Source organism: Citrobacter portucalensis, from assembly GCF_002042885.1.
In the GTDB taxonomy this organism is placed as follows: domain Bacteria; phylum Pseudomonadota; class Gammaproteobacteria; order Enterobacterales; family Enterobacteriaceae; genus Citrobacter; species Citrobacter portucalensis.
Map to the genome: position 1 here is coordinate 1 of NZ_MVFY01000017.1, position 87,490 is coordinate 87,490.

The 87,490-nt window shown below is 53.0% G+C and carries 78 protein-coding genes, 6 tRNA genes, 2 rRNA genes and 1 pseudogene; 21 read left to right on the forward strand and 66 right to left on the reverse strand.

Features of this window, described 5'->3' with window-relative positions; genetic code table 11:
• Positions 1 to 159: 159 nt before the first annotated feature.
• The 4 genes from hemG to pepQ are packed head-to-tail and all read right to left on the reverse strand — an operon-like array spanning position 160 to position 4,152.
• Positions 160 to 705: a menaquinone-dependent protoporphyrinogen IX dehydrogenase gene (hemG, locus tag BZK40_RS20345; RefSeq protein ID WP_032945724.1), complete on the reverse strand. Its 546-nt coding sequence runs from the start codon at positions 703 to 705 to the stop codon at positions 160 to 162.
• A gap of 11 nt (positions 706 to 716) precedes the next feature.
• Positions 717 to 2,168 (reverse strand): Trk system potassium transporter TrkH, encoded by a 1,452-nt coding sequence (gene trkH / locus BZK40_RS20350; RefSeq protein ID WP_003017848.1) that lies wholly within the window; start codon positions 2,166 to 2,168, stop codon positions 717 to 719.
• A gap of 38 nt (positions 2,169 to 2,206) precedes the next feature.
• Positions 2,207 to 2,821, reverse strand: coding sequence for an IMPACT family protein (locus BZK40_RS20355; RefSeq protein ID WP_003017851.1), 615 nt, complete (start codon positions 2,819 to 2,821; stop codon positions 2,207 to 2,209).
• Positions 2,821 to 4,152, reverse strand: a complete 1,332-nt coding sequence (pepQ, locus tag BZK40_RS20360; RefSeq protein ID WP_008787103.1) for a Xaa-Pro dipeptidase — start codon at positions 4,150 to 4,152, stop codon at positions 2,821 to 2,823. Before pepQ ends, BZK40_RS20355 begins: the two co-directional genes overlap by 1 nt.
• Positions 4,153 to 4,340: 188 nt before the next feature.
• On the opposite strand from pepQ, the gene fadB reads away from it, so the two are divergent.
• Together fadB and fadA are read left to right on the forward strand one after the other, a co-directional pair.
• Complete coding sequence (gene fadB / locus BZK40_RS20365) at positions 4,341 to 6,530, forward strand: fatty acid oxidation complex subunit alpha FadB (protein WP_079935187.1); 2,190 nt, start codon at positions 4,341 to 4,343, stop codon at positions 6,528 to 6,530.
• Between the two features lie 9 nt (positions 6,531 to 6,539).
• Positions 6,540 to 7,703, forward strand: coding sequence for an acetyl-CoA C-acyltransferase FadA (fadA, locus tag BZK40_RS20370; protein ID WP_079935188.1), 1,164 nt, complete (start codon positions 6,540 to 6,542; stop codon positions 7,701 to 7,703).
• Positions 7,704 to 7,916: 213 nt separating this feature from the next.
• On the opposite strand, the gene BZK40_RS20375 is transcribed toward fadA, so the two are convergent.
• The 4 genes from BZK40_RS20375 to ubiD all read right to left on the reverse strand — a co-directional run bounded on the left by BZK40_RS20375 (position 7,917) and on the right by ubiD (position 12,284).
• Complete coding sequence (locus tag BZK40_RS20375; protein WP_032945721.1) at positions 7,917 to 8,897, reverse strand: LacI family DNA-binding transcriptional regulator; 981 nt, start codon at positions 8,895 to 8,897, stop codon at positions 7,917 to 7,919.
• Positions 8,894 to 9,820, reverse strand: coding sequence for an ROK family protein (locus BZK40_RS20380; RefSeq protein ID WP_079935189.1), 927 nt, complete (start codon positions 9,818 to 9,820; stop codon positions 8,894 to 8,896). The genes BZK40_RS20375 and BZK40_RS20380 overlap by 4 nt, the downstream gene beginning before the upstream one ends.
• A gap of 228 nt (positions 9,821 to 10,048) precedes the next feature.
• The gene (gene fre, locus BZK40_RS20385) at positions 10,049 to 10,750 is read right to left on the reverse strand and encodes an NAD(P)H-flavin reductase (RefSeq protein ID WP_003828903.1); all 702 of its coding nucleotides are present in this window, start codon (positions 10,748 to 10,750) and stop codon (positions 10,049 to 10,051) included.
• Between the two features lie 40 nt (positions 10,751 to 10,790).
• Positions 10,791 to 12,284, reverse strand: a complete 1,494-nt coding sequence (gene ubiD, locus BZK40_RS20390) for a 4-hydroxy-3-polyprenylbenzoate decarboxylase (protein ID WP_003828905.1) — start codon at positions 12,282 to 12,284, stop codon at positions 10,791 to 10,793.
• A 204-nt stretch (positions 12,285 to 12,488) separates the two neighbouring features.
• Between ubiD and rfaH the strand changes: the two genes are divergently transcribed.
• Positions 12,489 to 12,977 carry a transcription/translation regulatory transformer protein RfaH gene (rfaH, locus tag BZK40_RS20395; protein ID WP_003017881.1) on the forward strand — a complete coding sequence of 163 codons (489 nt, stop codon included), beginning with the start codon at positions 12,489 to 12,491 and terminating at the stop codon, positions 12,975 to 12,977.
• 5 nt (positions 12,978 to 12,982) lie between these two features.
• Here rfaH and tatD read toward each other — a convergent pair whose 3' ends face one another.
• The 9 genes from tatD to udp form a co-directional block, all read right to left on the reverse strand.
• Entirely contained in the window at positions 12,983 to 13,765 is a 783-nt protein-coding gene (gene tatD / locus BZK40_RS20400) for a 3'-5' ssDNA/RNA exonuclease TatD (RefSeq protein WP_079935190.1), read from the reverse strand.
• Between the two features lie 41 nt (positions 13,766 to 13,806).
• On the reverse strand, positions 13,807 to 14,598 hold the full coding sequence (tatC, locus tag BZK40_RS20405; RefSeq protein WP_003828911.1) for a Sec-independent protein translocase subunit TatC: 792 nt from the start codon (positions 14,596 to 14,598) through the stop codon (positions 13,807 to 13,809).
• Between the two features lie 2 nt (positions 14,599 to 14,600).
• On the reverse strand, positions 14,601 to 15,149 hold the full coding sequence (tatB, locus tag BZK40_RS20410; RefSeq protein ID WP_008787098.1) for a Sec-independent protein translocase protein TatB: 549 nt from the start codon (positions 15,147 to 15,149) through the stop codon (positions 14,601 to 14,603).
• A 3-nt stretch (positions 15,150 to 15,152) separates the two neighbouring features.
• The gene (gene tatA / locus BZK40_RS20415; RefSeq protein ID WP_003017888.1) at positions 15,153 to 15,407 is read right to left on the reverse strand and encodes a Sec-independent protein translocase subunit TatA; all 255 of its coding nucleotides are present in this window, start codon (positions 15,405 to 15,407) and stop codon (positions 15,153 to 15,155) included.
• Between the two features lie 78 nt (positions 15,408 to 15,485).
• On the reverse strand, positions 15,486 to 17,126 hold the full coding sequence (gene ubiB / locus BZK40_RS20420) for a ubiquinone biosynthesis regulatory protein kinase UbiB (RefSeq protein ID WP_079935191.1): 1,641 nt from the start codon (positions 17,124 to 17,126) through the stop codon (positions 15,486 to 15,488).
• The gene (gene ubiJ / locus BZK40_RS20425) at positions 17,123 to 17,728 is read right to left on the reverse strand and encodes a ubiquinone biosynthesis protein UbiJ (protein WP_003828918.1); all 606 of its coding nucleotides are present in this window, start codon (positions 17,726 to 17,728) and stop codon (positions 17,123 to 17,125) included. Before ubiJ ends, ubiB begins: the two co-directional genes overlap by 4 nt.
• 13 nt (positions 17,729 to 17,741) lie before the next feature.
• Positions 17,742 to 18,497: a bifunctional demethylmenaquinone methyltransferase/2-methoxy-6-polyprenyl-1,4-benzoquinol methylase UbiE gene (gene ubiE, locus BZK40_RS20430; protein ID WP_003017897.1), complete on the reverse strand. Its 756-nt coding sequence runs from the start codon at positions 18,495 to 18,497 to the stop codon at positions 17,742 to 17,744.
• 94 nt (positions 18,498 to 18,591) lie between these two features.
• Entirely contained in the window at positions 18,592 to 20,022 is a 1,431-nt protein-coding gene (gene rmuC, locus BZK40_RS20435) for a DNA recombination protein RmuC (protein ID WP_095533171.1), read from the reverse strand.
• A 140-nt stretch (positions 20,023 to 20,162) separates the two neighbouring features.
• Positions 20,163 to 20,924 (reverse strand): uridine phosphorylase, encoded by a 762-nt coding sequence (udp, locus tag BZK40_RS20440; protein WP_003828923.1) that lies wholly within the window; start codon positions 20,922 to 20,924, stop codon positions 20,163 to 20,165.
• Between the two features lie 265 nt (positions 20,925 to 21,189).
• Between udp and BZK40_RS20445 the strand changes: the two genes are divergently transcribed.
• Positions 21,190 to 21,996, forward strand: a complete 807-nt coding sequence (locus BZK40_RS20445) for a dienelactone hydrolase family protein (RefSeq protein WP_003828924.1) — start codon at positions 21,190 to 21,192, stop codon at positions 21,994 to 21,996.
• 96 nt (positions 21,997 to 22,092) lie between these two features.
• Here BZK40_RS20445 and metE read toward each other — a convergent pair whose 3' ends face one another.
• Positions 22,093 to 24,354, reverse strand: coding sequence for a 5-methyltetrahydropteroyltriglutamate--homocysteine S-methyltransferase (gene metE, locus BZK40_RS20450; protein WP_079935192.1), 2,262 nt, complete (start codon positions 24,352 to 24,354; stop codon positions 22,093 to 22,095).
• A gap of 235 nt (positions 24,355 to 24,589) precedes the next feature.
• Here metE and metR point away from each other — a divergent pair, with 235 nt between their 5' ends.
• On the forward strand, positions 24,590 to 25,543 hold the full coding sequence (gene metR, locus BZK40_RS20455; protein WP_003017908.1) for an HTH-type transcriptional regulator MetR: 954 nt from the start codon (positions 24,590 to 24,592) through the stop codon (positions 25,541 to 25,543).
• Here the strand turns inward: metR and BZK40_RS20460 are convergent.
• From BZK40_RS20460 to pldB, 3 genes are all read right to left on the reverse strand, one after another.
• Complete coding sequence (locus tag BZK40_RS20460; protein WP_079935193.1) at positions 25,431 to 26,330, reverse strand: carboxylate/amino acid/amine transporter; 900 nt, start codon at positions 26,328 to 26,330, stop codon at positions 25,431 to 25,433. The genes metR and BZK40_RS20460 overlap by 113 nt on opposite strands.
• Positions 26,331 to 26,409: 79 nt before the next feature.
• A complete protein-coding gene (yigL, locus tag BZK40_RS20465) occupies positions 26,410 to 27,210 on the reverse strand; it encodes a sugar/pyridoxal phosphate phosphatase YigL (protein ID WP_008787091.1) in 801 nt (266 codons plus the stop codon).
• 15 nt (positions 27,211 to 27,225) lie between these two features.
• Positions 27,226 to 28,242: a lysophospholipase L2 gene (gene pldB, locus BZK40_RS20470; protein WP_003017911.1), complete on the reverse strand. Its 1,017-nt coding sequence runs from the start codon at positions 28,240 to 28,242 to the stop codon at positions 27,226 to 27,228.
• Positions 28,243 to 28,352: 110 nt separating this feature from the next.
• Between pldB and rhtB the strand changes: the two genes are divergently transcribed.
• Positions 28,353 to 28,973, forward strand: coding sequence for a homoserine/homoserine lactone efflux protein (gene rhtB, locus BZK40_RS20475; RefSeq protein ID WP_003828938.1), 621 nt, complete (start codon positions 28,353 to 28,355; stop codon positions 28,971 to 28,973).
• Between the two features lie 162 nt (positions 28,974 to 29,135).
• Positions 29,136 to 30,004 (forward strand): annotated as a pseudogene (locus BZK40_RS20480) (Rpn family recombination-promoting nuclease/putative transposase).
• 38 nt (positions 30,005 to 30,042) lie between these two features.
• On the opposite strand, the gene rhtC reads toward BZK40_RS20480, so the two are convergent.
• The 3 genes from rhtC to pldA form a co-directional block, all read right to left on the reverse strand.
• Positions 30,043 to 30,663, reverse strand: a complete 621-nt coding sequence (gene rhtC / locus BZK40_RS20485) for a threonine export protein RhtC (RefSeq protein ID WP_003828942.1) — start codon at positions 30,661 to 30,663, stop codon at positions 30,043 to 30,045.
• A gap of 63 nt (positions 30,664 to 30,726) precedes the next feature.
• Positions 30,727 to 32,556 carry an ATP-dependent DNA helicase RecQ gene (recQ, locus tag BZK40_RS20490; protein ID WP_079935194.1) on the reverse strand — a complete coding sequence of 610 codons (1,830 nt, stop codon included), beginning with the start codon at positions 32,554 to 32,556 and terminating at the stop codon, positions 30,727 to 30,729.
• Between the two features lie 88 nt (positions 32,557 to 32,644).
• Positions 32,645 to 33,514, reverse strand: a complete 870-nt coding sequence (pldA, locus tag BZK40_RS20495) for a phospholipase A (RefSeq protein ID WP_003828947.1) — start codon at positions 33,512 to 33,514, stop codon at positions 32,645 to 32,647.
• 165 nt (positions 33,515 to 33,679) lie between these two features.
• Here pldA and yigI point away from each other — a divergent pair, with 165 nt between their 5' ends.
• Positions 33,680 to 34,147, forward strand: a complete 468-nt coding sequence (gene yigI, locus BZK40_RS20500; RefSeq protein ID WP_003017917.1) for an acyl-CoA thioesterase YigI — start codon at positions 33,680 to 33,682, stop codon at positions 34,145 to 34,147.
• A gap of 51 nt (positions 34,148 to 34,198) precedes the next feature.
• Complete coding sequence (rarD, locus tag BZK40_RS20505) at positions 34,199 to 35,092, forward strand: EamA family transporter RarD (RefSeq protein WP_003828953.1); 894 nt, start codon at positions 34,199 to 34,201, stop codon at positions 35,090 to 35,092.
• A 72-nt stretch (positions 35,093 to 35,164) separates the two neighbouring features.
• On the opposite strand, the gene corA is transcribed toward rarD, so the two are convergent.
• The 8 genes from corA to lptM form a co-directional block, all read right to left on the reverse strand.
• Complete coding sequence (corA, locus tag BZK40_RS20510; protein WP_003017920.1) at positions 35,165 to 36,115, reverse strand: magnesium/cobalt transporter CorA; 951 nt, start codon at positions 36,113 to 36,115, stop codon at positions 35,165 to 35,167.
• A 154-nt stretch (positions 36,116 to 36,269) separates the two neighbouring features.
• Positions 36,270 to 36,326 (reverse strand): YsgD/CorL family protein, encoded by a 57-nt coding sequence (gene ysgD / locus BZK40_RS24705; protein WP_212723238.1) that lies wholly within the window; start codon positions 36,324 to 36,326, stop codon positions 36,270 to 36,272.
• Positions 36,327 to 36,573: 247 nt separating this feature from the next.
• Positions 36,574 to 38,736: a DNA helicase II gene (uvrD, locus tag BZK40_RS20515; RefSeq protein WP_003828957.1), complete on the reverse strand. Its 2,163-nt coding sequence runs from the start codon at positions 38,734 to 38,736 to the stop codon at positions 36,574 to 36,576.
• 88 nt (positions 38,737 to 38,824) lie between these two features.
• Positions 38,825 to 39,541, reverse strand: a complete 717-nt coding sequence (gene yigB / locus BZK40_RS20520; protein ID WP_079935195.1) for a 5-amino-6-(5-phospho-D-ribitylamino)uracil phosphatase YigB — start codon at positions 39,539 to 39,541, stop codon at positions 38,825 to 38,827.
• The gene (gene xerC / locus BZK40_RS20525) at positions 39,541 to 40,443 is read right to left on the reverse strand and encodes a tyrosine recombinase XerC (RefSeq protein ID WP_048227524.1); all 903 of its coding nucleotides are present in this window, start codon (positions 40,441 to 40,443) and stop codon (positions 39,541 to 39,543) included. Before xerC ends, yigB begins: the two co-directional genes overlap by 1 nt.
• Entirely contained in the window at positions 40,440 to 41,147 is a 708-nt protein-coding gene (locus tag BZK40_RS20530) for a DUF484 domain-containing protein (RefSeq protein ID WP_079935196.1), read from the reverse strand. Before BZK40_RS20530 ends, xerC begins: the two co-directional genes overlap by 4 nt.
• Positions 41,144 to 41,968, reverse strand: coding sequence for a diaminopimelate epimerase (gene dapF / locus BZK40_RS20535; RefSeq protein ID WP_003017933.1), 825 nt, complete (start codon positions 41,966 to 41,968; stop codon positions 41,144 to 41,146). Before dapF ends, BZK40_RS20530 begins: the two co-directional genes overlap by 4 nt.
• A 49-nt stretch (positions 41,969 to 42,017) precedes the next feature.
• A complete protein-coding gene (lptM, locus tag BZK40_RS20540) occupies positions 42,018 to 42,221 on the reverse strand; it encodes an LPS translocon maturation chaperone LptM (RefSeq protein ID WP_003017937.1) in 204 nt (67 codons plus the stop codon).
• Positions 42,222 to 42,359: 138 nt separating this feature from the next.
• Here lptM and cyaY point away from each other — a divergent pair, with 138 nt between their 5' ends.
• Positions 42,360 to 42,680: an iron donor protein CyaY gene (gene cyaY / locus BZK40_RS20545; RefSeq protein WP_003828967.1), complete on the forward strand. Its 321-nt coding sequence runs from the start codon at positions 42,360 to 42,362 to the stop codon at positions 42,678 to 42,680.
• Between the two features lie 75 nt (positions 42,681 to 42,755).
• Here cyaY and cyaA read toward each other — a convergent pair whose 3' ends face one another.
• Entirely contained in the window at positions 42,756 to 45,302 is a 2,547-nt protein-coding gene (gene cyaA, locus BZK40_RS20550; RefSeq protein WP_032934207.1) for a class I adenylate cyclase, read from the reverse strand.
• A 394-nt stretch (positions 45,303 to 45,696) separates the two neighbouring features.
• On the opposite strand from cyaA, the gene hemC reads away from it, so the two are divergent.
• Genes hemC through hemY form a run of 4 tightly spaced genes read left to right on the forward strand, consistent with a single transcriptional unit; the run spans position 45,697 to position 49,780 of the window.
• Positions 45,697 to 46,638, forward strand: a complete 942-nt coding sequence (gene hemC / locus BZK40_RS20555; protein ID WP_003828972.1) for a hydroxymethylbilane synthase — start codon at positions 45,697 to 45,699, stop codon at positions 46,636 to 46,638.
• Positions 46,635 to 47,375: a uroporphyrinogen-III synthase gene (gene hemD / locus BZK40_RS20560; RefSeq protein WP_003828974.1), complete on the forward strand. Its 741-nt coding sequence runs from the start codon at positions 46,635 to 46,637 to the stop codon at positions 47,373 to 47,375. The genes hemC and hemD overlap by 4 nt, the downstream gene beginning before the upstream one ends.
• A 21-nt stretch (positions 47,376 to 47,396) precedes the next feature.
• Entirely contained in the window at positions 47,397 to 48,578 is a 1,182-nt protein-coding gene (gene hemX / locus BZK40_RS20565; RefSeq protein WP_008787080.1) for a uroporphyrinogen-III C-methyltransferase, read from the forward strand.
• Positions 48,579 to 48,580: 2 nt separating this feature from the next.
• Positions 48,581 to 49,780, forward strand: coding sequence for a protoheme IX biogenesis protein HemY (hemY, locus tag BZK40_RS20570; RefSeq protein ID WP_079935197.1), 1,200 nt, complete (start codon positions 48,581 to 48,583; stop codon positions 49,778 to 49,780).
• Between the two features lie 454 nt (positions 49,781 to 50,234).
• On the opposite strand, the gene BZK40_RS20575 is transcribed toward hemY, so the two are convergent.
• From BZK40_RS20575 to trxA, 20 genes are all read right to left on the reverse strand, one after another.
• Positions 50,235 to 50,311: transfer RNA gene (locus tag BZK40_RS20575), tRNA-Pro, on the reverse strand.
• A gap of 41 nt (positions 50,312 to 50,352) precedes the next feature.
• Positions 50,353 to 50,438: transfer RNA gene (locus BZK40_RS20580), tRNA-Leu, on the reverse strand.
• Positions 50,439 to 50,458: 20 nt separating this feature from the next.
• Positions 50,459 to 50,534 (reverse strand) — tRNA-His (locus BZK40_RS20585).
• 56 nt (positions 50,535 to 50,590) lie between these two features.
• Positions 50,591 to 50,667 (reverse strand) — tRNA-Arg (locus tag BZK40_RS20590).
• A 102-nt stretch (positions 50,668 to 50,769) separates the two neighbouring features.
• A complete protein-coding gene (gene thrP, locus BZK40_RS20595) occupies positions 50,770 to 52,155 on the reverse strand; it encodes a bifunctional threonine/serine APC transporter ThrP (protein WP_003828980.1) in 1,386 nt (461 codons plus the stop codon).
• A 278-nt stretch (positions 52,156 to 52,433) separates the two neighbouring features.
• A complete protein-coding gene (wecG, locus tag BZK40_RS20600; RefSeq protein WP_003017964.1) occupies positions 52,434 to 53,174 on the reverse strand; it encodes a lipopolysaccharide N-acetylmannosaminouronosyltransferase in 741 nt (246 codons plus the stop codon).
• A complete protein-coding gene (gene wzyE, locus BZK40_RS20605; RefSeq protein ID WP_079935198.1) occupies positions 53,171 to 54,529 on the reverse strand; it encodes an ECA oligosaccharide polymerase in 1,359 nt (452 codons plus the stop codon). Before wzyE ends, wecG begins: the two co-directional genes overlap by 4 nt.
• On the reverse strand, positions 54,526 to 55,605 hold the full coding sequence (locus BZK40_RS20610) for a TDP-N-acetylfucosamine:lipid II N-acetylfucosaminyltransferase (protein WP_079935199.1): 1,080 nt from the start codon (positions 55,603 to 55,605) through the stop codon (positions 54,526 to 54,528). The genes wzyE and BZK40_RS20610 overlap by 4 nt, the downstream gene beginning before the upstream one ends.
• Positions 55,602 to 56,852 (reverse strand): lipid III flippase WzxE, encoded by a 1,251-nt coding sequence (gene wzxE / locus BZK40_RS20615; RefSeq protein WP_003017971.1) that lies wholly within the window; start codon positions 56,850 to 56,852, stop codon positions 55,602 to 55,604. The genes BZK40_RS20610 and wzxE overlap by 4 nt, the downstream gene beginning before the upstream one ends.
• Position 56,853: 1 nt before the next feature.
• Positions 56,854 to 57,984, reverse strand: coding sequence for a dTDP-4-amino-4,6-dideoxygalactose transaminase (rffA, locus tag BZK40_RS20620; protein ID WP_032945690.1), 1,131 nt, complete (start codon positions 57,982 to 57,984; stop codon positions 56,854 to 56,856).
• A 4-nt stretch (positions 57,985 to 57,988) separates the two neighbouring features.
• Positions 57,989 to 58,666 (reverse strand): dTDP-4-amino-4,6-dideoxy-D-galactose acyltransferase, encoded by a 678-nt coding sequence (rffC, locus tag BZK40_RS20625; RefSeq protein ID WP_079935200.1) that lies wholly within the window; start codon positions 58,664 to 58,666, stop codon positions 57,989 to 57,991.
• Positions 58,644 to 59,525 (reverse strand): glucose-1-phosphate thymidylyltransferase RfbA, encoded by an 882-nt coding sequence (gene rfbA, locus BZK40_RS20630; RefSeq protein ID WP_079935201.1) that lies wholly within the window; start codon positions 59,523 to 59,525, stop codon positions 58,644 to 58,646. The genes rffC and rfbA overlap by 23 nt, the downstream gene beginning before the upstream one ends.
• Positions 59,526 to 59,558: 33 nt before the next feature.
• Positions 59,559 to 60,626, reverse strand: a complete 1,068-nt coding sequence (gene rffG / locus BZK40_RS20635; protein ID WP_079935202.1) for a dTDP-glucose 4,6-dehydratase — start codon at positions 60,624 to 60,626, stop codon at positions 59,559 to 59,561.
• A complete protein-coding gene (gene wecC / locus BZK40_RS20640) occupies positions 60,626 to 61,888 on the reverse strand; it encodes a UDP-N-acetyl-D-mannosamine dehydrogenase (protein WP_079935203.1) in 1,263 nt (420 codons plus the stop codon). The genes rffG and wecC overlap by 1 nt, the downstream gene beginning before the upstream one ends.
• A complete protein-coding gene (gene wecB, locus BZK40_RS20645) occupies positions 61,885 to 63,015 on the reverse strand; it encodes a non-hydrolyzing UDP-N-acetylglucosamine 2-epimerase (protein ID WP_032934208.1) in 1,131 nt (376 codons plus the stop codon). The genes wecC and wecB overlap by 4 nt, the downstream gene beginning before the upstream one ends.
• 55 nt (positions 63,016 to 63,070) lie before the next feature.
• Positions 63,071 to 64,117 (reverse strand): ECA polysaccharide chain length modulation protein, encoded by a 1,047-nt coding sequence (wzzE, locus tag BZK40_RS20650; RefSeq protein ID WP_003829003.1) that lies wholly within the window; start codon positions 64,115 to 64,117, stop codon positions 63,071 to 63,073.
• Between the two features lie 12 nt (positions 64,118 to 64,129).
• On the reverse strand, positions 64,130 to 65,233 hold the full coding sequence (gene wecA / locus BZK40_RS20655; protein WP_032945680.1) for a UDP-N-acetylglucosamine--undecaprenyl-phosphate N-acetylglucosaminephosphotransferase: 1,104 nt from the start codon (positions 65,231 to 65,233) through the stop codon (positions 64,130 to 64,132).
• A gap of 238 nt (positions 65,234 to 65,471) precedes the next feature.
• On the reverse strand, positions 65,472 to 66,731 hold the full coding sequence (rho, locus tag BZK40_RS20660) for a transcription termination factor Rho (RefSeq protein WP_002437993.1): 1,260 nt from the start codon (positions 66,729 to 66,731) through the stop codon (positions 65,472 to 65,474).
• A gap of 87 nt (positions 66,732 to 66,818) precedes the next feature.
• Entirely contained in the window at positions 66,819 to 66,938 is a 120-nt protein-coding gene (locus tag BZK40_RS20665) for a rho operon leader peptide (RefSeq protein WP_049259789.1), read from the reverse strand.
• A 130-nt stretch (positions 66,939 to 67,068) separates the two neighbouring features.
• Positions 67,069 to 67,398: a thioredoxin TrxA gene (gene trxA, locus BZK40_RS20670; RefSeq protein WP_001280776.1), complete on the reverse strand. Its 330-nt coding sequence runs from the start codon at positions 67,396 to 67,398 to the stop codon at positions 67,069 to 67,071.
• A gap of 143 nt (positions 67,399 to 67,541) precedes the next feature.
• Between trxA and rhlB the strand changes: the two genes are divergently transcribed.
• Both rhlB and gppA read left to right on the forward strand, forming a co-directional pair.
• Positions 67,542 to 68,810 (forward strand): ATP-dependent RNA helicase RhlB, encoded by a 1,269-nt coding sequence (gene rhlB, locus BZK40_RS20675; RefSeq protein ID WP_003829013.1) that lies wholly within the window; start codon positions 67,542 to 67,544, stop codon positions 68,808 to 68,810.
• A gap of 136 nt (positions 68,811 to 68,946) precedes the next feature.
• A complete protein-coding gene (gppA, locus tag BZK40_RS20685; RefSeq protein WP_003829016.1) occupies positions 68,947 to 70,428 on the forward strand; it encodes a guanosine-5'-triphosphate,3'-diphosphate diphosphatase in 1,482 nt (493 codons plus the stop codon).
• A gap of 51 nt (positions 70,429 to 70,479) precedes the next feature.
• On the opposite strand, the gene rep is transcribed toward gppA, so the two are convergent.
• Positions 70,480 to 72,501: a DNA helicase Rep gene (rep, locus tag BZK40_RS20690; RefSeq protein WP_003829018.1), complete on the reverse strand. Its 2,022-nt coding sequence runs from the start codon at positions 72,499 to 72,501 to the stop codon at positions 70,480 to 70,482.
• 84 nt (positions 72,502 to 72,585) lie between these two features.
• Here rep and ppiC point away from each other — a divergent pair, with 84 nt between their 5' ends.
• Positions 72,586 to 72,867, forward strand: coding sequence for a peptidylprolyl isomerase PpiC (ppiC, locus tag BZK40_RS20695; RefSeq protein WP_003017999.1), 282 nt, complete (start codon positions 72,586 to 72,588; stop codon positions 72,865 to 72,867).
• A 100-nt stretch (positions 72,868 to 72,967) separates the two neighbouring features.
• Here ppiC and ilvC read toward each other — a convergent pair whose 3' ends face one another.
• Positions 72,968 to 74,443, reverse strand: coding sequence for a ketol-acid reductoisomerase (gene ilvC, locus BZK40_RS20700; RefSeq protein ID WP_003829020.1), 1,476 nt, complete (start codon positions 74,441 to 74,443; stop codon positions 72,968 to 72,970).
• Positions 74,444 to 74,607: 164 nt separating this feature from the next.
• On the opposite strand from ilvC, the gene ilvY reads away from it, so the two are divergent.
• Both ilvY and fabV read left to right on the forward strand, forming a co-directional pair.
• Complete coding sequence (gene ilvY, locus BZK40_RS20705) at positions 74,608 to 75,510, forward strand: HTH-type transcriptional activator IlvY (RefSeq protein WP_079935204.1); 903 nt, start codon at positions 74,608 to 74,610, stop codon at positions 75,508 to 75,510.
• Between the two features lie 172 nt (positions 75,511 to 75,682).
• Positions 75,683 to 76,876, forward strand: a complete 1,194-nt coding sequence (gene fabV, locus BZK40_RS20710) for an enoyl-ACP reductase FabV (protein ID WP_008787067.1) — start codon at positions 75,683 to 75,685, stop codon at positions 76,874 to 76,876.
• Between the two features lie 63 nt (positions 76,877 to 76,939).
• On the opposite strand, the gene ilvA is transcribed toward fabV, so the two are convergent.
• From ilvA to ilvL, 6 genes are all read right to left on the reverse strand, one after another.
• The gene (gene ilvA / locus BZK40_RS20715) at positions 76,940 to 78,484 is read right to left on the reverse strand and encodes a threonine ammonia-lyase, biosynthetic (protein ID WP_079935207.1); all 1,545 of its coding nucleotides are present in this window, start codon (positions 78,482 to 78,484) and stop codon (positions 76,940 to 76,942) included.
• A gap of 5 nt (positions 78,485 to 78,489) precedes the next feature.
• Positions 78,490 to 80,340 (reverse strand): dihydroxy-acid dehydratase, encoded by a 1,851-nt coding sequence (ilvD, locus tag BZK40_RS20720; protein WP_003829028.1) that lies wholly within the window; start codon positions 80,338 to 80,340, stop codon positions 78,490 to 78,492.
• Between the two features lie 60 nt (positions 80,341 to 80,400).
• Positions 80,401 to 81,330: a branched-chain amino acid transaminase gene (locus tag BZK40_RS20725; protein ID WP_003018014.1), complete on the reverse strand. Its 930-nt coding sequence runs from the start codon at positions 81,328 to 81,330 to the stop codon at positions 80,401 to 80,403.
• Positions 81,331 to 81,347: 17 nt separating this feature from the next.
• Positions 81,348 to 81,611: an acetolactate synthase 2 small subunit gene (gene ilvM / locus BZK40_RS20730; protein WP_003018017.1), complete on the reverse strand. Its 264-nt coding sequence runs from the start codon at positions 81,609 to 81,611 to the stop codon at positions 81,348 to 81,350.
• On the reverse strand, positions 81,608 to 83,254 hold the full coding sequence (gene ilvG / locus BZK40_RS20735; protein ID WP_079935205.1) for an acetolactate synthase 2 catalytic subunit: 1,647 nt from the start codon (positions 83,252 to 83,254) through the stop codon (positions 81,608 to 81,610). The genes ilvM and ilvG overlap by 4 nt, the downstream gene beginning before the upstream one ends.
• Before the next feature lie 139 nt (positions 83,255 to 83,393).
• Positions 83,394 to 83,492, reverse strand: coding sequence for an ilv operon leader peptide (gene ilvL, locus BZK40_RS20740; protein WP_001311244.1), 99 nt, complete (start codon positions 83,490 to 83,492; stop codon positions 83,394 to 83,396).
• 352 nt (positions 83,493 to 83,844) lie between these two features.
• Here ilvL and BZK40_RS20745 point away from each other — a divergent pair, with 352 nt between their 5' ends.
• Complete coding sequence (locus BZK40_RS20745; protein WP_079935206.1) at positions 83,845 to 85,365, forward strand: YifB family Mg chelatase-like AAA ATPase; 1,521 nt, start codon at positions 83,845 to 83,847, stop codon at positions 85,363 to 85,365.
• A 24-nt stretch (positions 85,366 to 85,389) separates the two neighbouring features.
• Here BZK40_RS20745 and maoP read toward each other — a convergent pair whose 3' ends face one another.
• Positions 85,390 to 85,728: a macrodomain Ori organization protein MaoP gene (gene maoP / locus BZK40_RS20750; RefSeq protein ID WP_003018025.1), complete on the reverse strand. Its 339-nt coding sequence runs from the start codon at positions 85,726 to 85,728 to the stop codon at positions 85,390 to 85,392.
• 106 nt (positions 85,729 to 85,834) lie between these two features.
• Here maoP and hdfR point away from each other — a divergent pair, with 106 nt between their 5' ends.
• Entirely contained in the window at positions 85,835 to 86,680 is an 846-nt protein-coding gene (gene hdfR, locus BZK40_RS20755) for an HTH-type transcriptional regulator HdfR (protein WP_095533172.1), read from the forward strand.
• A 100-nt stretch (positions 86,681 to 86,780) separates the two neighbouring features.
• On the opposite strand, the gene BZK40_RS20760 is transcribed toward hdfR, so the two are convergent.
• From BZK40_RS20760 to BZK40_RS20775, 4 genes are all read right to left on the reverse strand, one after another.
• Positions 86,781 to 86,856 (reverse strand) — tRNA-Trp (locus BZK40_RS20760).
• Between the two features lie 52 nt (positions 86,857 to 86,908).
• Positions 86,909 to 86,985 (reverse strand) — tRNA-Asp (locus tag BZK40_RS20765).
• A 55-nt stretch (positions 86,986 to 87,040) separates the two neighbouring features.
• A 5S ribosomal RNA gene (rrf, locus tag BZK40_RS20770) occupies positions 87,041 to 87,156 on the reverse strand.
• A gap of 96 nt (positions 87,157 to 87,252) precedes the next feature.
• Positions 87,253 to 87,490, reverse strand: a 23S ribosomal RNA gene (locus BZK40_RS20775); the annotation flags it as partial.

The window sequence follows — 87,490 nt, forward strand, 5'->3', positions numbered from 1 at the left end:
TTCGCTTTCTTCGCCGGAGTTCTCAGTGGAACCCCGCTGACCCGGCGGCTTGTAATCCGTTGTTCCGTGTCAGTGGAGGCGCATTATAGGGAGTTATTTCAGGCTGACAAGGGGAAATTTAAAATAATCTTCCGAGTGCGTATTTTTTATTCTTTGCGCTTATTTTAACAACGCTTTGTTGGTTAATTGGGCTATTTCTCGCGCGAATCTCGCAACCTGTTCCCAATCGGTATACACCACTTCTTTATTCGTATCCGTTTCACCACCTGACATCTTCATTATCAGTTGGATCATAACGCGGTCATACCAGCGATAGCGTGGATACAGCAAAGCACCCGCAATGACTGCGCTGTGGTCTGGTCGCCACGGCGAACTCATCAGGAACTTACGCGCATAGCTGTTGGTTTGCGGCGTACGTTTCTCCGGTTTACGGGCAACCAGGTTTACGGAGTAGAACGCGCTCGGCATCGAATTCAGCCGTGTGGCATGCTTTTTCACAAACTCCTGAAAAGCAGCATGGTAATGACCGTAGCGAATCGAGGCGCCAATTACCACGCTGTCATAATTTTGCCAGTCCGGCTCCGCGGTACGATGCAAATTAACAACATCTGCCCAAACGCCCAGCTCTTTGAGTTCAGAAGCCAGATATTCAGCGATTTCACGCGTTTGTCCGTCCCGGGAAGAAAAAAGAATCAGTGTTTTCACGTGTTACTCCATTATTCACGCCAGAAGGTAGGGGTAAAGAGCACCAGCAGAGTAAAGACCTCCAGACGACCAAACAGCATATTGGCAATCAGGATCCACTTCGCCACAGGGTTCATACTGGCAAAGTTGTCGGCGACAACCCCCAGTCCAGGCCCCAGGTTATTCAACGTTGCCACAACAGAGGCAAACGCGGAGAAGTCATCAACACCGGTCGCAATAATCGCCAGCATACTGATAATAAAGACCAGCGCATAGGCAGAGAAGAATCCCCATACGGCTTCAAGAATTCGCTCCGGCAACGCACGGTTACCCAGTTTGATACTGTAAACCGCATTCGGATGGACCAGTCGTTTCAATTCGCGGTTACCCTGCTTAAACAGCAGCAGGATACGAATCACCTTCAAGCCACCGCCCGTCGACCCGGCACAGCCGCCGATAAAAGCAGAACACAGCAACAACACTGGCAGAAACAGCGGCCAGCGGGCAATACTGTCCGTGGTAAATCCGGCGGTCGTCGCCATCGATACCACCTGGAAAAAGGCCTGGTTGATCGTCGTGAGCGCCGAGCCATAGGTATTGTGTATCCATAGCACCAGCGTACAGACTGCCACCAGCGTCAGCTGCACGCCGATAAACATGCGGAATTCCGGATCCCGCCAGTAGACCTTCAGACTACGCCCACTTAATAAAGAGAAGTGCAGACCATAGTTACAACCGGAGATCAGCAAGAAGATAGCAATGATGGTGTTAATCGTGGGACTGTCGAAATACCCCACGCTGGCATCGTGTGTGGAAAAACCACCGATGGCGATTGTGGCAAAACTGTGCCCTATGGCGTCAAACGCGGGCATCCCGGCAAACCATAGCGCCAGCGCGCACGCCACCGTCAGTAATACATAGATTAGCCACAGCGTTTTCGCCGTTTCGGCAATACGCGGGCGCATTTTATTATCTTTCAGCGGCCCCGGCATTTCTGCACGATAGAGCTGCATCCCACCAACGCCAAGAATAGGCAGGATAGCCACCGCCAGCACGATGATCCCCATCCCGCCGAACCATTGCAGCATCTGGCGATAAAAGAGAATCGCGTGTGGCAATGAATCCAGCCCCACCAGCGTCGTCGCACCTGTAGTGGTTAATCCGGAAAAGGATTCAAAAAAAGCGTCGGTTATCGTTAGGTTAGGGCTTTCCGCAAAGATGAACGGTAGCGCACCCACACTACCCAGAACGGTCCAGAACAAAACGACAATCAGAAATCCTTCGCGCGATTTCAGTTCACCCTTCTCTTTACGGTTTGGCCACCACAGCATGGAGCCGATCGCCAGAGCAACGAAGAAAGTTTGGGTGAATGCACGCCCTGCCCCATCGCGGTAGATGAGCGCTACCAGTCCGGGGATAATCATTGTCCCCGAGAATAAGATGACCAGTAGTCCAACGATTCGGGTGATGGCGCGAAAATGCATCTCTGCCGCTTCCTTAGTTCTTTAAAATGAGGTGGGGATTATTCTTCAATCGCTAACAATTGCAATGAACCACGACTAAAATCCGCCAGTTTTGCCGAAAACTCATCCACTTTGGCAAAAGGAAGCGCCACCCTGAGCCGAACAAAAGCCTGGTAATCACTGGCAACGACTTTACCGTCAAACTGCCCCAGCAAGGCTTCAATGCCTGCCAGCTGACCGTACTCACACTGCAAAGTATATTCGGTTAATGGCGTCTTGCGCTGTGTCGTTAACTGGCGCAACGCCTGATTCACACCACCACCGTAGGCTTTTACCAACCCTCCAGTACCGAGAAGGATACCGCCGTAGTAGCGCACGACTACAGCGGTAATCTCGCCGACACCGCTCCCCATCAGCTGCGCGAGCATCGGTTTACCTGCCGTACCCGCCGGTTCGCCATCGTCTGAAAATCCTAGCTGCTGCGAGTCATTGGGCGCACCCGCCACCCACGCCACACAATGGTGGCGGGCGTCCGGGTGTTCCGCTTTGACTGACTCAACAAACGCCTTTGCCGCTTCTACGCCGTCCGTATGGGCGAGCAGCGTAATGAAGCGGCTTTTTTTGATCTCTTCGACGACGCTAACCGGCGCCGCAGGGATTAACCAACTGTCCATTACGCCAGTTTCAAATCCCGCGTCATGTTTTCGATATTGTTTTCGTGAACCACCACGTTGTCTTCAATACGAATACCGCCGAACGGTTTCAGTGCTTCAATTTTCTGCCAGTTGAAGTGCTTGCTGAACTGTCCTTCACGCCATGGTGCCAACAGAGATTCAATGAAGTAAATGCCCGGTTCGATGGTCAGAACCATGCCTGGTTGCAGTACGCGGGTGCAACGCAGGTAAGGATACTTCGACGGCGCGGCCAGATGAGTACCGCTGTCATCCTGCATAAAGCCTGCGACATCATGCACCTGCAGACCCAGCGGGTGACCAATACCGTGCGGCATAAACGGCCCGGTAAGATCGTTTTCCACCATCGCTTCTTCACTCATACCGGTGATGATTTGATGCTTACGCAGCAGCTTCGCGATACGCTGATGGAACTGAATGTGATAATCCACGTAGCTGGTGCCTGCTTTCATGGTGGCAATCAGCGCCAGCTCTTCGTCGTTAACGTCTTTCACCAGATGCGCATAGTCGTTGTCGTTTTTCGCCGACCAGGTACGCGTCAGGTCTGCCGCATAGCCGTTGTATTCCGCACCAGCGTCGAGCAGGAAGCTGCGGATTTCAGACGGTGCCTGATGATCCAGCTTGGTATAATGAAGAACCGAAGCATGCTCGTTAAGCGCCACGATGTTGCTGTATGGCACGTCGGTGTCGCGGTGACCGGTGGCAGTCAGGTAAGCGAGGTTGATGTCAAACTCGCTCATTCCGGAACGGAACGCTTCTTCTGCGGCACGGTGTCCATTTACCGCCATTTTCTGCGCTTCGCGCATACAGGCCAGTTCGTATTCCGTTTTATAGGCGCGGTAATAATGCAGGTAGTCGATCACCCCTTTCGGGTTGATGTTGCTGGCCGCGATGTCCAGTTGCAGCGCACGTTCCGGAACCGGGCCGATATAACCAATATTGCCTCGAGCAGCAGGCAGTTGGCTACCGATACCATCCGCTTTCGGCAGCGCGATGATCTCGATTTCTTCCGTCCAGAAAGAGGTTGGTAGCGGCTCAACGTTGTGCCAGTAATCGACCGGCAGGTAGAACCACAGTTTCGGCTTGTTTACGCCATCCACCAGCAACCAGCAGTTAGGAACCTGTGTTACAGGCACCCAGGCTTTAAATTGTGGATTGACCTTAAACGGATATGGATGATCGTCGAGAAAGACGTTAACAAGTTCGCCAGAGTGAATAAGTAATGCATCCAGTTTGAAGCGATCCAGCGCGTCGCGCGTCCGTTCCTGTAAGGTAACGATATGATTTTTATAGAGTGCGGCCAGCGATTCCATTTTCTATCCTTCTGTTTTTTGACCTCAAGTCTCCGCATCTTAGCACATCGCTTTGTGAGTGCGTGATTTCTGCCGAGCGTGATCGAATCGTCATTTCTTTAATCATTCATTTGCATTTTATTAACATAAAACACACACTTCGATTCATCTGGTATGACCAGATCACCTTGCGGATTCAGGAGACTGACATGCTTTACAAAGGCGACACCCTGTACCTCGACTGGCTGGAAGATGGCATCGCCGAACTGGTGTTCGATGCCCCTGGTTCGGTCAATAAACTCGACACGGCCACCGTTGCCAGCCTGGGCCATGCGCTTGATGTGCTGGAAAAACAACCGAATTTAAAAGGGCTGCTACTGCGTTCTAACAAAGCAGCCTTTATTGTTGGTGCCGATATCACCGAATTCCTTTCACTGTTCCTCGTGCCTGAAGAACAACTAAGCCAGTGGCTGCATTTTGCCAACAGCGTCTTTAATCGCCTCGAAGATCTGCCTGTTCCGACCCTGTCAGCAGTAAACGGCTACGCGCTGGGTGGCGGCTGCGAGTGTGTTCTGGCAACCGATTATCGTCTGGCAACGCCGGACCTGCGCATTGGCCTGCCGGAAACCAAGCTGGGCATTATGCCGGGCTTTGGCGGCTCCGTGCGTATGCCACGTATGCTGGGTGCGGACAGCGCGCTGGAAATTATTGCGGCAGGTAAGGATGTTGGTGCTGAGCAGGCGCTAAAAATCGGCCTGGTCGATGGCGTAGTGAAGCAAGACAAACTGCTTGATGGCGCGATCGCAGTATTACGTCAGGCGATTAACGGCGACCTCGACTGGAAGGCCAAACGTCAGCCGAAGCTGGAGCCGTTGAAACTCAGCAAAATTGAAGCGGCTATGAGCTTTACCATCGCTAAAGGTATGGTGGCACAGACGGCAGGGAAGCATTATCCCGCGCCGATTACCGCGGTAAAAACCATTGAAGCAGCGGCCCGTTTTGGCCGTGAAGAAGCGCTGAATCTGGAAAATAAAAGCTTTGTTCCACTGGCGCACACCAGTGAAGCTCGCGCGCTGGTTGGGATCTTCCTTAACGATCAGTTCGTCAAAGCCAAAGCCAAAAAACTCACCAAAAATATTGAAGCACCGAAGCAAGCTGCGGTGCTGGGCGCGGGCATTATGGGCGGCGGCATCGCTTACCAGTCAGCCTGGAAAGGCGTGCCGGTTGTCATGAAAGATATCAACGACAAATCATTAACGCTGGGCATGACCGAAGCGGCCAAGCTGCTGAACAAACAGCTTGAGCGCGGCAAAATTGACGGTCTGAAAATGGCGGGCGTGATTTCCACTATTCATCCAACCCTCGACTATAGCGGTTTTGAGCGTGTGGACGTGGTGGTTGAAGCTGTCGTGGAAAACCCGAAAGTGAAAAAAGCGGTACTGGCAGAAACCGAAGATCAGGTACGCCCGGACACCGTACTGGCTTCAAATACCTCCACCATCCCAATCAACGAGCTGGCCAGCGCGCTCAAGCGCCCGGAAAACTTCTGTGGGATGCACTTCTTTAACCCAGTACACCGCATGCCACTGGTTGAGATTATTCGCGGCGAGAAAAGCTCGGATGAAACCATCGCCAAAGTTGTCGCCTGGGCAAGCCAGATGGGCAAAACCCCAATTGTGGTCAACGACTGCCCCGGTTTCTTCGTGAACCGCGTGCTGTTCCCGTATTTTGCCGGTTTCAGCCAGCTGCTGCGCGATGGGGCGGATTTCCGCAAAGTCGACAAAGTCATGGAAAAACAGTTTGGTTGGCCGATGGGCCCGGCTTATCTGCTGGACGTGGTGGGAATTGATACCGCACATCACGCGCAGGCAGTGATGTCCGCAGGCTTCCCTCAGCGTATGCAGAAAGATTATCGCGACGCGATAGACGCCCTGTTTGATGCGAACCGTTTCGGACAGAAAAACGGTCTTGGATTCTGGCGTTATAAAGAAGACAACAAGGGCAAGCCGAAGAAAGAAGAGGATGCCACCGTTGACGATCTGCTGGCAGAAGTCAGCCGGCCGAAACGCGACTTCAGTGATGAAGAGATTATCGCTCGCATGATGATCCCAATGGTCAACGAAGTGGTGCGTTGTCTGGAAGAAGGCATTATCGCCAGCCCGGCAGAAGCCGACATGGCGCTGGTGTATGGCCTGGGCTTCCCTCCGTTCCACGGCGGCGCGTTCCGCTGGCTGGATACGCTCGGCAGCGCGAAGTATCTCGATATGGCCCAGCAGTATCAACACCTCGGAGCGCTGTATGAAGTTCCGGCTGGTCTGCGTGATAAGGCGCGCCATAACGAACCGTATTATCCCCAGGTTGAGCCTGCCCGCCCGGTTGGCAGCCTGAAAACGGCTTAAGGAGTCACAATGGAACAGGTTGTAATTGTTGATGCGATCCGTACCCCGATGGGCCGTTCGAAAGGGGGCGCGTTTCGTAACGTGCGGGCAGAAGATCTCTCCGCACACTTAATGCGTAGCCTGCTGGCGCGAAATCCTGCGCTGGAGCCATCCGCGCTTGATGATATTTACTGGGGCTGTGTGCAGCAAACGCTGGAGCAGGGTTTCAACATCGCCCGTAACGCCGCGCTGCTGGCGGAAGTTCCTCACTCCGTTCCAGCCGTCACGGTCAACCGCCTGTGCGGTTCGTCCATGCAGGCGCTGCACGATGCGGCACGCATGATCATGACCGGCGATGCTCAGGCGTGCCTGATTGGCGGCGTGGAGCATATGGGCCATGTGCCAATGAGCCACGGCGTTGATTTCCATCCGGGCATGAGCCGCAACGTGGCAAAAGCCGCGGGAATGATGGGTCTGACTGCGGAAATGCTCTCTCGTATGCACGGCATCAGCCGTGAAATGCAGGATGCTTTCGCCGCACGTTCACATGCTCGCGCCTGGGCTGCAACACAGTCTGGCGCATTTAAAAACGAAATCATCCCGACCGGCGGCCATGATGCCGACGGCGTACTGAAGCAGTTTAACTACGATGAGGTTATCCGTCCGGAGACAACCGTTGAAGCGCTCTCCACCCTGCGCCCGGCGTTCGATCCGGTTAGCGGAACGGTCACTGCCGGTACCTCCTCCGCGCTCTCCGACGGCGCAGCGGCGATGCTGGTCATGAGCGAAAGTCGCGCCCGTGAGCTGGGTCTGACGCCGCGTGCCCGTATTCGTTCGATGGCTGTTGTTGGTTGCGACCCTTCAATCATGGGTTACGGCCCGGTTCCGGCCTCAAAACTGGCGCTGAAAAAAGCGGGACTCTCCACTAGCGATATCGGTTTGTTTGAGATGAACGAAGCCTTTGCCGCTCAGATCCTGCCGTGCATTAAAGATCTGGGGCTGATGGAGCAGATCGATGCGAAGATCAACCTCAACGGCGGGGCGATCGCTTTGGGCCATCCGTTGGGTTGCTCTGGGGCGCGTATCAGCACCACCCTGCTCAATCTGATGGAACGTAAAGACGTACAGTTTGGCCTGGCGACGATGTGTATCGGGCTAGGCCAGGGCATCGCGACGGTATTTGAGCGAGTTTAATCAAAGCATGCCGGGGGCGCTTCGCTTGCCCGGCCTACGAAATGTTATCTCAAAGCCATTGGTGCCAGAACAAGGCGGCAAGTGAATGAATCCCGATGAGCTTACGTATAGTAAGTGATTCGGGTGAATGAGCGCAGCCAACACAGTTATGGTGCCAATGGCGAAGAGAGAAAGTTTAGTTGCCGTTCTTCCCGCCTGTCAGGGGCGGGTTTTTTATTTCTCTGAACTACCACGTACCACTAACTGCACCGGCAACAGCAGATTCTCTTCCTGATTTTCTTCCAGCAATAAACGCAGCGCTTCACGCCCCAATTGTTGTTTATCAACCGCAATGGTGGTGAGTGGTGGATGTGACCAGGCCGCAGCATCGATATCATCAAACCCAACCAGCGCAAGATCTTCCGGGATACGTATACCCTGCTGCGCACACACCCGTTGAACGACCAGCGCTGCCGCATCGTTATAGGCAAAAATAGCGTCGGGCGGCTCTGGCAGACTGAGCAATTCATTCACCGCCTCCACCAAAGATTGCTCGGTATCCAGCAGCGGCGGCGCAATGGCTTCATACTCTGGCGGCATCAGCAAACGGGCCTCATACAATGCCTGACGGTAACCCTTCTCGCGCTGACGGATGCTGTAGTGCGCAAGCGTGCTGGCAAGAAAAGCAATACGGCTGCGACCTTGTGCAATCAAATGTTGTGTAGCCAGATAACCGCCCTGGGTGTTGTCCGGATTCACGCAAGGCAGGCCCGGCGCCCAGAGATCCACCAGCACCAACGGCAGCTTCATCTGTTGAAGCAAGCCAAGTAATTCAGGCTCAAAAAATCCGGCACAGATCAGTGCATCAGGCTGGTGCAGCAGCACCTGCTCACTTACTGCATCGCCTGGGCCAATGGAGAGAAAGCTCAGCGCAATACCATGGTCACGACAGTTATCTTCTATGCCCAGCAGCAGTTGAGAGTAAAACGGCAATGCCCGGCTGATATTGTGCTGGCGGTGAAGTAAAAACAGGACGCGTTTGATCTTGTCAGTGCGCAGACGGGAAAAATCATAACCCTGCTGCTGCGCCACAGAAATAATGCGCAGCCGGGTGTCTTCACGCAGCCCCGGCTGCCCTTTTAGGGCGCGGGAAACTGCACCAACTGAAACACCACAAGCTTCGGCAATATCTCTGATACGTACAGGTTTCGTCATTTCACTCTCATTGATTCTACTATGGCTTGTTGCGCCCCCAGCCAGGCCGCGCCGCGTACGCCGCTGCTGTCGCCGTGACGGGCCCGAACAATCGGTGTGCGGCACTGCTTACCAAATACGTACTGCGCCGCTCGCGCCTGTAAACCAGAATACAGTAAATCGATATTAGATACCCCGCCCCCCAACACAATGACATCGGGATCGAGCGTATTCACCACGCTTGCCAACGCACGCGCCAGTTGATCGCAATAGCGTTCCCATACAAAGCAAGCATCCGCATCACCCAATTCTACCTGTTGCATAATTTGTGGCACACCCACATGCTGCGCGGTGTGATTCAGGTACTGGCGTTCCAGACCGCTGCCGGAAATAAAGCTCTCAATACAGTTCAACTGTCCGCAATAGCACATCACTCCAGTCCCGTCCTGAGATTCGTGGTAGCGCGGCAATGCATTATGCCCCCACTCTCCTGCGCAGGCGTTAGGTCCAGAGATCAAGCGGTTATCGATGCATAGTCCACCGCCGCAACCGGTACCGAGGATCACGCCAAATACCACGCTATGCCCGTGTCCGCTACCGTCCATCGCTTCCGACAAGGTAAAACAGTTGGCATCATTAGTAACAGGCACGGGCATTCCTGATGCTCGCTCAAGGTCTTGCGCAAAGGCCTGTTGATTGAGCACCAGGATGTTCGAATTCTTAATCAAACCTTCGCTATCCACCGCGCCTGGCACCCCAACGCCAACCGATAAAGGCTGATTAACGGCCAGTCTGGCCTTAGCAATCATCTCCGTCACGGCCTGGAAAAAATCACCGTAACTCTGCTTTGGTGTCGCGCATCGCTCGCGGTAAACAATTTCACCCGCGTTATCAATCACCACCGCTTCGATTTTAGTCCCGCCAATATCCAGTCCGAGCCTCATGGTTTTCCTCGTTTGCGCCTCGCAATTTGATTGTATCTAGTTTGCCAATTTTGTTTACTAAACAAAAAGAGACCTGTCACAAAAGCTAAGTTTTGTGATTAATAGATAGGAAAAACATGTTTACTAAAAAACGTGGTGAAAAAGAGGAACAACGAGACCGGGCTTGCACCCTGTTAGAAGAAGTAAGGTTGGTGATGAATGCGCCGGAAGGGCTCCGGCGCACAGCGCTTAAATGAACGCGAAAGCGTCGCCAAACAGGCGATCTTCACGTGCACTGCGCTCATTACAGAAGAGATCGCGCGCGATTTTGGCCATTTCAAAACGCCCGGCAATGTAGATATCATGCTCCGCCAGGGTACCGTAATCCTGCAATACTGCCGTTAACACGGTTCCCGTACGACCACGCCAGCCGTCTTCAGGCTGTTCCACCACGGGCTCAACGCGCAGATTCGGGTGGTTCACAGACAGCGCTTCCAGCTCGGAGAGATCGTAGAGATGCTTCTCTTCGCGCCCGCCCCAGTAAATGGTGATATCGCGATTTGGATTACGCGCCAGCGCGGTAAGCAGAATAGAACGCACGTAAGAGAACCCTGTACCACCGGCAATCAGGATCAGCGGGCGCTCGTCTTCATCTCGCAGCCAGGCTTCGCCATGCGGAATGTCGACTTTGATTTCCCGGTCTTTCAGAATGCGGTCCATCACGGCCATGGCGTAAAGATTTAGCTCAGAGGCGCCAACGTGCAGCTCAATGAATCCTTGCTCGTCCGGCGTTGATGCCATGGAGAACGGACGCTTATCCCTTTCATCCATCACGACCATTAAATACTGGCCAGCACGAAAGGAAAACGCCGCGTCTGGCACTAAACGAACGCGATATACGGTGTCAGTGATAGCTTCTACCGAGGTCACTTTACAGCTTAAGGTTGTCATGCGCTCTCTCTGTCGGATCAATAGGCAAAACGATCGCGCCTCAGGCGCTTTTGCCGTCATTAAAGATGGCTAGTTCATCCCAAATTGCGTCAATGCGCGCAGTCACTTCAGGATCTTTTTTAATCGGACGTCCCCATTCACGTTGGGTTTCGCCCGGCCATTTATTTGTGGCATCCAGCCCCATTTTTGAACCAAGGCCGGAAACCGGCGAGGCAAAGTCCAGGTAATCAATTGGCGTATTCTCTACCAGTACCGTATCCCGGGCCGGGTCCATACGGGTAGTAATTGCCCAAATCACATCATTCCAGTCGCGTGCGTTGACGTCATCATCGCAAACAATAACAAATTTGGTGTACATAAACTGACGCAAAAACGACCAAACGCCCATCATGACGCGTTTGGCATGGCCAGCGTACTGTTTTTTCATCGTCACGACGGCCAGGCGATAAGAACAACCTTCCGGAGGTAGATAAAAATCGACGATTTCCGGGAACTGCTTTTGCAGAATAGGCACGAAGACTTCGTTCAGCGCCACGCCGAGCACCGCGGGTTCATCTGGCGGGCGTCCGGTATAGGTAGAGTGATAAATTGCATCTTCACGCTGGGTAATGTGCGTGACGGTAAAGACCGGGAAGCTATCTACTTCGTTGTAGTAGCCGGTATGATCGCCATACGGCCCTTCCGGAGCCAGCTCGCCCGGTTCAATGTACCCTTCCAGCACGATTTCTGCGCTGGCAGGCACTTCCAGGTCGTTGGAAATACATTTAACTACTTCGGTCTTGGTTCCGCGCAACAGCCCGGCAAATGCGTACTCGGATAATGTATCAGGGACCGGCGTCACGGCCCCCAGAATGGTCGCAGGATCTGCTCCTAACGCCACAGAAACCGGGAAGCGTTCACCCGGATGCGCTGCGCACCACTCCTGGTAATCAAGCGCGCCGCCGCGATGGGACAGCCAGCGCATAATGAGCTTGTTTTTGCCAATCAGCTGCTGACGATAGATGCCCAGATTCTGCCGCTCTTTATGCGGACCACGCGTTACGGTGAGCCCCCAGGTAATCAGCGGCGCGGCATCTTCCGGCCAGCAGGTCATAATCGGAATGCGGTTTAGATCAACGTCATCGCCCGAGTAGATTTTTTGCTGACAAGGCGCACCGCGCAACCGCTTAGTCGGCATGTTCAACACCTGCTTAAACTGCGGCAGCTTATCAAACAGATCGCGGAATCCTTTCGGTGGCTCTGGCTCTTTCAAAAACGCCAACAGTTTACCGACTTCTCGTAGCGCCGAGACATCTTCTTGTCCCATCCCCATCGCAACACGCTTTGGTGTGCCAAACAGGTTACACAGCACCGGCATTGAATAGCCTTTCGGATTCTCAAACAGTAACGCAGGCCCACCGGCACGCAGAGTGCGATCGGCAATTTCAGTAATTTCCAGGTGGGGATCCACCTCAAGCGAAATGCGTTTGAGCTCGCCCTGCTGTTCAAGCAGCGTCAGGAAGTCGCGTAAATCGTGATATTTCATGGCGTCCATTGTGGCCTCTTCGTAAGCGCTTCATTATACGGCGTTCATCATTGTGATGCTGTATTTTTGTTAAATTAGCGTGAACTCTGGCGATACATATAAGCCCCGGGCGTATATACCCATTGGGTTTCAGCCTGCGTTTAGGTGGGTATAATTAACTTAACGCATGGCTTTTGCTATGCTTGCGCTCAGAACAAGCGGATAAGAGTTATTATGCAATCCTGGTATTTACTGTACTGCAAACGTGGGCAACTTCAGAGAGCCCAGGAACACCTGGAAAGACAGGCGGTGAACTGCCTGACGCCTATGATCACCCTGGAAAAAATAGTGCGCGGTAAACGTACCACAGTCAGTGAACCACTATTCCCTAATTACATGTTTGTCGAGTTCGACCCGGAAGTGATCCACACCACCACTATCAATGCCACGCGTGGTGTCAGCCATTTCGTCCGTTTTGGCGCGACGCCTGCGACCGTCCCTTCTCCCGTTATTCACCAGCTTTCTATCTACAAGCCTGAAGGTATTGTGGACCCGCAAACTCCTCAGCCAGGGGACAGCGTGATTATTACTGAAGGGGCATTTGAGGGGCTAAAAGCGATCTTCACCGAACCGGATGGCGAAGCGCGTTCCATGCTACTGCTTAACCTGTTGAATAAAGAAGTTAAGCAGAGCGTGAAAAATACCGGTTTTAGAAAAATTTAAGCCGTTTAGAAGGTCACTTCGAACAACGTTCGGACGTTAGCATCAATGGTTGCTGACAGCCATTGAGGATCTTCTCCGCGCCAGTGGGCAATACGCTCAAGAATATGTGGCAGGTGCGCCGGTTCATTGCGCCGTGACGTCGGTTTAGGCGTTAAGTCGCGAGGAAGTAGGTAAGGCGCATCGGTTTCGATCAGTAGTCTTTCTACCGGAATAAACGGCAGCAGTTCCCGCAGTTCCATCCCCCGACGCTCATCACAGACCCAGCCGGTAATACCAATATAAAGCCCTCGGTCCACACAGTCCTGCATCTCCTGCCGCGTTCCGGTAAAACAGTGCAGCACCGCGCCCGGGAGACTATCCAGCCACGGCTCCAGCAACGTCAGAAAACGCTCATGGGCATCCCGACAATGCATGAAAATCGGCATCTGCAGTTCAGCAGCAATGCGCAGTTGTGCCTCAAAAGCACGTTCCTGCTCCTGTGGCGTGGAGAAATTGCGATTGAAATCCAGACCGCACTCGCCAATAGCGACCACCTCAGACTGGTTTGCCAGCGCGATAATCTCGTCTTCCGTTGAGGATTGCCATTGGCTACTGTCATGCGGGTGCACGCCAGCCGTGGACCAGCAACGTGGATAATGTTGCGCCAACTTCAGCGCCTGCTGGCTTTCGTGCAGGTTTGTTCCGGTCAGAAGCATACCGTTTACGCCCGCAGCAAAGGCGCGCGCCACAACATCATCCCTGTCTTTCGCAAATTGTGAACTGGTTAAATTAACGCCAATATCAAACATGCTACCTCCCATATGACAACCGCCCTGACGGGCGGTTGAATTTACTCTTCTGTTTTCTCGGTGGCTTCGGCTTCTTTTGCTTCTTCAGCCTCGTTGTCCTCATCTCGCGTACGTCGCTTACCGACATAGAAACGAGAGAAGAAAACGCCCACTTCAAACAGGCAGTACATCGGTATCGCCAACAACGTTTGCGAGAAGACATCTGGCGGAGTCAGTAACATCCCGACGACGAATGCTCCCACCACCACGTAAGGTCGTTTCTTACGTAAATCTTCAGGTGTCGTAATGCCCATCCAGCATAGCAGCACAATGGCGACAGGGACCTCAAAAGAGACACCGAAAGCCATAAATAGCGCCATTACAAAGCTGAGATAGCTGGCAATATCTGTCGATACCTGCACGCCTTGCGGAGCCGTGTTAGCCAGAAAACCAAACGCCAACGGGAAGACGACAAAATAGGCGAATGCCATGCCGATGTAGAACAACAACGAGCTGGAGACCAGCAGCGGCACAACCAGTCGACGTTCATGTTTGTACAAAGCAGGCGCAATGAATGCCCATACCTGGTAGAGGATCACTGGCGCTGACAGGATCAGCGACACCATGAAGGTTAACTTTATAGGGGTAAAGAACGGTGAGGCCACATCGGTGGCGATCATCGTTGCACCCTGCGGCATCTGTTTAATCAGCGGTGCCGCAACCATATGGTAAATGTCGTTGGCAAAGTAAACCAACGCCAGAAAGATCACGATAACCGCAATAATGCAGTTCAGGAGTCGCTTACGCAGCTCGATAAGATGCGTAATGAGCGGTTGGGTATCTTCTACAGCCATGTTTACGGTTTATCACTCGACGAGGGGGAGGATTCGACAACAGGTGCGGCAGCTTTCTTTTCTGCATCCATCAACGTGGCGGAAGTGTTTTCCGTCTGCTCTGGCGTTTTAGCACCCGCGGATTCCGGTTTTTGCTCCGGCGAACTGGCCTGGTTTTCAGCGGCGGCAGGGGTAACCCCTTCTCGCTGCGCTTCACCTTCTTTCACCACCGGATTATGGATAGTGTGCGCTTCATCGCTCGCTTTCTCAGGATCGTGCACGCTGTAAGAACGCTTCATCGATTCCGCCGCTTCACGCAGCTCATCCATTGACGCTTTCAGCTCCGGGGTCAGATTTGTCAGGCTCGCTTTCTCTACTTTCTTCAGGCTGTCCTGAAACTCCTGAAGCTTAAGCTCCTGGGTCAGTTCATTCTGAACAGTAGTTGCAAGGGAACGCAAAGCGCGAACCCAGCCAGCAACCGTTTTTACCGCTACAGGTAATCGTTGCGGCCCCAGAACAATGAGGCCGATCACGAACACCAATAACAGTTCGCTAAAACCGATATCAAACACGGATTATACCTGCTCTTTATCTTGGCTTTTGGCGTCTTCCTTTTTCACTTCACCCTGCTTATCGGTGATGGATTTAGCAGTAAAATCAGCGTCCTGGCTGGTCTTATCTTGCTTAGGCTCATCATCACCCATCGCTTTTTTGAAGCCTTTGATCGACGCGCCAAGATCGGAACCGATGGAGCCGAGTTTCTTGGTGCCAAATAGCAGTACAACGATGACGGCAATGATCAACAACTGCCAAATACTGATACCACCCATACATGTTCCTCTGTCATAGATGATGAATTAATAAGGCCGTAGTATACGTTACACGACCTGCCTTGGGCGATGAAAAATTCAGCGCATTTTGCGCCAGCCGATCAACCAGGCTATGACGCCTCCCGCCATTAACCAGCCCGGCATAAGCCCCCACTCAGGGCGGCTTACCAGCAGGAATATTCCACTTAGCAACAATGTTGCGCCAATGCCCAATAAATAACGGGATTGTCCCTGGCGTACATGATTCGCGTGAAGCTCGCGGGCAATCTTATCAACACTGTGCTGTAAATATTTGCCCTGGCGCAAACTGTCATACACCAGTTCAGGTATTTCTGGCATTTTTTCGACCCAGAACGGTGCTTTTTCTTTAAATGCCCTAACGAGCGCTGGAATACCGACCTGATCTTTAATCCAGGATTCGAGGAATGGCTTAGCCGTTTTCCACAAATCTAACTGCGGGTAGAGTTGTCGTCCGACACCTTCAACGTACAGCAGCGTCTTCTGGAGCAATACCAGTTGAGGCTGAACTTCCATATTGAAGCGGCGCGCAGTGTTGAACAGATTCAACAGCACGTGACCAAAGGAAATCTCCGCCAGCGGCTTTTCAAAAATCGGCTCGCACACGGTACGAATGGCAAATTCAAACTCTTCTACGTTGGTATCCGGCGGAACCCAACCAGAATCTACGTGCAGTTCAGCAACTTTGCGGTAATCGCGGTTAAAGAACGCAATGAAGTTTTCAGCCAGGTAACGCTTATCTTCTTTGTTTAAAGAGCCCACAATCCCACAATCAATACCAATGTATTTCGGGTTTTCAGGGTGCTCATAACTGACAAAAATGTTCCCGGGGTGCATATCCGCATGGAAAAAGCTGTCGCGGAATACCTGAGTAAAGAAGACCTGAACACCACGCTCGGCCAACAGTTTCATATTGGTGCCGTTCTTCTCAAGCGTGGTGACATCTGAAACCGGGATGCCGTAAATACGCTCCATCACCATCATGTTCTGACTGCAGTAGTCGGAATACACTTCCGGGATGTACAGCATCGGACTATCTTCAAAATTACGTCGTAGCTGAATGGCGTTCGCCGATTCGCGCAGCAGATTCAGTTCATCGATCAACGTTTTTTCATATTCACGGACGACTTCTGTTGGTCGCAGGCGACGCCCATCTGGCAGCAGACGAGGAACCCAACGAGCCAGGCGGTAGATCAGTTTTAAATCCGCTTTGATGACCGGAAGTATGTCCGGGCGAATAACTTTGATCACCACCTCTTTGCCATTCGATTTCAACCGCGCAGTGTGGACCTGAGCAACAGACGCAGATGCCAGCGGCATGATCTCAAAATCATCAAACCATTCCTCGACGGGCAGCCCGCCCATAGCCTCTTCGATTTGTTTTTTCGCTCTAAGCCCATCGAACGGGGCAACCCGATCCTGCAATAGCGCAAGCTGATCGGCGATGTGCGGAGGGAAAAGGTCACGACGGGTAGAGAGCATTTGCCCAAATTTGATCCACACTGGGCCGAGTTCCTGTAAAGCCAGTCTCAGCCTTTCTCCCAGCGGTTTGTCTTTATGTCGGCTGGGCATCCAGAACAACGAGTAACGCCACAACCGAAGCGGCAGCGTGATTCGCATTTTGGGGATGAGTTCATCAAGACCGTAGCTTAAAAAAGTGCGAATGATGAAATAAAGGCGCCGTACTTCACCTGGCGTCATTTGGCCTCCAGTTTTTCCAGCCGTTTGGCCAGAGATTCAACCGCGCGCTCAACGGCTGCCGTTTCTTCAGCAAACCATGCAACCTCTAGTGGACCAGGAGCCATGCGCCACTCTTCAGTGATCGCTTCGGCGACATAGCGCTGCTGGCGCTGAAAGTTATGGCACAGGAACTTCGCTCCACCACGCAAGACTTTGCTGACCCCTTCCGCGACGATATCGCCGGTATAGGGTGCTAACAGTTCTGCAGGATCCAACTCCGCCAGATCGGCCAGCGCAACAAAGTTCTGTACTACCTGGATATCGCCCTGGACTTCCAGCTCACCGCTGCGGATAAGCGTGGTGAGTTGCTGTCGGTCACGCAATTTCGGTAACACACTGGCATATGTGATTACGGTGCAATCGGCTTCGCCTTCCCATGCCCCCAGCACATCGACCTGGCGCTCGCTAAATACCAGGACTAACGGTGTTGAAAATCCTTTGAGATCAACACGTAGCACCTTACCCTGTAAACGCGTTCGGGCTGACTTCAGCGCAGGAGAACGGTACAGAAAGGTGTTGAGCAGATTTTCAACGCCTGCGGTTACTAAGGGTTTTAAAGGCATCCCCACTCTCCTGTCAGAACTTGTAACCACGGTGCAGCGCAACGACACCTGCTGTCAGGTTGTAGTAATCAACGCTTTCGAACCCGGCATCTTGCATCATTGCTTTTAAGGTGTCCTGATCGGGATGCATACGGATGGACTCCGCCAAATAACGGTAGCTGTCCGCATCGCTTGCTACCATTGAACCTATGCGCGGCAGAACATGGAAAGAGTATGCGTCGTAGGCTTTGCTCAACGGTTCGATTATGGGTTTGGAGAATTCCAGCACCAGTAGACGTCCGCCCGGCTTCAATACGCGGTACATGGAGCGTAATGCTTTGTCTTTATCCGTTACGTTGCGCAGACCGAAAGAGATGGTGATGCAGTCAAACGTGTTGTCAGGGAAAGGTAATGCTTCCGCATTCGCCTGAACGTACTCAACGTTACCTACCACGCCAATATTACGCAGCTTTTCGCGACCCATTTTGAGCATTGAGTCATTGATATCCGCCAGCACAACTTTGCCGGTTTCACCAACCATGCGAGAGAATTTCGCCGTCAGATCGCCGGTACCGCCTGCTAAATCGAGAACGGTTTGCCCGCGACGCACGCCACTGCAATCAATGGTGAAGCGCTTCCACAAACGATGAATGCCAAATGACATTAAGTCATTCATAACGTCATATTTAGACGCCACAGAATGAAAAACGTGGGCCACCATGTCAGCTTTCTGCTCTTTAGCGACGGTCTGAAAGCCAAAGTGCGTCGTTTCTTGTGAATTATCCACCATCTCAGTGCCTGCTCATCCAAAAAATGTTCGAGAAGTGTAACAGATTGGGCCAATTTGCCCTACCCTTCTACCGGGTTCAACTACCCCAAATGGACTAGTTTGATTGCTGATTTACCGCTTCATCCTCGGGGTAAGACGCATCTTGTTGCGTCTCAGGGACCGAGCGCAAGCGGTATTCCTCATCCTGTGTAGTAGCTTGTTCAGCCAGCTCAGGATTTATCTCGCGCTTAATTTCCACGCCTAAACTACGAAAAGCTTCTGCCTGCGACAGGACGTTTCCACGACCGGAAGAGAGTTTTTTCATCGCCTGTCGGTAGTTGTCCTGGGCTTTGTCCAGGCTTTGACCTATTGCCGACATATCATCCACAAACAACCGCATCTTGTCATAAAGTTTGCTGGCCCGATCGGCAATTTGTTGCGCATTACGACTCTGATGCTCGTAGCGCCACAGGTTGGCGATCGTGCGCAATGCCACCAACAGCGTGGTAGGGCTCACCAGCATAATGTTATTTCTAAGCGCTTCGGTAATCAGTTCGGGCTGTCTGTCGAGCGCCAGCAAAAAAGCGGGCTCAACGGGGATAAACATCAGCACATAGTCAAGCGTACGCAGCCCAGGAAGCTGCTGATAATCTTTGCGACCCAGCAGTCGAATATGGTTGCGCACCGAGGCGATGTGCTCCTGCAATGCACTTTCGCGGGTGTATTCGTCTTCTGCGTTAAAATAGCGCTCATAGGCGACCAGCGTCATTTTCGCATCGATCACCACATCTTTACCCTGCGGTAGCCGAACGATGACATCAGGCTGCATTCGCGAACGGGCGTCGTTTTCGATGCTGACCTGGGTTTCATATTCATAACCTTCACGCAGACCAGAGGCTTCGAGTACCCGCGTGAGTACGACCTCTCCCCAGTTACCCTGCGTTTTGTTATCGCCTTTTAATGCACGCGTCAGGTTTACCGCTTCCTGCGCCATCTGCGCATTCAGTTGCTGGAGATTACGAATTTCGTGTGCCAGGGTATGGCGTTCTTGTGCCTCTTTACCAAAGCTATCCTGAACCTGGCGACGAAAACCGTCCAGTTGTTCACGAAGCGGCGCAAGCAGGCTGTTCAGACTTTGGCGATTTTGCTCATCAACACGGCGGTTGCTGTGCTCAAAAATACGATTCGCCAGATTTTCAAACTGTTCACTCAGACGCTGTTCGCTGTTGATCATCTGGCGGATTTTATCTTCCGCATGCTGTTGCGTTGCTTCCAGCCGGGTAGTGACTTCACGGAGATCGGCTTCCAGAGAGGTGTTGATACTGTGCAGACTGCGTAATTCGTTATTGAGGAGTTCGCACTCATCACGCCAGTGTGCTTCCTGCGAGAGCTGCTGGCGAGCGGCGCTTAGCGCAATATCCAGTTCACGTCGCTCTTCGATGAGGTCGGCGCGGATTTGATCGGCGCGTGCTTTTGTCGCCAGCCACCCTACCAGTAGCCCTGCGGCTAACGCCAACACGGCACTCATCATAATTGAAATATCCACAACGCCCCCTTACAGCAACGACTTACCCGCACAAAATAGAATTGTGCTGTATAAACGTCCAGTTTAAAAGGAATTTCCTGCGAGGCACTACGCAAAATAAAAAGGCCGAACGCGTCGGCCTTTTTGAATTGAAGGGATAATTACAGTAAACGACGCGCGGCTTCTACCACGATTTTCACCGCGTGACTTTCCGTTTGCTTCATCGTTTCCGCATTAGGGATCTCTTGCTGAGTACGGTTCACGATAACACCCGCGACCATACCGGCACGCAGACCCTGGCTTGCGCACATGGTCAGCAGCGTAGCAGATTCCATTTCGTAGTTCATGACGCCCATAGACTGCCACTCTTCCATTGAGCCTTTGAAACGGCTCACGACGCGACCAGAGAAGGTGTCATAACGCTCCTGGCCCGGGTAGAAGGTGTCAGAAGACGCGGTAACACCCACGTGAGTGGTGGCGCCGATAGATTTCGCCGCTTCCACCAGCGCGGTGGTGCACTCGAAGTCCGCAACGGCCGGGAATTCCATTGGTGCGAAGTGCAGGCTTGCACCGTCCAGACGAACAGATGCAGTGGTAACCAGTACATCACCCACGTTGATATGCGGCTGGATAGCGCCAGTCGTACCGATACGCAGGAAGGTACGAATGCCCAGCTGTGCCAGTTCTTCTACGGCAATAGAGGTGGACGGGCCGCCGATACCGGTAGAGCAAACGATCACGGCTTTACCATCCAGCTCAGCACGCCAGGTGGTGAACTCGCGATGAGATGCCAGCTTAACCGGCTTATCCATCAGCGCGGCGATCTTTTCCACACGCTCCGGGTCGCCAGGGACGATAGCAAGCGTAGCCCCTTGTAAATCGTTCTTAGTGAGGCCGAGATGAAAAACATCAGACTTAGACATAAAAACTCCTCTGTGAATCGGTTTTGTCAGAAGAAGCAAAAACACACTTTACCGAAGGCATAAACATATTTTCGTGACAGTCATCACTATGATGTAAATCAATTGCATTCGATTACCATCAAATAGTGATCTTTATCACATAAATGATGCGATATAAGTAAGCCCTGCACAAAAGATAGACCGTTTAAGGCAATGTGGTTCGTTGCATGTGTCTATAGTTAACAATGCGCTTTTTTGCTGAATATTTAAGGGTACGGAGAATACCATGACAACACGACAATCTGGCTTTGCACCTGCTGTATCTCCACCGACGTCTACCACGGTTCACACCCCGGATAATGCAATTATCGCCGGTGTAACGTCTATACCTTCACAAGGCGATGATATGCCAGCGTATCACGCACGACCAAAACAGACTGATGGCCTGCTGCCCGTAGTCATTGTCGTGCAGGAGATTTTTGGTATTCATGAGCACATTCGTGACGTTTGCCGTCGTCTGGCTCTGGAAGGGTATCTGGCTATCGCACCAGAACTCTATTTTCGCGAAGGAGATCCCAATGACTTTGCCGATATCCCTACGCTGCTTAGTGGCCTTGTCGCCAAAGTGCCTGACTCTCAGGTACTGGCCGATCTGGACCACGTCGCCAGCTGGGCCTCCCGCAACGGAGGAGATGCGCACCAGTTGATGATCACCGGATTTTGCTGGGGTGGACGCATCACCTGGCTGTATGCCGCACATAATCCGCAGTTAAAAGCGGCCGTGGCGTGGTATGGCAAACTGGTGGGCGACAAAACCCTCAACTCGCCAAAACATCCCGTTGATATCGCAACCGATCTTAACGCCCCCGTTTTGGGGCTTTATGGCGGCCAGGACACCAGCATTCCGCAAGATACCGTTGAAACAATGCGCCAGGCACTGCGCGCCGCCAATGCTAAAGCGGAAATCGTGGTCTATCCCGATGCCGGACATGCGTTCAACGCCGATTATCGCCCGAGCTATCACGAAGAGTCCGCGAAAGACGGTTGGCAGAGAATGCTGGAGTGGTTCGTGCAATACGGTGGGAAGAAATAAACGTTAATTGCCCGGTGGTGGCGACGCCTTACCGGGCCTACAACTATTGCGATTTCCTGTAACCCGGGTAAGCGCAAGCGCTTCCCGGGCAATGAATTACGCCTGACGCAGATTCTGCGCCGCTTTGACCATGTTCGCCAGCGCAGCACGGGTTTCCGGCCAGCCGCGGGTTTTCAGGCCGCAGTCCGGGTTCACCCACAGACGTTCTGCTGGAATGCGCTGCTCGGCTTTCTTCAACAGGGCTTCAATCCACTCCACGCTCGGAACGTTCGGTGAGTGAATATCATATACGCCCGGCCCGATTTCGTTCGGATAGTCGAACTCTTCAAACGATTCCAGCAACTCCATATCAGAGCGCGAGGTTTCGATGGTGATCACATCCGCATCCAGCGCCGCAATGGAGTCCATGATGTCGTTGAACTCGCAATAACACATGTGGGTGTGGATCTGGGTTTCATCCTTCGCTACCGCCGCGTTAATGCGGAAGGCTTCCACGCCCCACTCCAGATACGCCGCCCAGTCGCTGCGACGTAGTGGTAAACCTTCACGCAGTGCCGGTTCATCAATCTGGATGATGCCGATACCCGCCGCTTCCAGATCCGCCACTTCATCACGCAGCGCCAGCGCGATCTGCTTCGCGATGGTTTCACGCGTCACGTCTTCACGCGGGAATGACCAGCAGAGAATGGTCACCGGACCGGTCAGCATGCCTTTTACCGGTTTGTCGGTCAGCGACTGGGCATATTTCGCCCACTCCACGGTGATCGCTTCCGGGCGGCTGACGTCGCCAATCACCACCGGCGGCTTCACGCAGCGAGAGCCGTAGCTCTGCACCCAACCGTTCTGGGTAAAGACGAAGCCGTCCAGGTGTTCGCCAAAGTATTCGACCATGTCATTACGCTCGGCTTCACCGTGTACCAGCACGTCGAGACCCAGACGTTCCTGTTCAACAATCGCCTGTTTAATATGTTCCGCAATTCCGGTGCGATAGTTCCCAGCATCCAGGTTGCCCTTTTTGAAATCCAGGCGCAGGCCGCGAATTTCTGTGGTTTGCGGGAATGAACCGATAGTCGTAGTCGGCCATGCCGGCAGATTAAAGCGGGCACGTTGCGCCTCGGCACGAACCGGGTAAGCGTTAGCGCGCTGGCTGTCCTGGGCGGTGATTGCCGCCAGACGTTTTTCCACTGTGGCGTTGTGTACGCGGGTAGAGTGACGACGAGCCTGAATCGGTGCGCTCCACTCGACAATTGCTGCCGTATCACCGCTATTCAACGCATCGCGCAGCAGCGCCAGCTCGCCGCACTTTTGCAACGCGAAGGCAAACCAGCTCTTCACTTCTGCATCAAGGCGAGTTTCCACACTGAGATCGATTGGGCTATGCAGCAGGGAGCAGGAAGAAGCCACCCACAGGTTACGTTTCCCGACGATATCTTTGATTTGTGCGTATTTTTCGCTGAGATCGGCACGCCAGACGTTGCGGCCGTTCACCAGCCCCGCTGACAGCAGCCAGTCGACTGGCAGACGCGTGTGCAGCTCGGCTGCATCATCTTTGCCGTGCACGAAGTCAACGTGCAGCCCCTGCACTGGCAGCGCGGTAATGGTATCCAGGTTTGGCGTTACGCCTTCGAAGTAGGTGGTCAGTAGCAGCTTCACCTGACCCGTCAGCGCGTCATAAGCTGGTTTGAAGGCGTCCAGCCACGCTTGCGGCAATTCCAGTACCAGCGCGGGTTCGTCAATCTGCACCCACTCAATACCGCGTTTCGCCAGCTCGGCCAGTACCTGCTGGTAAACCGGCAGAATGTCGTTCAACAGGCTCAGGCGATCAAACTGTTCGCCTTTCACTTTACCCAACCACAGGTAGGTTACCGGCCCCAGCAGCACAGGCTTCACCTTGTGACCGAGCGCCAGCGCTTCGTCCACTTCATCCAGCAGTTGGGTCCAGGTCAGTTTGAACTGCTGACCTTTAGTGAACTCTGGCACCATGTAGTGATAGTTGGTGTTAAACCATTTGGTCATTTCTGCCGCCGCTGCGGGTTCACCCGTTGGTGCGCGGCCACGGCCAATGCGGAATAAGGTATCGATATCGACCGAGCCGTCTTTATTTTGATGGCGAGCCGGAACGTTGCCGAGCAGCAGGCTGGTGGTCAGCACGTGATCGTACCAGGCAAAATCACCCACCGGCAGCAGGTCAACACCCGCCTGCTTCTGCTGATCCCAGTGGCGGGCACGCAGCTCGCGGCCAACGGTCAGCAAATCTTCACGGGAAGAATTTCCCGCCCAGTAGCTTTCTTGCGCTTTCTTCAACTCGCGACGCAGGCCAACGCGAGGGAAACCGAGGGTGTGATTCAATATTGTCATTTTTCTTCCTCTAATTATATGTAAATCCTATGGATTTTGAATTTAGGGAAGGCGGCAAGTTTACTCATCCCCAGGAGCTTACTGAAGTAAGTGACTGGGGTGGGGAAACGAAGCCAACGCACCATAAATTTAAAAGACGAAGGATTTTAGCCGTCCAGATGTTTACACATCCATAATTGGCGGTTACTGTATATTCCTCAAGCGCAATTTGTTCATGCCGAAGTGAAGGACTTTCATGATCGAGATTAAACACCTGAAAACGCTCCAGGCGTTGCGGAATAGTGGTTCTCTGGCAGCCGCAGCGGCGACGTTGCATCAGACCCAATCCGCCCTTTCTCACCAGTTCAGCGATCTGGAGCAGCGCCTTGGCTTTCGACTTTTTATCCGTAAAAGCCAGCCTCTGCGCTTTACGCCGCAGGGAGAAATCCTGCTGCAGTTAGCCAATCAGGTGTTGCCGCAAATTGGTCGTGCGCTGCAGGCCTGCAACGAACCGCAGCAAACCCGGCTGCGAATTGCGATTGAATGTCACAGTTGTATTCAATGGCTGACGCCCGCGCTGGAGAATTTTCGTGCCAACTGGCCGCAGGTGGAGATGGACTTTAAATCCGGCGTGACGTTCGATCCGCAACCAGCGCTACAGCAGGATGAGCTGGATCTGGTGTTAACCTCCGACATCCTGCCGCGCAGCGGATTGCACTACTCACCGATGTTTGATTTTGAAGTCCGCCTGGTACTGGCGCCTGACCATCCGTTGGCCAGCAAAACACAAATCACACCGGAAGATTTGGCCAGCGAGACGCTGCTGATTTACCCGGTACAGCGGAGTCGACTGGATGTATGGCGGCATTTTCTGCAGCCTGCAGGCGTTAGTCCGTCGCTGAAAAGCGTGGATAACACCTTGCTGCTGATTCAGATGGTTGCAGCCAGGATGGGTATCGCGGCATTACCGCACTGGGTGGTGGAGAGCTTTGAACGCCAGGGCCTGGTAGTGACCAAGACCCTGGGTGATGGATTGTGGAGCCGACTGTACGCCGCCGTGCGTGATGGCGAGCAGCGACAGCCGGTCACGGAAGCGTTTATTCGCTCAGCGCGGAATCACGCTTGCGATCACCTACCGTTTGTACGGAGTGCGGAACGACCCACTTTCGATGTACCCACAGTGAAGCCACTATCACAGCCGCACCAATGATGAAGCTTGGCCAGTGAGGTTGTTGATGCCAGATAGCCAGGTTAACCAGCAGTCCGGCAGGGACATGCATATTGTTCATGATGCCCAGCGTGCCCGCATCCACCTGGGTCGCGCCGTAGTTCCACATAAAGTAACCAATGCCGGACGCCGCCACGCCAAGAAAGACCAGAATTCCCCACTGTAGCGTGGTTGCAGGCATTTTCTGCGCATTGCCCAACATGAACCAGGCCACGACAGCCACCATAAAGGCGCCCATATAAAACCAGGCAAAGGCGTTGTGCTGCGGCATTGGCCGCGTCTCCATCAGACGTTTATAGCCCACCATACCAATGGCAAAGCTGATATTGGACAACTGCACCAGCAGCAGACCGGTCCAGAAGTGGCTGGTCACCTGATCGTAACGAATGATCCCCGCGCCAATCACCGCCAGCAACGCACTAAAGGCGTAACTCCAGCGCAGACGACGTCCGCTCATCAGATCATAAATCAGCGTAATGTAGAGCGGCGTCAGCACGGTAAAGAGCAGCAGTTCTGAAACCGTCAGGTACAGATAGGCGTGAAAACTCAGCATGTACATAATGCCAAGCTGCATGGCACCCACCAGCATATACAGCCCGATCGTTTTTACGCTGTGCCCACGAGTACGTAGAAACGGCAGGAACACCAGCGCCGCCAGCCCAACGCGCACCAGCACCGCAAAATAGCTATCGACATGACCGGCAAGGTACTCGCCAAACAGGCTAAAGGAAAAGGCCCACAGAATTGTGGTAATGATGAGTAACGCCACAATGGATGTCTCTTAACAAAAGGTACACCCATTGTAGCGAAGTTTTTAGTTGACAACTGGTCAACTAATGAACAGAAGGTTACTGCAAAAACAGTTCACGCAGATAGTGTGGCACGGCATCGTCGGCATTAAGACCAATGACTTCCAGTTCCGGGTGCAGATCCTTCAGGCGCTGGTGGGCGTTGCCCATGATGCAGCCTTTACCTGCCATGGAGAGCATTTCCGCATCGTTCATCCCGTCGCCAAAGGCGATGCAGTCTTTCAGGCTGTAGCCCATCGCTTTTGCTACCGCTTCCAGCGCATGACCTTTCGATACGCCGCCAGCCATGACTTCCAGACAGGTAAGCGTAGAGAAGCTGACGTTGACGCGATCGCCCCAGCGGGCGTTAATCGCCTGCTCCAGCGGCAGTAGCCTTTCGTGAGAGTCGGTGGTGAAGAACACTTTGCTGACGCCCTCAGGCTCCAGTAATGCAGGTTCAAACAGTGAATAGTTAAACACCGCTTCTTTGAAGAAACGCATTTCGTCCGGACGATGGCGATTCATAAACCACTCATCATCACGATATACGTTGGTCACGATGTCCGGGTTTGCATTCACTACGCCAAACAGGTCGCTGGCAATATCGCGATCCAGGTTATGGGAAAACACCAGATTCCCGTCAGAATCATGCACGCGCGCGCCGTTGGACGTGATCATGTAGGTTTTAATGCCGAGGTTATCGCGAATTTGCCCCACATCAACATGATGACGGCCAGTCGCAAACACGAAGTTAACACCGCGAGCGGTCAATAACTTCAGCGTCTCTTTGGCATAAGGGGACAGAGTATGGTCGGGAGAAAGCAGCGTACCGTCTAAATCAGACGCAACAACCTGATACATAAGAAAATTCAACCTCTAGGCAAAGCGGGTTCCGCTGGATGAGTTATGCTTGTCGAAAAATTCGACAATAGCGTTAAGCGCGACTGAGCGCATGGCGTCCTTTTCAAAAAGGATCTCATGGTACGCGCCTTTGATGACAAGCGGCTGACCCCCTTCTACAGGATGGCCCGCTGCGGCGCGGAGTTCACAAAAACGATCGTGCATGCGGTTATCTACCACACGCTCTTCTTCAGCCTGAATCAGCAGCGTCGGCGTCGCATCATCCCCGGCGCCAGCCAAAACCTGTTCGCCAGCCAGAATCCCTTCACGTACCCAGTGATAGGTGGGGCCGCCAACGCGCAACCGCGGCTCATCAGCATAAAAGCGTAGATTGCGCCGATAGCGCTGTCGACTATGGGTTAACGCATTCATACCGAACGGCAGCGCCCGCCAGCGCCCGGTTCCCATCGCATAGCCTTCGCGGATCCGCGGATGCCCTTCGGCCCAGTCCAGTATATGGCGCACCATCCAGTCGGGAAAGCGCATCACAATACCAAACATCGGTGCGCAAAGCGCGATGGCATCACACTGATTCGGGTGGCGCTGCAGGAATAACGTGGCAATCGCCCCGCCCATTGAATGCGCCAGGATATAGCGTTTTCTCCACGGGCCGGGTAGCACTTCCTGCTGCCAGAAGGCGGTTAGATCGTCGACATAATCATTAAAGTTATCGACATGACCGCGGTGCGGATCCGAAAGCATACGCCCGGAACGCCCCTGGCCACGGTGATCGATAATGAGAACGTCAAAACCAGAATGAAACAGGTCATACGCCAGTTCAGCGTATTTCACGTAGCTTTCAATGCGTCCAGGACAGACGACGATGACGCGATCGTTTTTTTCTGCATGAAAACGAACAAAATGTACGGGAATATCATCCACGCCCGTAAATTCCGCTTCTTCCCGCTGACGCCAGAAATCTGTCAGTGGCCCCATGGAAAAAGCAGCAAACGCGTTTTCTCTTGTTTCCCAGTCTTTTTGCTGCTGAAACATCGGGTATCCAGCCTCGCTGACCAAGTAAAATCGTTTTTTTCGCCGTCACTGACACAACCTAACGGCAGTAGCGTATTGTGGCATAAAAATAGACAATCCGGGAGTTTCTCATGACCTTTGAATGGTGGTTCGCCTACCTGCTGACCTCTATTATTTTGAGCTTGTCCCCAGGCTCTGGCGCAATCAATACCATGACCACCGCCATCAGCCACGGATATCGCGGTGCCAGCGCGTCGATTGCGGGTTTGCAGACCGGGTTGGGTATTCATATCGTTCTGGTTGGCGTAGGACTGGGAACGCTATTTTCACGTTCGGTGATCGCATTTGAGGTGCTGAAGTGGGCGGGAGCGGCCTATCTGATTTGGCTGGGTATTCAACAATGGCGCGCGGCGGGTGCTATCGATCTGAATACCATGGCGAATACGCAATCGCGCAGCCGGCTGTTCAAACGCGCGGTCTTTGTTAATCTGACCAATCCTAAGAGCATAGTTTTCCTTGCCGCTCTGTTCCCGCAGTTCATCCTGCCGCAGGAACCGCAGTTGATGCAGTACGTGGTGCTTGGCGTCACAACCATCGTGGTCGATATCATTGTGATGATCGGTTACGCGACGTTGGCCACGCGCATTGCTGGCTGGATTAAAGGGCCAAAGCAAATGAAGGCGCTCAACAAAGTGTTTGGTTCGCTATTTATGCTGATAGGCGCCCTGCTGGCATCGGCAAGGCATGCCTAACAAATGGAACGGCACTCGCAAAGAAATGCTATCTGTAAGAGCCTCTGAACATGGCTTTTCGTACTTCGCCACAAAGGGAGAAAAGCCTTATATTCTGCACTGTTAGACGTTAATTGCTAATGCCAGAATGCTGCCATATTCACCACTCACGGATGATTAACGATGGCGGAAGTAACAACACCACATGACGCAGTATTTAAAACCTTCCTCTCCCGCGTGGAAACCGCGCGGGACTTTATCGAACTTCATCTTCCTCCCTCGTTAATCAAAATATGCAAACTGGAAACGCTCCGTCTGGAATCAGGCAGTTTTGTGGAGGACGATCTGCGCCCCTATTTCAGCGATATTCTCTACTCACTGGAAACCACCAGCGGACATGGCTATGTACATGTGCTCATTGAGCATCAAAGCTCACCGGATAAGCACATGTCATTTCGCCTGATGCGCTACGCTATCGCAGCGATGCAGCGTCATCTTGAGGCTGGAAACGACACTCTGCCGCTGGTTATTCCAGTGCTCTTTTACCATGGCAAGGCTCAATGAACTGGCTGGATCACTTTGAGGATTCTGGAACCGCCCTTCAACTTTACAGCACACCATTTCCGTTGGTGGATGTGACGGTTATTCCAGATGATGAGATCATGCAGCATCGCAGTATGGCAGCGCTGACATTAGTACAAAAACACATTCGCCAGCGCGACATGGCGCAGCTGCTGGATAAACTTACCCGCCTGTTTATGCTGGAGAAGATGAGCGGACAACAAATAACCGTGCTGGTAAACTACATGGTGCAAGCAGGGAATACACAAGATGTTCAGACATTATTGTATAAGCTGGCACAGCGGGTGCCGCAGCATGGAGACAAACTGATGACAATGGCGGATCAACTAAAGCAGATAGGCCGTGAAGAAGGGAGGCGCATTGCCCTTACTGATGTAGCAAAAGCGATGCTCAAGCGAGGTCTTGATACCGATGCAATTATGGAAATGACCGGCCTTTCGAAGGATGAGCTACAGAAGCTTGCGCAATAAGCCGCATACCGCCTGGGAGTCCCAGGCGGGCAACAAACTTAGCGCGAAATAATCAGATGGATACCAAAGCCTGCGAACAGCGCACCGGCAAAACCATCAATCCACTTCGCCAGACGCTGATAGCCACGACGCATTTTTGGCAGAGCAAACAGGCTGGCGACCACGGTAAACCACGCCAGCGTTTCCACGATAATCAGAGCAAAGATCCCCCAACGCGCGCCCGTTCCCACGTTGTCGCCAACGAACAATGAGAAGACGGAGCCAAAATAGATAATGGCTTTAGGGTTCGCCAGGTTGGTCAGCAGACCTTTCAAAAAGCTGCGTCCGCTCTGCGCCAGCTCCACCTGCGGAGTGGGCGCTGCAACATCCTGTTTTTTAAACGCGCCGCGCAGCATCTGATAACCCATCCAGCACAGATACAGCCCCCCGCCGACCATAATAATGGTATGCAGCCAGGCCATTTTTTCGATAATCAGATGCAGGCCGAGCAGTGCCACGCCAGCCCAGACCATGACGCCGCAGGTAATGCCCAGCACGCCCATCATAGCTTCTTTGCGCGAACGGCTAACCGCAGTTTGAGAAACAAAAAAGAAATCGGGACCGGGGCTCATCAGCGCAACGATATGCACCAACGCAACGGTGAAAAATAGCGTTAACATAAAAATGACTCGCGGGGGAATAGTTCAGTGAGTCACCATCCTGGCACTTTTTTGCCCGGCTGACTACTCTTCGTCGTCACCATCAACGTGTGCGCGAATAAGCGCCATAAACTCTTTACCGAAACGCTCCAGTTTACGCATCCCCACACCGTTTACGCTTAGCATTTCACTCGGTGAAACCGGCATCTGCTCTGCCATTTCAATCAGCGTGGCGTCGTTGAACACCACGTACGGCGGAATGTTCTCTTCGTCGGCAATGGCTTTACGCAGCTTACGCAATTTGGCGAACAGTTTGCGGTCGTAGTTACCACCGAAGGATTTCTGCATCGCACGCGGTTTCAGCGCCACAATACGCGGTACAGCAAGCTGTAACGCAACGTCACCGCGCAACACCGGACGCGCGGCTTCTGTTAGCTGTAACGCGGAGTGATGAGCAATATTCTGCGTCACCAGGCCCAGGTGAATAAGCTGGCGAATAACGCTCACCCAGTGTTCGTGGCTTTGCTCACGACCAATGCCATAGACCGGCAGTTTGTCATGAGCCAGTTCGCGAATACGCTGGTTATTCGCTCCGCGCAGAACTTCCACGACGTACCCCATGCCGAAGCGTTGGTTAACACGGTAAATCGTCGACAGCGCTTTGCGCGCATCCATAAGTCCGTCGTACTGTTTTGGCGGGTCGAGACAGATATCGCAGTTGCCACACGGCTCCTGGCGCCCTTCGCCAAAATAGTTCAGCAGCACCAGACGACGACAGGTTTGTGCCTCGGCAAACGCCCCCATCGCATTGAGCTTATGACGCTCGATATCCAGTAGTTGCCCAGCGGGTTTCTCTTCGAGGCAACGGCGTAGCCATGCCATATCAGCCGGATCGTAAAACAGCATCGCTTCCGCAGGCAGGCCATCACGCCCGGCGCGGCCGGTTTCCTGGTAATAGGATTCGATGTTACGCGGAATATCGAAATGCACCACGAAGCGTACGTTAGGTTTGTTGATCCCCATACCGAACGCCACGGTCGCCACTACGATTTGCAGGTCATCACGCTGGAATTTCTCCTGCACCTCGGCGCGTACGGCATTTTCCAGCCCGGCATGATAAGCCCCGGCGCTGATGCCACGGCTTTGCAGACGCGCGGCGGTGTCTTCGACTTTGGCGCGACTGTTACAATAGATAATGCCAGACTTACCGCGCTGCTCTTGCACGTAGCGCATCAGCTGATCGAGCGGCTTAAACTTCTCCATCAGCATGTAGCGAATGTTCGGGCGGTCAAAGCTACTGATCTGAATTAACGGATCGTTGAGTCCCAGCAGACGCACAATGTCCAGCCGGGTTGTCTCATCCGCGGTCGCGGTCAGCGCCACAAACGGTAGCTTCGGGAAACGCTGACGCAGCTGGCCCAGCGCAGCGTACTCGGGGCGGAAATCATGCCCCCACTGCGAAATACAGTGCGCTTCATCAACCGCCAGCAGCACCGGATTCCAGTGCGCCAGATGCTCAAGGAAGTTATCCAGCATCAGGCGTTCGGGCGCAATATACAGTAAGCGAATCTGCCCGCTGCGACAGCCCGCCATCACCTCAAGCTGTTGTTCACGACTTTGAGTAGAATTCAGGCACGCCGCCGCCACGCCGTTGGCTAGCAGTTGATCGACCTGATCTTTCATCAGGGAAATCAGCGGGGAAACAACAACGGTGAGTCCGTTTAGCAATAATGCGGGAATTTGATAGCACAGGGATTTACCGCCGCCGGTCGGCATAACGACCAGGCAGTCGCGACCAGAGAGCACGGTATCAATGATTTCTTCCTGACCGGGGCGAAACTGTTGGTAGCCAAAGGTTTCCTGCAAAACCTGTTTAGCGCCCATTTCCAGATTCAACACTTCCGCCTGCGCCACATTAACCCCATTCGCCCGAAATAAAAACAGGCGCTATTTTCAGCGCCTGAGAGAGAAACTGCAATGATTAAAATACTCTCAATACTTATCAGAAGATATCGTTGAGCATCACGCCCACACCAACACGCGTCTGATTGAAGTTGTAGTCAATCAGCGATTCGCCGTAACCACTGTAGACCTGAGTGTATAGACGCACATGCTTCGTAATGGGATAACTGGCCCCCAGCTCTGCACCGCCGTAGCCGGTATTCCAGTTGTACTGGCCTTTCACGCTGATAACAGCGTCACCCAGGTGATACCCCATTTTCAGCTGATAGTAGCCCATGTATTTAGTGATATCAGGGTTATCGTCGGTGCTACCAATCACGTACCACGGCTTAACTTCCACCAGCCAGTTACCATTTTCAGCCATCAGACGGGTATAAAGACGGTTCCAGCTACGTGACGTGGGATCGGAACGGCCGTTGGAGTCATGGTTATAACCCATTTCGACATCACGAAGCGTCCAACCGGCAAAGCGATAGTCGGTGGCGAAACCGAGGAACAATTGCGGTTCGTAGTTGGTTTCGCGAAACGGTGAAGACTCTTCACTGTTCGAAAGCTGCCACCAGGACTTCTGGGTATAGGAACCACCAAGTACCGAGTTTGGGCCTAATATCCCGCGCCAGAGCGGAAACGCCAGGCTTAGCTGAAACTTAACCTCATCTTTGCGCGCATTTTCGGACCAGCTATAACTGCTGATCGCCTCTTTGTTCATGTCGCTGGTATTGGTGTAAATAAGATAGTTGGTATCATAAGGATAAAGCGTGAAAGGGTTGTCATGTTCCTGCAGCATATTGGCGATAATACTGCCACGAACCGCCGGTGCATCATGAATCTCTTTCACTGTCGCTTCCTGCGCATACGCGGTCAACGGCAGCATAATTGCTGGTAGTAACCATCCCAGAATCGCCCGCATCGGTAATGTTCTCCTGAACCAAAATATTGATGAATTGTATAATTATCTGGCAAGTATTCTACATACTTAGCTAGTTACTCGTTAGTCATCCCGTCCTAAAGTAGAAAACAACAAATAATAAGCATAATATCAACATTTCATTAACCATTGAGGTGTAGGGATCGTATGTCTGCCGTACTTACTGCTGAGGAAGCGCTGAAGTTAGTGGGTGAAATGTTTGTCTATCATATGCCGTTTAATCGGGCGCTGGGACTGGAGCTTGAACGCTATGAGAAAGAATTTGCTCAATTAGCCTTTAATAACCAACCGATGATGGTCGGCAACTGGGCGCAAAGCATTCTGCATGGCGGCGTGATCGCCTCGGCGCTGGACGTCGCCGCCGGGCTGGTATGCGTTGGGAGTACGCTGACCCGCCATGAAACGATCAGCGAGGACGAACTGCGTCAGCGGATGTCACGCATGGGTACAATCGATTTGCGTGTTGATTATCTGCGCCCCGGAAGAGGGAATCGCTTTACCGCCACCAGTAGCCTGCTGCGGGCGGGTAATAAAGTCGCTGTTGCGCGAGTGGAATTGCATAACGAAGAACAGCTTTATATTGCCAGCGCAACCGCCACTTATATGGTGGGGTAAGTGCCTAAAAAAAGGTAAACTGCTGTTACATTTCTGCAATGAGTTTTCCCGATGGATGCTAAACAAACGCGGCAGGGCGTGCTACTCGCTCTTGCTGCTTATTTTATTTGGGGTATCGCTCCCGCCTACTTCAAGCTGATTTACTATGTCCCGGCGGATGAGATCCTGACGCACCGCGTCATCTGGTCATTTTTCTTTATGGTGGTACTGATGAGCATCAGCCGCCAGTGGTCAGGCGTCAAAACGCTGCTACAAACGCCAAAGAAGATCTTCCTGCTGGCGCTCTCTGCAGTGCTCATCGGCGGAAACTGGCTGCTGTTCATTTGGGCGGTCAATAATCACCATATGCTGGAAGCCAGCCTCGGCTATTTTATTAACCCACTGGTGAATATTGTGCTGGGAATGCTATTCCTCGGTGAGCGCTTTCGTCGCATGCAGTGGCTGGCGGTACTGTTAGCCGCCTGCGGCGTGCTGGTACAGCTGTGGACCTTCGGATCGCTGCCAATAATCGCGCTGGGACTGGCGTTCAGCTTTGCATTCTATGGGCTGGTGCGCAAGAAGATTGCCGTCGAAGCACAAACCGGCATGCTGATCGAAACCCTGTGGCTTTTACCTGTCGCCGCCATCTATCTGTTTGGCATTGCGGACAGCTCAACCAGCCATATGGGGCAAAACCCCATGTCGCTCAACCTGCTGCTGATTGCCGCGGGTGTCGTGACCACCATTCCACTGCTGTGCTTTACCGGCGCGGCAACCCGCCTGCGTCTGTCCACGCTGGGATTCTTCCAGTATATCGGGCCTACGCTGATGTTCCTGTTGGCCGTCACCTTCTACGGTGAAGTCCCGGGAACGGATAAAATGGTCACGTTTGCGTTTATCTGGGTGGCGCTGGCGATTTTCGTGATGGATGCGATTTATACGCAACGACGGGTTCGTCGGAGCTAGGGGAGTGTCGGATGGCGCTTCGCTTATCCGGCCTACAAAAGCACATCGCCGTAGGCCGGATAAGTACAGTTATTACAGCCAGTTCTTGCGCTTAAAGTACAGATACGGCGCCAGTCCCGCGAGCATCATAAAGACAATCGCGCCCGGGTAACCGAAGCTCCAGTGCAATTCCGGCATAAACTCAAAGTTCATCCCGTAGCTGGAAGCCACCAGCGTCGGCGGCAGGAATACCACAGAAACCACCGAGAAGATCTTGATGATGCGGTTCTGCTCGATGTTGATAAAACCCATCGCCGCCTGCATCAGGAAGTTAACCTTCTGGAACAGCGATTCATTATGCGGCAGCAGTGACTCGATATCGCGCAGGATCTCACGCGCCTGCTCCAGCTGACTGCCCGGCAAACGCGCTTTACGCACCAGGAAGTTCAGCGCGCGCTGGGTATCCATCAGACACAGACGTACTTTCCAGCCGATATCTTCCAGTTCCGCCAGCGTCGACAGCGCTTCATCATATTCATCGCCCTGACGCCCTTCCATGATCACACGGCTGAGTTTTTCCAGGTCGCTGTAGATGTTTTCGATCTCATCCGCCAGCTGTTCAATTTTGGTTTCGAACAGGTCGAGCAACAGCTCGTAGGCGTTGCCATCCACCATAGCCTGGTTACGCGCACGCATGCGGTACAGGCGGAAGGCCGGCAGTTCGCGCTCGCGCAGAGTAAACAGGCGGCCTTCGCGAATGGTAAATGCGACGGTTGAGTTACCCGCGTGATCGTCGGCGTCTTCGTAAAAGAAGAAGGAGTGGATGTGCAGACCGTCTTCGTCTTCAAAAAAACGTGCGGATGCTTCGATGTCTTCCAGTTCAGGGCGCGTAGCCAGATTCTGGCCCAAGTCCTTTTGCACACGGTTTCGTTCTTCGTCATCCGGCTCGACTAAATCGACCCAAACCGAACTGGCCAGGTGCTCGATCTCGTCTGCCTCAAGGCGAGTTAAACGATTGTTTTCCAGTTGAAATGCGCTCAGCATGACCGGGACTCCCAATGCAAAAAATTATCGGACAGTTCGGAGGGCACACAGAAACAAATTGGGTTTCAGACCATTAAACAGCCTGACTCAGCGCGACGGGAAAAAACAGAAGGTCGCTGACAACCGCGAAGGCTATCAGCAAAAAGGGATAGCCTTAGGAGTTGATCCTGGATGACAGGATAATGAGCCAGTATCTACTGGGTGTGTCCAAGGCGAATGTCCTCTTAGCGTAATCGTGCGCGCATGTTACGCCAGCAAAATTTTGACGTCAACACGCAACGGATGGCGAAAAAGTAATAATTTCCCCTTATACAGAAAGGTTAGCAGAGGGGAATTATTTATCTATGATTTCAGAATATTAACCGACAGATAGCCGGATGGCGCCTTCGCCTTATCCGGCCTACAAATCAAAATATTACGTTCCGCGTAGGCCTGATAAGCGCAGCGACATCAGGCGATCATACCGTTTCCAGTCTGGCGTAGGCGGCAACCAGCCATTTGATCCCCTGCCCCTGGAATGCGACCTGCAAACGACTGTGTTCGCCGCTTCCTTCCAGGTTGACGATGGTGCCCTCGCCAAATTTAGCGTGGCGCACGCGCTGGCCGAGCTTGTAGCCGGTATCATTTTCCGCCATTGGCGTGCCCATCCGCTGATGGCTCACCGGGCGGCTGACAGTGGCGCGCAGGCGAACCTCTTCAACGCACGCTTCCGGCAGTTCGCCGATAAAGCGCGACGGACGATGGTAAACCTCTTTGCCGTACAGACGACGCGTTTCGGCGTAGGTCAGCGTCAGCTTTTGCATTGCACGGGTCACGCCTACGTAAGCCAGGCGGCGCTCTTCTTCGAGGCGACCACCTTCGTCCAGCGACATCTGGCTGGGGAACATACCTTCTTCCATCCCGACGATAAACACCTGCGGGAACTCCAGACCTTTCGCCGAGTGCAGCGTCATCAACTGTACCGCGTCCTGCCAGGTATCCGCCTGCCCTTCGCCCGCTTCCAGCGCAGCGTGAGACAGGAACGCCTGCAGCGGCATTAAGTCTTCGTCTTCTTCGTTGTAGCTGAACTGGCGCGTTGCCGTCACCAGTTCGTCTAAGTTTTCGATACGCGTCTGGCCTTTCTCACCTTTTTCCTGCTCGTACATCATGCGCAGGCCGGAGTCTTTAATCACCCGGTCAGTCTGCACGTGCAGCGGCATATCGGCAGTCTCCTGGGCCAGTGCGTCAATCAGCTCCATAAAGCGCTGTAAGGCACTGGCGGCGCGACCCGCGAGGGCTTTTTCCTGCAACAGCTCACGACAGGCCTGCCACAACGTTAGCTGGCGGTCACGGGAGGTCTGACGCACCACATCCAAAGTACGATCGCCAATCCCGCGGGTGGGCGTATTCACCACGCGCTCAAATGCGGCGTCGTCATTGCGGTTGGCGATCAGACGCAGGTAGGAAAGTGCATCTTTGATTTCCTGGCGTTCGAAGAAGCGCATCCCGCCATAAATCCGATACGGCATGCTGGCCTGTAACAACGCCTCTTCCAGTACGCGCGACTGGGCGTTGCTGCGATAAAGAATAGCGCATTGCTCCAGCGCACCACCGTTGTCCTGCCAGGTCTTGATACGATTGACCACAAAGCGCGCTTCATCGAGTTCGTTGAACGCGCAGTACAGCGAGATCGGTTCGCCGTCGACGCCGTCGGTCCACAGCTTTTTACCCAGACGCCCGTTGTTGTTTTCAATCAGGGCGTTGGCCGCGCTGAGGATATTGTTAGTCGAGCGGTAGTTCTGCTCCAGGCGAATAGTTTCTGCGCCGGGGAAATCCGTGAGGAAGCGCTGGATGTTCTCCACCTGCGCTCCGCGCCAGCCGTAGATTGACTGATCGTCATCGCCGACGATCATTACCTTGCCGGTATCGCCCGCCAGCAGGCGGATCCACGCGTACTGAATGTTGTTGGTATCCTGAAATTCGTCCACCAGGATATTGGTAAAACGTTCGCGGTAGTGCTGCAGGATATGCGGTTTGTTGAGCCACAGCTCGTGGGCGCGCAGCAGCAGCTCGGCGAAATCCACCAGCCCCGCGCGGTCACACGCTTCCTGGTAAGCCTGATACACTTTCTGCCAGGTTTGCTCAACCGGGTTGCCGTAGCTTTGCAGATGATGCGGACGCAGCCCTTCGTCTTTCTGGCTGTTGATGAACCACATCGCCTGACGCGGCGGCCACTGCTTCTCATCAAGGTTCATCGCCTTGATCAGACGCTTGAGCAAACGCAGTTGGTCTTCACTGTCGAGGATCTGAAAATCCTGCGGCAGGTTCGCATCCATATGGTGTGCGCGCAGCAGACGGTGGGCCAGACCGTGGAATGTACCTACCCACATACCGCCCTGGCTGGTTCCCATGATCTGGCCGATACGGTGGCGCATTTCCGCCGCCGCTTTGTTGGTAAAGGTCACCGCCATAATGGAGTACGGCGAGTTGTTCTCAACCGTCAGTAACCAGGCGATACGGTGCACCAGCACGCGCGTTTTACCACTCCCCGCGCCTGCCAGAACCAGCATGTTGCTGCGTGGCGCGGCCACCGCTTCACGCTGTTTATCATTAAGGCTGTCGAGCAGGTAAGAAACGTCCATTGGCACCGCCGCGTAAAAGTAGGTAAGGCGGATAAGCGTAGCGCCATCCGCCAAAAAGCTGGGTATATATACAGAGTTCTGCTGGTGATTATATCAGCGAGGTTAGAGATGCCAACTGTGAAATTTCGATATGCGGAAGCAAACGACTGTCTGCGGTTTGCATCAGGTCGGCATTTTCCGGTTTGATCCAGCATGCCTGCATACCACAACGGATGGCGCCCGCGACGTCCGTCGTCAGGTCATCACCCACGTGCAGAATCTCACCCACAGGCATTTTCAGTTTTTCCGCCGCCAACGTGTACATGTCGCTAAACGGTTTTGATCGCCCGTCGGGACCGGCACGCAGCACAAACTCAAAGTAATCACCCAGGCCAAACAGTTCCGGCTGCGCGTTACCGTTGGTGATCGCCACCAGCGGCCATTTGCGGGCCAGCGCCTTCAGCGTGTCATGCGTCGTCTGCGGGACTTCAATGCGGCTACGCCATTTGGCAAAATTCATCATCGCCGCATTCGCCCCCATTCTGGCTTCTGCCGCTGACAACCCCGCCTCCAGCATAGCGCGCTCTACGGCACGGTGACGCCATTGGGTAACATCGTGGTAGATTTCCGGCTCAGCGTCGCGAACGGCCTGACGTAAGCGCTGTAGGTCGCTATTTTGCAGCGAATTCAACGCCGGGTGGTAATTCTGTACAAACGCGAGCGCTTCCTGCTCGGTGCGTTTGATAACGGGACGGTTATCGTAAAGGGTGTCATCAAGGTCAAAGGTGAGCGCAGAAATGCGCCCCAAAGGCCGGTAAAAACGCATTATTTCCCCCGTTTGGCGCGCGGATGCGCCGCATCGTACACTGAAGCCAGGTGTTGAAAATCAAGATGGGTATAGATTTGGGTCGTGGAGAGATTGGCATGCCCCAATAACTCCTGCACTCCGCGCAGATCGCCGCTCGACTCAAGCATATGCGTCGCAAAGGAGTGACGCAATTTGTGGGGATGTACGTGGCTGTTCAGCCCCTGCTTGATACCCCATTCAGCAAATCGTTTCTGCACGTTACGCGCCGAGATACGTTTGCCCAGTTTGGACAGAAATAGCGCATCGTCATCGCTGCCAAATAGCCCGCGTAGATCCAGCCAGTGCTCAATCCAAGCCACCGCGTTGCGGCCAATCGGCAGACGACGCTCTTTACTGCCCTTACCCATCACCCACACTTCGCCGGTGTCGAGGTCGAGATGTTTAATATCCAGCCCAACCAACTCAGATAAACGCAGACCCGCGCCGTACATCACTTCCAGCATTGCTCTATCGCGCACAGCAAGGGGATCGTTGAGATCGATATCCAGCAGACGATTAACATCGTCGACATCGATATTTTTAGGGAGATGACGCGGTGCTTTCGGCGCGGAAACGCTTTTTGCCGGATTAGCTTTCAGCTCGCCCTGATTAACCAGCCAATCGAAGAAACTGCGTAACGCGGAGAGACGCAGTGCCAGACTCGCCGGCCCCAGTCCTTTACGACGGCTGCGAACAGCAAAACTACGTACCATCGCAGCATCACATTGTTGCCAGCTTTGCAGACCGGTCTCTCCGGATAACGCAATGATGGCATCAAGCTGACGCTGATAATTAAGCAATGTGACCGGGCTAAGCTGACGCTCAACGCCCAGATAGCGCAAAAAGCGCGCCACATCCTGAGAAAGGGGTGAATCGGTCATACGCGTTCAATCCAGCGCTCCAGCAGTTCCGGCAACATCAGCGAGATTTCCTGCAGCAATTGCGTGCCTTGCCCCTGCTGGTAATGATTAACGTCACGGCTGCTAAACAGCATCACGCCCAAAGAGCCATCTTGCCCGAGCATCGACATCGCCACCGAGCCTATGGCTTTCGCCTCCGGCATCATGACCAGCAATTCCGGACCATTGAGCGGCCCAAGATAGTGCTGTGACTGACCCAGACGCTGGATACGCAGCGGTTCAAAAGCCTGACGGCTTAATGCCAGATGGGTGAATTTTGATGGCGCGCCAAGTCGCCAGCGATCCGGGAACAGACGAACCGTCGCTCCGGCCAGCCCTAACTCACGCGCCCAGCGATGAAATCGCATCAGCATGTCGTCAAGACTGCTGGCCGACACCAGCCGCCCTTGCAGATTTAACAGACGATAGAACAGGCTTTCATTGGCGTTGGCTTGTTCCATCAACAACGCCATGTTCTCTTCCAGCACGTTAATATGATTACGTGCCCGCGCCATATTCCATTCCACTAAAGAGACCGTGCCCCGCACTGGGTGCGGAACTCGCATCGCTTCAACGGCCTGGGCATTACGGATAAAAAACTCAGGATTACGTTGCAGGTAATCGACGACCGCCCGGTCGTCCAGCTCCATGAGCGTTTCCTGTAGTTCTTCCCCTGGTTGCTTCATAAGTGAATAAATCCGTCGTAGACATGTGCCGCCGGGCCAGTCATATACAACGGATGACCCGGACCTTTCCAGGCGATATCAAGTCGACCGCCCGGTAATTCCACCCTCACTTCTTCCGCCAGCAGACCCTGCTGGATACCGACCGCAACGGCAGCGCACGCACCGCTGCCGCAGGCCTGCGTTTCACCCGCGCCGCGCTCATAGACGCGCAGTCGGATATGCTCGCGTTTTACCACCTGCATAAATCCGATATTGGCGCGTTCAGGGAAGCGTTCGTGGCTTTCCAGAACCGGTCCCAGTGTTTCTACCGTGGCCGTATCAACATCATCAACCTGAATCACGCAGTGCGGGTTCCCCATTGAAACCACGCCGCACAATACTGTCTGTTCGGCCGCGCGCATAATATAGGTCTTCTCTGCTTTGTTAGCGCGAAAAGGAACCTGCGAGGGTTCAAAATTGGGTTCGCCCATATTCACCCGCACCAGCTCGTCGTCGGTTACGGTTAATACCATACGACCATTCGCGGTACTGACGCGAATATCACGTTTATTGGTCAGCCCTTTCAGGCGAACAAAACGGGCAAAACAGCGGGCACCATTGCCACACTGTGACACTTCACTGCCGTCGGCATTAAAAATACGGTAGTGGAAATCCAGCTCCGGATCATACGGAGGCTCAACCACCAGCAGTTGATCAAATCCAACGCCGAGATGTCTGTCGGCCAGGCGGCGGATCAGCTCTGGTGAGAAAAAGACATTCTGCGTTACCGCGTCGACGACCATAAAATCGTTGCCAAGGCCATGCATTTTAGAGAATTGCATCATTCACTCCGTTCACGCGGGTACAGAAATGTAAAATCTATTCCTGCCGTTAGTAATTCACCTGAGAAGGCCCATCACTAATCCCACGATCGTTTTTCTCTGGCGTGGTGGATTGCGATTGCGGCTGAACGCTCTTGGTCGGAGGCGGCGCGGTTTTATCAGCTGGCGGGAAATAGAGCGGGCCTTTTAACCCACAGCCCGTCAGGCTGAACAGAGTAAAAATGACAGCGAGTGGCTTTAACACGTTTTTCATTATGGATTGCCTGTAAAGTTCATGCTTTCTGTTTTCTATCATCGCAGGAGAAGGCGTAAAAGCAAGAGTTTGGCTAAAAACTGCATCGCGATTTATTCCACGTTATACTGCGGGCATCACGAAAAATAGGATAAGAAAATGAACGACAGTGAATTTCATCGCCTTGCTGACACCCTTTGGATGACCATTGAAGAACGTCTGGATGACTGGGATGGCGACAGCGATATCGATTGTGAGATCAACGGCGGCGTGCTGACCATCAGCTTCGAAAACGGCAGCAAAATTATCATTAACCGTCAGGAGCCGCTCCACCAGGTGTGGCTGGCGACCAAACAGGGCGGCTACCACTTTGACCTGAAAGGCGACGAATGGATCTGCGACCGAAGCGGCGAAACGTTCTGGGATCTGTTGGAACAAGCGGCAACGCAGCAGGCGGGTGAAGAGGTGAGCTTCCGCTAAGCTTTAGTGCCGGATGCGCTTTGCTTATCCGGCCTACTTTAGCCCGGTAAGCGTCGCGCCACCGGGCAAGTTAACTCACGAGAAATACTGCTGTAACAGCGGCGTGTCGTTGTCCTGACTGGCTGGCGGAACGGCGCTAATCGGCTGGGTGCGGAACGGAATCACCTGCGCGCGCCCGTCGGTTTTCACAATCTGATAGAACTGCGGCAGGTTAAAGTTGATGAAGCTGGAGCCGTAGGTAAAACGATCGTGCGACGATGAGTAGAAACGGCTGACGTCGCGTACTAACTCCTCTTTGCTACCTTCGCAGTGGTGATACACCTCAGCCCGATTGCTTTCGTCCAGAATGTAGATATTAAAGCCCTGCTCATCACCCGTTTCTTCGAAAAAGAACTGAATAATCCCTTCGCTGGCAAAACCGTCGACCACCGACGGAAGTTTCACATGGTTGGTCTCAACCTGGACGGAAAGCCCGTGCAGTTTGTTATGTGAAATCGCGCCATAGAATTCAATTGCGTTTTCCAGCTTCTGTACCGAAACGTTCAGGCGCTCGAAGAACAATCCCCACGTCTGGCCGGAAACACGCAGCGCTTTGAAACGTCCGGTTTCCTGACGGGTGCTGGAGAGGCGTAATTCGATGCACTCAGACACCAGTTGCTGGACGCGGGTGCGAATTAAACCGCGCAGATGCTGGCTATAGCAGAACACCTCGACGCTATCTGGCGGCGCGGCATCCTGGTGCATTTTGCCCAGAATCGTTTTTAACGCTTCAATCATCGCCTGCTCGCCGTTGAAGTGCAGCGTACGCACTTCATTCCACGAGTTGCGGTACAGCAGGTCGACGCTTCCTACCAGGCAATTTTGCTCTTCGCCAAAGCTGAAGACGTCCAGCTTACGGAAATCAAAATGCACCACCTGATTGCGAAACGCTGCCGTTGGGTCATATTCGAGGTTAACGATAATCGCCAGATGGCGAATTTCGCATGGGCTATAGAGCGCTTTCGGCGTTGGTGCAGGCAGCCGCAGCGGGAAGTGGTGCGATACGTCGGCGACCATTTCCTGCAGCTTCGGCAAATCAACAATGCCGTTGCCCTTAATAAACAAATGCGTACGCGAGGTCAGCAGGCCGTTGAACCAGGCCCACGCCACCAGCTTATTTAGATAGCGGTTATATTCCAGCGGCTGATGGCTAATGATCGAGTCCATGTTCGGTGCGCGGTTGTAGAGATACCAACCTGAACGGTTGGCACGACCCGGCGGTACATGGATAAAGGTCAGATTCGGTTCCGAGAGATCCGGAGATATCTGTGGGTTCACCAGCGTGACTTTACCCGGCAACGCTTCAAACGCGGCATACAGCTTACGGGTCAGCACGCCGATATCCTGCGGGCTGGCGCTGACGCTGAGGTTATTGCGCCGCGCAAAGCGGATCAGATTACGATAGCTCTGCATCATCGCATCGAGCAGTTCGTTATGCGCTTCGCGTACCTGGTCAATCTTCCAGTTAGCGCGGTTATCCAGCATGGTCAGACGGGCGTCATCCCAGCCCCACTCTTTCACTAACTGACTTAATACTTCACGACGCCAGCCCACGCAGGCGCGCTCACGGCTCAGTTTCTCACACACTTTTAAGTAGAAACATCGACGCACTAAATCCAGGCGCGTCGGATCTTCGATCGCCGTGAGGTACTCGGTAACGCGCTCCAGCATCATGCAGTAAGGGTCGAGACCAAAAGAGACGATCTCGCCATCGTGCAGGCGCTGTTTAATATCTTTCGCCAACAGGCGTGGATTTGGGTATTCCCAGGAATAGGCTTCCAGCAGCAGCGTTTTCAGCACCGCTTTGTACGGGGAGTCGATACTCTTGTACAACTGCCAGAGGCTGGCGCCAAAGTACTCTTCGGCGGAAAGCGAACTGAGTCCGCCGAGATCCAGCCATTCGTTTGGCGTTAGCACCCCCTGCGCGTAGAGCGTCATGACGTAATCGTCGTAATGCTCTTCTTCGTCGCCAGGCACCATATTCCACAGAATACGTTTACCCGCGAGGCGCACAGCGGTGCGATAGAATTCATCAAGCAACAGGATATGCTGCGTCGAGCCACAGTCTTCACCACCCAGACTGCCGCTTTCATTGTGACGGAAACGGTTTTCATCAATCAGGAAGAAACTGACCTCCACGCCCAGCGAGGCGGCCCAGCTTTCCAGCAGGCTGCATTTACGCTGCAGCAGCTGGCGCTCTTCGCTATCCAGCCAGGATTGATGGCAGACCCAGATATCAAGGTCAGAGGAACAGCTTTGCCCTACCGAAGAGGTGCTGCCCATTGAGTAAACGCCGGTGATCGGCAGTTCGCCCTTGGGAGGATCCTGCGGCGACATACCGCGGTACAGTTCCAGTTCGTTCAGGTAGTGGCGTTGGGTTTCATCAGGCGTGTAAAAGCATATGCCTTTGGGAACGTTACCATCGAGGTAACCCGGCATCAGCGGATGGTGGTAGTGCAATAATGTCGGCAGCAGACTGTATACCTGCTGGAAGGCAGGTCCCATGGCAGCAAGCGCGCGATCCACACGCAGTTGATTTATGGCATCCAGTCTCTGTTTCAGAGTCTCAATATAGAGGTACAAGACGTATCGCCTGATGTTGCTATCCGTCATGTTGTCGATTGCCGCGGCGCAAGCGCTCACAATAATCGCCATCAATTCGGATAAACCGTATGTCAAAAATAACCGTTACCTGTTTTTCGCCCATATTTTTTTATGCTGTACAGCCGAAAAAATGGTCTAAAACGTGATCAATTTAACACCTTGCTCATTGACCGTAAAGAAAGATGCGCTACATACAAGTGTAGCACCGTTCGTTACGTGTAAATTCCTTCATACGGTCGGGAGGTTTCTCGTCATTATTCACTGCCAGTGATGATGCAGCGCCTTTTCCTCTCACTTACGTTTGAGCGTAACGCTGACATCCCTTTGATAAGGATGTTAGGATGGTCAATGATTGATAATGACGGTAACAAGCATGTTAGACAATGTTTTGAGAATTGCCACACGCCAAAGCCCCCTTGCGCTCTGGCAGGCACATTATGTCAAAGACGCCTTAATGGCAAACCACCCCGGTCTGATCGTGGAACTGGTTCCTATGGTAACCCGTGGCGATGTGATCCTTGATACCCCGCTGGCGAAGGTCGGGGGGAAAGGGTTGTTTGTTAAAGAGCTGGAAGTCGCGCTGCTGGAAAAACGCGCCGATATCGCTGTGCATTCCATGAAGGATGTGCCGGTTGAATTCCCTGACGGTCTTGGACTGGTCACCATTTGTGAGCGAGAGGATCCGCGTGATGCTTTCGTCTCAAATAAGTACAACTCTCTGGATGAACTCCCCGCAGGCAGCATCGTCGGGACATCCAGTTTGCGCCGCCAGTGCCAGTTGGCGAAGCGTCGCCCGGATCTCGTCATCCGTTCGCTGCGCGGCAACGTAGGCACGCGCCTCAGCAAACTGGATAACGGCGATTATGACGCCATTATTCTGGCGGTCGCCGGATTAAAACGTTTAGGTCTTGAGTCGCGAGTCCGCACCGCTCTGCCGCCGGAAGTCTCCCTGCCCGCTGTCGGGCAAGGCGCAGTAGGCATAGAATGTCGACTGGATGATATGCGCACTCAGGCACTGTTAGCGCCTCTCAACCATGAAGAGACCGCGCTACGCGTCAAAGCAGAACGCGCCATGAACACCCGCCTGGAAGGGGGATGTCAGGTACCTATTGGTAGCTATGCCGAAATCATCGACGGTGAGATTTGGCTACGTGCGTTGGTCGGCGCGCCTGACGGTTCACAGATGGTATGCGGAGAACGTCGCGGCGCCACACAGGATGCCGAACAGATGGGTATCTCTCTGGCAGAAGAACTGCTGGAGAACGGTGCGCGCGCCATTCTGGCGGAAGTTTATAACGGAGAAGCCCCCGCATGAGTATTCTGGTCACCCGCCCGTCTCCCGCAGGGGAAGAGTTAGTGAGCCGACTGCGCACACTGGGGCAGGTGGCCTGGAGTTTTCCGCTCATCGAGTTTTCACCTGGTCGGGAACTGGCAACGGTTGCTTCCCGACTGTCGGCGCTGACGGAGAACGATCTGGTCTTCGCCCTCTCGCAGCACGCCGTTACCTTTGCAGATGCCGAACTTCGCCAGCAAGAGAAAAGCTGGCCATCCCTTCCACGTTATTTTGCCATTGGCCGTACAACGGCGCTGGCGCTGCATACTGTTAGCGGCTTCAATATTCACTACCCTCTGGATCGGGAAATTAGCGAAGTCTTGCTACAATTACCTGAATTACAAAATATTGCGGGAAAACGCGCGCTTATATTACGCGGCAACGGTGGCCGGGAGCTGATAGGTGAAACCCTAACGGCACGCGGAGCCGATGTCGATTTTTGTGAATGTTATCAACGCAGTGCAAAACATTACGATGGTGCGGAAGAAGCGATGCGCTGGCAATCCCGTGGCGTAACCACGGTGGTTGTCACCAGCGGAGAGATGCTACAACAGCTCTGGTCGCTCATTCCGCAGTGGTATCGTGAGCACTGGTTACTACGCTGTCGGCTGTTGGTCGTCAGTGAGCGTCTGGCGCACCTCGCCCGGGAATTGGGCTGGCAAGATATTAAGGTCGCTGATAACGCCGACAACGATGCGCTACTACGCGCATTACAATAACTCTCATAATGGGATGCCATAATGACGGAACAAGAAAAATCCTCCGCCGTGGTTGAAGAGACCAGGGAGGCCGTGGAAACCACGTCACAGCCAGTTAATACTGAAAAAAAGAGTAAGAACAGCACGGCGCTGATTCTGAGCGCTGTGGCGATTGCTATTGCGCTGGCTGCAGGCGTTGGGCTGTACGGCTGGGGGAAACAACAGGCAACAACACAAACGGCAACCAGCGATGCGCTGGCGAACCAGCTGACGGCGCTGCAAAAAGCGCAGGAAAGCCAAAAAGCTGAGCTGGAAGGCATTATTAAACAGCAGGCAACACAGCTGGATGAAGCCACTCGCCAGCAGGCCGCGCTGGTCAAACAGCTTGATGAGGTCCAGCAAAAAGTCGCCACCATCTCCGGCAGCGATGCGGGCACATGGCTGCTGGCGCAGGCTGATTTTCTGGTGAAACTGGCCGGTCGTAAATTATGGAGCGATCAGGACGTCACCACCGCCGCGGCGCTGTTGAAAAGCGCCGACGCCAGTCTGGCAGATATGAACGACCCGAGCTTAATTACCGCGCGACGTGCTATTACTGACGACATCGCGAGCCTCTCCGCGGTGACTCAGGTCGACTATGACGGCATTATCCTGAAAGTGAATCAGCTCTCTAATCAGATTGATAACCTGCGTCTGGCCGACAACGACACCGACGATTCACCAATGGACTCCGACAGCAGCGAGCTTTCCAGCTCGATTAGCGAATGGCGCGTCAATCTGCAAAAAAGCTGGCAGAACTTTATGGACAGCTTCATCACTATTCGTCGTCGTGATGAAACCGCCGTCCCGCTGCTGGCACCGAACCAGGACGTTTACTTACGTGAGAACATCCGTTCTCGTCTGTTAGTGGCCGCACAGGCCGTGCCGCGTCATCAGGAAGAGACATACCGCCAGGCGCTGGAAAATGTCTCCACATGGGTGCGTGCTTACTACGACACCGACGATGCAGCGACCAAAGCGTTCCTTGAAGAAGTAGACCAACTGAGCCAGCAAAGCATCAGTATGGATGTTCCGGAAACGCTGCAGAGCCAGGCTATTCTCGACAAGTTAATGCAGACCCGCGTACGTAATTTACTGGCGCAGCCTGCCACAGCACCGGTAGCAGCAGCGCCTGCGCCAGCGCCTTCGACAGACGCTCCGGCAACCGCGCCGCAAGGAGAATAATGATGCTAAAAGTATTGTTGCTCTTTGTGCTGTTGATCGCCGGGATCGTCGTCGGTCCGATGATAGCCGGTCATCAGGGTTACGTGCTGATCCAGACGGATAACTACAATATCGAAACCAGCGTGACGGGCCTGGTGATCATCCTGATCGTCGCCATGGTCGTCCTGTTTGCGATTGAATGGCTGTTGCGCCGAATTTTCCGCACCGGCGCACATACCCGTGGGTGGTTTGTGGGTCGTAAGCGCCGTCGCGCCCGTAAGCAGACCGAACAGGCCCTACTCAAACTGGCAGAAGGTGACTATCAGCAGGTTGAGAAGCTGATGTCGAAAAATGCCGATCATGCAGAACAGCCGGTAGTGAATTACCTGCTGGCGGCGGAAGCGGCTCAGCAGCGCGGTGACGAAGCGCGCGCCAACCAACACCTTGAGCGTGCTGCCGAACTGGCCGGAAATGATACGATCCCGGTAGAAATCGCTCGCGTTCGCCTGCAACTGGCGCGTAATGAAAATCACGCCGCACGCCACAGCGTAGACAAACTGCTGGAAGTGACGCCACGTCATCCGGAAGTGCTGCGTCTGGCTGAGCAGGCCTACATTCGCACCGGCGCATGGAGTTCCTTGCTGGATATCATCCCATCCATGGCAAAAGCGCATGTGGGTGATGATGAGCACCGCGCCATGCTGGAACAACAGGCATGGGTTGGCTTGATGGATCAAGTCCGCGCCGATCAGGGCAGCGAGGGGCTGCGTACATGGTGGAAAAACCAGAGCCGTAAAACCCGTCATCAGGTTGCCCTGCAGGTGGCGATGGCTGAACATCTGATTGAGTGTGACGATCACGATACGGCGCAGCAGGTCATCATTGATGGTTTGAAACGTCAGTACGATGACCGCCTGGTGCTGCCGATCCCGCGTCTGAAAACCAATAATCCGGAACAGATAGAAAAAGTGCTGCGCCAGCAGATTAAAGCCGTGGGCGATCGCCCGTTGCTGTGGAGTACGCTGGGTCAGTCGTTAATGAAGCATGGGGAATGGCAGGAAGCTACGCTCGCCTTCCGTGCCGCTCTCAAACAGCGCCCGGATGCCTATGACTACGCCTGGCTTGCTGACGCGCTGGACAGATTGCACCAGCCGGAAGAAGCCGCCACCATGCGCCGTGATGGCCTGATGTTGACGCTGCAGAACAACAATCCCCCGCAGTAATTCCCTCTTGCCCGGTGGCGCCTCGCTTACCGGGCCTACATATTTTTCAATCGCATAAACAAAATCCTTCGAGAAGTCACTTGAAGGATTTTGTTTATGCATAAAAAAACGCCCGCTCGGTAAGGAGCAGGCGTTAAACAGGTCTGTATGACAACATAAATGGGTGCTTCACTCAACGTTATGTCCATGGTGTTTGATGAGGCCTGAGCGACATCTGTCTGTGGACGATAAGCACCGTAAACGGCTCTGCATCATTCCTGAGTTTATGAGGCCAGATGGCGAACATAAGAGATGGAATGAGCATCTACCCGCATATTATTGCACAACGCATGCCACGATTGCACTGCAAAAACCAAGTATTCGGACTTTTTAAGACTTCAGGAAATTCGCAGATGCGCAGGCTAAGAAGGGAAAATCTGAAAACAAAAAACCCCGCCGAAGCGGGGTTCAAAATTGGTCGGCGAGAGAGGATTCGAACCTCCGACCCACTGGTCCCAAACCAGTTGCGCTACCAAGCTGCGCTACTCGCCGTTTTACTGCTTTTTGAATTTTTAGTTCAATTCTTTAAGTCGTGGTGCGAGGGGGGGGACTCGAACCCCCACATCCTAAGGACACTAACACCTGAAGCTAGCGCGTCTACCAATTCCGCCACCTTCGCATTTCACAACTTTAAATTAATGGGGTGGCTAATGGGATTCGAACCCACGACAACTGGAATCACAATCCAGGGCTCTACCAACTGAGCTATAGCCACCACTGCAAATCTTTTACGCGGTATTAAAACCACCGCAGCTCTGGCACCCTACTAAATGGTGCGCCCGACAGGATTCGAACCTGAGACCTCTGCCTCCGGAGGGCAGCGCTCTATCCAGCTGAGCTACGGGCGCTTAGCGCCGTTGCGGGGCTGGATATTACGGAGGTCTCGGTCTTCTGTCTAGTGCTTTTTTAAAATAAATTATCGTTTGGTCATGGTTTGTGCGTTTTGTCGCTTATTCCCGCAATTTATGGGCTGTGCCATGACGATTCAGACCAAAAACCTTATAAATGAGCGTCACGGCCAGTAAGAAACCCATGCCAACAAAAAGCGACATTCGGGTATCTTCATTAAAGTACATGCCAATTAATACGCAAATCAGGAACGCCATCGTCAAATAATTCGCCCACGGGAACAGAATAGAGCGGAATGGATGACTGGCAATCGCCGCTTTATGCGCCTGACGGAAACGTAGCTGGCTTATCAGGATCACAAACCACGGCACCATACCCGGCAACACGCTGGCGCTATAGACATAAACAAACACGCGCTGCGGGTTAGGAATGATGTAGTTCAGGCACGAGCCAATCAGCAGGATCGCGATAGAAATAGCTACTCCGGCAACCGGCACGCCATGGCGTGATACTTTTCCAACAACGGCAGGAAGCTGGCGATTCTTTGCCAGCGCGTAGAGCATACGCCCACAGCTGTACATGCCGCTGTTACAGCCAGACAGCGCCGCCGTCAGTACCACAAAGTTAATAATCCCTGCCGCAGCAGTAATACCAATCTTGGCAAAGGTGAGCACAAACGGGCTGCCGTTGCTGCCAATCTCATTCCACGGGAAAATAGTAACGATGACAAAAATCGCACCGACGTAGAAAATCAGAATGCGCCACAGCACTTTACCCACCGCGCTACGCAGCGTGACCTGTGGATTCTTCGCTTCCCCTGCAGTGATTCCGATCAGCTCCACACCCTGGTAAGACGCCACAACAATACACAATGCTGTCAAGAAGCCCTTCCAGCCGCCAGCAAAGAACCCGCCGTGCTCGGTCAGGTTGCCAAAACCAATCGCCTGGCCGCCATTGCCAAAGCCGAAGAAAATCACCCCAACCCCAATGACGATCATCACAATGATGGTGGTCACTTTAATCATGGCAAACCAGAACTCAATTTCACCATACAGGCGAACCGCAGCGAGGTTTGCCAACGCAACCAGTCCGACCGCGATCAGTGCGGGTATCCATTGCGCCATTTCCGGGAACCAGAACTGTACGTACACCCCAATGGCGGTAATCTCTGAGATCCCCACCGCCATCCACATAAACCAGTATGACCAGGCGGTGAGGTAGCCAAAGAAGGGGCTCATATAACGGTGAGCGTAAACAGCGAATGAACCGGCAACCGGCTCGAGGAATAACATCTCCCCCATAGAACGCATGATGAAAAAGACGAACAGCCCGGCGACGATATACGCCAGCAGAACCGAAGGTCCCGCCCATTTAAGGGTACTGGCGGCCCCCATAAATAGCCCAACGCCAATAGTGCCCCCAAGGGCAATTAATTCGATGTGACGAGCCTCCAGCCCACGCTGTAGCTCAGGTTTGTTCTCAGCCATAAATCCTCTTGTTGTGTTTGCATGCTGTCCGGTATTACCGGTTCTCGTTATGGGTACATCTTGTTATGCCATAACAGGCCATGCGGCACCGACCGCTTTACGGTTGGCGCCAAAAACACCACGGCACTGCAATGATTGTTGCGAATGGTTTCCTAAAATCGCTTAAATGGCAATTAAAGCATTCAAAAAATGAATAGATTGTGCGAGAAAGCAGCGATTATGTTGTGAATAAGTAGCGTAATTAGCAGATCACGCTACTTATCAGAGGAGAGAGAGCGTCAGAGGTTGCCGGTATAGTGCCAGCGGAGATAGCGTAATAAGCGAAGTTGTCGAGTAATACGGCTCGGCTGCGACAATAAGCGATACAGCCACTCCAGCCCCAGATTTTGCCAGATTTTAGGCGCACGCTTAACGTGACCGGTAAAGACGTCGTAGGTGCCCCCTACGCCCATATACAGCGCGTCAGGGTGAGTCTTGCGGCAATCACGCATAAAGATCTCTTGTTTTGGCGAGCCCATCGCCACCGTCACAATTTGCGCACCGCTGGCGTGAATACGCTCAAACAACGCCTGACGCTGCTCTGGGGTAAAATAACCGTCCTGACTACCCACAATGTTCACGCGCCACTGCGCACGTAGTTTTGCTTCTGTTTGTGCCAGAACTTCAGGCTTGCCGCCAACCAGGAAAACTGGCGTTCCGTTTTGCCCAGCTCGCGCCATCAGCGCTTCCCAAAGGTCAGCTCCGGCCACGCGTGAAACCTGCGCCTGTGGGAATTTTTTGCGCACCGAACGCACCACGCTAATCCCATCCGCATACTTGAACTCCGCGGCGTTGATCAGCTCCCTCACCTCAGGGTTATCTTCTGCAGTCAGCATCTTCTCAGCGTTGATAGCCACCAGCGTTCCTGACCTGAGGTGTCCTTCGGCAAACAGGTAATTCAGCGCATGTTGCATATCGCGCCAGCCAATCAGTTGTAATCCGCGCAGCGAATACAGCGGCGCAGTTGTGTTATCTGTCATGACGATCCTTCAATCTGTGTCCGGGGCAGCGATTTGATTCGTTTATGAATGAGTCCCGCGCTATCAAACAGCCAGAACAACAATTTTGCCACCAGTAGGCAAACGCCGAAAATCACGAGGAAAAAGACCACTCGTGAGACAAACGAATCCAGCCCTTCACGTGCCAAAACGATCATATTGAAAATGGCGCCAAAACAGAAACTGTGCAAAATCGCCGCCTTATAGCGATTGGTTTCGCGATTGCCAAGCTCATACAGCCAGTCGAACCACTTGATGATGAGCCCAACAACAATCGCGCCTAATGGTATAAACAGCGCCCCGCCCATCACCACCAGTGAACCAATTAACGTCGGCGAAATCGCCAGTCCTGAGTGGTTGTTCAACACTTCCCAGGTAAAGTAGTTCGCTGAGTTGAGTACAATACTCGGCCGCCCAGGCCACAGCCAGGAGGGAATAAAGACGTAGAAGTCACGGACGATCGGCGCCAGCCCCTGGAACTCAATATTGTGGTAATTCTGCAGCAATAGCGCCAGGTTCTCCCACGGTGAGAAGGTGTCGCGCGTAAGGTACAGGAACGTATAGAACGCCTCATCGCCGCTAACGCTCATTCCGTAGCGCTTCAACGCCAGCCAGAACATCCCGACAATGCCCAACACGCCTGCAGCGGCCAACATCCACAGCGAAATCCAGCCGCGAATAATGCCGATAAACAAGAAGATGGCAAACGCGATAATGATATTGGCGCGCGTCCCACCCACAATCATATAGGTCAGCAAACCAAACGCGACGGTACTCACGAGGAAGAACACCCACGCTTTGCTGTCCTGACGCAGGAAATAAACCACCAGCATTGCCGGAATGAAGAAGTAGAAGAAACGCTTCAGAGCGACGCCAGAGACTTCACTGGAAAAAATCTGGCTATAGGATTGCAGTCTGAACAGCAGGAATCCGTTGTGCATAAAGAAGATGCCCACGCTCACCAACGCAATCGCCATCAGGATAACCCAGGTCAAATGGGCTTCAACGCGATTGATGGTAAACAGCGGCCTGCGCGGCTTATCATCTACTCGTTTGCGCAAGCGCGTTTTATACGTCACGTAGTAGACGGCATAGAAACAGGCGGCTGACAGCAAGGCCTGTAGAAGGATCTCGGGCGGAGCCACTGCCACATCAAAGCGGAACACCAGGATGCTGGTTAACGGGAATCCGAAGAAGAACGTCAGCAAGAACAACAATGAGAAGAAAACATTGAAGTTAAAACGCACGCGGCGGAACTCAAACCAGGTCAGCGTGGCGATAAACAAGGTGGAGAGCAGCCAGACCACCAGAAGACCGCTGAATTGCATCAGGCTCATACGGTTTCTCCTGAAGCAATGCGCAGCGCGTTGTGCCACGGCTGCAGATAATTCGGGCTAAAGAAGGTAATAGTATTTTTATCTACCGATGCCAACTGGCGCTGCGCTTCACGTACGACGCCTTCATTGAGATCATCAGTGGTAAATAACACCGGAAGATTTTGTTCCACCATATCCTGCCAGAAGGGATTTTCACGGTTGAGCACGCATGGGATACCCGCCTGGATCAGCAAACACAGGGTACCGATTCCCTGTTGACGGGCAAAAATAAAGTAACCCAAATCACACTGCCGCAATAATGTTAGATAGGCATCAAATTCCAGCTTTTCACTCAAAATTTGCAGATTATCTGCGCTAAATAACGCCAGGCCAGCCTGGCGAACCTCGTCGATATAGGCCGCATTATTGGCGGGATAACCCATCGGCACAATCACATTCACCGTGTCACCAAACTGCTGATGGACGGCGCGAAGCGCGGCAACATGCTCATTGCTGCGATCGCCAGAGTTGCCAACCAGCACCGTCATCTTGCCGCTGCGCTGGCAATCATTGCTCATGTTATTGAGTGAAGGATCCATTCGCGTTGGGAAATAGAGCAACTCACCCCGCACACGGGGATGTTGCTCGGCGAAATAACGTAAATCGCCCCGTGTGGCAAACACGCAGCCCACACGATTCTGCACCATGCGGCGAATCGGGTAAAACAGGCGGAATTTCAGTCCACTGGAGACTTCGTATAAATCAGCGCCCCAGATATGCCAGTAAAACTGCGCCGGTTTAATCCCGCCACTCAGCAGCGCCAGCCACAGGCTGGTGTTGAACTGACCGTGGAAGAAGAAACGCTGTTGGCGATCCGCTTTTGCTTTCGCGATCACAGCGTCAGCAAGCGCCTTTTTCCCGCTGTAGAAGCTTAGCGATAACGCCGGGCAGCTCTCACTGAGTCCCGCATCCTGACCGGCAACCATAAACGTGCGCGCATGCTCGCTCGTCGCGGCCAGCGAGTCGTTGAAAAACCGCAACACGGTTTGGTTATGGTGAGGGATATCCGATCCCAGAACGTGAATCAGTACAGTCATGCCCGCCTACGCCAGAGTAAAAACACGCCACAACAAAGAGAAAAATAGACGATGTACGTTGCCATATAAGCCTGTGCCGCTCCCAGCGCACCGTGTGCAGGGATCAGCCAGTGAGCAAACACCGTCAATAACATGAACTGGCTAATTTCAGCCAAAATATAAAACCGCAGCGATGCTTTCGCGATCACCAGATACCCAAAGACATACGCCCCAACTTTCAGTACATCGCCGACCAGTTGCCAGGCAAACAGATCGCGCATGGCGGTGAATTTTGCGGAGAAAAGCAGCCAGATCGCAAAATCACGCAGCAACCAAACAGTAAAGCTCGCTGCGGCAACCGCCGGTAACACGAACTTCAGCGACTTAACCACCTCGCGCGTAATGTCGCGCTTTTCGGTCAGTCGAGACAACGTCGGAAGCAAGTAAACGCTGAATGAGGCGGTAATGAATTGCAGATAAGCATCAGAGATACTGCTTACTCCCTGCCAAATCCCCACATCATCCCAACTGTACTGCGCCGCCAGCAGGTTTCGCATCATCACGTATGCCACAGGCAGCGTTACGGAGGTAATCAGCGCCATCAGGGTAAACTTGCTTAGCTGTCCAGCCAGGCCGTTATCCCACGAGGGTTTCAGGTAATGCAGGGGAATTGCCCCACGCTTAATCAGCATAATAGCGGCGGGGATAACGACCAACGCGGGCACTAACGCCAGACCCAGCAAAGCGCCTTCATACCCTCCCAGGCGATAACAGCCATAATAAGCCACCACGCCTACCAGGCTACCCACAATCAACGACAGCGCGTTACCCGCCGCATCGCGAAAGCCCTTCATCAACGCCAGCAGCAGGTTCGCCCAGGCAATACCCATTTGCACCAGCGCAACCAGTCTTACCAGCCCCTGATAATGAGTATGGCCAAACAATCCCTGACTGATTGGCGCGGCCGCCAGCAGAAAAATCACCGCCATCAGCGTAGAGAATCCCAGCACCATCGCGGAAGATGTACCGACTACCTTACGGAGCCGGGTCGGATCGTCATGGTGCTGCGCAACATATTTCGTGACGCCGTTGAAAATGCCGGCCCCAGCCAGGACACCAAGCACGGTGACCATCTGGCGGAAGTTACCCGCCTGCCCCACGCCTGCCGGGCCAAACGACACCGCCAGCAGCTTCACGACCAGCAAACCTGCACCAATTTTTACCAGCGTACTGGCTGCCGTCCATAAGGACGCTTTAGCAAGCGACATATCAGGCGAAGTAGTTGAGTAAGGTCGAAATGACCGTTCGCTGGTTTACTGGCGACAGGTTGTAAAACAGCGGCAAGCGCAGCAGACGCTCGCTCTCTTTAGTGGTGAAACGATCAACACCGGCAAATACGCCGAATTTATCGCCAGCCGGACAATCATGTAGCGGGATATAGTGGAACACCGCCATAATTTCAGCTTCTTTCAAGAAGTTAATCAACGCCGTGCGATCGTCGATATCGCGCAGCTTGATATAAAACATATGGGCATTCTGCACGCAGTTTTCCGGGACAGAAGGCAGATCAATGCGTCCGGCACGCGCCAGCGGTTCGAGAGCATCATAGTAGTTCTGCCACAGCGCCAGACGCTGCTGGTTAATACGGTCAGCCGCTTCCAGTTGTGCCCACAGATAGGCAGCCTGCAGATCGGACATCAGATAGCTGGAGCCAATATCACGCCAGGTATACTTATCCACCTGACCGCGGAAAAACTGGCTGCGGTTAGTTCCTTTTTCACGGATGATCTCTGCACGTTCGACTAATTTTTTATCATTAATCAGCGTCGCACCACCTTCACCGCCTGCGGTATAGTTTTTGGTCTCATGGAAGCTAAAGCAACCGATGTGACCAATCGTCCCCAGCGCACGACCTTTGTAAGTCGACATGACGCCCTGGGCCGCATCTTCCACGACAAACAGGTTATGTTTGGTCGCCAGCGCCATGATGGTATCCATTTCACAGGCTACGCCCGCGTAATGCACCGGAACGATAGCGCGGGTCTTGTCGGTGATCGCCGCTTCAATCAGCGTTTCGTCAATGTTCATGGTATCCGGCCGGATATCAACAAAGACAATTTTCGCGCCGCGCAGCACGAAAGCATTGGCCGTGGAGACAAACGTATAGCTCGGCATAATGACTTCATCGCCAGGCTGGATATCCAGCAGCAATGCCGCCATCTCAAGCGATGCGGTGCAGGAAGGCGTCAGCAATACTTTCTCGCTGCCAAAATGCTGTTCCAGCCACTGTTGGCAGCGACGGGTAAAACCACCGTCGCCACACAGTTTGCCGCTGTTCATCGCAGACTGCATGTAATCGAGTTCAGTGCCCACCACCGGCGGTGCGTTAAATGGAATCATCGTGTCACCTGTATAACCAATACGCGGTGCTTTCCACATTCGCACCACTGTGTATATAACGTTTAAGCGCGGCGGTATTGCCCATTTGGGTCGCCACGCGCAATGTTTTTTTACCGCGAGCCTGCGCCCAGCAAAGGGCAGCCTGCATCAGTTCTGCTCCCGCCCCACGCCCGGCCAGCAGGCCAATTCGCGCATCGGTCGCATTCAGTTCACGCAGCGAGACATAGCCACGAATATCACCTGCCGGTGTACGAAAAACGAGGCATTGATGATCGAACGTCCCCAGCACCGCGTTTTCAATCCACTGCGCATAAAAACGCGTGCTGGCATCTGCGGCATACCACGGGGTACGAAAACGACTTTGCGCGAACGCCTGCCCTGCTAGTTGGCGTAATGCAGGGATATCCGTAGTTTGTGCGATCTGCGCACCGGGGTCGCCATGCGCACACATCACCGGCAGCACAAAATCCACTTCACCTTCAACCAGTGAGAAGCCCAACTGTTGCAGGGCGTCTAATTCATGGGTATTGGCGGCAGGAATTTTTGCCTGTACCCGCGACCAGGGCTGCAACATATCCGCAGTCAGAACCGGCGCGTGTTGGTCAAAACGCACAATGGCGCTATTCACGCCAAAGAACGTATTTTCCCAGCTAAGCGGCTCAATACTGGCGCGGACGAGCACGGAGCAGCTCCAGCAGGTATTGACCATAACCCGTTTTGGCCAGTGAACTGGCAGCACGCTTCACGCCTTCGTCATCCAGCCAACCGTTACGCCAGGCGATTTCTTCCAGACAGGCTATTTTAAAGCCCTGACGTTTTTCCACCGTCTGCACAAACGTGCTCGCTTCGATAAGACTGTCGTGCGTACCGGTATCCAGCCAGGCAAAGCCACGCCCGAGCAATTCTACCGTCAGATGTCCGTCATCAAGATACATCTGGTTGATAGACGTAATCTCCAGCTCCCCACGCTCAGAAGGTTTTACGCGTTTTGCATATTCCACCACCTTGCTGTCATAGAAATAGAGACCAGTCACTGCCCAGTTGGATTTTGGAGCTTTCGGTTTCTCTTCCAGCGAGATAGCTCGAAAATTGTCGTCAAACTCCACGACACCAAAACGTTCAGGATCCATCACCTGGTAACCAAACACCGTCGCGCCTTGCGTTCTGGCGGCTACGTGACGCAGTTTTGGACTGAATCCCTGACCAAAGAAGATATTGTCTCCTAACACCAGACATGATGGTTCACCGTTAAGGAACGTTTCACCAATGATAAACGCCTGTGCTAATCCATCCGGACTGGGTTGCTCAGCATAGTGCAATTCAATGCCGAACTCAGATCCATCGCCCAGTAAGCGCTGGAAATAGCCTTTATCTTCCGGTGTAGTGATAATCAGGATTTCGCGAATTCCCGCCAGCATCAATACTGATAACGAGTAGTAAATCATCGGCTTATCGTAAATAGGCAATAGCTGCTTCGATACGCCACGCGTAATGGGATACAGGCGAGTACCTGAGCCACCCGCCAGAATGATACCTTTCATGCGTTGTCTCCTCCGGGAGCCAAAACCAGGCTGTTAGCCCTTCAGACCTAAACGTTCGCCCTGGTAACTGCCGTCCTGCACGGGTTTCCACCATGCCTGATTAGCCAGATACCATTGCACGGTTTTGCGCATTCCGCTTTCAAACGTTTCTTGCGGCATCCAGCCTAGTTCACGCGCAATTTTCGACGCGTCAATGGCATAACGCAAATCATGACCCGGGCGATCGTCCACAAAAGCGATCAAGTCGCGGTACTGCGCGATACCCTGCGGCTTTTGCGGTGCCAGCTCTTCCAACAGGCTGCAAACCGTTTCGACAACTTCCAGGTTTTTACGCTCGTTATGGCCACCGATATTATAGGTTTCTCCCACCGCGCCCGTTCTCGCCACACAATAGAGCGCCCTGGCGTGATCTTCTACATACAACCAGTCACGGATCTGTTGCCCATTGCCGTAAACCGGCAACGGCTTCCCCGCCAATGCGTTGAGGATCATCAGCGGAATCAGTTTTTCCGGGAAATGGTACGGACCATAGTTGTTAGAACAGTTGGTTATCAGCGTTGGCAGACCGTAGGTACGCAGCCAGGCACGAACCAGATGATCGCTGCTGGCTTTCGACGCGGAATAAGGGCTGCTCGGTGCATACGGTGTGGTTTCAGTGAAGAAATCATCCGTAGAATGCAGGTCGCCATACACCTCGTCAGTCGAGATATGGTGGAAACGAAACGCTGATTTTTTCTCGCTGGTTAAATCATTCCAGTAAGCGCGCGCCGCTTCCAACAGCGTGTAGGTTCCCACGATGTTAGTTTCGATAAAGGCGGCCGGACCATCAATTGAGCGATCGACGTGGCTTTCTGCCGCCAGATGCATCACGCAGTCCGGCTGATAGTGTTGAAACACCCTGTCGAGCGAAGCTCGATCGCAGATATCGACTTTCTCAAAGGTAAAACGAGGATTCTGTGCAACCGGCTCCAGCGACATCAGGTTTCCGGCATAGGTCAGCTTATCGACCACAATTGCCGCATCCTGAGTCTCCTGAATGATATGCCGTACAACCGCCGAGCCGATGAATCCCGCTCCACCGGTAACCAGAATTCGTTTCATTAGCGCCAGACCCCTTTGGTATCAACGATATATTGCTGGTGAACCGCATCGCCTTTAATGGCTTTAAATTCATTATGGTCGACCAGCAAGACCAGCACATCGGCGCTAGCCAGGGCATCGTCCAGCGCAGCCAGTTGGCACAGACCGTCCAGTTTTTTCGGCAGTTGATGGATGTTCGGTTCCACCACCAATGTTTCGCCTTTGTGCCAATGCGCGATGCTTTGCGCAATTCCCATCGCCGGGCTTTCACGTAAGTCATCAATATTCGGTTTAAATGCCAGACCAAAACAGGCAATTTTCACTTCGCTGGCCCGTTTATTGGTATCCGCCAGACAGTCGGCCACGGCAGCTTTTACCTGATCAACCACCCAATGAGGTTTACCGTCGTTTACCTCACGCGCGGTGCGAATCAATTTCGCCTGCTGCGGGTTCTGCGCCACGATAAACCACGGATCAACCGCGATACAGTGCCCGCCAACCCCCGGACCCGGTTGCAAAATATTCACGCGCGGATGGCGATTTGCCAGTCGAATCAGTTCCCAGACGTTGATCCCCTGATCGGCGCAAATCAGCGACAGCTCATTGGCGAAGGCGATATTGACGTCGCGGAAGCTATTTTCAGTCAGTTTGCACATTTCCGCCGTACGGGCGTTGGTCACGACACATTCGCCCTCCAGGAAAATGTTGTACAGTTCGCTAGCACGCGCGGAACAGACGGAGGTCATTCCCCCAATCACGCGGTCGTTTTTAATCAGTTCCACCATCACCTGGCCCGGCAGCACGCGCTCTGGGCAATAAGCAATGTTAACGTCCGCGTGTTCACCGACTTGCTGCGGGAAACTCAGGTCAGGACGCATTTCAGCCAGCCATGTGGCCATCTGTTCAGTGGCCCCGACAGGCGACGTCGATTCAAGGATCACCAACGCGCCTTTTTTCAGCACCGGTGCAAGAGATTTAGCCGCGGCTTCCACATAAACCATATCGGGTTCGTGCTCCCCCTTAAACGGAGTAGGCACAGCAATCAGATAGGCATCCGCATCTACAGGGGTTGTGGTCGCACGCAGAAATCCATTTTCGACCGCCGTTTTCACCACGGCGCCCAAATCTGGCTCAACGATATGAATTTCACCGCGATTAATGGTATCCACCGCGTGTTGATTTACATCTACGCCAATCACATGCTTTTGACGGGAAGCAAAGGCAGCCGCCGTCGGCAGTCCGATATAACCCAGCCCAATGACAGAAATGGTCGTAAAACTCATAGCGATATCCGATTATTTTTTAACGCGTGTAAAATGCGGCCACATGCCTGCCCGTCACCATACGGATTATGGGCGCGGCTCATGGTCTGATATTCATTGTCGTCATGCAGCAAACGCGTGACTTCTTCGACAATACGCTGCGGGTCGGTCCCTACCAGACGTACTGTGCCTGCAGTAATCGCTTCCGGACGTTCCGTCGTTTCGCGCATCACCAGTACCGGTTTCCCCAGAGATGGGGCTTCTTCCTGAATCCCGCCAGAGTCGGTAAGGATCAGCCAGGCGTGATTCATCAGCCAGACAAACGGCATGTAATCCTGCGGTTCAATCAGGATGACGTTTTCAACGTGACCCAGAATGCGATTAACCGGTTCGCTGACGTTAGGATTCAGGTGCACCGGATAGACAATCTGTACGTTCTGATTGGCCGCGGCAATTTCCGCCAGCGCATGACAAATGTGTTCAAAACCACGACCGAAGCTTTCCCGACGATGACCGGTCACCAGTATCATCTTTTTATCCGAGCTCAGGAATGGGTAATGCTCTGCCAGTTCAGCTCGTAATGCATCACTCGCCAGTACGCGATCGCGTACCCAGATCAACGCATCAATAACCGTATTACCTGTAACGAAGATACGGCTATCAGAAATGTTTTCCCGTAACAGGTTTTGGCGCGAGTTTTCTGTTGGTGCAAAATGATACATCGCCAAATGCCCGGTCAGCGTACGGTTCGCCTCTTCCGGCCAGGGAGAGTAGAGATCGCCTGTACGTAAGCCTGCCTCCACATGCCCTACCGGGATGCGCTGATAGAACGCGGCCAGGCTAGTAGCAATGGTGGTTGTGGTATCGCCGTGAACTAACACAACGTCAGGTTTAAAATCAGCCAGAATTGGCTTTAATCCTTCCAGTATTCGGCAGGTAATTTCTGTTAGTCCCTGACCTGGCTGCATAATATTGAGATCGTAGTCAGGTACAATGGAAAAGAGGTTCAACACCTGATCGAGCATCTCCCGATGCTGCGCCGTGACGCAAACTTTTGCCTCAAAATCAGGATCTTTTGCCAGCGCATGAACCAGAGGTGCCATTTTTATGGCCTCCGGTCGCGTGCCAAATACAGTCAGTACTTTCACATCGATTCTCTTCGGATTGGCAGTGAGGGCCCAGCCCCTCACTGCAACGATATTGCTAAATCGTGCGGCGACGGGTTAACGCGACACCAGCACCGATCAGAGCCCCAACGATGCCCCACATAATCATCAGGAAGGCACGACGAGGGCTGTCACGTTTTACCGGTTCCTCCGGCGTACGCAAATAACGATAGGTCTGAAAACGCGGATCCAGAGTTGGCCCAACGTTCAGTGTGTTAAGCATGGCTCGGTTTTGGAAGTAGTCCAGATCGAAATCGGGACCAACAGATTGCAGGTTTTCGAGTCGCGCCTGCAGCATAGGACGTCCAAGCAAAAACAGTTCAGAATCGGGTAGCTCTTCAGCCGGAACGTCAGTGGAAGTACGCGAAATATTATGCTGTTCAGCAATTTTGAGAGCCTGCTCAATGTTGTGAACTCTGCGAGAGAAAATCGATTTCGCCACTTCTTCCTGGCGTTTAACCTGCGCCTTCATCTGCACAGTGCGCGCAGCCCAGGCTCCCTTTAACTCGTCGTTCAGATGACGCGCCGCACGCTGACTGGCAAACGCGACGTACTGACGCAACAGATTGTTGGCATCAGGTGCCGTTTCGGCAATCAGCTTCACGCTGTCATTGGTATTACGAACCGCATCGCCGGGCATAAACTGAATGTTATTAATCAGTTCATCCAGCATCGCCGCATCGGCTTTACTGTTCCCTACCATACGTTGCTTGTAGTAATCAGTCTGCTGCCAGAATTCACGGCGCGTATCCCATGAGGCAAGCTGCATGATAAATTCTTTATAGGCCTCATCCATCACTGACGGCTGATCCGCAGATGCAAGACTGGCCTTGATGTCCAGGTTACGTAAGAACTGCTGCTGAGAGTAATAGCCGCCCAACATATTAACCGTTGGCCTGTCTGAAATCGCCGTCGCGCTCCACTCCTGACGAGCAAAAAACGTATAGGCGAGAGCGACTAACGCGAAGGCGAGAGCCATACCGACGATCCACACCTTCCCTGTCCACAAAGTACGAAACAACCCACGGATGTCCAGTTCATTTTCAGCGCTCATGGCATGTTCCCCCGGTAATGGTTGTGTCATCGTACCCTCAATTTATTTGGTTAAGTTTGGTTTACTGTCACGGTTTCTACGCAACTTGCGCTTCCAGCGTTTGATAAATCTCGCTACCTTCCAGGCACGTTTAATACAATAGTCGTACAAGACAAATGCCAGTAAAAAGAGCACCAGCATCACCCATTCCGGAACGACCCGAGAATATTCAGCCAACACGCCGATAGAAGCCAGGATCGCAGCAGCCAGCGTAATCAGGACAAAAGCCTGTCGGGAGGTAAACCCGGCGCGCATAATTAAATGGTGAATATGTTGGCGGTCCGGGGAGAAAGGGCTCATACCTTTACGTAAACGACGATACATGATCGCCACCATATCCATTAACGGAATGGCAATAATCCACAGTGCGGTGACCGGGCTAATAGGATGCGTTTTACCTTGAGTGGTCTCCAGCAGGATCCAGATGACCGTAAAGCCAATCAGCGTACTCCCCGCATCGCCCATAAAGACCTTATAGCGACGTCCGAGAATACCCAGGTTCAGCATGATGTAAGGCAGAATGGCGGCGATCATGGCAAAACACCAGATAGCCAGGCTTGTCTGGCCGTCAAACCACAAGATAAGCCCCATTGCGGCGAATGATACGCTGGATAGCCCGCCTAACAGACCATCAATCCCATCCACCATGTTAAAGGCGTTAATTGCAGCCCAAACGGCGAAAAGGGTAAGGAAATAGCCAAAAGGACCGAGCACCATCTCCCAAGGGCCAAAAATGAACCCAAGGCTCAACAGATAGAGCTTACCTACCGCCATCATAATGATGCCGATGATAGCCTGGATGGTCGCACGGATTTTTACACTGATATCAAAGCGGTCGTCCAGTGCACCGATAAACACCAGTACACCGGCACAAGCCAGGTAGAGAGTTGCATGCGGGATATAATAATCGGCGATGAGGAACGTAAAGCAAATGCCTGCGTAAACCGAAATCCCCCCAACCAACGGAATCAGTCCCTGATGACGTTTGCGGAAGTTGGGTTTATCCACCAATCCTATCTTTTTCGCAACCTTGCGGGCAAAGAAAAGAAACAGCGTTGTGAATAAAAAAATACTGATGAGATCAGTACTTGCTGTCAGTAAATTCACTATACATACTCTCAAAGAATATCAATATATGAAGTATAACCATCCAGGCGATTATTCAGAAGAGAAACCCGATTCCATATCAGGTGGTTCTGTATGATTATTAACCACAAAATACGAATTACAACCCTTCATCGCCAGGCGGTATGTCATACCGGATTATTATTATTGTGTCGTTAAGATTACATCCACAAAAGCAAAACGCCACGTAAAAACGTGGCGTTTTCAGATGATGCCCGAATCAGGAACGCTTCATCATATCGAAGAAGTCGTCGTTGGTCTTGGTCATCGCCAGTTTGTTAATGAGGAATTCCATTGCATCGATTTCACCCATCGGATGGATGATTTTGCGCAGGATCCACATTTTCTGCAGCTCTTCCTGGGTGGTGAGCAGCTCTTCTTTACGGGTACCGGAACGGTTGTAGTCGATAGCCGGGAAGACGCGTTTTTCAGCAATCTTACGAGAGAGATGCAGTTCCATGTTGCCGGTACCTTTAAACTCTTCGTAGATAACTTCATCCATTTTAGAGCCGGTATCAATCAGCGCAGTCGCGATGATGGTCAGGCTACCGCCCTCTTCCACGTTACGTGCAGCACCAAAGAAACGCTTCGGACGATGCAGGGCGTTGGCGTCCACACCACCGGTCAGTACTTTACCGGAAGCCGGAACCACGGTGTTATATGCACGTGCCAGACGGGTGATGGAGTCAAGCAGAATGATAACGTCTTTCTTGTGTTCAACCAGACGTTTCGCCTTCTCGATAACCATTTCCGCAACCTGTACGTGACGGGAGGCTGGTTCGTCAAAGGTAGAGGCAACCACTTCACCTTTCACCAGACGCTGCATCTCGGTAACTTCTTCCGGACGTTCGTCAATCAGAAGCACCATCAGCACGCAGTCAGGATGATTGTATGCAATGCTCTGCGCGATGTTCTGCAGCAGCATAGTTTTACCCGCTTTCGGCGGAGCAACAATCAGACCACGTTGGCCACGACCGATCGGCGATGCCAGATCCAGTACACGCGCCGTTAAGTCTTCAGTAGAACCGTTACCACGTTCCATACGCAGACGAGAGTTTGCGTGCAGCGGCGTCAAGTTCTCAAAGAGGATTTTGTTACGGGCGTTTTCTGGTTTGTCGTAGTTAACTTCGTTAACTTTCAACAGCGCAAAGTAGCGTTCACCTTCTTTCGGCGGGCGAATCTTACCAGAAATGGTATCACCAGTGCGGAGGTTGAAACGGCGGATTTGGCTGGGAGAAACGTAGATGTCATCAGGACCGGCGAGGTAGGAGCTGTCTGCAGAGCGGAGGAAACCAAATCCATCCTGCAATATCTCCAGCACACCGTCACCAAAGATATCTTCGCCACTCTTTGCGTGCTGCTTCAGGATGGCAAAAATAATGTCCTGCTTGCGCATACGAGCCAAGTTTTCAAGGCCCATATTTTCGCCGAGAGTGATCAGCTCAGAAACCGGCGTATTCTTTAATTCGGTAAGATTCATAATGGTGTGAGTTCTTAAACTTGGGGTAAATCTCGAACTTAATGTTGTGAATGGTATGGCAGGGTCATCCATGCCTGTTTACGGCCATCAACTCATGTCTGTTCGCTGTCTGGTCACAGGAAAGTACGCAGAACTGAAACGACAAGACGGATTGAGTGACAAGCCAGGAATCTGTCCACTCCTCGCGCGAGAAACAACGGGAAGTATTGGATATAACTAGATTCAAACTTAATAAGGTATGTTTAATACGAAGTCAACACTAACTTAGCACGACTCAAGTCGGGCGTCCAGTCATCCGAATCATTTCGAAGTAGGGTCGCCCGATCATGAGACTTCCTTACGCTAAATTAGCGTCGAGGAATTCTTTCAACTGACCTTTGGACAGCGCGCCGACTTTCGTCGCCGCAACTTCGCCGTTTTTAAACAGCAGCAGGGTCGGGATGCCACGGATACCATACTTCGGCGCGGTGCCTGGGTTTTGGTCAATGTTCAGTTTAGCAACCGTCAGTTTGCCCTGATATTCGTCAGCGATTTCATCCAGAATCGGAGCGATCATTTTGCACGGACCGCACCACTCTGCCCAGAAATCAACGAGGATTGCTCCGTCCGCTTTGAGTACATCCGTGTCAAAACTGTCGTCAGTCAGGTGAATAATTTTATCGCTCATAATAACTCCACAGGAATAAGCCTGGTGCATTGGTGTAGCATTAATCAACGACGTGTTGATGTAGCATTAACCAACTAAAGGTTGACTTTATTTCACCGGATACGCTTTCGTAAAGCAATAGTAAGCTGATATTCTACCACACTATGAGCAAAACACATTTAACAGAACAGAAGTTTTCCGACTTCGCCCTGCACCCAAAGGTGATAGAAGCCCTTGAAAATAAAGGCTTTCATAACTGTACGCCCATTCAGGCCCTCGCGCTGCCGCTAACGCTGGCTGGTCGTGATGTTGCCGGGCAGGCGCAAACCGGTACCGGAAAAACGATGGCGTTCCTGACGTCAACGTTTCATTATCTTCTCTCTCATCCCGCGATTGCCGATCGCAAGGTGAACCAACCGCGTGCGTTAATTATGGCGCCAACGCGTGAGTTAGCCGTGCAGATCCACGCCGATGCCGAGCCGCTGGCACAGACTACTGGTCTGAAATTAGGCCTGGCGTATGGCGGCGACGGTTACGATAAACAGCTGAAAGTGCTGGAAAGCGGCGTCGATATTCTTATCGGCACGACCGGTCGTCTCATCGACTATGCAAAACAGAACCACATTAATCTGGGCGCGATTCAGGTCGTGGTGCTGGATGAAGCCGATCGTATGTACGATCTGGGCTTTATTAAAGATATCCGTTGGCTGTTCCGTCGTATGCCGCCAACCACCCAACGTCTGAACATGCTGTTTTCTGCAACCCTCTCATACCGCGTTCGCGAACTGGCGTTCGAACAGATGAATAACGCGGAGTACGTTGAAGTCGAACCGGAACAGAAAACTGGCCACCGCATTAAAGAAGAGCTCTTCTACCCTTCCAACGAAGAGAAAATGCGTTTGCTGCAAACGCTGATTGAAGAAGAGTGGCCAGATCGCGCCATTGTTTTTGCTAACACCAAGCATCGTTGTGAAGATATCTGGGGCAGCCTTGCTGCGGACGGTCATCGCGTCGGTCTGCTGACCGGTGACGTAGCACAGAAAAAACGTCTGCGTATTCTTGATGAGTTCACCCGTGGCGATCTCGACATTCTCGTTGCGACGGATGTCGCTGCGCGTGGCCTGCATATCCCAGCAGTAACGCACGTATTTAACTATGACCTGCCGGATGACTGTGAAGATTACGTTCACCGAATCGGTCGTACCGGACGTGCTGGCGCAAGCGGTCACTCTATCAGCCTGGCTTGTGAAGAGTACGCGCTGAATTTACCCGCAATCGAGACCTATATCGGCCACTCGATTCCGGTCAGCAAATATAACCCGGATGCGCTGATGACCGATCTGCCGAAGCCGCTGCGCTTAACGCGCCCGCGTACAGGCAATGGCCCACGCCGTACCGGTGGTGCTCCGCGTAATCGTCGTCGTTCAGGTTAAGAAAAGTTATGCCATACACAAAATCATTCAGCCTGTATCAAGGCGGCAAGAAAACGAATCCCGATGAGCTTATTTTAGTAAATGATTCGGGTGAGAGAACGCAGCCAACACAGATACAGGTTGAAGGATGAAGTGTATGAATTCTACTTCGCTGTATGCAGCAATCGATCTCGGTTCGAATAGTTTTCATATGCTGGTTGTACGCGAGGTGGCAGGAAGCATCCAGACGCTCACGCGTATCAAACGCAAAGTGCGTCTGGCCGCTGGACTCAACGGTGACAACGAGCTCTCTGTTGAAGCGATGGAGCGCGGCTGGCAATGTTTGCGCCTGTTTGCTGAACGTCTGCAGGATATTCCGCATCCACAAATCCGGGTGGTCGCCACGGCAACATTACGCATCGCCGTAAATGCCGATGTGTTTATTGCCAAAGCGCAAGAGATCCTTGGCTGCCCTGTCCAGGTGATTAGCGGTGAAGAAGAAGCGCGACTGATTTATCAAGGTGTGGCCCACACAACCGGCGGTGCCGATCAGCGTCTGGTTGTGGATATTGGTGGCGCCAGCACTGAATTAGTCACCGGATCCGGCGCACAAACCACCTCTCTGTTCAGCCTGTCGATGGGCTGCGTCACCTGGCTCGAACGCTATTTTACCGATCGTAATCTGGCACAGGAAAACTTTGACGAGGCAGAGAAGGCCGCACGTGAAGTTCTGCGCCCGGTCGCCGACAAACTGCGTTTTCATGGCTGGAAAGTTTGCGTTGGTGCCTCTGGTACCGTCCAGGCGTTGCAGGAAATCATGATGGCGCAGGGTATGGATGAGCGTATTACGTTGGCCAAACTGCAGCAGCTTAAGCAGCGCGCCATTCACTGCGGTCGTCTGGAAGAGCTGGAAATCGAAGGGTTAACGCTGGAACGTGCGCTGGTTTTCCCCAGCGGGCTGGCCATTCTGATTGCTATTTTCACCGAACTGAACATTCAATGCATGACCCTGGCCGGCGGCGCATTACGTGAAGGTCTGGTCTACGGTATGCTGCACCTGGCGGTGGATCAGGATATTCGTAGCCGCACATTACGCAATATCCAGCGTCGCTTTATGGTCGATACAGAGCAAGCACATCGTGTTGCTAATTTAGCGACTAAATTTCTCGATCAGGTAGAAAAAAAGTGGCATCTTGAACCGATTAGCCGCGAACTACTGATTAGTGCCTGTCAGCTGCATGAAATTGGCCTGAGCGTTGATTTTAAACAGGCACCACAGCATGCCGCTTATCTGGTGCGCAATCTCGATCTCCCGGGTTTTACCCCTGCGCAAAAGAAACTGCTAGCAACGCTGTTACTCAATCAGACTAATCCCGTCGATCTCTCTTCGCTCCACCAGCAAAACGCAGTGCCACCGCGCATCGCGGAGCATCTTTGCCGTTTGCTACGTTTGGCGATCATCTTCGCCAGCCGTCGCCGTGACGATCTTGTGCCGGAAATTCAAATGGATGCAAGAAACGAGCACCTGACGGTCACGCTACCAGAAGGCTGGCTGGAACATCATCCGCTGGGTAAAGAGTTAATCGATCAGGAAAGTCAGTGGCAAAGCTATGTCCACTGGCCGCTGGACGTTCATTAGATGTTGGTTGCCGGATAGCGCGCGTTTACACGTATCCGGCCTACAAAATACCTACTTCGCTTTGGCTTTCGCCATCATTGCCCGAATATTAGCAATGCTGGCCTGCCCTTTTTGCATCCGCTCCTCAGCGCTCACCACTTTACGCTCTTGTTCCCAGATAACGTCATCCTGTGGCAGCTCCAGCAGGAAACGACTCGGTTCCGGACGCACCAGCTCACCATACTGACGACGCTCTTTGCACAGAGTGAAGATGAGTTCTTTCTGTGCACGCGTAATCCCTACGTAAGCCAGACGACGTTCTTCGTCGATATTGTCTTCATCGATACTGCTCTGGTGCGGCAAAAATCCTTCTTCCATTCCCACCATAAACACGTAAGGGAACTCCAGCCCTTTTGAGGCATGCAGCGTCATCAACTGCACCTGATCCAGCTCTTCTTCACTCTCTCCACGCTCCATCATGTCGCGTAGGGTAAAGCGGGTAACGACCTGGGTCAGGGTCATCGGCTCTTCCAGCTCACTGCCTTCCAGCATCTCCGTCATCCAGCTGAACAACGTATTGACGTTTTTCATACGCATTTCAGCCGCTTTCGGGCTCGGCGAGGTTTCATACAGCCAGGATTCGTAATCAATACCGTGAATCAGATCGCGTACAGCGGCAACCGGTTCGCGCTCCGCCAGGCGCTGAATTTCACCCAGCCAGTGCGTAAAGCGGGTCAGAGAATCATACCCGCGCCCGGTCAGTGTCTGGCTAAGCCCCATATCAAAGCTGGCGGTAAACAGGCTTTTATTACGCGTCATCGCCCATTCACCCAACTTTTGCAGCGTGGCCGGACCGATTTCACGCTTTGGCGTGTTTACGATGCGCAAAAATGCGCTGTCGTCATCCGGGTTGCTCAGCACACGCAGGTAGGCCAGCAAATCTTTAATCTCCGGACGCGAGAAGAACGATGTTCCGCCGGAAATTTTGTACGGGATACGGTTCTGCATCAGAAACTTTTCGAACACGCGCGACTGATGATTACCGCGATAAAGGATGGCGTAGTCTTTATATTGCGTCTTGTTCACAAAATGATGGGCAATTAATTCCCCGGTCACACGTTCGGCTTCATGCTCTTCATTATTTGCGCTCAGCACCTTCAGCTCAGCGCCGTAGCCCAGCTCAGAAAAGAGCCGCTTTTCAAAGACGTGTGGATTGTTCGCAATGAGGATGTTCGCCGCTTTCAGGATGCGACCTGATGAACGGTAGTTTTGCTCCAGCTTCACCACCTGCAAAGCCGGAAAATCTTTGCTCAACAGAACCAGGTTCTGCGGACGGGCGCCGCGCCAGGAGTAGATCGACTGATCGTCATCGCCCACGACGGTAAAGCGCGCACGTTTCCCCACCAGCAACTTCACCAGCTCGTACTGGCTGGTGTTGGTATCCTGATATTCATCCACCAGCAGGTAGCGGATTCTGTTTTGCCAGCGCTCACGTACTTCTTCATTGCGCTGTAGCAGCAGCGTGGGAAGCAGGATCAGATCGTCAAAATCGAGGACGTTACACGCCTTCATATGCGCGTCATACAGACCATAGCAGTGGGCAAAAATACGATCGCGCTCGCCCTTTGCGCTGGCTGCCGCCTGCGCCGGAGTCATCAGATCGTTTTTCCAGTTGGAGATCGTCGAGATCAGCTGCTGGAGAATAAGCTTATCGTCTTCGATTAGCCCTTCGGTCAGTTCCTTAAGCAAGGCCACCTGGTCAGTATCGTCAAACAACGAGAAGTTAGACTTCATCCCCAGCGCCGCGTATTCACGCTTAATGATATCCAGTCCCAGGGTGTGGAAGGTGGAGATCATCAACCCACGCGCCTCTTTACGACCCAGCGTTTGCGCCACGCGCTCTTTCATCTCGCGCGCAGCCTTATTGGTAAAGGTCACTGCCGCAATATGTCGTGCCTGATAGCCACATTCACGGATCAGATGGGCTATTTTGTTGGTGATAACACGCGTCTTGCCGGAACCCGCTCCCGCCAGCACCAGGCAAGGTCCGGTGACGAATTCGACGGCTTGTTGTTGTCCGGGGTTCAAACGCATAAAGGGTCACTCATGAAAGTCGGGAGGGGAGAATAACAGCGTGGTAGTATAGCCAGCCTTAACCACCCCACTCAAGGCACGATCATGGCAAAAACAGCAGCAGCAGTGCATATCCTTGTTAAAGAAGAGAAACTAGCACTGGATCTTCTGGAACAGATTAAAAACGGCGCCGACTTCGGCAAACTGGCGAAGAAACACTCCATCTGCCCATCAGGTAAACGCGGCGGTGATTTAGGCGAATTCCGTCAGGGCCAGATGGTTCCGGCGTTCGATAAAGTGGTCTTTTCCTGCCCTGTGCTGGAGCCAACCGGCCCGCTGCACACTCAGTTCGGTTACCACATCATTAAAGTGCTGTACCGTAACTAATAGAAAGCCCGGTGTTTAAACACCGGGCTTTTTTTGCCGGATAGCGCTTCGCTTATCCGGCCTACGAAGCGCTGTTGATATGCCATTCCTCTATGAGGAATTATCCTGCGACCGCAATGCGCTTCATATCGGTCATGTAGCCACGCAGTTTCTGGCCCACTTTCTCGATAGCATGGCCGCGAATCGCATCGTTCACGTCACGCAGCTGCGCGTTGTCTACCGCGCCTTCAGCAATCGCTTTGCCCAGGTCGCCGGTCTGCAGGGTGGTCATGAACTCTTTCAGCAGCGGTACGCAAGCGTAAGAGAACAGGTAGTTGCCGTATTCTGCGGTATCAGAGATAACCACGTTCATTTCGTACAGACGCTTACGGGCAATGGTGTTGGCGATCAGCGGCAGTTCGTGCAGTGATTCGTAGTAAGCGGATTCTTCGATGATGCCGGAATCCACCATGGTTTCGAACGCCAGCTCAACGCCCGCTTTCACCATCGCAATCATCAGAACGCCTTTATCAAAGTATTCCTGCTCGCCGATTTTACCGTCGAACTGGGCAGCGGTTTCGAACGCGGTTTTGCCGGTCTCTTCGCGCCAGGTCAGCAGTTTCTTATCGTCGTTAGCCCAGTCAGCCATCATGCCGGAAGAGAATTCACCGGAGATGATGTCATCCATGTGTTTCTGGAACAGCGGCGCCATGATCTCTTTCAGCTGTTCGGACAGCGCGTAAGCACGCAGTTTCGCCGGGTTAGACAGACGGTCCATCATCAGAGTGATGCCGCCCTGCTTCAGCGCTTCGGTGATGGTTTCCCAGCCGAACTGAATCAGTTTTTCAGCATATGCCGGGTCAGTACCCTCTTCCACCAGCTTATCGAAGCACAGCAGAGAACCGGCCTGCAGCATACCGCACAGGATAGTCTGCTCACCCATCAGATCAGATTTCACTTCCGCAACGAAGGAGGACTCCAGCACACCCGCACGGTGACCGCCAGTAGCCGCAGCCCAGGCTTTAGCAATCGCCATGCCTTCGCCTTTCGGATCATTTTCCGGGTGAACGGCGATCAGCGTAGGTACGCCGAAACCACGTTTGTACTCTTCACGAACTTCAGTACCCGGGCATTTCGGTGCCACCATCACAACGGTGATGTCTTTACGGATCTGCTCGCCCACTTCCACGATATTGAAGCCGTGGGAGTAGCCCAGCGCCGCGCCGTCTTTCATCAGCGGCTGTACAGAACGCACAACGTCGGAGTGCTGCTTGTCCGGCGTCAGGTTAACCACCAGATCAGCCTGCGGGATCAGCTCTTCGTAGGTACCCACTTTGAAGCCGTTTTCGGTCGCTTTACGCCAGGAAGCACGCTTCTCAGCAATGGCTTCTTTACGCAGTGCGTAGGAGATATCCAGACCGGAGTCACGCATGTTCAGGCCCTGGTTCAGACCCTGGGCGCCACAGCCGACGATGACCACTTTTTTACCCTGAAGGTAGCTCGCACCATCGGCGAATTCGTCGCGACCCATAAAGCGACATTTACCCAGCTGTGCCAGCTGCTGGCGCAGGTTCAGTGTATTAAAGTAGTTAGCCATGATGGTGTACTCCGTGATGTTGTGTTGTGGTGCTTATTATTCGGTTCGCAGATTTGTATTTGCGAGATTGAATCCACATTACAACAGGAAATTTATTGCGGAAATTGATATATTCACAACGTCACATTGCAATTTATGCAACGTAGAAAATCGGAGGCTCGTCTGTGGATTTACGCGATCTGAAAATGTTCCTGCATTTGGCTGAAAGTCGTCACTTTGGCCGCAGCGCGCGGGCAATGCACGTCAGCCCATCCACGCTTTCCCGGCAGATTCAGCGCCTCGAAGAAGACCTCGGCCAGCCGCTGTTTGTGCGCGATAACCGCACGGTTATACTGACCGAAGCAGGTGAAGAGCTGCGCGTATTTGCCCAACAGACGCTGTTGCAGTACCAGCAGTTACGCCACACCCTAGATCAACAAGGGCCGTCGCTGTCGGGCGAACTGCATATCTTCTGTTCGGTAACTGCCGCCTACAGCCATCTGCCGCCAATCCTTGACCGTTTCCGCGCCGAGCATCCGTCAGTGGAAATTAAGCTCACCACCGGCGACGCCGCCGATGCGATGGATAAAGTGGTCACTGGTGAAGCCGATCTGGCAATTGCCGGTAAGCCCGAAACGCTGCCTGGCGCGGTGGCGTTCTCGATGCTGGAGAATCTGACGGTTGTGTTGATCGCTCCGGCGCTGCCCTGCCCGGTGCGAAATCAGGTATCGGTCGATAAGCCGGACTGGTCAACGGTGCCGTTTATCATGGCCGATCAGGGTCCGGTACGCCGCCGTATCGAGCTGTGGTTCCGCCGTCACAAAATCAGCAACCCATCAATTTACGCAACGGTGGGTGGCCATGAAGCGATGGTCTCAATGGTGGCGCTGGGCTGCGGCGTAGCTCTGCTGCCGGAAGTGGTGCTAGAAAACAGCCCGGAGCCGGTGCGTAATCGCGTGATGATTTTAGAGCGCAGTGATGAAAAAACACCGTTCGAGCTTGGCGTCTGCGCGCCGAAAAAGCGGCTGCATGAACCGCTGATCGACGCGTTTTGGAAGATTGTTCTGGAACGTAAATCCGCAGAGTAGCGCCAGCGTCAGGTCTAAAATCAGTGGTAGATTCAGTATTGGCGCTCCTTTTCTGTATAATGTCGTGATCCATTGTAGTGGGGGGCTTGTTAACCATCGCGTTAAGCAGGCCAGAACAGACGGTGTCATTGCGCACTTGACAGCGAAAATACAAACTTAATTAGCCATCATTATGATAATCAAACCAAAAATTCGTGGATTCATCTGTACAACGACCCATCCGACTGGCTGCAAAGTCAACGTGGAAAAGCAGATCGAGTATGTTAAGCAGAACGGGAAAATCGAGAACGGCCCGTCTCGCGTGCTGGTGATCGGTGCTTCCACCGGTTACGGTCTGGCTTCCAGAATTTCCGCCGCCTTTGGCAGCGGTGCCGCCACTATCGGCGTATTTTTCGAAAAACCGGGCACGGATACCAAACCAGGTTCCGCAGGCTGGTATAACTCTGCAGCTTTCGACGAAGCGGCCAAGCGTGAAGGTCTGTACTCCAAAAGCATCAACGGCGATGCGTTCTCTGACGAATGCCGTGATGAAGTGATCAAACTGATCAAAGAAGACCTGGGTCAGATTGACCTGGTGGTTTACTCACTGGCTTCCCCAGTGCGTAAAATGCCGAAAACCGGTGAAATCGTCCGTTCAGCGCTGAAGCCAATCGGTGAGGTTTACACCTCTAAAGCGATCGATACCAACAAAGATCAGATCATCACCGCCAGCATTGAGCCGGCAACCGAAGAAGAAGTTCAGAACACCGTCACCGTCATGGGCGGCGAAGACTGGGAACTGTGGATGGGCGCGCTGAGCGAAGCGGGCGTGCTGGCTGATGGCGTGAAAACCGTAGCCTACTCCTACATCGGTACCGACCTGACCTGGCCAATCTACTGGCACGGCGCGCTGGGCAAAGCGAAAGAAGACCTCGATCGCGCGGCGGGAGAACTGCGTAACCAGCTGGCACCGCTGAACGGTTCCGCTAACGTTGCCGTACTGAAGTCCGTCATCACCCAGGCATCTTCTGCGATTCCGGTAATGCCACTGTACATCTCCATGGTCTTCAAGCTGATGAAAGCACAGGGGATTCACGAAGGTTGTATTGAGCAGATCAACCGTCTGATGACCACCAGCCTGTACGGCGATAAAGTGGCGCTTGATGACAACCAGCGTATCCGTATGGATGACTGGGAACTGCGTGACGACATTCAGCAGGCATGTCGCGATCTGTGGCCGCTGATCACTACCGAAAACCTGGCGCAAGAAACTGACTATGCAGGATACAAGCAGGAATTCCTGAATCTGTTCGGTTTTGCCCTCGACGGTGTGGATTACGATGCTGACGTGAATACCGAAGTCGAATTCGACGTTATCACGCTGTAATCTGCTGATACAGTAGCAAAAAGGGTTCATGTTTTTACATGAACCCTTTTTTAATGGCTGTCGTTAACCCGCCAGGAAGAACCTGAACGCCGGGTTATGTGTTTCATCATGACAGTCATAACCCAGTTCATTCAGCCGCGTTTCGAAATCAGGCTCGTGTTCACCCAACTCAAACGCCGCCAGCACACGACCATAGTCAGTGCCGTGACTGCGATAGTGGAACAATGAAATATTCCAGTGCGTCCCCAGGGTATGCAGGAATTTGAGCAACGCCCCCGGCGACTCCGGAAATTCGAAGCTATAAAGACGTTCCTGTAAGGGTTTCGACGGACGTCCACCGACCATATAGCGCACGTGTAGCTTCGCCATCTCGTCATCAGACAGATCCACCACGCTATAGCCGCCCTCATTGAGCAGTTGCAGGATTTCCTTACGCTCTTCCAGCCCACGGCTCAGACGTACGCCGACAAAAATGCAGGCGTCTTTCGCATCAGCAAAGCGGTAGTTAAACTCGGTCACCGAGCGCCCGCCCAGCAGTTGGCAAAACTTCAGGAAGCTGCCCTTTTCTTCCGGGATGGTCACGGCCAGCAAGGCTTCGCGCTGTTCCCCCAGCTCGCAACGTTCAGAAACGTAGCGCAGGCCGTGGAAGTTAACGTTAGCGCCGGAAAGAACATGCGCCAGACGCTCACCGCGAATATTATGCTGGGCGATGTATTTTTTCATCCCCGCCAGCGCCAGCGCCCCGGAAGGCTCCGCCACCGCGCGTACATCTTCGAACAGGTCTTTCATTGCCGCGCAAATAGCATCGCTATCCACGGTAATAATATCGTCGAGGTATTCCTGGCACAGACGGAAGGTTTCATCGCCAATACGTTTGACCGCCACGCCTTCGGCAAAGAGACCCACTCGCGGCAGATCCACCGGATGACCGGCATCCAGCGCCGCTTTCAGACAGGCCGAATCTTCCGCTTCCACGGCAATCACTTTGATTTGCGGCATCAGCTGTTTTATCAGCACTGCCACGCCCGCCGCCAGACCACCGCCGCCAACTGGCACAAAAACGCGGTCAAGGTGAGCATCCTGCTGAAGTAACTCCAGCGCCAGCGTGCCCTGCCCGGCAATCACCATCGGATGATCGAACGGCGGCACCCAGGTAAAACCCTGCTGCTGCGACAATTCAATCGCTTTGGCTTTGGCTTCATCAAAGTTCGCACCGTGCAGCAGCACTTCTCCGCCGAAGCCGCGAACGGCATCGACTTTGATATCGGCGGTAGCCGTTGGCATGACAATCAGCGCCTTCACGCCTAATCGCGCAGAAGAGAAAGCGACGCCCTGAGCATGATTACCAGCCGATGCGGTAATGACGCCATGCGCTTTTTGCCCTTCGGTCAAGCCCGCCATCATGGCATAGGCACCGCGTAGCTTGAAGCTGTGAACGGGTTGACGGTCTTCGCGCTTCACCAGAATGACATTGTCGAGGCGCGAAGAGAGTTTTTCCATTTTCTGTAGCGGCGTTACCTGTGCCGCTTCGTATACCGGCGCACGCAGTACCGCTCTGAGATACTCGGCGCCCTCAGGAGCGCCGGATAGAGGTTGTGAATCCGCCATGGTCATTATCCCCCGAGCTTCGACTTATCGCGCACCGCACCTTTGTCGGCACTGGTTGCCAGGCTGGCGTAGGCGCGCAGTGCAAAGGAGACCTGACGCTGACGATCTTTTGGCGTCCAGGCTTTGTCACCGCGAGCTTCCTGCGCTTCACGGCGCGCAGCGATTTCCGCATCACTCAGTTGAAGTTGAATACCACGATTCGGGATATCGATGGCAATCATGTCTCCATCTTCGATAATCGCGATATTACCGCCGCTGGCCGCTTCCGGAGAAACGTGACCAATGGAAAGCCCCGAAGTACCGCCGGAGAAACGACCGTCGGTAATCAGCGCGCAAGCCTTACCGAGGCCCATCGATTTAAGGAAAGTGGTTGGGTAGAGCATTTCCTGCATGCCTGGCCCGCCTTTCGGCCCTTCGTAGCGAATGACAACCACGTCGCCAGCCACCACTTTACCGCCGAGGATGGCTTCAACCGCATCGTCCTGGCTTTCATACACTTTTGCCGGGCCGGTGAATTTCAGGATGCTGTCATCCACGCCTGCGGTTTTTACAATACAGCCGTTTTCCGCGAAGTTACCGTACAGAACTGCCAGACCGCCGTCTTTGCTGTAAGCGTGCTCCAGCGAGCGAATGCAGCCTTCAGCGCGGTCGTCATCCAGCGTATCCCAACGGCAATCCTGTGAGAATGCCTGGGTTGTACGAATGCCGGCCGGGCCAGCACGGAACATTTTTTTTACCGCGTCGTCTTTGGTCAACATCACGTCATACCGATCGAGCGTTTGCGGCAGAGTCAGCCCCAGCACGTTTTTCACGTCGCGGTTCAGCAGTCCAGCACGATCCAGTTCGCCTAAAATACCCAGTACGCCGCCTGCGCGGTGCACATCTTCCATATGGTATTTCTGCGTGCTCGGTGCCACTTTACACAGTTGCGGGACTTTGCGGGACAGCTTGTCGATATCACTCATGGTGAAGTCGATTTCCGCTTCCTGCGCGGCTGCCAGCAGGTGCAGAACGGTATTGGTGGAGCCGCCCATGGCGATATCCAGCGTCATGGCGTTCTCAAACGCTGCCTTGCTGGCAATGTTGCGCGGCAGGGCGGAGGCATCATCCTGCTCGTAATAGCGTTTGGTCAGCTCGACGATGCGCTTACCTGCGTTGAGGAACAGTTCTTTACGGTCGGCGTGAGTCGCCAGCAGTGAACCGTTACCCGGCTGCGACAGGCCCAGCGCTTCAGTCAGGCAGTTCATCGAGTTAGCGGTGAACATACCGGAACAAGAGCCACAGGTCGGACAGGCGGAACGTTCAACCTGCTCGCTTTGTGAGTCGGAAACTTTCGGGTCAGCACCCTGAATCATCGCATCAACCAGGTCGAGCTTGATGATTTGGTCAGAGAGCTTGGTTTTCCCGGCTTCCATCGGACCGCCGGAAACAAAGATCACCGGAATATTCAGGCGCAAAGAGGCCATTAACATCCCGGGGGTGATTTTGTCGCAGTTGGAGATGCAGACCATCGCATCGGCGCAGTGGGCGTTAACCATGTACTCAACGGAGTCAGCGATCAGCTCACGCGACGGCAGTGAATACAGCATGCCGCCATGACCCATGGCGATACCATCATCCACAGCAATGGTGTTGAACTCTTTCGCCACGCCGCCTGAGGCTTCGATTTGTTCGGCAACCAGCTTACCGAGATCGCGCAGGTGGACGTGACCCGGCACAAACTGGGTAAAGGAGTTCACCACAGCGATAATCGGTTTACCGAAGTCATCATCGGTCATCCCGGTGGCGCGCCACAGTGCGCGGGCACCCGCCATATTGCGGCCGTGGGTGGTGGTAGCAGAACGATACTTAGGCATGCTTGATTAACTCCCGTCTGTCTAATAATTGGGACGGTGCGTGCCGTCCCAAATTTATGTTTATTGATTAACCTGATCCAACCAGCCGTATTTATCTTCCGTTTCACCGGTGAAGAGGCCAAAGAAGGCCTGCTGGATGCGTTTGGTGACCGGACCGCAGCGGCCTTCGCCCACCTGGATACCATCGACACTGCGTACTGGGGTGATTTCGGCCGCGGTACCGGACATGAACACTTCGTCGGCCAGGTACAGTGATTCACGGGACAACACCTGCTCACGTACTTCGATATCGAGATCTTTCGCCAGCTTAATGATCGCGTCACGGGTAATACCCGGCAGCGCGGAAGAGGTAAACGGCGGGGTAAACAGAATGCCGTCTTTTACTTCAAACAGGTTTTCGCCCGCACCTTCAGAGATGTAGCCATTCACGTCCAGCGCAATGCCTTCCTGATAGCCATGACGACGCGCTTCGCTACCCACCAGCAGTGAAGACAGATAGTTACCGCCCGCTTTAGCCGCAGTAGGGATGGTGTTCGGCGCAACGCGGTTCCAGGAAGAAACCATCGCGTCGATCCCCTGCTCCAGCGCTTCTGCACCAAGGTAGGCGCCCCACGGAAACGCGGCGATGATCACGTCAGTGGTGTATCCCGCTGGCGGGTTAACGCCCATCCCCACGTCGCCCACAAATACTAGCGGGCGGATATAGGCGCTGGTCAGATTGTTTTTACGAATCACCTCGCGGCAAGCTTCCATCAGCTCATCAACGCTCTGAGAAACCGGAAAACGATAGATCTTGGCTGAATCACGCAGACGCTGCATATGTTCGCGATGACGGAACACCACCGGCCCTTTGTGAGAATCGTAGCAACGGATGCCTTCAAATACAGAAGTACCGTAGTGCAGCGCGTGGGACATCACGTGAACCTTCGCGTCTTCCCAACGAATCATCTCGCCATTAGACCAAATGTAATCAGCTTTTTTCGTCGTCATTTTTCTTCCTTTTGCGCTCAGGCGCGGATTTGTTGTGATGTGGTTGTGCTCTGGCAGATAGCAACATGTGCAACGTCTACCAGTTTACTTAACTGACTAAACAGTAAGTCGACCGACCGGGGGCTGGCAACGGTCAATTCGATATTTATATTTTGCGCATCGCTGGCGGCTTCCATATTCATGGAGCACACCTGAAAACCACGATGGCGTACCACGCGTAAAACACGTTCTAACGTTTCCGGATTGAAACGAGCCTCAACGGCGACCTGATGTTGCATCATGATAATTTCTCCAGCATTTCTGAGTTACTGGCACCTGGCGGTACCAGAGGCCAGACATTCTCAAGTTCGTCGATTGAGACATGAAGCAGGTATGGCCCCTCGCTGTTCAGCATGGTGTCGAGTGCCGCTTCAACCTGGTCTTTACGGGTGATGTGTTGACCTGGTATGCCGAAGGCGCTGGCCAACATGAGGAAATCGGGGTTATCGGTAAGGGTGGTTTCGCTATAACGTTCCTGGAAAAACAGCTGCTGCCATTGTCGCACCATGCCTAACCGCTGGTTGTCGAGTAAAACTATTTTCAGCGGCAACTGCTTGCGTTTTACGGTGCCCAGCTCCTGTACATTCATCATGAAGGAGCCGTCACCGGAGATACAGATTACCGTATCGTTCGGGCGAGCAACCTGCGCACCAACCGCTGCTGGCAGGCCAAAGCCCATCGTACCCAGACCGCTCGAGGTAATGAAATTTTCCGGGCGGGTGTAGGTCATATGCTGCGCCGACCACATCTGATGCTGACCAACATCCGTTGTCACTACGCTGTCCGTGGGTTTGCGATCGGACAACTGCTTCAACAACAGTGGCGCGTAGATAGCCTCACCGGGATGATCATAGCGCCAGGTATGCTCTGTGCGCAGTTCAGCGCTATGCTGACGCCATGCGTCAATCTTCAGAGATTGCTGCAATGCCGGCAGCAGAGAATTTAAATCACCCTGCAGGGCGACGTGCGCCTGGCGCAGCTTGTTCATTTCCGCAGGGTCGATATCCATGTGGATCACGCTGGCGTTCGGTGCGAAGGTATTCAGCTTACCGGTCACCCGGTCATCAAAACGCGCGCCCACTGCAATCAGTAAATCACATTCTTGCACCGCGAAATTTGCCGCTTTAGTGCCATGCATTCCCAACATCCCCAAATAGTATGGGTAGTCAGCTTCTACTGCGCCCAGACCTTTCAGCGTGCAGGCGACCGGCATTTGGGTTACCGCGATAAATTCACGCAGGGCCGGGACCGCCTGCGCCATACCAACGCCGCCACCGACGTACAGGATCGGTTTTTGCGCCTGCGCCAGCATTTTACGTGCCTGCTCAACGTCAGCGTGCGGGAAATCCTCTACGTTTTCGACGGTCGTAAAATACGGCTCCAGCGTACCGCTGGCCAGCTGGATGTCTTTCGGGATATCAACCAGAACCGGACCCGGACGACCGGAGTTCGCCACAGCGAAAGCCTCTGCCATGATGCGCGGCAGCTCTTCCAGTGACTGCACCAGGAAACTGTGTTTGGTGCAGGACAAAGACATACCGAGAACATCCACTTCCTGGAACGCATCCGTTCCGATGAAAGGTGAGGCCACCTGGCCGGTGATCGCCACCACAGGAACAGAATCTAACAGCGCATCGGCGAGTCCGGTGATCAGGTTGGTAGCGCCAGGACCTGAAGTGGCGATACACACGCCGGTTTTACCGGTCGCACGGGCATAGCCAATTGCCGCCATTGCCGCGCCCTGCTCGTGTCGGCACAATAGGTGTTCTACGCCGCCGTCATACAACGCATCGTAAACCGGCATAATTGCGCCACCAGGATAACCAAAGACGGTTTGAACCCCTTGTGCACGCAACGCATGTACCACCCACTGTGCCCCATTCATAGTTACATCCCCGCCGTAAATCTTGAGAAACAGAATTTTATGCTACCGTTCACTTTCTGCTCCTCGTGTATGTTTTTAAGGTCAAAAAAAACCCCCGGACCTTTCGGTGCGGGGGTCTTAGTTCGTTAAGGCTTGTTTTCTAAGCCTTTCCTCGTCCAAGTGCAGCCCCGCACGGTGGGATAATAATCACCACCACGCTAATCACGACCAGGCTAATCACTCGTAGAAGGGCTGTCATTTTTGTATTTTCTTGCATCTTGTTCGAAGGAATACCTAAAGAGTTACCATAGAATTCGCAAATGACACAAGATATTTTTTTATTCGTTTTTCTGACGCCGTTAACGGTTTAGATAAATATCGTTGTTTTTTATACAAAAAATCAAAAGTGAAAATATTTCACGTTTCAGGTGATTCTCGGCAACCCGTTCCCTACTAAAAACGTTATTCAAAAGCGTTTGCGAGCGCTATTCCAGGCTTTATGCAAGCAGTATTGAGCTACATAAAAACACGGGAATAAGCCTCTAAAAACCGTAATTATGTGAAATCTTGCCGCGATGTATTGCGACATAATGCTTTCATCAGGAGGGCTTATGTCACTATCGATTGTTCACACACGCGCTGCGCTGGGCGTGAATGCGCCAGCCATTACCATCGAGGTACATATCAGTAATGGTTTGCCTGGTTTAACCATGGTGGGATTACCCGAAACAACGGTAAAAGAGGCTCGCGATCGAGTTCGCAGTGCGATTATTAATAGCGGTTATGAATTCCCGGCGAAGAAGATAACCATAAACCTCGCTCCGGCCGATCTCCCGAAAGAAGGGGGACGATATGATTTACCTATCGCAGTTGCGCTTCTGGCAGCGTCTGAGCAGCTTACAACCCATAACCTCGATACATATGAGCTGGTAGGCGAATTAGCGCTTACAGGCGCGTTACGCGGCGTTCCCGGTGCGATATCAAGTGCAACTGAAGCTATTCGCGCAGGCAGGAGAATTATTGTCGCAAAAGAGAATGCTGCTGAAGTGGGACTGATACACGGTGAAGGGTGCCTTATTGCCGATCATCTACAGACTGTATGCGCATTTCTCGAAGGTAAGCATGATTTAGACAGACCATCATCGGCAGATTTTACCCCCTGCGCATTAGCAGATGATCTGAGCGATGTTATCGGCCAGGAACAGGGTAAACGCGGGCTGGAGCTTACCGCAGCTGGCGGTCATAACCTCTTACTCATCGGGCCGCCGGGAACGGGTAAGACCATGCTGGCCAGTCGCCTGAGAGGATTGCTTCCGCCACTGAGCAATGATGAAGCACTGGAAAGCGCCGCGATTCTAAGTCTGGTCAATTCCGACACGCTACAAAAACAGTGGAAACAACGCCCTTTTCGTTCGCCGCATCACAGTGCTTCATTAACTGCCATGGTCGGTGGCGGCTCTATTCCTGCACCAGGCGAGATATCTCTGGCGCATAACGGCATACTGTTTCTGGATGAACTTCCCGAGTTTGAGCGGCGCACGCTGGATGCACTGCGAGAGCCCATTGAGTCCGGGCAGATTCATTTATCCCGCACTCGGGCAAAAATAACTTACCCCGCGCGTTTTCAGCTTATTGCTGCCATGAATCCCAGCCCAACAGGACATTATCAGGGGAACCATAACCGCTGTACCCCAGAGCAGACACTACGCTACCTCAATCGATTATCAGGTCCATTTCTTGACCGCTTCGATCTCTCCCTCGAAATCCCCTTACCGCCTCCCGGCATACTCAGCCAGAGCCAGGTAAAAGGGGAAGATAGCGCAACGGTGAAGCAACGCGTTATGGCAGCACGAGAGCGTCAGTATCGGCGGCAGAATAAGTTAAATGCGCACCTGGACAGTCAGGATATCCATAAATACTGTCCATTGCGTAGCGACGATGCGCAGTGGCTTGAAGAAACGCTCGCGCATATCGGATTATCCATCCGCGCCTGGTTACGCCTGATAAAGGTCGCTCGAACGATCGCGGATATAGAACAATCTGACCATATCTCTCGCCAGCACTTACAGGAGGCTGTTGGGTATCGGGCGATAGACAGATTACTCATTCATTTGCAGAAACTACTGGCATAAAAAAAGGGCTTTCGCCCTTTTTTATTAATCATCAGATTCGGTGTAGTCTTCCGCACCTTCCACCTGAGGTTTCCCGCCAGACAGCGTGTGGAAGCGTTTTGGACGCTTAATGCGCGTCATGTATTTGGACCACACACGTTCAGCTTCGGTAACCGGTTCGCGCTCACCACGGCATACCGCAACAAACAGTTTTTCTTCTTCCGTTACCGGCTCACGCTTGCCCAGATCCAGCTCGTTGAAAGCATAACCGTGACGCTCAAGCAGTTGTGCTTCTTTAATGGTGAAATCACCATGACGGGAGAATCCGCGGGGATAATATTTATTATCGAAATATCGATTAGTCGTCGTAAAGCTTTCCGCCATCCTGCACGCTCCTAATTCTTTGGCCGAGCTATTTATGGCGCGGAGTATTAGTTACGCTTGACAGAGCGTCAAACAAAAGATTTAAATCATAACGACAAATAATTTTATGGAGCGAGTTGTGGATACGGAATTGTTAAAAACTTTCCTGGAAGTTAGCCGGACACGCCACTTTGGCAGGGCTGCTGAAGCGCTCTATCTGACCCAATCAGCGGTTAGTTTTCGGATCAGACAACTGGAAAATCAATTGGGTGTAAACCTGTTCACCCGACACAGAAACAATATCCGCTTAACCGCTGCAGGTGAAAAATTATTACCTTACGCTGAAACGCTGATGAATACGTGGCAAGCAGCACGTAAGGAGGTTGCGAATACCTCGCGGCATAACGAGTTTTCTATTGGTGCCAGCGCATCCCTCTGGGAATGCATGCTTAATGGCTGGCTGGGGCGTTTGTACCAATCCCAGGAGCCGCAATCCAGCCTGCAATTTGAAGCGAGGATCGCGCAGCGACAGTCGTTAGTAAAACAGCTTCATGAACGACAGCTTGATCTATTGATTACTACCGAAACGCCCAAAATGGACGAATTTAGCAGCCAACTGTTGGGATATTTCACGCTGGCGCTCTATTGCAGTTCTCCTTCACAAACCAAAGATGAACTGAATTATCTGCGTCTGGAATGGGGACCTGACTTTCAGCAACACGAGGCTGGATTGATTGCGGGAGATGAAGTGCCGGTACTTACCACCAGTTCGGCAGAATTAGCCAGGCAGCAACTTTCAGTCCTCAAAGGTTTTAGCTGGCTGCCGGTCAACTGGGCTAAAGGTAAAAGCGATCTCCATACGGTTACCGACAGTACAACGCTTTCACGCCCGTTATATGCAGTTTGGCTGCAAAATAGCGATAAACATGCGCTGATTTGCGATCTGCTGAGAACGAATATTCTGGAAGATTAAGGAAAACGCTGGCAAGGATGCCGGGAGTAAAATAGAAAGAAGGAAAAACTCAAATTACAGGTAAAAAAAAATCCTTAGCAATAATGCTAAGGATTGTTTCTGGCAGGGGCGGAGAGACTCGAACTCGCGACACCCGGTTTTGGAGACCGGTGCTCTACCAACTGAGCTACGCCCCTAAATCTTCTTATCATTAAGCCTGCTTAGTAGCAGGCTTAATTTTCTAATAAGTGGCGGAACGGACGGGACTCGAACCCGCGACCCCCTGCGTGACAGGCAGGTATTCTAACCAACTGAACTACCGCTCCACCGAATTTCTTTGTCACCACCCGGATTCTTCATCCCGGTTTACTGCAATTTGATGCCTGGCAGTTCCCTACTCTCGCATGGGGAGACCCCACACTACCATCGGCGCTACGGCGTTTCACTTCTGAGTTCGGCATGGGGTCAGGTGGGACCACCGCGCTACAGCCGCCAGGCAAATTCTGTTTATCAACACGCTTTTGCATGTCAATCTAATCTGTAATCAAACTGAATCTTGTGTCTGTCTTTCGCCAAAACATCTTCGGCGTTGTAAGGTTAAGCCTCACGGTTCATTAGTATCGGTTAGCTCAATGTATCGCTACACTTACACACCCGACCTATCAACGTCATCGTCTTTAACGTTCCTTCAGGACTCTCAAGGAGTCAGGGAGAACTCATCTCGGGGCAAGTTTCGTGCTTAGATGCTTTCAGCACTTATCTCTTCCGCATTTAGCTACCGGGCAATGCCATTGGCATGACAACCCGAACACCAGTGATGCGTCCACTCCG

What these genes read in the sequence shown, in the direction of transcription:
- trkH (WP_003017848.1), bottom strand. Translation starts at nt 2,168, where the DNA reads ATGCATTTTCGCGCCATCACCCGAATCGTTGGACTACTGGTCATCTTA.
- BZK40_RS20355 (WP_003017851.1), bottom strand. Translation starts at nt 2,821, where the DNA reads ATGGACAGTTGGTTAATCCCTGCGGCGCCGGTTAGCGTCGTCGAAGAG.
- pepQ (WP_008787103.1), bottom strand. Translation starts at nt 4,152, where the DNA reads ATGGAATCGCTGGCCGCACTCTATAAAAATCATATCGTTACCTTACAG.
- fadB (WP_079935187.1), top strand. Translation starts at nt 4,341, where the DNA reads ATGCTTTACAAAGGCGACACCCTGTACCTCGACTGGCTGGAAGATGGC.
- fadA (WP_079935188.1), top strand. Translation starts at nt 6,540, where the DNA reads ATGGAACAGGTTGTAATTGTTGATGCGATCCGTACCCCGATGGGCCGT.
- BZK40_RS20375 (WP_032945721.1), bottom strand. Translation starts at nt 8,897, where the DNA reads ATGACGAAACCTGTACGTATCAGAGATATTGCCGAAGCTTGTGGTGTT.
- BZK40_RS20380 (WP_079935189.1), bottom strand. Translation starts at nt 9,820, where the DNA reads ATGAGGCTCGGACTGGATATTGGCGGGACTAAAATCGAAGCGGTGGTG.
- fre (WP_003828903.1), bottom strand. Translation starts at nt 10,750, where the DNA reads ATGACAACCTTAAGCTGTAAAGTGACCTCGGTAGAAGCTATCACTGAC.
- ubiD (WP_003828905.1), bottom strand. Translation starts at nt 12,284, where the DNA reads ATGGACGCCATGAAATATCACGATTTACGCGACTTCCTGACGCTGCTT.
- rfaH (WP_003017881.1), top strand. Translation starts at nt 12,489, where the DNA reads ATGCAATCCTGGTATTTACTGTACTGCAAACGTGGGCAACTTCAGAGA.
- tatD (WP_079935190.1), bottom strand. Translation starts at nt 13,765, where the DNA reads ATGTTTGATATTGGCGTTAATTTAACCAGTTCACAATTTGCGAAAGAC.
- tatC (WP_003828911.1), bottom strand. Translation starts at nt 14,598, where the DNA reads ATGGCTGTAGAAGATACCCAACCGCTCATTACGCATCTTATCGAGCTG.
- tatA (WP_003017888.1), bottom strand. Translation starts at nt 15,407, where the DNA reads ATGGGTGGTATCAGTATTTGGCAGTTGTTGATCATTGCCGTCATCGTT.
- ubiB (WP_079935191.1), bottom strand. Translation starts at nt 17,126, where the DNA reads ATGACGCCAGGTGAAGTACGGCGCCTTTATTTCATCATTCGCACTTTT.
- ubiJ (WP_003828918.1), bottom strand. Translation starts at nt 17,728, where the DNA reads ATGCCTTTAAAACCCTTAGTAACCGCAGGCGTTGAAAATCTGCTCAAC.
- ubiE (WP_003017897.1), bottom strand. Translation starts at nt 18,497, where the DNA reads ATGGTGGATAATTCACAAGAAACGACGCACTTTGGCTTTCAGACCGTC.
- udp (WP_003828923.1), bottom strand. Translation starts at nt 20,924, where the DNA reads ATGTCTAAGTCTGATGTTTTTCATCTCGGCCTCACTAAGAACGATTTA.
- BZK40_RS20445 (WP_003828924.1), top strand. Translation starts at nt 21,190, where the DNA reads ATGACAACACGACAATCTGGCTTTGCACCTGCTGTATCTCCACCGACG.
- metE (WP_079935192.1), bottom strand. Translation starts at nt 24,354, where the DNA reads ATGACAATATTGAATCACACCCTCGGTTTCCCTCGCGTTGGCCTGCGT.
- metR (WP_003017908.1), top strand. Translation starts at nt 24,590, where the DNA reads ATGATCGAGATTAAACACCTGAAAACGCTCCAGGCGTTGCGGAATAGT.
- yigL (WP_008787091.1), bottom strand. Translation starts at nt 27,210, where the DNA reads ATGTATCAGGTTGTTGCGTCTGATTTAGACGGTACGCTGCTTTCTCCC.
- pldB (WP_003017911.1), bottom strand. Translation starts at nt 28,242, where the DNA reads ATGTTTCAGCAGCAAAAAGACTGGGAAACAAGAGAAAACGCGTTTGCT.
- rhtB (WP_003828938.1), top strand. Translation starts at nt 28,353, where the DNA reads ATGACCTTTGAATGGTGGTTCGCCTACCTGCTGACCTCTATTATTTTG.
- rhtC (WP_003828942.1), bottom strand. Translation starts at nt 30,663, where the DNA reads ATGTTAACGCTATTTTTCACCGTTGCGTTGGTGCATATCGTTGCGCTG.
- pldA (WP_003828947.1), bottom strand. Translation starts at nt 33,514, where the DNA reads ATGCGGGCGATTCTGGGATGGTTACTACCAGCAATTATGCTGCCGTTG.
- yigI (WP_003017917.1), top strand. Translation starts at nt 33,680, where the DNA reads ATGTCTGCCGTACTTACTGCTGAGGAAGCGCTGAAGTTAGTGGGTGAA.
- rarD (WP_003828953.1), top strand. Translation starts at nt 34,199, where the DNA reads ATGGATGCTAAACAAACGCGGCAGGGCGTGCTACTCGCTCTTGCTGCT.
- corA (WP_003017920.1), bottom strand. Translation starts at nt 36,115, where the DNA reads ATGCTGAGCGCATTTCAACTGGAAAACAATCGTTTAACTCGCCTTGAG.
- uvrD (WP_003828957.1), bottom strand. Translation starts at nt 38,736, where the DNA reads ATGGACGTTTCTTACCTGCTCGACAGCCTTAATGATAAACAGCGTGAA.
- yigB (WP_079935195.1), bottom strand. Translation starts at nt 39,541, where the DNA reads ATGCGTTTTTACCGGCCTTTGGGGCGCATTTCTGCGCTCACCTTTGAC.
- xerC (WP_048227524.1), bottom strand. Translation starts at nt 40,443, where the DNA reads ATGACCGATTCACCCCTTTCTCAGGATGTGGCGCGCTTTTTGCGCTAT.
- BZK40_RS20530 (WP_079935196.1), bottom strand. Translation starts at nt 41,147, where the DNA reads ATGAAGCAACCAGGGGAAGAACTACAGGAAACGCTCATGGAGCTGGAC.
- dapF (WP_003017933.1), bottom strand. Translation starts at nt 41,968, where the DNA reads ATGCAATTCTCTAAAATGCATGGCCTTGGCAACGATTTTATGGTCGTC.
- lptM (WP_003017937.1), bottom strand. Translation starts at nt 42,221, where the DNA reads ATGAAAAACGTGTTAAAGCCACTCGCTGTCATTTTTACTCTGTTCAGC.
- cyaY (WP_003828967.1), top strand. Translation starts at nt 42,360, where the DNA reads ATGAACGACAGTGAATTTCATCGCCTTGCTGACACCCTTTGGATGACC.
- hemC (WP_003828972.1), top strand. Translation starts at nt 45,697, where the DNA reads ATGTTAGACAATGTTTTGAGAATTGCCACACGCCAAAGCCCCCTTGCG.
- hemD (WP_003828974.1), top strand. Translation starts at nt 46,635, where the DNA reads ATGAGTATTCTGGTCACCCGCCCGTCTCCCGCAGGGGAAGAGTTAGTG.
- hemX (WP_008787080.1), top strand. Translation starts at nt 47,397, where the DNA reads ATGACGGAACAAGAAAAATCCTCCGCCGTGGTTGAAGAGACCAGGGAG.
- hemY (WP_079935197.1), top strand. Translation starts at nt 48,581, where the DNA reads ATGCTAAAAGTATTGTTGCTCTTTGTGCTGTTGATCGCCGGGATCGTC.
- thrP (WP_003828980.1), bottom strand. Translation starts at nt 52,155, where the DNA reads ATGGCTGAGAACAAACCTGAGCTACAGCGTGGGCTGGAGGCTCGTCAC.
- wecG (WP_003017964.1), bottom strand. Translation starts at nt 53,174, where the DNA reads ATGACAGATAACACAACTGCGCCGCTGTATTCGCTGCGCGGATTACAA.
- wzyE (WP_079935198.1), bottom strand. Translation starts at nt 54,529, where the DNA reads ATGAGCCTGATGCAATTCAGCGGTCTTCTGGTGGTCTGGCTGCTCTCC.
- BZK40_RS20610 (WP_079935199.1), bottom strand. Translation starts at nt 55,605, where the DNA reads ATGACTGTACTGATTCACGTTCTGGGATCGGATATCCCTCACCATAAC.
- wzxE (WP_003017971.1), bottom strand. Translation starts at nt 56,852, where the DNA reads ATGTCGCTTGCTAAAGCGTCCTTATGGACGGCAGCCAGTACGCTGGTA.
- rffA (WP_032945690.1), bottom strand. Translation starts at nt 57,984, where the DNA reads ATGATTCCATTTAACGCACCGCCGGTGGTGGGCACTGAACTCGATTAC.
- rfbA (WP_079935201.1), bottom strand. Translation starts at nt 59,525, where the DNA reads ATGAAAGGTATCATTCTGGCGGGTGGCTCAGGTACTCGCCTGTATCCC.
- rffG (WP_079935202.1), bottom strand. Translation starts at nt 60,626, where the DNA reads ATGAAACGAATTCTGGTTACCGGTGGAGCGGGATTCATCGGCTCGGCG.
- wecC (WP_079935203.1), bottom strand. Translation starts at nt 61,888, where the DNA reads ATGAGTTTTACGACCATTTCTGTCATTGGGCTGGGTTATATCGGACTG.
- wzzE (WP_003829003.1), bottom strand. Translation starts at nt 64,117, where the DNA reads ATGACACAACCATTACCGGGGGAACATGCCATGAGCGCTGAAAATGAA.
- rho (WP_002437993.1), bottom strand. Translation starts at nt 66,731, where the DNA reads ATGAATCTTACCGAATTAAAGAATACGCCGGTTTCTGAGCTGATCACT.
- trxA (WP_001280776.1), bottom strand. Translation starts at nt 67,398, where the DNA reads ATGAGCGATAAAATTATTCACCTGACTGACGACAGTTTTGACACGGAT.
- rhlB (WP_003829013.1), top strand. Translation starts at nt 67,542, where the DNA reads ATGAGCAAAACACATTTAACAGAACAGAAGTTTTCCGACTTCGCCCTG.
- gppA (WP_003829016.1), top strand. Translation starts at nt 68,947, where the DNA reads ATGAATTCTACTTCGCTGTATGCAGCAATCGATCTCGGTTCGAATAGT.
- rep (WP_003829018.1), bottom strand. Translation starts at nt 72,501, where the DNA reads ATGCGTTTGAACCCCGGACAACAACAAGCCGTCGAATTCGTCACCGGA.
- ppiC (WP_003017999.1), top strand. Translation starts at nt 72,586, where the DNA reads ATGGCAAAAACAGCAGCAGCAGTGCATATCCTTGTTAAAGAAGAGAAA.
- ilvC (WP_003829020.1), bottom strand. Translation starts at nt 74,443, where the DNA reads ATGGCTAACTACTTTAATACACTGAACCTGCGCCAGCAGCTGGCACAG.
- fabV (WP_008787067.1), top strand. Translation starts at nt 75,683, where the DNA reads ATGATAATCAAACCAAAAATTCGTGGATTCATCTGTACAACGACCCAT.
- ilvA (WP_079935207.1), bottom strand. Translation starts at nt 78,484, where the DNA reads ATGGCGGATTCACAACCTCTATCCGGCGCTCCTGAGGGCGCCGAGTAT.
- ilvD (WP_003829028.1), bottom strand. Translation starts at nt 80,340, where the DNA reads ATGCCTAAGTATCGTTCTGCTACCACCACCCACGGCCGCAATATGGCG.
- BZK40_RS20725 (WP_003018014.1), bottom strand. Translation starts at nt 81,330, where the DNA reads ATGACGACGAAAAAAGCTGATTACATTTGGTCTAATGGCGAGATGATT.
- ilvM (WP_003018017.1), bottom strand. Translation starts at nt 81,611, where the DNA reads ATGATGCAACATCAGGTCGCCGTTGAGGCTCGTTTCAATCCGGAAACG.
- ilvG (WP_079935205.1), bottom strand. Translation starts at nt 83,254, where the DNA reads ATGAATGGGGCACAGTGGGTGGTACATGCGTTGCGTGCACAAGGGGTT.
- ilvL (WP_001311244.1), bottom strand. Translation starts at nt 83,492, where the DNA reads ATGACAGCCCTTCTACGAGTGATTAGCCTGGTCGTGATTAGCGTGGTG.
- BZK40_RS20745 (WP_079935206.1), top strand. Translation starts at nt 83,845, where the DNA reads ATGTCACTATCGATTGTTCACACACGCGCTGCGCTGGGCGTGAATGCG.
- maoP (WP_003018025.1), bottom strand. Translation starts at nt 85,728, where the DNA reads ATGGCGGAAAGCTTTACGACGACTAATCGATATTTCGATAATAAATAT.
- hdfR (WP_095533172.1), top strand. Translation starts at nt 85,835, where the DNA reads ATGGAGCGAGTTGTGGATACGGAATTGTTAAAAACTTTCCTGGAAGTT.